The sequence below is a fragment of the Mesorhizobium sp. B2-5-11 genome, assembly GCF_006440835.1.
In the GTDB taxonomy this organism is placed as follows: Bacteria; Pseudomonadota; Alphaproteobacteria; order Rhizobiales; family Rhizobiaceae; genus Mesorhizobium.
In genome coordinates, this window is sequence record NZ_VFUK01000003.1 from 455,657 (window position 1) to 570,091 (window position 114,435).

At 62.2% G+C, this 114,435-nt stretch carries 107 protein-coding genes and 2 tRNA genes (2 of these 109 only partly in view); 66 read left to right on the forward strand and 43 right to left on the reverse strand.

The genetic code is table 11. The features are described 5' to 3' along the window. Positions 1-6 carry the end of a type II secretion system protein gene (locus tag FJ490_RS13165; protein ID WP_140517113.1) on the forward strand. 429 nt of this gene lie to the left of the window's left edge, so only the last 6 of its 435 coding nucleotides appear in the window; its start codon lies beyond the left edge, outside the window; the stop codon is at positions 4-6. Then, positions 6-956, forward strand: a complete 951-nt coding sequence (locus FJ490_RS13170; RefSeq protein WP_181165330.1) for a sterol desaturase family protein — start codon at positions 6-8, stop codon at positions 954-956. Before FJ490_RS13165 ends, FJ490_RS13170 begins: the two co-directional genes overlap by 1 nt. Before the next feature lie 44 nt (positions 957-1,000). Here the strand turns inward: FJ490_RS13170 and FJ490_RS13175 are convergent, their stop codons facing one another. From FJ490_RS13175 to FJ490_RS13195, 5 genes are all read right to left on the reverse strand, one after another. Then, positions 1,001-1,300, reverse strand: coding sequence for a type II toxin-antitoxin system RelE/ParE family toxin (locus tag FJ490_RS13175; protein WP_348640086.1), 300 nt, complete (start codon positions 1,298-1,300; stop codon positions 1,001-1,003). Further along, positions 1,284-1,574, reverse strand: a complete 291-nt coding sequence (locus FJ490_RS13180) for a type II toxin-antitoxin system ParD family antitoxin (protein WP_140495779.1) — start codon at positions 1,572-1,574, stop codon at positions 1,284-1,286. The genes FJ490_RS13175 and FJ490_RS13180 overlap by 17 nt, the downstream gene beginning before the upstream one ends. A gap of 64 nt (positions 1,575-1,638) precedes the next feature. Next, entirely contained in the window at positions 1,639-3,048 is a 1,410-nt protein-coding gene (gene trmFO, locus FJ490_RS13185; protein ID WP_140495780.1) for a methylenetetrahydrofolate--tRNA-(uracil(54)-C(5))-methyltransferase (FADH(2)-oxidizing) TrmFO, read from the reverse strand. Positions 3,049-3,618: 570 nt separating this feature from the next. Then, entirely contained in the window at positions 3,619-3,759 is a 141-nt protein-coding gene (locus FJ490_RS13190) for a DUF1127 domain-containing protein (RefSeq protein ID WP_140495781.1), read from the reverse strand. A gap of 48 nt (positions 3,760-3,807) precedes the next feature. Continuing rightward, a complete protein-coding gene (locus tag FJ490_RS13195; RefSeq protein ID WP_013531315.1) occupies positions 3,808-3,948 on the reverse strand; it encodes a DUF1127 domain-containing protein in 141 nt (46 codons plus the stop codon). Between the two features lie 235 nt (positions 3,949-4,183). Between FJ490_RS13195 and FJ490_RS13200 the strand changes: the two genes are divergently transcribed. The 3 genes from FJ490_RS13200 to FJ490_RS13210 all read left to right on the forward strand — a co-directional run bounded on the left by FJ490_RS13200 (position 4,184) and on the right by FJ490_RS13210 (position 6,297). After that, positions 4,184-5,302 carry a DUF2157 domain-containing protein gene (locus FJ490_RS13200; RefSeq protein ID WP_140495782.1) on the forward strand — a complete coding sequence of 373 codons (1,119 nt, stop codon included), beginning with the start codon at positions 4,184-4,186 and terminating at the stop codon, positions 5,300-5,302. After that, positions 5,299-5,883, forward strand: coding sequence for a GDYXXLXY domain-containing protein (locus FJ490_RS13205; protein WP_140495783.1), 585 nt, complete (start codon positions 5,299-5,301; stop codon positions 5,881-5,883). The genes FJ490_RS13200 and FJ490_RS13205 overlap by 4 nt, the downstream gene beginning before the upstream one ends. Before the next feature lie 195 nt (positions 5,884-6,078). Continuing rightward, on the forward strand, positions 6,079-6,297 hold the full coding sequence (locus tag FJ490_RS13210) for a hypothetical protein (RefSeq protein WP_140495784.1): 219 nt from the start codon (positions 6,079-6,081) through the stop codon (positions 6,295-6,297). Positions 6,298-6,360: 63 nt separating this feature from the next. On the opposite strand, the gene FJ490_RS13215 is transcribed toward FJ490_RS13210, so the two are convergent. Continuing rightward, positions 6,361-6,445 (reverse strand) — tRNA-Leu (locus tag FJ490_RS13215). A gap of 475 nt (positions 6,446-6,920) precedes the next feature. Here FJ490_RS13215 and tig point away from each other — a divergent pair. The 5 genes from tig (at position 6,921) to FJ490_RS13240 (ending at position 11,873) form a co-directional block, all read left to right on the forward strand. After that, positions 6,921-8,396, forward strand: coding sequence for a trigger factor (gene tig, locus FJ490_RS13220; RefSeq protein WP_140495785.1), 1,476 nt, complete (start codon positions 6,921-6,923; stop codon positions 8,394-8,396). 163 nt (positions 8,397-8,559) lie between these two features. Next, complete coding sequence (locus FJ490_RS13225; protein WP_140728911.1) at positions 8,560-9,078, forward strand: hypothetical protein; 519 nt, start codon at positions 8,560-8,562, stop codon at positions 9,076-9,078. Positions 9,079-9,270: 192 nt separating this feature from the next. Beyond that, on the forward strand, positions 9,271-9,651 hold the full coding sequence (locus tag FJ490_RS13230; RefSeq protein WP_140495787.1) for a cytochrome c family protein: 381 nt from the start codon (positions 9,271-9,273) through the stop codon (positions 9,649-9,651). A 152-nt stretch (positions 9,652-9,803) separates the two neighbouring features. Then, positions 9,804-10,739: a heme o synthase gene (locus FJ490_RS13235; protein ID WP_140495788.1), complete on the forward strand. Its 936-nt coding sequence runs from the start codon at positions 9,804-9,806 to the stop codon at positions 10,737-10,739. Between the two features lie 312 nt (positions 10,740-11,051). After that, positions 11,052-11,873, forward strand: a complete 822-nt coding sequence (locus FJ490_RS13240) for a DUF2189 domain-containing protein (RefSeq protein ID WP_140517100.1) — start codon at positions 11,052-11,054, stop codon at positions 11,871-11,873. Positions 11,874-11,932: 59 nt separating this feature from the next. Here FJ490_RS13240 and FJ490_RS13245 read toward each other — a convergent pair whose 3' ends face one another. The 7 genes from FJ490_RS13245 to FJ490_RS13275 all read right to left on the reverse strand — a co-directional run bounded on the left by FJ490_RS13245 (position 11,933) and on the right by FJ490_RS13275 (position 18,078). Further along, the gene (locus FJ490_RS13245; protein ID WP_140728910.1) at positions 11,933-12,406 is read right to left on the reverse strand and encodes an aminoacyl-tRNA deacylase; all 474 of its coding nucleotides are present in this window, start codon (positions 12,404-12,406) and stop codon (positions 11,933-11,935) included. Positions 12,407-12,595: 189 nt separating this feature from the next. After that, on the reverse strand, positions 12,596-12,994 hold the full coding sequence (locus FJ490_RS13250; RefSeq protein WP_140728909.1) for a cytochrome C oxidase subunit IV family protein: 399 nt from the start codon (positions 12,992-12,994) through the stop codon (positions 12,596-12,598). Positions 12,995-13,003: 9 nt separating this feature from the next. Then, entirely contained in the window at positions 13,004-13,723 is a 720-nt protein-coding gene (locus FJ490_RS13255; RefSeq protein ID WP_140495792.1) for a heme-copper oxidase subunit III family protein, read from the reverse strand. A 13-nt stretch (positions 13,724-13,736) separates the two neighbouring features. Continuing rightward, on the reverse strand, positions 13,737-14,441 hold the full coding sequence (locus FJ490_RS13260) for a cytochrome c oxidase subunit 3 (RefSeq protein WP_140728908.1): 705 nt from the start codon (positions 14,439-14,441) through the stop codon (positions 13,737-13,739). Next, positions 14,438-16,207 carry a cytochrome c oxidase subunit I gene (gene ctaD / locus FJ490_RS13265; protein WP_140665108.1) on the reverse strand — a complete coding sequence of 590 codons (1,770 nt, stop codon included), beginning with the start codon at positions 16,205-16,207 and terminating at the stop codon, positions 14,438-14,440. Before ctaD ends, FJ490_RS13260 begins: the two co-directional genes overlap by 4 nt. 21 nt (positions 16,208-16,228) lie before the next feature. Further along, positions 16,229-17,113: a cytochrome c oxidase subunit II gene (gene coxB, locus FJ490_RS13270; RefSeq protein ID WP_140495795.1), complete on the reverse strand. Its 885-nt coding sequence runs from the start codon at positions 17,111-17,113 to the stop codon at positions 16,229-16,231. A 284-nt stretch (positions 17,114-17,397) separates the two neighbouring features. After that, positions 17,398-18,078, reverse strand: coding sequence for a GntR family transcriptional regulator (locus FJ490_RS13275; protein ID WP_140495796.1), 681 nt, complete (start codon positions 18,076-18,078; stop codon positions 17,398-17,400). A 215-nt stretch (positions 18,079-18,293) separates the two neighbouring features. Between FJ490_RS13275 and FJ490_RS13280 the strand changes: the two genes are divergently transcribed. The 7 genes from FJ490_RS13280 to FJ490_RS13310 all read left to right on the forward strand — a co-directional run bounded on the left by FJ490_RS13280 (position 18,294) and on the right by FJ490_RS13310 (position 26,758). Then, on the forward strand, positions 18,294-19,421 hold the full coding sequence (locus FJ490_RS13280) for a sugar ABC transporter substrate-binding protein (protein WP_140728907.1): 1,128 nt from the start codon (positions 18,294-18,296) through the stop codon (positions 19,419-19,421). 75 nt (positions 19,422-19,496) lie between these two features. Further along, positions 19,497-21,038: a sugar ABC transporter ATP-binding protein gene (locus FJ490_RS13285; protein WP_140728996.1), complete on the forward strand. Its 1,542-nt coding sequence runs from the start codon at positions 19,497-19,499 to the stop codon at positions 21,036-21,038. Between the two features lie 71 nt (positions 21,039-21,109). Beyond that, on the forward strand, positions 21,110-23,101 hold the full coding sequence (locus FJ490_RS13290; protein WP_140728995.1) for an ABC transporter permease: 1,992 nt from the start codon (positions 21,110-21,112) through the stop codon (positions 23,099-23,101). A 13-nt stretch (positions 23,102-23,114) separates the two neighbouring features. After that, a complete protein-coding gene (locus FJ490_RS13295; RefSeq protein ID WP_140555304.1) occupies positions 23,115-23,921 on the forward strand; it encodes an SDR family oxidoreductase in 807 nt (268 codons plus the stop codon). Positions 23,922-23,931: 10 nt separating this feature from the next. Then, positions 23,932-24,879, forward strand: coding sequence for a 3-hydroxyacyl-CoA dehydrogenase (locus FJ490_RS13300; RefSeq protein ID WP_140517092.1), 948 nt, complete (start codon positions 23,932-23,934; stop codon positions 24,877-24,879). After that, positions 24,876-25,838 carry a 3-keto-5-aminohexanoate cleavage protein gene (locus FJ490_RS13305; RefSeq protein ID WP_140517090.1) on the forward strand — a complete coding sequence of 321 codons (963 nt, stop codon included), beginning with the start codon at positions 24,876-24,878 and terminating at the stop codon, positions 25,836-25,838. The genes FJ490_RS13300 and FJ490_RS13305 overlap by 4 nt, the downstream gene beginning before the upstream one ends. 41 nt (positions 25,839-25,879) lie before the next feature. After that, positions 25,880-26,758, forward strand: a complete 879-nt coding sequence (locus tag FJ490_RS13310; RefSeq protein WP_140728906.1) for an SMP-30/gluconolactonase/LRE family protein — start codon at positions 25,880-25,882, stop codon at positions 26,756-26,758. A 195-nt stretch (positions 26,759-26,953) separates the two neighbouring features. Here the strand turns inward: FJ490_RS13310 and FJ490_RS13315 are convergent, their stop codons facing one another. From FJ490_RS13315 to map, 9 genes are all read right to left on the reverse strand, one after another. Then, complete coding sequence (locus tag FJ490_RS13315) at positions 26,954-28,270, reverse strand: ArgE/DapE family deacylase (protein ID WP_140521014.1); 1,317 nt, start codon at positions 28,268-28,270, stop codon at positions 26,954-26,956. Positions 28,271-28,272: 2 nt separating this feature from the next. Then, complete coding sequence (locus tag FJ490_RS13320; RefSeq protein WP_140728905.1) at positions 28,273-29,229, reverse strand: ABC transporter permease; 957 nt, start codon at positions 29,227-29,229, stop codon at positions 28,273-28,275. Next, a complete protein-coding gene (locus tag FJ490_RS13325) occupies positions 29,226-30,152 on the reverse strand; it encodes an ABC transporter permease (RefSeq protein WP_224646989.1) in 927 nt (308 codons plus the stop codon). Before FJ490_RS13325 ends, FJ490_RS13320 begins: the two co-directional genes overlap by 4 nt. Before the next feature lie 68 nt (positions 30,153-30,220). After that, complete coding sequence (locus FJ490_RS13330) at positions 30,221-31,207, reverse strand: autoinducer 2 ABC transporter substrate-binding protein (protein ID WP_140495805.1); 987 nt, start codon at positions 31,205-31,207, stop codon at positions 30,221-30,223. 31 nt (positions 31,208-31,238) lie between these two features. Further along, a complete protein-coding gene (locus FJ490_RS13335; RefSeq protein WP_140495806.1) occupies positions 31,239-32,009 on the reverse strand; it encodes an ATP-binding cassette domain-containing protein in 771 nt (256 codons plus the stop codon). Between the two features lie 27 nt (positions 32,010-32,036). After that, positions 32,037-32,813: a glutamine amidotransferase gene (locus FJ490_RS13340; protein WP_140495807.1), complete on the reverse strand. Its 777-nt coding sequence runs from the start codon at positions 32,811-32,813 to the stop codon at positions 32,037-32,039. A gap of 36 nt (positions 32,814-32,849) precedes the next feature. Then, on the reverse strand, positions 32,850-34,031 hold the full coding sequence (locus FJ490_RS13345) for a PfkB family carbohydrate kinase (protein ID WP_246672743.1): 1,182 nt from the start codon (positions 34,029-34,031) through the stop codon (positions 32,850-32,852). Between the two features lie 231 nt (positions 34,032-34,262). After that, positions 34,263-34,988: a DNA repair protein RadC gene (gene radC / locus FJ490_RS13350; protein ID WP_246672748.1), complete on the reverse strand. Its 726-nt coding sequence runs from the start codon at positions 34,986-34,988 to the stop codon at positions 34,263-34,265. Positions 34,989-35,100: 112 nt separating this feature from the next. Next, the gene (gene map / locus FJ490_RS13355) at positions 35,101-35,928 is read right to left on the reverse strand and encodes a type I methionyl aminopeptidase (protein WP_140517079.1); all 828 of its coding nucleotides are present in this window, start codon (positions 35,926-35,928) and stop codon (positions 35,101-35,103) included. 209 nt (positions 35,929-36,137) lie between these two features. Between map and FJ490_RS13360 the strand changes: the two genes are divergently transcribed. The 4 genes from FJ490_RS13360 to FJ490_RS13375 all read left to right on the forward strand — a co-directional run bounded on the left by FJ490_RS13360 (position 36,138) and on the right by FJ490_RS13375 (position 37,759). Further along, on the forward strand, positions 36,138-36,536 hold the full coding sequence (locus tag FJ490_RS13360; RefSeq protein WP_140521011.1) for a hypothetical protein: 399 nt from the start codon (positions 36,138-36,140) through the stop codon (positions 36,534-36,536). A gap of 108 nt (positions 36,537-36,644) precedes the next feature. Continuing rightward, positions 36,645-36,881 carry a hypothetical protein gene (locus FJ490_RS13365; protein WP_140728903.1) on the forward strand — a complete coding sequence of 79 codons (237 nt, stop codon included), beginning with the start codon at positions 36,645-36,647 and terminating at the stop codon, positions 36,879-36,881. A 178-nt stretch (positions 36,882-37,059) separates the two neighbouring features. After that, positions 37,060-37,356 carry a DUF982 domain-containing protein gene (locus tag FJ490_RS13370; protein WP_140517077.1) on the forward strand — a complete coding sequence of 99 codons (297 nt, stop codon included), beginning with the start codon at positions 37,060-37,062 and terminating at the stop codon, positions 37,354-37,356. Between the two features lie 43 nt (positions 37,357-37,399). Further along, a complete protein-coding gene (locus FJ490_RS13375; RefSeq protein WP_246672741.1) occupies positions 37,400-37,759 on the forward strand; it encodes a DUF6074 family protein in 360 nt (119 codons plus the stop codon). 40 nt (positions 37,760-37,799) lie between these two features. Here the strand turns inward: FJ490_RS13375 and FJ490_RS13380 are convergent, their stop codons facing one another. Next, positions 37,800-38,942, reverse strand: a complete 1,143-nt coding sequence (locus FJ490_RS13380) for a hypothetical protein (protein ID WP_140728902.1) — start codon at positions 38,940-38,942, stop codon at positions 37,800-37,802. Between the two features lie 386 nt (positions 38,943-39,328). On the opposite strand from FJ490_RS13380, the gene FJ490_RS13390 reads away from it, so the two are divergent. The 8 genes from FJ490_RS13390 (at position 39,329) to FJ490_RS13425 (ending at position 46,386) form a co-directional block, all read left to right on the forward strand. Then, positions 39,329-40,693 carry a tyrosine-type recombinase/integrase gene (locus FJ490_RS13390; protein ID WP_140728901.1) on the forward strand — a complete coding sequence of 455 codons (1,365 nt, stop codon included), beginning with the start codon at positions 39,329-39,331 and terminating at the stop codon, positions 40,691-40,693. Between the two features lie 101 nt (positions 40,694-40,794). Beyond that, positions 40,795-41,016, forward strand: coding sequence for a hypothetical protein (locus FJ490_RS32665; RefSeq protein WP_181165328.1), 222 nt, complete (start codon positions 40,795-40,797; stop codon positions 41,014-41,016). Between the two features lie 242 nt (positions 41,017-41,258). Beyond that, positions 41,259-41,642, forward strand: a complete 384-nt coding sequence (locus FJ490_RS13400; protein ID WP_140728900.1) for a helix-turn-helix domain-containing protein — start codon at positions 41,259-41,261, stop codon at positions 41,640-41,642. Beyond that, positions 41,642-42,289, forward strand: coding sequence for a hypothetical protein (locus tag FJ490_RS13405; RefSeq protein WP_140728899.1), 648 nt, complete (start codon positions 41,642-41,644; stop codon positions 42,287-42,289). The genes FJ490_RS13400 and FJ490_RS13405 overlap by 1 nt, the downstream gene beginning before the upstream one ends. A gap of 20 nt (positions 42,290-42,309) precedes the next feature. Further along, positions 42,310-43,665, forward strand: a complete 1,356-nt coding sequence (locus tag FJ490_RS13410; RefSeq protein ID WP_140728898.1) for an AAA family ATPase — start codon at positions 42,310-42,312, stop codon at positions 43,663-43,665. A gap of 219 nt (positions 43,666-43,884) precedes the next feature. Continuing rightward, entirely contained in the window at positions 43,885-44,217 is a 333-nt protein-coding gene (locus FJ490_RS13415) for a hypothetical protein (RefSeq protein WP_140729528.1), read from the forward strand. Positions 44,218-44,874: 657 nt separating this feature from the next. Further along, on the forward strand, positions 44,875-45,315 hold the full coding sequence (locus tag FJ490_RS13420; protein WP_140729527.1) for a terminase small subunit: 441 nt from the start codon (positions 44,875-44,877) through the stop codon (positions 45,313-45,315). A 303-nt stretch (positions 45,316-45,618) separates the two neighbouring features. Beyond that, a complete protein-coding gene (locus tag FJ490_RS13425) occupies positions 45,619-46,386 on the forward strand; it encodes a recombinase family protein (RefSeq protein ID WP_140729526.1) in 768 nt (255 codons plus the stop codon). A gap of 286 nt (positions 46,387-46,672) precedes the next feature. On the opposite strand, the gene FJ490_RS13430 is transcribed toward FJ490_RS13425, so the two are convergent. Then, a complete protein-coding gene (locus tag FJ490_RS13430) occupies positions 46,673-47,539 on the reverse strand; it encodes a hypothetical protein (RefSeq protein WP_140729525.1) in 867 nt (288 codons plus the stop codon). A gap of 1,822 nt (positions 47,540-49,361) precedes the next feature. Here FJ490_RS13430 and FJ490_RS13435 point away from each other — a divergent pair. The 4 genes from FJ490_RS13435 (at position 49,362) to FJ490_RS13450 (ending at position 56,105) form a co-directional block, all read left to right on the forward strand. Further along, a complete protein-coding gene (locus tag FJ490_RS13435) occupies positions 49,362-49,715 on the forward strand; it encodes a hypothetical protein (protein WP_140729524.1) in 354 nt (117 codons plus the stop codon). A 395-nt stretch (positions 49,716-50,110) separates the two neighbouring features. Next, the gene (locus FJ490_RS13440) at positions 50,111-51,370 is read left to right on the forward strand and encodes a DUF6361 family protein (protein ID WP_140729523.1); all 1,260 of its coding nucleotides are present in this window, start codon (positions 50,111-50,113) and stop codon (positions 51,368-51,370) included. Then, a complete protein-coding gene (locus tag FJ490_RS13445; RefSeq protein ID WP_140729522.1) occupies positions 51,367-53,166 on the forward strand; it encodes a phospholipase D family protein in 1,800 nt (599 codons plus the stop codon). Before FJ490_RS13440 ends, FJ490_RS13445 begins: the two co-directional genes overlap by 4 nt. Beyond that, positions 53,166-56,105 carry a DEAD/DEAH box helicase family protein gene (locus tag FJ490_RS13450; RefSeq protein ID WP_181166231.1) on the forward strand — a complete coding sequence of 980 codons (2,940 nt, stop codon included), beginning with the start codon at positions 53,166-53,168 and terminating at the stop codon, positions 56,103-56,105. The genes FJ490_RS13445 and FJ490_RS13450 overlap by 1 nt, the downstream gene beginning before the upstream one ends. A gap of 704 nt (positions 56,106-56,809) precedes the next feature. Here FJ490_RS13450 and FJ490_RS13455 read toward each other — a convergent pair. After that, on the reverse strand, positions 56,810-57,307 hold the full coding sequence (locus FJ490_RS13455; RefSeq protein ID WP_140729520.1) for a hypothetical protein: 498 nt from the start codon (positions 57,305-57,307) through the stop codon (positions 56,810-56,812). A 262-nt stretch (positions 57,308-57,569) separates the two neighbouring features. Here FJ490_RS13455 and FJ490_RS13460 point away from each other — a divergent pair, with 262 nt between their 5' ends. The 6 genes from FJ490_RS13460 (at position 57,570) to FJ490_RS13485 (ending at position 69,497) form a co-directional block, all read left to right on the forward strand. Beyond that, positions 57,570-57,878 (forward strand): hypothetical protein, encoded by a 309-nt coding sequence (locus tag FJ490_RS13460; RefSeq protein WP_140729519.1) that lies wholly within the window; start codon positions 57,570-57,572, stop codon positions 57,876-57,878. Positions 57,879-58,190: 312 nt separating this feature from the next. Beyond that, entirely contained in the window at positions 58,191-59,414 is a 1,224-nt protein-coding gene (locus FJ490_RS13465) for a Druantia anti-phage system protein DruA (RefSeq protein ID WP_140729518.1), read from the forward strand. Positions 59,415-59,775: 361 nt separating this feature from the next. Further along, a complete protein-coding gene (locus FJ490_RS13470; RefSeq protein WP_140729517.1) occupies positions 59,776-61,038 on the forward strand; it encodes a hypothetical protein in 1,263 nt (420 codons plus the stop codon). After that, positions 61,035-62,936 (forward strand): hypothetical protein, encoded by a 1,902-nt coding sequence (locus FJ490_RS13475; protein ID WP_140729516.1) that lies wholly within the window; start codon positions 61,035-61,037, stop codon positions 62,934-62,936. The genes FJ490_RS13470 and FJ490_RS13475 overlap by 4 nt, the downstream gene beginning before the upstream one ends. 7 nt (positions 62,937-62,943) lie before the next feature. Then, positions 62,944-63,963 (forward strand): hypothetical protein, encoded by a 1,020-nt coding sequence (locus FJ490_RS13480; protein WP_140729515.1) that lies wholly within the window; start codon positions 62,944-62,946, stop codon positions 63,961-63,963. Beyond that, on the forward strand, positions 63,960-69,497 hold the full coding sequence (locus tag FJ490_RS13485; RefSeq protein ID WP_140729514.1) for a DEAD/DEAH box helicase: 5,538 nt from the start codon (positions 63,960-63,962) through the stop codon (positions 69,495-69,497). The genes FJ490_RS13480 and FJ490_RS13485 overlap by 4 nt, the downstream gene beginning before the upstream one ends. A gap of 351 nt (positions 69,498-69,848) precedes the next feature. Here the strand turns inward: FJ490_RS13485 and istB are convergent, their stop codons facing one another. The 9 genes from istB to phaC form a co-directional block, all read right to left on the reverse strand. Further along, positions 69,849-70,625 carry an IS21-like element helper ATPase IstB gene (gene istB / locus FJ490_RS13490; RefSeq protein ID WP_140729513.1) on the reverse strand — a complete coding sequence of 259 codons (777 nt, stop codon included), beginning with the start codon at positions 70,623-70,625 and terminating at the stop codon, positions 69,849-69,851. Between the two features lie 16 nt (positions 70,626-70,641). Further along, positions 70,642-72,189 (reverse strand): IS21 family transposase, encoded by a 1,548-nt coding sequence (gene istA, locus FJ490_RS13495; protein WP_140729512.1) that lies wholly within the window; start codon positions 72,187-72,189, stop codon positions 70,642-70,644. A 177-nt stretch (positions 72,190-72,366) separates the two neighbouring features. Then, positions 72,367-73,449 carry a hypothetical protein gene (locus tag FJ490_RS13500; protein WP_140729511.1) on the reverse strand — a complete coding sequence of 361 codons (1,083 nt, stop codon included), beginning with the start codon at positions 73,447-73,449 and terminating at the stop codon, positions 72,367-72,369. Positions 73,450-73,470: 21 nt separating this feature from the next. After that, complete coding sequence (locus FJ490_RS13505) at positions 73,471-73,725, reverse strand: hypothetical protein (RefSeq protein WP_127214541.1); 255 nt, start codon at positions 73,723-73,725, stop codon at positions 73,471-73,473. 333 nt (positions 73,726-74,058) lie between these two features. Further along, positions 74,059-74,559: a hypothetical protein gene (locus tag FJ490_RS13510; RefSeq protein ID WP_140729509.1), complete on the reverse strand. Its 501-nt coding sequence runs from the start codon at positions 74,557-74,559 to the stop codon at positions 74,059-74,061. A 295-nt stretch (positions 74,560-74,854) separates the two neighbouring features. Further along, a complete protein-coding gene (locus tag FJ490_RS13515) occupies positions 74,855-75,424 on the reverse strand; it encodes a hypothetical protein (RefSeq protein ID WP_140729508.1) in 570 nt (189 codons plus the stop codon). A 204-nt stretch (positions 75,425-75,628) separates the two neighbouring features. Then, a tRNA-Glu gene (locus FJ490_RS13520) sits at positions 75,629-75,703 on the reverse strand. Between the two features lie 269 nt (positions 75,704-75,972). Further along, complete coding sequence (locus FJ490_RS13525; protein WP_140729507.1) at positions 75,973-77,220, reverse strand: YcbK family protein; 1,248 nt, start codon at positions 77,218-77,220, stop codon at positions 75,973-75,975. Between the two features lie 216 nt (positions 77,221-77,436). Then, entirely contained in the window at positions 77,437-79,272 is a 1,836-nt protein-coding gene (gene phaC / locus FJ490_RS13530) for a class I poly(R)-hydroxyalkanoic acid synthase (RefSeq protein WP_140517069.1), read from the reverse strand. Positions 79,273-79,370: 98 nt separating this feature from the next. Here phaC and FJ490_RS13535 point away from each other — a divergent pair, with 98 nt between their 5' ends. The 7 genes from FJ490_RS13535 (at position 79,371) to recJ (ending at position 86,144) form a co-directional block, all read left to right on the forward strand. Continuing rightward, positions 79,371-79,763 carry a hypothetical protein gene (locus FJ490_RS13535; protein ID WP_140495819.1) on the forward strand — a complete coding sequence of 131 codons (393 nt, stop codon included), beginning with the start codon at positions 79,371-79,373 and terminating at the stop codon, positions 79,761-79,763. 74 nt (positions 79,764-79,837) lie between these two features. Next, positions 79,838-81,055 (forward strand): LL-diaminopimelate aminotransferase, encoded by a 1,218-nt coding sequence (locus tag FJ490_RS13540; RefSeq protein ID WP_140495820.1) that lies wholly within the window; start codon positions 79,838-79,840, stop codon positions 81,053-81,055. Between the two features lie 48 nt (positions 81,056-81,103). Continuing rightward, the gene (locus tag FJ490_RS13545; protein WP_140729506.1) at positions 81,104-82,417 is read left to right on the forward strand and encodes a homoserine dehydrogenase; all 1,314 of its coding nucleotides are present in this window, start codon (positions 81,104-81,106) and stop codon (positions 82,415-82,417) included. A 128-nt stretch (positions 82,418-82,545) separates the two neighbouring features. Next, positions 82,546-82,902: a hypothetical protein gene (locus FJ490_RS13550; RefSeq protein WP_140495822.1), complete on the forward strand. Its 357-nt coding sequence runs from the start codon at positions 82,546-82,548 to the stop codon at positions 82,900-82,902. Positions 82,903-82,968: 66 nt separating this feature from the next. After that, positions 82,969-83,136, forward strand: a complete 168-nt coding sequence (locus FJ490_RS13555) for a Thivi_2564 family membrane protein (protein WP_140495823.1) — start codon at positions 82,969-82,971, stop codon at positions 83,134-83,136. Between the two features lie 179 nt (positions 83,137-83,315). Next, a complete protein-coding gene (gene glpX, locus FJ490_RS13560) occupies positions 83,316-84,299 on the forward strand; it encodes a class II fructose-bisphosphatase (protein WP_140495884.1) in 984 nt (327 codons plus the stop codon). Positions 84,300-84,359: 60 nt separating this feature from the next. Continuing rightward, positions 84,360-86,144, forward strand: a complete 1,785-nt coding sequence (gene recJ / locus FJ490_RS13565; protein ID WP_140495824.1) for a single-stranded-DNA-specific exonuclease RecJ — start codon at positions 84,360-84,362, stop codon at positions 86,142-86,144. A gap of 11 nt (positions 86,145-86,155) precedes the next feature. Here recJ and FJ490_RS13570 read toward each other — a convergent pair whose 3' ends face one another. The 3 genes from FJ490_RS13570 to folE form a co-directional block, all read right to left on the reverse strand. Beyond that, positions 86,156-87,127, reverse strand: a complete 972-nt coding sequence (locus FJ490_RS13570; RefSeq protein WP_140495825.1) for a patatin family protein — start codon at positions 87,125-87,127, stop codon at positions 86,156-86,158. 97 nt (positions 87,128-87,224) lie between these two features. Continuing rightward, positions 87,225-87,683, reverse strand: a complete 459-nt coding sequence (gene hisI, locus FJ490_RS13575) for a phosphoribosyl-AMP cyclohydrolase (protein WP_140517282.1) — start codon at positions 87,681-87,683, stop codon at positions 87,225-87,227. Between the two features lie 89 nt (positions 87,684-87,772). Next, on the reverse strand, positions 87,773-88,408 hold the full coding sequence (gene folE / locus FJ490_RS13580) for a GTP cyclohydrolase I FolE (protein ID WP_140517057.1): 636 nt from the start codon (positions 88,406-88,408) through the stop codon (positions 87,773-87,775). Positions 88,409-88,650: 242 nt separating this feature from the next. Between folE and FJ490_RS13585 the strand changes: the two genes are divergently transcribed. Next, positions 88,651-89,097 carry an iron-sulfur cluster assembly scaffold protein gene (locus FJ490_RS13585; RefSeq protein ID WP_140495827.1) on the forward strand — a complete coding sequence of 149 codons (447 nt, stop codon included), beginning with the start codon at positions 88,651-88,653 and terminating at the stop codon, positions 89,095-89,097. A gap of 16 nt (positions 89,098-89,113) precedes the next feature. Here FJ490_RS13585 and FJ490_RS13590 read toward each other — a convergent pair whose 3' ends face one another. Then, entirely contained in the window at positions 89,114-90,019 is a 906-nt protein-coding gene (locus FJ490_RS13590; protein WP_140729505.1) for a LysR substrate-binding domain-containing protein, read from the reverse strand. Positions 90,020-90,110: 91 nt separating this feature from the next. On the opposite strand from FJ490_RS13590, the gene FJ490_RS32670 reads away from it, so the two are divergent. The 5 genes from FJ490_RS32670 to FJ490_RS13610 all read left to right on the forward strand — a co-directional run bounded on the left by FJ490_RS32670 (position 90,111) and on the right by FJ490_RS13610 (position 94,862). Next, complete coding sequence (locus tag FJ490_RS32670; protein WP_181165326.1) at positions 90,111-90,269, forward strand: hypothetical protein; 159 nt, start codon at positions 90,111-90,113, stop codon at positions 90,267-90,269. Between the two features lie 76 nt (positions 90,270-90,345). After that, positions 90,346-90,720, forward strand: a complete 375-nt coding sequence (gene yidD / locus FJ490_RS13595) for a membrane protein insertion efficiency factor YidD (protein ID WP_140521001.1) — start codon at positions 90,346-90,348, stop codon at positions 90,718-90,720. A gap of 142 nt (positions 90,721-90,862) precedes the next feature. Then, entirely contained in the window at positions 90,863-91,681 is an 819-nt protein-coding gene (gene blaOXA, locus FJ490_RS13600) for a class D beta-lactamase (RefSeq protein ID WP_140564055.1), read from the forward strand. A 146-nt stretch (positions 91,682-91,827) separates the two neighbouring features. Further along, positions 91,828-93,804, forward strand: a complete 1,977-nt coding sequence (thrS, locus tag FJ490_RS13605) for a threonine--tRNA ligase (protein ID WP_140729504.1) — start codon at positions 91,828-91,830, stop codon at positions 93,802-93,804. A 119-nt stretch (positions 93,805-93,923) separates the two neighbouring features. After that, entirely contained in the window at positions 93,924-94,862 is a 939-nt protein-coding gene (locus tag FJ490_RS13610) for a GNAT family N-acetyltransferase (RefSeq protein ID WP_140685935.1), read from the forward strand. 52 nt (positions 94,863-94,914) lie between these two features. Here FJ490_RS13610 and FJ490_RS13615 read toward each other — a convergent pair whose 3' ends face one another. Next, entirely contained in the window at positions 94,915-95,877 is a 963-nt protein-coding gene (locus FJ490_RS13615; protein WP_140495833.1) for a hypothetical protein, read from the reverse strand. A 154-nt stretch (positions 95,878-96,031) separates the two neighbouring features. On the opposite strand from FJ490_RS13615, the gene FJ490_RS13620 reads away from it, so the two are divergent. The 3 genes from FJ490_RS13620 to FJ490_RS13630 all read left to right on the forward strand — a co-directional run bounded on the left by FJ490_RS13620 (position 96,032) and on the right by FJ490_RS13630 (position 98,102). Continuing rightward, positions 96,032-96,616, forward strand: coding sequence for a nitroreductase (locus FJ490_RS13620; RefSeq protein WP_140520997.1), 585 nt, complete (start codon positions 96,032-96,034; stop codon positions 96,614-96,616). Further along, the gene (locus FJ490_RS13625) at positions 96,617-97,225 is read left to right on the forward strand and encodes a flavin reductase family protein (RefSeq protein ID WP_140729503.1); all 609 of its coding nucleotides are present in this window, start codon (positions 96,617-96,619) and stop codon (positions 97,223-97,225) included. It begins immediately after the preceding gene. A 202-nt stretch (positions 97,226-97,427) separates the two neighbouring features. After that, the gene (locus tag FJ490_RS13630) at positions 97,428-98,102 is read left to right on the forward strand and encodes an isoprenylcysteine carboxylmethyltransferase family protein (RefSeq protein ID WP_140729502.1); all 675 of its coding nucleotides are present in this window, start codon (positions 97,428-97,430) and stop codon (positions 98,100-98,102) included. Between the two features lie 3 nt (positions 98,103-98,105). Here FJ490_RS13630 and FJ490_RS13635 read toward each other — a convergent pair whose 3' ends face one another. Together FJ490_RS13635 and FJ490_RS13640 are read right to left on the reverse strand one after the other, a co-directional pair. Beyond that, entirely contained in the window at positions 98,106-98,987 is an 882-nt protein-coding gene (locus FJ490_RS13635) for a CoA ester lyase (RefSeq protein ID WP_140729501.1), read from the reverse strand. Next, positions 98,987-99,439, reverse strand: coding sequence for a MaoC family dehydratase (locus FJ490_RS13640; protein ID WP_140495838.1), 453 nt, complete (start codon positions 99,437-99,439; stop codon positions 98,987-98,989). The genes FJ490_RS13635 and FJ490_RS13640 overlap by 1 nt, the downstream gene beginning before the upstream one ends. A gap of 151 nt (positions 99,440-99,590) precedes the next feature. Here FJ490_RS13640 and FJ490_RS13645 point away from each other — a divergent pair, with 151 nt between their 5' ends. Further along, positions 99,591-100,715 carry a DUF2336 domain-containing protein gene (locus tag FJ490_RS13645; RefSeq protein WP_140517041.1) on the forward strand — a complete coding sequence of 375 codons (1,125 nt, stop codon included), beginning with the start codon at positions 99,591-99,593 and terminating at the stop codon, positions 100,713-100,715. 1 nt (position 100,716) lies between these two features. On the opposite strand, the gene FJ490_RS13650 is transcribed toward FJ490_RS13645, so the two are convergent. Further along, positions 100,717-102,783: an FUSC family protein gene (locus FJ490_RS13650; RefSeq protein WP_140729500.1), complete on the reverse strand. Its 2,067-nt coding sequence runs from the start codon at positions 102,781-102,783 to the stop codon at positions 100,717-100,719. Between the two features lie 38 nt (positions 102,784-102,821). After that, entirely contained in the window at positions 102,822-104,882 is a 2,061-nt protein-coding gene (parE, locus tag FJ490_RS13655) for a DNA topoisomerase IV subunit B (protein ID WP_140495843.1), read from the reverse strand. Between the two features lie 235 nt (positions 104,883-105,117). Between parE and cpaB the strand changes: the two genes are divergently transcribed. From cpaB to FJ490_RS13705, 10 genes are all read left to right on the forward strand, one after another. Beyond that, the gene (gene cpaB, locus FJ490_RS13660; RefSeq protein WP_246672739.1) at positions 105,118-106,044 is read left to right on the forward strand and encodes a Flp pilus assembly protein CpaB; all 927 of its coding nucleotides are present in this window, start codon (positions 105,118-105,120) and stop codon (positions 106,042-106,044) included. 116 nt (positions 106,045-106,160) lie between these two features. Next, the gene (locus FJ490_RS13665; RefSeq protein WP_181165333.1) at positions 106,161-107,546 is read left to right on the forward strand and encodes a type II and III secretion system protein family protein; all 1,386 of its coding nucleotides are present in this window, start codon (positions 106,161-106,163) and stop codon (positions 107,544-107,546) included. A gap of 4 nt (positions 107,547-107,550) precedes the next feature. Next, positions 107,551-107,820: a hypothetical protein gene (locus FJ490_RS13670; RefSeq protein WP_140517033.1), complete on the forward strand. Its 270-nt coding sequence runs from the start codon at positions 107,551-107,553 to the stop codon at positions 107,818-107,820. Positions 107,821-107,844: 24 nt separating this feature from the next. Further along, positions 107,845-109,059: a response regulator gene (locus FJ490_RS13675; RefSeq protein ID WP_140517031.1), complete on the forward strand. Its 1,215-nt coding sequence runs from the start codon at positions 107,845-107,847 to the stop codon at positions 109,057-109,059. Continuing rightward, entirely contained in the window at positions 109,056-110,477 is a 1,422-nt protein-coding gene (locus tag FJ490_RS13680) for a CpaF family protein (protein WP_140517029.1), read from the forward strand. Before FJ490_RS13675 ends, FJ490_RS13680 begins: the two co-directional genes overlap by 4 nt. 4 nt (positions 110,478-110,481) lie before the next feature. Beyond that, on the forward strand, positions 110,482-111,447 hold the full coding sequence (locus tag FJ490_RS13685; protein ID WP_140495848.1) for a type II secretion system F family protein: 966 nt from the start codon (positions 110,482-110,484) through the stop codon (positions 111,445-111,447). 1 nt (position 111,448) lies between these two features. After that, a complete protein-coding gene (locus FJ490_RS13690; RefSeq protein ID WP_140729498.1) occupies positions 111,449-112,411 on the forward strand; it encodes a type II secretion system F family protein in 963 nt (320 codons plus the stop codon). Between the two features lie 72 nt (positions 112,412-112,483). Then, complete coding sequence (locus tag FJ490_RS13695; RefSeq protein WP_246672737.1) at positions 112,484-113,302, forward strand: hypothetical protein; 819 nt, start codon at positions 112,484-112,486, stop codon at positions 113,300-113,302. 162 nt (positions 113,303-113,464) lie between these two features. Further along, on the forward strand, positions 113,465-113,935 hold the full coding sequence (locus FJ490_RS13700) for a hypothetical protein (protein ID WP_140495850.1): 471 nt from the start codon (positions 113,465-113,467) through the stop codon (positions 113,933-113,935). A gap of 174 nt (positions 113,936-114,109) precedes the next feature. Next, positions 114,110-114,435, forward strand: partial view of a diguanylate cyclase gene (locus FJ490_RS13705; RefSeq protein ID WP_140564045.1) — the 5' end (the start) only. 850 nt of this gene lie beyond the right edge of the window; the window shows 326 of its 1,176 coding nt (coding positions 1-326); it begins with the start codon at positions 114,110-114,112; the stop codon falls past the right edge of the window.

Here is a 114,435-nt window from a genome sequence, read left to right on the forward strand (position 1 = left end):
GCGTGATGGGCGATTACAATTTCCCGCAGGTTACCCAGCTCGCCATCCCGTTCTTCGTTGCCGCCATCCTGATCGAGCTGTGGCTGGTGCGCACCGGCCGGGCCAAGGGCTCGTTCGAGACGCACGACACGCTGACCAGCCTGATGATGGGCACCGGCAATGTCGTCGCCGGGCTGCTGCTCGGCGTCGTCTCCTACTGGGCGCTGCTGTGGCTCTGGCAGTTCCGTTTCTTCAACCTCGGCCTGTCGATCTGGGTGTTCCTGGCGGCCTTCCTGCTCGATGATTTGCGCTACTACATCTACCACCGCATCGCGCATCGGGTGCGCTGGGTGTGGGCCGAGCACGTCAACCACCATTCCAGCCAGCACTACAATCTATCGACGGCACTCAGGCAGAGCTGGACGGGCCTGTTCACCTTCATGTTCGTGCTGCAGGCGCCGCTGGTGCTGCTCGGCTTCCATCCGGCGGTGATTGCCTTCACCTTCGGCTTCAACCTTATCTGGCAGTTCTGGATCCACACCGAGACGATCGGCAAGATGTGGGGCTGGTTCGAATTCGTCTTCAACACGCCCTCGCACCACCGCGTCCACCACGCCATCAATCCGCGCTACCTTGACGCCAACTACGCCGGCACGTTGATCATCTGGGACCGCATGTTCGGCACCTTCGTCGAGGAGTTGGAAGAGGACCGCCCGCGCTACGGAATCGTGAAAAATCTTGGCACCTTCAATCCGCTGAAAGTGGCTTTCCACGAATGGATCGGCATGTTCAGGGATGCCTTCGCACCTGATCTGACCCTGAGCGACCGCCTGAACTACCTGATCAAGCCACCCGGCTGGAGCCATGACGGCTCGCGCGAAACCTCCGAGAGCCTGAAAGCAGCCTATGTCAGGCGAAATCCGGGTGAGGCCGGGAAGCCCGGGCTGCGACCGGCGCGTGCCGAGCCGGCCGAGTAGTTATTTCGGGCCGATCTAGGAAGGGCCCGATCCGCCATCTCGCATCAATGTCTCGTAGTCGCGGCCGCCGTAAAAGATGTTGACGATGCGAATATGTCGCTCTCGATTAGATAGGCTATGACGGCGGAGTGCTCGAACGGAACGGTTCGCAGTCCCGGCACGATGTCGTCGCGCAGGCGACCGCCACGAGGTGCGTTGCCGATGTTTTGACAACGGTCTTCAATTCGAAGCACGAATCTCAGCGCCGCGTTGGGGCTTCCGCCCGACTCAACTATGTATCTGAAAATGTTGGTAAGATCGTCTCTGGCACTTTCGCGATACTCGACCTCAAGCCGCCGAATCATCAATGCGGCTCGAATATTGCTCAGCGAATTTCTTAAGCTGGTCGCGAACCTCTTTTCCGGAAAGGTTCGGCCTTGTGTCGTCAATCGAAGATTTTACCCGCGCCCGGATCGACGCCATGCGCTCGGCATGCTCTTCCTCTTCGCGCTGGAAAGCGCGGAGCGCGGCGCGAATGACTTCGCTTGCCGAGCCGAAGGAACCGTCCTCGACTTTTTCGCGGATCATGCGCGCCATGGCCGGCGTGACGGTGACGGACAGTTTCTCGGCTGTTTCCATGCAATGACTCCCACTAGGCGAGTGGGATAGTATCCTACTTCCGCGGCAAGGCCAGTCAGTAAGGCTATTCCGCCGCTTGAGCTTGCGCCGGCAGTCCCAGCCATCGCCGGCAATCACCCAGCGCACGCGACGTAATCGCATGCCGCTTGGCGACCGTCTTGTCCTTGCCGCGCAGGCGTTTGCCTTCGATCTTCACCGCCTCGACAGGCGGGAACAGGCCGAAATTGACGTTCATCGGCTGGAAAGAGCGCTTTCCCGGCTCGTCGTCTGAAACGATGTGTCCGCCGGTGATGTGGTTGAGCAGCGCTCCGAACGCCGTGGTGAGTGGCGGCAGCGACGGCGCGTGGCCGAGCCGCTCGGCAGCGGCGAAGCGGCCGGCGAGCAGGCCGATGGCGGCGCTTTCAACATAGCCTTCGCAACCGGTGATCTGGCCGGCGAAACGCAGGCCCGGGCGCGACTTCAGCTGCAGCGAGGCGTCGAGCAAGGTCGGCGAGTTGATGTAGGTGTTGCGATGGAGGCCGCCGAGGCGGGCGAATTCGGCGTTCTCCAGACCAGGAATCGTGCGGAAAATGCGCACCTGCTCGGCATGCTTCAATTTGGTCTGAAAGCCGACCATGTTGTAGAGCGTGCCCAGCGCATTGTCCTGCCGCAGTTGCACGACGGCGTAGGCCTTGACAGTCGGATTGTGCGCATTGGTGAGGCCCATCGGCTTCATCGGCCCGTAGCGCAGCGTCTCGACGCCACGCTCGGCCATGATCTCGATCGGCAGGCAGCCGTCGAAATAGGGCGTGCCTTCCCATTGCTTGAATTCTGTTTTCTGGCCCTCCACCAGTGCCTGCACGAAGGCAAGATACTGGTCCTTGTCCAAGGGACAGTTGATGTAGTCCTTGCCGGTGCCGCCGGGCCCGACCTTGTCGTAGCGGGACTGGAACCAGCAGGTGTCCATGTCGATCGTGTCGAAATGGATGATCGGCGCGATCGCATCGAAGAAGGCGAGCGCATCGGCGCCCGTCGCTTCGGCAATCGACTGTGCGAGCGAGGGCGCGGTCAGCGGGCCGGTGGCGATGATGGCCTGGTCCCATTCGACCGGCGGCAAGCCGGGTACCTCCTCGCGCTGGATGGAGATCAGCGGATGTGCCTCGATCCTGGCCGTCACCGCGTCGGAAAATCCGTCGCGGTCCACGGCCAGCGCCCCGCCGGCCGGCACCTGGTTGGCGTCGCCGGCGCTCATGATCAGCGAGCCGGCCAGCCGCATTTCGGCATGCAAAAGACCGACGGCGTTGTTCTCGGCGTCGTCGGAGCGGAAAGAATTGGAGCAAACGAGTTCGGCCAAGCCGTCGGTCTTGTGCGCCTCTGTGCCGCGAACGGGCCGCATTTCGTGCAGCACAACGGGAACGCCGGCTTGGGCTGCCTGCCATGCTGCTTCGGATCCGGCGAGGCCACCGCCGATGATGTGAATAGGTTTTTTGCTCATGAGCGCCGGAATAATCGCTTGGCGGGACGATTGCAATTGCCGCACCTGGAACATGCCGCGGCGGCGAAGGCGAAGGCTGCCCTGAAAACAACAACACCCGCCGGGGGAGGAGGTCCGGCGGGTGTCGTTTTGGGGGTCGACCCTCGGGAGGAGGTGAAGGCCGACCGTATTCGTCATCGCCGGGGAGGAGGTCGGCTTTGACGAAATTCCTTTCGCCGTTTGAAAAGGGGCGAAGCCTCTGGAGCAAAATTCGTTTTGCTCCGGGGAAACAACGCCCGCCGCGGGAGGAGGTGCGGCGGGCGCCGTTTGGGTGGCCAACCTTCGGGAGGAGGTGAAGGTCGGGCCTATCCGTCATCGCCGGGGAGGAGGTCGGCTTTGACGAAATTCTTTTCGCCATTTTGAAGAGGGGCGAAGCCTCTGGAGCAAAACTCGTTTTGCTCCGGGAAACAACGCCCGCCGCGGGAGGAGGTGCGGCGGGCGCCGTTTTGGTGGTCAACCCTTGGGAGGAGGTAAGGGGTGACCGTATTCGTCAGGATCGGGGAGGAGGTCGACCCTGGCGAAATTCCGTTGTTAGATCGCCTGGCGGGCGACGATCTTGATTTCGTCGCGGACGATGCCGAGATCATGCAGCTGGCGGTTGGAAAGGCGACCCAGCTCGGTAACCGTCTCGCGATAAACGCGCCAGTTACGATAGTTGCGGATCAGGTTCATTGTCATGCTCTTCTCAAAACTGGTTCGGACCATTCGCGGTCCGAAGGATTAGACCGCCTTGCGAGCGACGTAAGGAATGTCGCTGCGGCTGATGCCGAGGTCGGTCAGTTCACGGTTGCTCAGGCGGCTCAGCTCGGAAACGGTGTCCCGGTAGCGGCGCCAGTTGCGGTAGTTGCGGATCAGGTTCATGGTATTGCTCGTTTCGTCTTTTCTTGCGGATCATTCCGTTTGTGTACAAACCATAAATAGGCGGGCCCATATCGATTTAAAAGCGCTATGGCTGCATGGCAGCAATGCAAATTGTGCAATGCAACATTAACAAGCCTTCGCGGACCTGACACAAAGAAGCCAGAATCAGAAAGTGCCGTGACGTCAACGGTTTGGCAGCTCCAGCTGAAAAACCGACCAAGCAGCGGGGGAAGGTATGCCGGGCTACGCGACACGGGTCAGGTCGGACATTGCGCGATGGCTTGAGGCCGGGCTGATCGACGCCCCGACGGCCGATGCATTGCGGCGCGACGTCGAGATCAACGCGCGCCAGTCGTTGAGCTTCGGTTCGATCCTGGCGATGATGGCGGCGCTGCTGTTCGGCGCGGCCATCCTGATCTTCGTCGCCGCCAACTGGGAAGCCATCCCGCGGCTGGCGCGCGTTGCCGCGCTCTTTGCCGTCATCCTTGGCGGCTATGTCGGCGGTGCGGTGCTGAAAACCCGCGACCACGCGGCGATCGGCGAGGCGTTGTGGATCGTGGCGGCGGCGGCTTTCGGCGGTTCGATCGCGCTGATCGGCCAGATGTACCATCTGTCGGGCGACGAGGCCTCGGCCTTGATCACCTGGGGCGCCGGCACCGCATTGGCGGCGGTGGCGCTGCGGTCCAACCCGCTGACCGTCGCCGCGGTCGGCATCGCCGACGCCTGGCTGTTCCTGAAAGGGTTCGACTATTTCAATCGCAGCGAATTTCCGCATCTCTTCCTCGTCATGGCGGCTGTGCTGTTTGCCGTCTCGTTCTGGACCCGCAGCCAGGCGGCGCGGCACCTGATCATCCTGTCGCTGCTCTTCTATCTTGTGCTGGTCGCCGTGGATCACGAGACGCTGCCGGTGGCGATCCCGCTGGTCATCGTATCGGTATTGTTGTTCGTGGCTTCCGTCTTCGCGCCGGAACCGGTCGACCGGATCGTGCAGCTTGGCGGCCGCTTGCCGCTGCATGCTCTGCTTGGCTTCCTCACTGGACTGGCCATCATCCAGTTCGAACTGGCCGGCGAAAGCAGCTACGACAGAGGCTTCGCCATTGCTTCGGTCGTCGCGCTGGCCGGCATTGTTGCCGCCATTGTGCTCGCGGGGCGCGAGAGCCGTGGCCTGCGCTGGCTTGCCTATCTCGGCTTCGCCTTCGAACTCGCCATGATCTATGTCGTGACCTTGCAGTCGATGCTCGACACCGCCGGCTTCTTCCTTGCCGCGGCGGTGCTGCTTGGCATCCTGGCGATCGTTATCATCCGCGTGGAGAAACGCATGAAGGATCCGGCCACCGGAGGAGCCACGGCATGATGACCGGAAAGAGGCTCGTCATCTTGGCGCTGGTGCTGGCGCTCGTCCAGATCGGCTTTCTGGGTTGGATCATCGCCGGCCGGGCGGCGATCCTGCGCAGCGGCAAGGAAGTGCTGCTGAAGATCGAGCCTGTCGATCCGCGCGACCTGCTGCGCGGCGACTATATCATCCTCGGCTACGACATCTCGCGCATACCGGTGAAGATGATCGCCAACATCCCGGCCGGAAAACTTTCCAGCGACGACACCTCGATCGTCGTCCGTCTGAAGAAGAACGCCGACGGCTACTGGACGCCGAGCGCCGCGTGGTTCGGCGCGGCGCCGACACCGACCGGTGCCGACGAGGCCGATATTCGCGGTCATGTCGCCGGAGGCTGGGATCTTCGCGGCGAGGGACTGACGATCGCGCCGGATTACGGCATCGAACGGTTCTACCTGCCGGAAGGCGAGGGGATGGCAATTCAGAACGACATGCGGGTACGCCCGTTCGGGATCCGTCTTGCACTGGCCAGCGACGGCACCGCCCAGATCAAGGCGCTGGTGGACGGCGACAAGACGCTGTTTCAGGAGCCTCTATATTAAGGTGTGCAGGGGTGGGCTGCCATCCATAGCTTGAACGGGGAGGGCGGTGCGGCCTCGAAGGCTCAAGCCTTGGAAGCTTACGTCTAATCGACCTCAGGGGCGTCCTTTACGGCGCTAGCGTCTCGCCACTGGATTGTGTTGCGTGGTAGGTATATTCTCGACGCTGGCGGTGGCATTCAGAAAGATGGAAAGCCCATGGCGACCGGGTACTTGGATCACCAGTTGGAGTGTCCTTTTTGCGGCACGATAAGGCTGCGGATTCCTGCCGATGCCGAACCTTCGACGGGCATCCGGTGCGACGACTGCGGTCAGTATCTTGGCACATGGGACGAATTGCAGGATGATTTCCAGCGCCAAGGCGGTAACGATGGCATCTTCCGCCTCGACAAGGGACGTATCAAGAAGCTCGCCTAGGCAGTGTCCTGATTTCCTGCCAGCGCCTGTGCGCTAGTGGACTATCCGATGCCATGCCGGCAGTGGTGCGCGTGAAGGGACTCGAACCCCCAAGCCTTGCGGCGGCAGGACCTAAACCTGCTGTGTCTACCAGTTCCACCACACGCGCCTCGGGCGGGCTGTAGCAGAGCCTCGGCGGCCTTGTCGAGGTCTTGGGAGTGAGGTGGAATACCGCATCGTCCTTTGAATATCGCGGCAGCCGCCAGCCGCGACCTGAGGGTCTGGCAATTCCGTCACGCCCGCACGGTCTGGCGATCCCATTAGCCATCATTCTGTCAATGTCAGGGCCGAAATGATGGTTATTCGCCTAAACGCGAAGATGGTTGAAAATTGGCCTCGCCTGTGACAAAAGGCGTGTCGAATGTGACGGGACGCGACGATCCGCTTCTGCAAAATGTGATAAGAAGTAGGAAAAACAAAGACTTATTCACATTTTGGAACGCAGTTTGGAAGAGTTTGAGCCGTATTTCAGGTCAAATCGCCAGGTTCCGTACCAAAAGCCATTCCCGGCAAGATTATACCGGCAGGCTGTGAACGGCAGAGAGCCGTTTGGCAGCCTCATTGGTGAAAACAAAGGTTTTACGATGCAGGTCACCGAAACACTCAATTCCGGTCTCAAGCGCGAGATCAAGATCACCGTGCCGGCTGGTGACATGGAAGCCAAGCTGATGGCGCGGCTGACGGACGCCAGGAACAAGGTTCGCATCAACGGCTTCCGTCCCGGCAAGGTGCCGGTGCAGCACCTGCGCAAGGTCTATGGCAAGTCGTTCATGGCCGAAGTGGTCAACGAGATCCTCAACGATTCGACCCGGTCGATCATTTCGGGCCGCGGCGAAAAAGCCGCCATGCAGCCCGAAGTCATCATGACCGAGGACGAGAAGGAAGCCGAGAAGATCCTGGCCGGCGGCGCCGACTTCGAATTCCGCCTTAACTACGAGATCATCCCGCCCATCGAGATCAAGGATTTTTCCGACATCAAGGTGACGCGCCAGGTGTTCGACGTCCCTGACGCGGAGATTGACGAGCAGGTCAAGCGCGTCGCCGAATCGGCGCGCAGCTACGAGCCGAAGACCGGCAAGGCGGCCGAAGGCGACCGCGTCACGATCGACTATGTCGGCAAGATCGACGGCGAGGCCTTTGCCGGCGGCGCCGGCACGGATCAGCCGCTGGTGCTTGGCTCCAAGGAATTCATTCCGGGCTTCGAGGATCAGCTCATCGGCGCCAAGGCCGGCGATGAAAAGCAGGTCACCGTGACCTTCCCGGAAAACTACCAGGCGGCGCATCTGGCCGGCAAGGAAGCGACTTTCGACGTCACGGTCAAAGAAGTGTCCAAGCCGGGCGAACTCGAAATCAACGATGAGACCGCCAAGAACCTCGGCCTGGAATCGCTGGAGCGCCTGCGCGATGTGGTGCGTGGCCAGATCGAGAGCCAGTTCGGCTCGATGACGCGCCAGAAGGTCAAGCGCCAGCTGCTCGACCAGCTTGACGCGGCTTACTCGTTCGAGGCGCCTTCGAGGCTTGTCGAGGCCGAGTTCAATAACATCTGGGCGCAGGTCAACCGCGATCTGGAAGCGGCCGGCCGCACCTTCGCCGATGAAGAGACGACCGAGGAAGAAGCGCGCGCCGAATATATGCGGCTCGCCGAGCGCCGCGTGCGCCTTGGTCTTGTGCTGGCCGAGATCGGCGAGAAGGCCGGGGTCACCGTGTCGGACGAGGAATTGCAGCGCGGCCTGTTCGAGCAGGTTCGTCGCTTCCCGGCCAACCAGCAGCAGGAAGCCTTCGAGTTCTACCGCAACAATCCCGAGGCGCTGAACGCGCTGCGCGCGCCAATGTTCGAGGAGAAGGTGGTCGATCACCTGCTCGGGCAGATCTCGGTTACCGACGTCAAGGTCAGCAAGGAAGAGCTGATGGCCGACGACGAGGAAGCCGAGACGGCGACCAAGGCAAAGCCGGCGAAGAAGGCCGCGTCGAAGAAGACTGAAGACAAGAAGAGCGACGACGCGGAAGAGCCGAAGAAGAAGGCAGCGCCGAAGAAAAAGGCCGCCAAGGACGCCGAGTAAATCCCGAGTTGATGGAACTGACGAAGGCCGCCCCTCGAGGCGGCCTTTTTCGTTGCGAAACTGCAACAGCCAATCCGTTTCGCGGACGGTGACCATTGTCGATACCAAGCATTGATCACTATCTGCGCTCCTGCTGCAAACCACAGGGTTGTTGGAGGGGCGGTTGAGCCTATTCTTCGAAACGCGACGCGTCGTCGCCTTGGCGATCGTCCTGGCCCTTGCCTGCGATTTCGCCCAGGCCGATGCCGGCACCTGGCGCATCGGCACGGACGATGACGGCCTTGTCACGGCTTCGGTCCATGCCACCAACAAGCTGATCACCGGCGGTGGCGCCCTGAGCTATAGCCCGATCCTGACCATCGCCTGCCGCCCGGACAGCCAACCGCGCTGGACCGAATGGTTGCAATTGAACGACACCGTCTCGGCCAATCGCAAGATCACCATGTCGGTCACCGTCGACGGCGACAACAAGTTCGACGAGAGCTGGTTGGTCGGCCCGCGCGGCCGCATGCTGGTGCGCGATGGCGCCGACGGCATAAAGCGCCTTACCGCCGCGAACCGGCTCCAGCTTTCGTGGCGCTTCGGGCTGCTGTCGGGGCGGGGCCACGCCGATTTCGATCTGACCGGATTTGATGAAGCGGTCAGCCAGCTCGCCGGCAGCTGCAACACTGCTATGCCTTGATCCGCTGCGGACAACCTAAACCTTTGTAGGTCGACCTCTTCTACCTGCCGGCCAGATTCCGTGGTATATAGAGGCCGCAATTTCATATGGGAGAAGTGGACAATCTGTTCTGCCGTACAAGGCGCTTCGCTGGCGATGCTGGCTTATACCAGATCGTCTCAGGCGCATTTGACGATCAGGGAGGAAAAAGTCATGCGCTTAGCCGCATTTTTCGCCGTCGTGTTTGTTGCAACCTTCGTCGCCAATCCATCGCAGGCTCAGGATACTGCGGCTGGCGAGAAGGTCTTCACCAAATGCAAGGCCTGCCACATTGCGGACGAGGACAAGAACAAGATCGGTCCATCGCTGCACGGCGTCATCGGCCGCACTGCCGGTACGCATCCCGGTTTCAAATATTCCGACGCCATGATTGCGGCCGGCAAATCCGGCGTCAAATGGGACGAACCAACACTGATGACCTATCTTCACGATCCCAAGGCTATGGTCAAAGGCACCAAGATGGCGTTTCCCGGCCTCAAGAACGATGCAGACGTGACCAACGTCATCGCCTATTTGAAAACGTTCTCCAAGTGACTTTCTCCTCCGCCATGCGTCTATCCTCTCGTTCGCCGTGATCTCGTCCGAACCCGAAGGGGCCGCGTAAGCAAAAACCGGGTTTCAATTTCGCTCACGCGTGCCTTCGGTTCGGGATCATGGCCTAGGTTTCTTGCTTCCATCGGTCTGAGATGTCGACTAGGGAAAGCCGCCTCAAGGATATCGTCATCCGCCTTCCGGAAGCGACGGCGGGTGATTTCTTCGCGCTTTTAAAACCGCGGGTCATGGCGCTTGCCGTATTCACTGCTTTCGTGGGCCTAATGACGGCGCCTGGCCCGACGAATCCGGTCATCGCGGTGATCGCCATCAGTGCGATTGCGATGGGAGCAGGCGCGGCCGGGGCGCTCAACATGTGGTACGACGCGGACATAGATGCGTTGATGTCTCGCACGTCCAAGCGGCCAATCCCGTCGGGCCGCGTCGCGCCAGGCGAAGCCCTCGGCTTCGGTCTGGTGCTTTCCGCACTTTCGGTGACGGTGCTCGGCGTGCTGGTGGGGTGGCTTGCCGCATCGCTGCTGGCATTCACCATCTTCTTCTACGTCGTCATCTATACGATCTGGCTGAAACGCTCGACACCGCAGAACATCGTCATAGGTGGCGCGGCAGGCGCTCTTCCTCCGGTGATCGGGTGGGCTGCTGCCACCGGCGCCATCGGCATTGAAAGCATCATTCTGTTCCTGATCATTTTCCTCTGGACACCACCGCATTTCTGGGCGCTAGCCCTGTTCAAGGTCGGAGAGTACGCCGCGGCGGGCGTCCCCATGATGCCGAACGTGGCTGGCCAACCCTCGACCAGAAAGCAAATCTTGGCCTATTCGCTGGTTCTGGCGCCAATCGGCGTGCTTCCCTGGGCCTTTGGATTCGCGAGCGGATATTACGGGACTGTCTCGACCGTCTTGGGTGCGGGATTCGTCTGGCGCGCCTGCAAGGTGCTCACCATCCCCGACAAGGAGATGAAGCAAGCAAAGGCGTTGTTTTCTTATTCGATTTTCTACCTGTTCGCGATCTTTGCAACGTTACTTGCCGACACTACTGTAATGCGTACGATCGCATCAGCCGTCCGTTGACGCCGGCGCAAAACATTACGTCGGCAGTGCGCAAAAACCCAGCAGCAGCAGAACAACGACGCCAAGGCCGAGTATGAGAACTGTCCTTCCGTCCATGACCCTTCACCTTCGACTTGAGGAGAATATCGAAGAAAGGCGTCCAGAGCTAGCCAGGCGACCGGGCCTTCTTACCCAACCTTCTTACAAAGCGCGACAAGTCGCTCGCATGAGAGTATATTGATCCTGGTGCAGGTCGCGGTTTGCGTGGCCAGTCATGCAGAACGGCAGCACCGTGAAACCGCGGCCTTACCAGACCTGTCTGGAGGAATGGTCATGGCAAGCTTTCACGTCATAGCAGGCGCCAGCGAGACGCTGGAGCACACCAGAATTCGCAAGATCGGTGTCACCGACCTTTTCGATGCGCTCAGGCGCGGCGTCGACGATTTCATGGTCAAACCGTCGCACATCATTTTTCTCTGCCTGATCTACCCGCTTGCGGGGGTCGTGCTTGCAGTCTGGACATCAGGCAATAACACGCTCCCATTGTTGTTTCCGCTCGTGTCCGGATTTGCGCTAATTGGTCCATTCGCCGCAATCGGCCTCTATGAGATCAGCCGGCGACGGGAAGCCGGGCTAGACGCCTCATGGAGGGCCGCCTTCGAGGTCAGGAATTCTCCGGCGCTGCCAGCCATCGCCGCGGTTGCGATCATGCTGCTTGCAATCTTCATCGCCTGGCTTTTGACTGCGCAGGCGTTTTACCAACACCTGTTCGGCCCCGCCCCACCGCAATCCTTCTCCAGCTTCATCAATGACATATTCGCCACAGGACGCGGCTGGACGCTCATCATCCTGGGGCACGCCATCGGCTTCGTCTTCGCTGCGATCGTGCTGTGCACGACGGTCGTCGCCTTCCCGTTGTTGCTCGAGCGAGATGTCGGCGCCTATGAAGCCATCCACACCTCGGTGCGCGTGGTGCTGGCGAACCCGATCGTGATGGCGGTATGGGGCCTGATTGTCGCCGTCGCCCTGATCATCGGCACGCTGCCAGTATTCGCGGGGTTGGCGGTCGTGCTGCCGATCCTCGGTCACGCTACCTGGCATGTCTACCGCAAGGTCGTGGAACCGCCGCCGACGGCCGGACCGGCGCCTCGATGAACTCCCTGCCGCGCCGGCAAGGACCGGTGCGTGCAGGTTGATCAGAGCCCTTTCCGGCTTCAGTAAGCCGGATGGCTGAAGCGGGCCTGGTGGGCGCCCACAGTCAGGTTACGGAAATCCTTGCCGCTGACACGCACCAGCGTCCTGTGATCGCCGCCCTCGAAATAGATATCGGCGGCACCGCCAAGGCTTTCGTCAAGGACTACCGGCACATCGTAGGCCGCGCCGATCGGCGGAATGGCGCCGGTATCGCAATCGCCAAAGAGCGAAACCGCTTCATCTTCGGTGGCGAGTCCAAGATTCTTGTCCATGACCTTCTGCAACGCGCCGAGCTCGATCCTATGTGTGCTGGGGACCACGGCCAGCGCATAACCCAGATCGTGGTGAACGAGCACCGATTTGGCCATTATGCTGCCGGGCACGTGCGCGGCTATGGCGGCCTGCCTGCTTGTGGCCGTGCGATGATGCGCGACAGTATCGTAGGAAATCCCTTTCCGGTCGATATAGTCCTTCAGTTTGTTTGCGATTGTCATTTTGGGCGTCCCTTGCTGAGTTCGCGACGCAGGTCAAAACGCGGCAATCATTTCGCTTCCGTCGTTTCGGTATGAATAAAGATGGCCCAACCGTCGATTGTTTCAAAGCGAGGGTGGCGGCACCGGACCGCCCGCAGCATCGTCGGAATCCTGATCGGCCATCGACAAGGTCTGAACTCCGATTTGGCGTCAGGGCCCAGCCCCGAAAAACGCCATCCGGGTGAGAAGCGTGTAATCCGCTTCAAAGACCATCATCGCCACGAATACCAACACCAGCACGGGCGGCAGGATGATTGCGTATGTCAGCGCCAGCCGTTCCCAGGCCATGTGCATGAAAATGGCGACGATGAGCCCTGCCTTGAGGATCATGAAGATCAGGATCAGCGACCATCTGAGATAGCCGTGCAGACCGAAATAATCGATCAGATAGGAGCAGGTGCTGAGAATGAACAGCCATGCCCAGACCACCAGATAAAGCTTGATCGGGTGCTCCTGATGAGCTTCTGCCGGGGGGGCGCCGGTCGTCGCCGCGTCATGAGTAGCGTGCAGCGTGTGTTGCCCGAGGCCGTTTGCGGTTGCTTCAGCCATATCTGCCTCTCACCAAAGATAGAAGAACGCGAAAATGAAGACCCAGACCAGGTCGACGAAATGCCAGTAGAGTCCCATGATCTCGACGTTCTCGTAGCGGCCCCTGCGGCTGGTAAAGAAGCCGGGCCGCCCAAAGTCAAAATCTCCACGCCACACCTTTCGCGCCACGATGATCAGGAAGATCACCCCGATTGTCACATGCGTGCCGTGGAAGCCGGTGATCATGAAAAAGGTTGACCCGAACTGGGCAGCGCCCCAGGGATTGCCCCAGGGCCGCACGCCTTCGGTGATCAGCTTGGTCCATTCGAAGGCTTGCATACCGACAAAGGTCGCACCGAGTGCTGCGGTCAGAAGCATCAGGATTGCCGTTTTGCGGCGGTCGCGGCGATAGCCGAAATTGACCGCCATGGCCATGGTTCCGCTGCTTGAGATCAGCACGAAAGTCATGATGGCAATAAGGATCAGCGGAATATCCGAGCCGCCGATACGAAGCGCAAAGACCTCGCTGGGATTGGGCCACGGCACGCGTGTCGAAATGCGCGCGGTCATATAGGAGAGCAGAAAGCAGCCGAAGATGAAGGTGTCGCTGAGCAGGAAGATCCACATCATGGCCTTGCCCCATGACACGTTCTTGAACGCCCGCTGATCCGAGGACCAGTCGGCGGCGATGCCTTGCCAGCCTGCGGGCCGCGGCTCTGTCTGAGCGATATGCGTGAGTGTCTCTGCCATCCGCCCGTTCCTCCTACGTCAGTAACCCCCGGCAAATATCGATGAAAGTCGCGGCCCAGCCGGCCAGAAGCGCGAAGATGGCAAGCCAGACGAAAAGCAGGAAATGCCAATACATGGCGCACAGCTCGACGCTGAGGCGAAGCCGCGCCGGCCTTGCCCCGTTCCAAGCGCCGACGGTTGTTCTGCCCAGGCCCACCAGTCCGCCCAGTATGTGCAGGCCATGCATTCCGGTAAGCAGGTAGAAGAAACTGTTGGCCGGATTGGAAGCCAGAAAGTAGCCATCGGCAGACAGCTCGCGCCAGGCCATAAACTGTCCAATCAGGAAGGAGAGCGCCGTGAACCCGGCGGTGGCAAGGCCGAGCCTAACCATGTCCATTTGACCCTTGCGCGCCGCGAGCGAGGCGCATTGCAGCGCAATGCTGCTGAGGACCAGCATGCCGGTGTTGAACCAGAGCAGCCGCGGCAGCGGCAGCGCCTGCCAGTCCGACAGCGCCATGCGCATGAAGTAGGCGCTGGTGATCAGCGCGAACAGACAGCCGACGACCGCCAGGAAGACGCCGAGGCCGATCTTGGCGGTCGGCAGCGCCGATCCTTCCATACCAACAAAATCCCCGGCCATACCTTGCTCGAGCCATGGCTTGGTCATCAGCCGCTGGTGGGAAAGCCACCATCCGGCAAAGCCGGCGATCACGAGCATGAAGACCAGAATGACGCTCATGCCGGCTCCTTGGAGGGACCGAAGGAGCCCGGCACGTTTTGCGGGATGAAGTCCTCCTTGGCGCCCGGTACGCTGTAGTCATAGGCCCAGCGATAGACGATCGGCAGCTCCTTGCCGAAATTGCCATGGGCCGGCGGTGTTTGCGGCGTCTGCCATTCGAGGGTCGTGGCCCGCCACGGGTTGCCGCCGGCCTCGCGGCCATGACGGATGCTCCAGATCAGATTGAACAGGAACACAATCTGGGCAAAGCCGACGATGAACGCCATGATGCTGATGAACGAGTTCAGATGGTGGGCCGATTCTGTCATCACCGTCATATCGGTCAGTTCATTGTAACGCCTGGGCACGCCCATCAGTCCGAGGTAGTGCATGGGAAAGAAAATCAGGTAGGCGCCGAGGAAGGTGACCCAGAAATGGAACCGGCCCAGCGCCTCGTTCAGCATCCGGCCGGTGACCTTCGGATACCAGTGGTAGATCGCACCGAAGATCACGATGATCGGCGCGACCCCCATGACCATATGGAAATGGGCAACGACGAACATCGTGTCCGACAGCGGGACGTCGACCACGACATTGCCAAGGAACAGCCCGGTCAACCCGCCATTGACGAAGGTGACGATGAAAGCCAGGGCAAATAGCATCGGTATGGTGAGGTGGATGTCGCCGCGCCACAATGTCAGCACCCAATTGTAGACCTTGATGGCGGTCGGAACCGCGATGATCAATGTCGTGGTGGCGAAGAAGAAACCGAAATAGGGATGCATGCCGCTGACATACATGTGGTGCGCCCAGACGACGAAGCTCAGCGCACCGATGCCGACGATGGCCCAGACCATCATGCGATAGCCAAAGATGTTCTTGCGCGCATGGGTGCTGATCAGGTCCGACACGATGCCGAAGGCCGGAAGGGCCACGATGTAGACTTCGGGATGGCCGAAGAACCAGAACAGATGCTGAAACAGGATCGGGCTGCCGCCATTATGCTGTAATTGCTCGCCCATTTCGACGATCGCCGGCATGAAGAAGCTGGTGCCGAGCGTCCGATCAAGCAGCATCATCACACAGGCGACGAATAGCGCCGGGAAGGCGAGCAGAGCCATGACGGTCGCGGTAAAGATGCCCCAGACAGTCAGCGGCAGACGCATCAGCGTCATGCCGCGCGTGCGGCCCTGCAACACCGTCACGACATAGTTCAGCCCGCCCATGGTGAAGCCGATGATGAACAGGATCAGTGAGACGAGCATCAGGATGATGCCCCAGTCCTGGCCCCCCGGTGTGCCGGTCATGATTGCCTGCGGCGGGTACAGCGTCCAGCCGGCCCCCGTCGGTCCGCCAGGCGCAAAGAAGCTCGACACCAAAACCAGCACGGCAAGCAGGTAGATCCAGTAGCTCAGCATGTTGACATAGGGAAAGACCATGTCGCGAGCCCCCACCATCAATGGGATCAGGTAGTTGCCGAAACCGCCGAGGAACAGCGCCGTGAGCAGATAGATCACCATGATCATGCCGTGCATGGTGATGAACTGGTAGTAGGCTTCAGGCGTGATGAAGTCGAAGGTGCCGGGAAAGCCGAGTTGCAGCCGCATCAGCCAGGACAGCACCAGGGCGACCAGGCCAATTCCCGTTGCCGTCGCGGAATACTGGATGGCAATGACCTTGGCGTCCTGCGAGAAGACGTATTTCGTCCACCAACTGTGCGGATGATACAGTTCGACTTCCGCGACTTCGGCCGGCGGGATGGCATCTGCAGGGGTAATATCGACCATAGGAACACCTCCGTGTCCTTTTTAGCGAGACCCGACGGTTTCGAGCTTTGCTGCAATCCTCGAACTTGACACCGTCGTTGGACCCGACGCCTGGCTTGCCGAGCCCGTCTGCTGGGGCGCCGACAATTGCGCAAACGTCTGTTGCTGGCCAAGCCACGCCAGGTAATCCTCCTGCGTATCGACCATCACCACACCGTGCATCATCGGATGTCCTTGGCCGCAGAGTTCAGCGCACAGGACCTGGAAGGTTCCGGTTTTCGTTGGGGTGAACCAGAAGTAGGTGACCGAGCCCGGGATCATGTCCATTTTGGCGCGGAATTCCGGCACATAGAAATCATGCAGCACGTCGATCGAGCGAAGCAACATCTTGACCGGCTTGCCAACCGGCAGATGCAGATCGGCCGCTTCGACCACGACATCGTCCTGGCCATTGGAATCGCTGGTGATCACGCCCAACGGATTGTCAGCGGTGACGCCGCGGGTGTCGGACGTGCCGAGCTTGCCGTCCTTGCCGGGCAGGCGGAAACTCCATTGCCATTGCTGGCCGACAACTTCGACCACGGTTGCGTCGCTCGGAACGTTGACGAACCGGTTCCAGACGAACAGGCCGGGAACCAGCAAAGCCGTTACGCCGACCGCGGTGACAACCGTCAGCCAGGATTCGAGCCGCCTGTTCTCCGGTTCATACGCCGCCTGATTGCCTTCCCGATGACGGAAGCGGAAGACGCAATAGGCCATGAACAAAACCACGGCGGCAAAGACGACACCGGTGATCCAGAAAGTTATGATGATGGTGTTGTCGATATAGTCCCAGTTCGAGGCAATCGGCGTCCACCACCATGGGCTCAGGAGGTGGAACAGCACCGAGCCCACAACTATCAAAACGAGTACAAGCGCGAAGGCCATGTCCCGTTCCTCCCGGCATTCCAGGGGCGCGAAGCCGTCTCCGGAAATGCCAAGTGCATCATAGCTTGATTTGGGGTCGCAATTCTAGAGCCGACTGTCTTGACGGGAAAAATCCCGCCTTGCCTGCGCCAACCCTTCGAGAGGAGCCGTCCATCACACACGGGGACGCGTTCGTCCGGCTGATGCGCCTGCGCCGGATCGTTTGGGCGAAGTCGACGGTGGGGTGTGCCAAGCCACGTCGGCAGGCCGAATTCGATCTTCGCGCCGACGAAGTTTCGTTTGTGCTATTTCAGCAGGCCGACCAGAACGTCGAAGGCGGCGTCGATGTCGGCGCGGACCGCGGCCTTGACCGCTTCCGCGTCCCGGTCGCGCAACGCAGCGAACATCTCCTGATGGTGCGCATTGGCGGTCGAATAGTTTCCGGAATCGTGCAGCATGTTGAAATAAGGACTGATCTGCAGCCACAAGTTCTCGATGATGTTGAGAATGTTCTCGGAGCCGGCCGCCCGGTAGATGGAGAAATGAAAGGCGTAGTTGGCGCGCAGATAGGACTTGACGTCTCCCGCCGCATTGGCCTGTTCGAGCGCGTCCAGATGCTGGCGCAGCCGGGCGATAGCTTGGTCGTCCATACGCTCGGCCGCCCATGCGGCGGCGATCGCTTCGATCTCGAAGCGGACGTTTCTCAGATCGACGAGGCGTGTGCGGCTGAGTGCGGGAATGCCGATCGAGCGGCCTGAAACCACCATCAGCGCGTTGGCGGCGGTCAGCCGCCGCAGGGCCTCCCTGACCGGCATCGGACTGACGCCGAAAGCATCGGCAAGGCTTTGCACCGTTACCATCTCGCCCGGCACGATGCTGCCGTCGAGGATCAATTCGGTGACATGGCGATAGACCCTGTCCTGCAAGGTCTCCTTGGACAGGGGCGCGATCTCGACACCCGGCTTTCTGAACGCCGCTCCAGCCATCTCCCCTCAACCTTCCCGCGCAAGCTGCGCCATAACCCGTATCCGGAATGCAGGCTTCCGGCTGCGGCGTCAAGCACCCCGGCCGTCGCCTTGTCATGAGCATATTTCATCATTGATCTTTGATCAAATGGTGATACGGTTGCGATATCGGATGGCAAGGTCACGTCTCGTGCCCTTGGGAGGCATCCGATCGTTCGGATCGGGAGGAGTTTCATATGGGTATCGGATTGAAAGCCCGGCGGCTTGCGCTGCTGGCCGGCATGGCTGCCTGTGCTTTTGGCATCTCCGCGGCCGAGGCCGCTGAAAAACACAAGATTTTTCTCAGCATGAGCTTCATCGGCAATGACTGGCAGGCCGAGGCGGCGAACATGGTCAAGGCGATGGCCTCGCACAAGAGCCTGGTCGACAAGGTCGACCTGCAGGTCCAGGTGGCCGGGCCGAATGCGCAGCGCCAGATCCAGCAGATCAACGCCATGGTGCAGGCGGGAGCGGAGGCGATCGTGATTTATCCGATCTCGCCGACGGCGCTGAACCAGGTCGTCAAGAACGCTTGCGAGAAGGGGGTCAAGGTCTTCGCCTACGACGCCGAGATCACCGAGCCATGCGCTTACAATGTCCATATCGACCAGGAGGAGGCTGGCAGGGTGACAGCCGAATGGCTGGCCAAGAAGCTCAACGGCAAGGGCAACATCATCGCCGTGACCGGCGTTCCCGGCACCTCGGTCGACGAGCTGCGCACGAAAGCCGCCAAGGCGGTGTTCGCCAAATATCCCGACATCAAGATTGTCGGCGAAGCGGTCGGCATGTGGAGCCAGGCGGTGGCACGCACCGAACTCTCCAAGATTCTGGCCACGCGCAACTGGGACGACATTAACGGGCTGTGGATGCAGGTGGGCTGCTTCACCGCCAATTCGATGCAGCTCGAGGCGGGCAGGAAAGCCAGCCAGCTTCTGCCTTGCGCCGGTGAAGGCTCCAATGGCGGCCGCATCCAGATGCTGCCGGAAGGGACGGAGGTCGAGGGTGCTGCTTCTCCCTATGCACCGCTCGGCGCGCCGCGCATTTCCTATGCCTCGCCGCCCTATTCCGGCGCGCTCGCCTTGAAGCTCGCCATCGAGGCGATCGAGGGCAAGGATGTGCCGAAAGCGACAATCCTGCCGCTGCCGATCGTCACCAACGAGACGAGCAAGCTTTGCAACGAGGGCACCTGGGCCGAAATGAAGGCCGGATGCAACACCTTCAAACCGTCGCTGGTTTCCAACCCCGGCTGGTTCGCGTCGATCTTCTCCGACCAGACGCCCGAGATCGGCCTCAACGCGGCGCTCGTCGGCCAGCCCGAGGAGTAGGCTTCAGCAATCCGTGCGCGTGGGGCACTGTGGGCTCCACGCGCCCGCAAGCATGGCATGCCGGAACCGGGAATGATGACTTCAACAACGCATGTGCCGGCTATTGCCGTCAACGGCATACGCAAGGCGTTTGGCGCGACGGTCGCGCTTGACGACGTCTCCTTCGCGATCTCGCCTGGCAGCGTGCACGCTTTGCTGGGTGAGAACGGCGCCGGCAAGTCGACGCTGGTCAAGCTCCTATCGGGACTGGTGCGGCCCGATCAGGGCCAGATCAGCATCCTTGGCGCGCCGGCCGCGCTCGGTTCGCCGCGCGCCGCGCACGACCGCGGGGTGCAGACGGCGTTCCAGGAGATGACGCTGGTCCGCGACCTCAGCGTTCTCGACAATATGCTGCTGCCCTATGCGCCATCCGGCCCGACCGGATTGATCAGGCGGTCGGCCGCGCGCAAGGCAGTCGGCCGGCACATTGCCGATCTCGGTTTTTCGGTCGATCTCGACGCCGAGGTTGCGACGCTCGATCTCGCGGTCCGCCAGAAGATCGAGATCGCGCGCGCCGTCTACCGCAAGCCGCGCATCCTGCTGCTGGACGAGCCGACCTCGACGCTTTCGGGCGGCGACGTCGAATGGCTGGGAACAATCATCGCGCGGCTCAAGGCCGCCGGAACGACGGTCGTGTTCATCACCCACCGCATGCGTGAGGTGCGGGCCTTCTGCGATACCTTGACCATCCTTCGGAATGGCCGCCACATCGTCACCGCACCGGTGGCCGACATCTCGGACGAGGATGTGATCGAGAAGATCATCGGCCGCGCCCTCGCGCAGACCTTTCCGCCAAAGCCCGAGGGCGCGGCAGTCTTCGGTCCGCCGGTGCTCGGCGTGCGCGATCTCAAGGCGGGCAGAAAACTCGACGGCGCCAGTTTCGACCTGCGCAAGGGCGAAATCCTCGGCATCGCCGGACTTCAGGGCATGGGCCAGCTGGACCTGTTCCTCGCCTGCTTCGGCATGGCCGAGATCGAACGCGGCCACGTCATGGTCGACGGCCGCAAAGTGTGGCTCGGCTCGCCGGCCGATGCGCTGAGGCCCAACATGGCGATCGGGCTGGTGCCGGAGGATCGCAAGACCGAAGGCCTGTTCCTGAAATTGTCGGGCCGGCAGAATGCATCGCTGCCGGTGGTCGGCCGCTTCACCCGGCTCGGCTTGATCCGCGAGGAGGAGGAAGCACGCGCCGTGCAGGCGGCCTTCTCGACGGTCGAGGTGGACAAGCGTGCGCTGTGGACAAGAGCCGGCGCCTTTTCCGGCGGCAACCAGCAGAAGATCGCCATCGCCAAATGGCTGGTTGCCGAAAGCCGCATCCTGCTGCTCTTCGATCCGACCCGCGGCATCGATGTGGGCACCAAGCATGAGCTTTACGTGATGATGCGCGACTACGTGGCGGCCGGCGGCTCGATCCTGCTGCATTCGACCGAAATTCCCGAACTCGTCCATCAATGCGACCGCGTGCTCGTTCTCTATGACGGACGGCTGGTGGCCGAGCTCGCCGGCGACGAGATCACCGAGAGCGCGATCATGCGTCCGGCGCTGGGACATGGCGGCAATATCCTGGAGGCAGCACAGTGAGCGCGGTCGGTTCGTTAACAACCGGACAGGCCGGACCCTTGGTGCGCCTCCTGGCGCGGCATCGCGGCGCCATGATCGCGGCGATTGTCTTTGCAGTGCTGCTCGTCGTCGTCGACCTGATCAGCGCCGGGCGGCTCAGCTATTTCGACATCTCGTTCCTGTCGAGCGGCGGCGCCACCTCGGCGCTGGCGGCGATGGGCCAGACCATCGTCATCCTGTCCGGCGGCTTCGACCTGTCGGCGGGCGCCGTGGTTTCGCTGGTCAATGTGGTGCTGGCCACGTCGATGGATCCGATGGCGACCGGAACGAGCGTCTGGCTGTGGACGATGGCCGGCATTGGCGTCGGCATGCTCGTCGGGGCGTTCAACGGCTTCTTCATCGCGGTGCTGCGCATGCAGCCCATCGTCGTCACGCTGTCGACCATGTTCATCTTGCAAGGCATCACACTGCTGGTCATGGACAAGCCCGGCGGCTTCGTCTCGCCCGATCTCGGCGCTTTCTATCTCGGCGATGCGATCCCGGGCTGGTTGCCCATGCCGCTGGTCGTCATCGGCATGGTACTGCTGGCATGGTTCTGGCTGAAAGGCACGCGGTTCGGCACGGCGCTTTACGCGGTCGGCAGCGATCCAGACGCCGCGTCCGCGGTCGGCGTGCGCGTCGCTCTCGTGCGCTTCCTCGTCTATGTCATCGCCGGTGGCTGCTACGGGCTTGCCGGCGTGTTCATCAGCGCCCAGACCGGCAGCGGCGATCCGCTCGTCGGCAATCCGCTGCTGTTGTCGATGTTCGCTGCCGTCGTGGTCGGCGGCACGCGGCTCGGCGGCGGGCAGGGTGGTCCGTTCGGCACCGTCTTCGGCGCCTATATCCTGATGATGGTCGTCAACGTCCTGCTCGTCCTCAACGTTTCGGCCTATTATTCGACCATCGCCGAGGGCACCATCCTCATCCTTGCCGTTCTCGCGGGCTCGCTGTCGCATGGCTCCGTGCTTGCCTACCAGGTCCGCGCCTTGCGCGCGCGGTTCGCCGCATGGCGCGCCGGCATGCTGCCGTCGCAACTCGATCATACCGACCGCAGGCTGCGCATCGCTCACAAAACGGCCGTTCCAGGACAGGCACCCGGCTTTCGCGTTCGCAATGCCGAGGCGCTGCGCTACGCGCTGCCGGCTTACGTCTGCCTGGCCGTCGTCATGATCGTCACCCAGATCTGGCTCGGCCGGGCCATCTTCAATCCCACCTACTGGAACTCGTTGTTCGTGCTGTCGAGTTTCCTTGCCGTGCTTGCGCTCGGGCAGGGCGGCGTCATCCTCACCGGCGGGCTCGACTTGTCGGTGCCGTGGACGATCGGCTTGTCAGGCATCCTTCTTGCCGGCATGGTCAACGGATCGGACGCGGCACTCGTCTATGCGCTGCCGGTGGTGCTGGCCATCGCCTGTCTTATCGGATTGGCGAACGGCGTCGGCATTGTTTTCCTCGGCATCTCGCCGATCGTCATGACGCTCGCCACCAACGGCATCTTGCAAGGCTTCGCGCTTCTCTATTCGCAAGGCACGCCGGCCGGCTTCTCCTCGCCGATGCTGCGCTGGTTCATGACCGGCAAGATATGGGTAGTGACGCCGGTCGTGCCGTTGATGGTCGTCTTCGTGGCCCTTGCGGTGCTGCTGCTCGGCCGCACCGCCTTCGGCCGGAAGGTCTACGGCATCGGCAACAGCCCGCGCGCGGCCCAGCTTTCGGGCATCGCCGTCGGACGGACGCTGATCTTCGTCTATATGCTGTCGGCATTGTGCGCGGCCATCGTCGGCGTCATGCTGACCGGCTTTTCCGGCCAGGCCAGCCTCGGCATGGGCGACGACTATCTCCTGCCGTCCATCGCCGTTGTCGTGGTCGGCGGCGCGCTGATCACCGGCGGGCGCGGTCACTATCTCGGCATGCTCGGCGGCGTGCTGCTGTTGACGGCGCTGCAGATGCTGCTGGCCGGCACGACGCTGCCTTACGCCACACGGGCGATCCTGTTCGGGCTGGTGGTGCTCGGTGCCGTCATGGCGCTGCGCGAAAGACGCATTCAATGAAGGGAATGGAATGATGAGCACGAGCGCACCCAAATCGCCCGACGAATTCCTGGCGGGGCTCAAAGGGCAACGTGTCCTGGTCACGGCAGGCGCCGGCGGCATTGGCTTTGCCATTGCCGAAACGCTGTCGCGGCTCGGTGCGCGCATCGTCGTTTGCGATGTGTCCGACGAAGCCCTGGCAGCCGCCCCCAAGAAGATGACGCTCGCCGCGGCGATCAAGGCCGACGTGTCGCGTGACGACGATGTCGACCGGCTGTTCGAGGCGGTGAAGGAGAAGCTTGGCGGCCTCGACGCGCTGATTAACAATGCCGGCATTGCCGGGCCGACCGGTGGCGTCGACGAAATCGAGCCGGACGACTGGCGGCGCTGCATCGACATCTGTCTCACCGGCCAGTTCCTGTGCGCGCGGCGCGCCGTGCCGCTCATCAAGGCGGCCGGCGGCGGCTCGATCGTCTCGATGTCGTCGGCGGCCGGTCGCCACGGCTATGCGTTCCGCACGCCCTATTCGGCGGCCAAATTCGGCGTCATCGGCTTCACGCAGAGCCTTGCCAAGGAGCTCGGGCCGCACGGCATCAGGGTCAACGCCATCCTGCCGGGCATCATAGAGGGGCCGCGCATCGAGAGCGTTATCTCGGCACGCGCCAAACAGGTCGGCATCAGCCATCAGGAGATGACCGAACGCTATTTGCAGAACATCTCGTTGCGCCGCATGACCAGCCCGTATGATGTGGCTTCGATGGTCGCATTCCTGCTGTCCGACGCGGGCATCAACATTTCAGGCCAGTCGCTCGGCGTCGACGGCAACGTCGAAACGCTTTGAGGAGCAAGCCATGGCCAGGGTTGCAATTGTCGGAAGCGGGTTCATCGGGCGGGCATGGGCGATCAGCTTCGCGCGCGCCGGCCATGATGTGCGCATGTGGGACCAGTCGCCGGTCGCGGCAGGCGGCGCGCGCGACTACATAGAAGGCGTGCTCGGCGATCTCGCTTCGAATGATCTGCTGCGCGGACAGACCGCGCACGCGGTGCTCGAGCGCATCGTCGTCATGGGAGACTTGGACGCGGCTCTGGCTGGCGCCGTGCATATCCAGGAGAACACGCCGGAAAATCTCGAAGTGAAGCGCGAGGTGTTTTCGCGGATCGATTCCCTCTCTGATCCGCAGGCGGTGATCGCCAGCTCCACCTCGGCGCTGTTGCCGTCGAAATTCACCGATCATCTGCCGGGGCGGCACCGCTGCCTGGTCGTGCATCCGATCAACCCGCCCTACCTCATTCCGGCGGCGGAGGTGGTGCCGGCGCCGTGGACGTCCGCCGAGACGCTTGAAAGGACGCGCGCCTTCCTCCTCGATGCCGGCCACGCGCCGCTGGTGATGAAGCGCGAGCTCGACGGCTTCATCATGAACCGGCTGCAAGGGGCGCTGCTCGAGGAAGCTTTCCGGCTTGTCGCCGACGGCTATGCCAGCGTCGAGGACGTCGATATCGGCATCCGTGATGGCTTGGCGCTGCGCTGGTCGTTCATGGGGCCCTTCGAGACCATCGATCTCAATGCGCCGGGCGGCGTGCGCGACTATGCCGAGCGCTACCAGGGCATCTATTCCAATATTTTCCCGCAGATGCTGCGTCGCGTCGACTGGGCGGGCGAGGTGATGGAAACCGTCGAGGCCGAGCGTAGCAGGCGCTTGCCCAGGGAGAAACTGGGCGATCGGCAGGTATGGCGCGATCGCCGGCTGATGGCGCTGGCGGCGCACAAGAAGAAATCGGATCAGGAGTTCGGACAATGAAAGAAACCAGCCGCAAGCCCGGCGCCACGGCGGCCAGGGGCAAGGTCATCATCACCTGCGCGGTGACGGGGGCGATCCACACGCCGACCATGTCGCCCTATTTGCCGATCACGCCGGACCAGATCGCCTCGGAGGCGATCGCCGCCGCGGAAGCTGGCGCCGCGATCCTGCATCTGCATGCCCGCGATCCGGAGACCGGCAAGCCCGACCAGACGCCGGAGGCGTTTGCCCGTTTCCTGCCGCGCGTCAAGCAAGGCACCAACGCCGCCATCAACATCACCACCGGCGGCAGCCCCTACATGAAGGTCGAGGAGCGGGTGCGCCCGGCCGCCCAGTTCAAGCCGGAGGTAGCCTCGCTCAATATGGGCTCGATCAATTTCGGGCTCTATCACCTCGCCGACAAATACGAGACCTTCAAGTTCGACTGGGAAAAGCCGCATCTGGAAGCGACGCGCGACCTCGTCTTCCGCAACTCGTTCAAGGACATTGAGTACATTCTCGCGACTTGCTACGACAACGGCACGCGGTTCGAGTTCGAGTGCTATGACATCGCGCATCTCTACAATCTCTCCCACTTCGCAGACCGTGGGCTGGTGAAACCGCCCTTCTTCGTGCAGTCGGTGTTCGGCCTGCTGGGCGGCATCGGCACGCATCCGGAGGATGTCGCGCATATGAAGCGCACAGCGGACCGGCTGTTCGGGGACCAGTTCCGCTGGTCGGTGCTCGGCGCCGGCGCCAGCCAGTTGCGCATCGCCGCGCAGTCGGCGGCCCTCGGCGGCAATATCCGGGTCGGGCTGGAGGACAGCCTGTGGGCCGGCAGGGGCAAGCTTGCCAAGTCGAATGCCGAACAGGTCGTGCTGGCACGCAAGATCATCGAAGGGCTCGGCATGGAGGTGGCGACGCCGGACGAGGCGCGCGAGATCCTGTCACTGAAAGGCGGCGACAAGGTCGCTTTTTGACGCGGCCAATCGCTGCGCGAGCCAACAAAGAGGAGGACGGCATGAAGATCGAAGTCGTGGTGGACGTAAAGACCACGCTGGGCGAGGGACCGCTCTGGGACGTCGAGCAGGAGCGCCTCTACTGGATCGACAGTTTCGACGGGCGCGTCTTCCGCGCGACCGCCGACGGGCGCGAGATCCGCTGCTGGGACGTGCCGATGAAAATCGGCTCGATGGCGCTGCGCAAGGATGGCAGCGGCGCTGTCGTCTCGTTGCAGCGCGGTTTCCATCTGCTCGATTTCGCCACCGGCGAGGTGACGCTGATCCACGATCCGGAGCCGGACAAGCCGATGAACCGTCTCAACGACGGCAAGGTCGACCGGCGCGGCCGCTTCTTCGCCGGCTCGATGGACACGATGGAGGAGGGGCCTTCCGGCGGTCTCTATCGGCTTGATCCGGATTTCTCCGTCACCAGGATCGATTCCGGCATCATCTGCTCCAACGGTCCATGCTGGAGCCCCGACGACCGCACCTTCTATTTCGCCGATACCTGGACCGGCGAGATCTGGGCCTATGATTACGACATCGAGACCGGTACGGCCAGCAACCGCCGCACCTTCGTTCGCGTCGATACCAGCCGCGGTGGTGCCGCCGACGGCTCGACCGTCGATGCCGAAGGCTGTCTGTGGAATGCGCTGGTCTATGACGGCCGCCTGGTGCGCTACGCGCCGGACGGCAGCATAGACCGTATCATCGACATGCCGGTGAAGAAGATCACCAGCGCCATGTTCGGCGGACCGAAGCTCGACACGCTCTACGTCACCTCGATGGCCAAGCCGCCGCTGCCGCGTTTTCCCGGCGATGGCGTGCTGCGCGGCAGCCTGTTCGCCATCACCGGCCTTGGCGTGACCGGAGTTCCCGAGCCGAGGTTTGGTGGCTGACGGGCGGCCTCTTAGAGCAGTTCACCGTTTCATGGAAACGGCGAACCGCTCTATCTCTTTGTTTTTGCGCAATTCCATAGGGAAAGCGCTACGCGCTTTTCCCGGGAAAACCGTACACACTTTTCCTGGAATAGCTCTCGCCGCTCCTCCCGGACGTCTTCCGCAAACTTCCTGCCGCTCGCAGTCAGCTAAAAACTATCGGCACCATTTCTCCACCGCTAAGGCGATGGCCTTCGTGCAGTCGACGAGATCGCGCACCGAAACGCGCTCGTTCGGCTGATGCGCCTGTGCCGGGTCACCGGGACCGAAGTTGACGGTCGGGGTGTTGCCCAGGCCGGTCGGCAGGCCGATGTCGCTGTGTGCGCCGAAGCCGCTCAGGGCCGGCGACAGGTCGGCTGCTTTGACGGCCTCCTGGAACAGGCCGACAAAGGGGTTGTCCGACGGGATCTCGGCGCAATCGGCATCGAGGATCCATTCGACACGGGCAGGGTGCTTTCGCAGATAAGGATCCGCCTGGCAGACATTGGCGATGTGCTCTTCGATTTCGCGTTTGACATTGCCGCCCAGCCTGAACTCGTCATGCTCGCTCGGCAGATACTGTGCGTCGATGATGATCTCGCCGCGTCCTGCCATGGAGGATGGATGTTCGCCGGCATTGATCTGGGTGACGATGATCTGGTTGGGCAGGTCCATCAGCGGGTGGTTCTTCCTGGGATCGAACATCCATCGCCGGTTGAGGATGTCGATGCCGTCGAGGATCTGCCGGCAAAGCTGGACGGCGTCGACCGGGCCGCTCGAATACCAGGCGTTCGGCGTCAGTTCGGCATGGCCGCCTATGCCGTCGATGATGATCTTGCCCCACAGAATGCCGTGACAAAGCGGTGCGATCCTGTTCGCCGTCGGTTCCGTCATGATGCCGGCGTCGGCGCGAAAGCCGCGATCAACCATGGCGAGCGACCCCATGCCGCCGATTTCCTCGTCGACGACGGTGGTGAAGACGACGTCGCCGGAGAGGGAAACGTCGAGTTCCTTCAGGATTTCGACCGCCATCAGCATGCAGGCGACGCCGCCCTTCATGTCGACCGTGCCGCGACCGTGCAGGAATCCATCCTTCAGGACAGGCTGGAAGGGATCGGTGGTCCAGTGCCCGGCGGCACCCGGCGGCACGACGTCGATATGGCCGGTCAGCATGATGGACCGCCCGCCGCCGGTACCTTTCAAAACGCCGCCGAGATTAGGCCGGCCCTCGAACGTCCTGCCCTTGTTGGCGCCGGCACGTCCCTTGTATTTTTCGTAGAGCGCCGGTCCGTCCGGATCCCAGAGATCGGTCGAGAAGCCGAGCGCCTCAAGGCGCTTTTGCAGGTAGAGCTGGCAATCGCGCTCGCCCGGGCCGGCCTCCTTCGGATTCGATTTCACGATCGAGGGGAAGGCGACGAGATCGCTCAGCGTCTTGACGATGCGCTCGGCGGCTGCCTCGACGCGCGCGGCGATGGTCTCTTCCATGGAAGGCATTGTTATCTCCAACGTTGGGAAAGTCGGTCGGCGAGAAGGACGAAAACCAGAAGGGCGCCGACAATCCCCACCTGCCAGACCGTGTTGATGTTCAATTGCAAAAGGCCGGTCTTCAACGTGACCAGCAGCAGGACGGCCGCGAACACGCCGCCGACGCCACCGCGCCCGCCAGTGATGACGATGCCTCCCAGCATGGCCGCGGTCAGCGATTCCAGTTCGAGGTTCTGGCCGATATTGGGCCTGCCGCTGCCGAGCCAGGCGAGAGAGACGAGGCCGGCCGCACCAGCAAGCGCGCCGCTCAGCACATAAAGGATGAAGCGCACGCGATCGACCGGGATGCCGACCAGTTTGGCCGAACGTTCATTGAAGCCCATGGCGTAGATCCAGCGTCCCCAAGCCGTTGAGAGCAGCACGAGACCGGCAAGCGCGAAGCAGGGGACGGCGAGCGTAAGGAAAGGCACGGGGATGCCCATGATCGCACCGCGCCCCCAAACGAGCAGCCAGGCAGGCACGCCGGACTGGGCCGCGCCGCCGGTGACCGCAAGCGCCAGGCCGGAATACACGAAAAATGTTCCCAGCGTCGCGATGAAGGGGAGAAGGGCGAGCCCGTTCACCAGCCATCCGTTCAAGGCACCGAGCACAGCGCCAGCCAGGATGCAGACGACCGGCAACAGAAGGGGCGGCAACCCCAGCTTCAGGGAAAGCATGGCAACGATCGCCGAGAGCGAAACGGCGCCGCCAACGGACAGGTCGATGCCCGCACCCCCGGCCAGGACGACCAGCGCCTGTCCAAGGCCGACCAGGGCCAGGATCGTCGAAAATTGCAAAATCGTGGTGACGGTGCCGAGATTGAAGACCGAAGGCTTGAGCGCCAGCAGGCCGACAATAACGACCAGCCAAAGGCCGCACAGCAGAGCCAAAGTGAGGGCGGGGCCCTGCAGGTTCCGGATACTGTTCATGCGCGGGCTCGCAGGAATTGGGCAAGCGGCAGCCGGTTGGAGACGGCTTCGAAGCCGAGCACGCCGATGATGAGAACGCCGGTAACCACAGGCTGCCAAAGCGAGGGGACGCCGATCAGAAGCAATCCATTCTGGAGAATTCTCAGAAGCAGTACGCCGAAGACCGTGCCGATCAAGCTGCATCTGCCGCCCAATATGCTCGTGCCGCCGAGAATGACCGCGGCGATCGCATCGAGCGCCAGCGTGCTGCCGATCGTCATCTCCACGTTGCGGTAGGTGGCGACGTAAAACGTGGCGGCAATGCCAGTCAGGACGCCACTGATGACGAAGGTCATGAAGCGTACCTTGACCACGGGGATTCCGGACAGCCGGGCCTTTTCCTCGGAATTGCCGATCGCCAGCAGGTGCGGCCCGTAGGGGGTTCGCCGCAACGCCAGCCAGACGACCAGATAGGCGATGGCAATGACGATGGCTGGGACTGGAATGCCGAGTACGGTGGTTGCCAGAAGATTGGTGAGGCTCGAGGGCAGGCCGGAGAGCCACTGCCCGCCGAGAAGGACAAAGACGGCGGTGCGGTAGACGCCAAGCAGGCCGAGCGTTCCCACGATTGCCGGAATGCGACCGAGGACGACGACGGTGGCCGTCACGCAGCCGAGCAGCGCACCGACCGCAGGGCCAGCGATGAGCGCCAGCAGCGGATTGCCCTCGGCGCCGAGCACACGGCCGATCGCTATTGCCGCCAGACCCATGACGATGCCGATCGAGACGTCGATGCCGCCCATGGCCAGCAGCAAGGTCATGCCAAGGCCGATCAGCAGCAGTTCGACGCTGTTGCGCAGGACGGTCGCCGCATTGCCTGGCGTCGCGTAGTGGGGCGATGCGACAGAAAAGATGACGATCGCCAGGAGACAGGCGGCAAGCAAGGACCACTCCCGCCCGTTCATGGCCAAAACGCCGTTTCCAAACTGTCGCACCGTGTTCATCCCAAGGCTCAGAAGTTGAACTTGTCGACATTGTCCTTCGTGAAGACCGCCGGCGGTCCGAGCAGCAGGATGCCCTTGGCGGCATCATAGGTGGCGGGCTTTTCGAGGCCGGCGATCTTGTTTTCCGCTTCGAAGCTCTTGCCGTCGATCAACTGCTTGCCGGCCCAGACCGTGAGATAGCCCAGCTGTTCGGGATCCCACAGCACGGTGAAGCCGAAGGCGCCGCTCTTCAGGTAGGATCGCGCCGTGTTCGGGCTGCAATAGCCCGTGCCTATGACGGAGCCGATCTTGCCGGCGGTTTCGATGGCCTGGGCGACGCCCGGACAGGTCGAGGATGCGACGGCGATGATGGCCTTGATGTCGGGATTGGCGGCCATGAGATCGCCTGATATCTGCGCGGCGCGCTCGGCCGTGCCGCCGGCGAATTGCGGAGCGAGCAGTTTCAGCTTCGGATATTTGGCGGTGGCCTCTTTCTGCATGAAGCCGATCCAGGCGTTGAGATTGGACGCCGTCGCCTCGCCGGAGACGATGCCGATCGTGGCGTCCTCGCCGACGCGCTTCACCAACTCATCGATGATCGTCGTGCCGAGCCCTTCGTCGGTCGCCTGCGCCACATAGACGGCACGGCCGCTGTCGGGTGCATCGCTGTCGCTGGTGAAAAGCTTGATGCCCTTGGCCTTGGCGCTCTCGACGACGGGCGCGATGCTGGACGCATCCAGCACGCTGACCGAGATCGCCTGGACACCCTGGTCGATCAGGTTCTGCACGATCTGCAACTGATCGACCGGGTTGGTGTCGACGGGGCCGGAATAGATGAAATCGACGCCCAGGTCCTTCGCGGCGCGATTGCCGCCGGCTTCCATGGCATTGAAATAGGGTATGCCGATCAATTGCGGGACGAAGGCGACCTTGGGCTTGTCGGCGGCATGCGCCGCCGTGGCGACCACGAGTGACAGCACGGAAACGGCGAGCGCTTTTTTGAGTTGAGAAAGCATTGGTTTATCCTCTCTGGAATGGACGTGCATTTCAGTTTGATTTTTCAAGCGCCCGCACGTCGGGATGAGCGCCTGTTATGAGCGAAACGACTTCCTCGTGATTGGTCTCGGCCGCCAGCCGTTCGGCCACCTTGCGGCCGCGCCGGAACACCACGATGCGGTCGGCGACCTCGAACACTTCGGAAATGTTGTGGCTGATGAGGACGACGGCACAACCGCGCGCGGCAAGCCGCCGCGTCAGTGCCAGGACCTTGCGGGTTTCGGCGACGGCAAGGGCCGCCGTCGGCTCGTCCATGATGACCAGCCTGGCATTCAGATTGAGGGCCCGGCAGATGGCCACGGCTTGGCGCTGACCGCCGGACAGGCTGCCGACGGGTGCTTCCGGATCGGAAATATGCGCGTCGAGCTCTTTCAGCAGGCCGTCGACGCGCTGGCGCATTTCCTTGCGCTTCAGGAAGGGAATACCCAAAATGGAGCGTTTCAATTCGCGGCCGAGAAAGACGTTTTCGGCAATCGACAGGTTTTCCGAGAGCGCCAGTTCCTGAAAGATCGTCGCGATCCCCGACGACGCCGCATCCTTGGGCGAGGAGAAAGCCACCGGATTGCCCTCGATGAGAAGCTTTCCATCGCTGGGCGGATGGGCGCCCGCCAGGATCTTGATGAAGGTGGATTTGCCGGCGCCGTTGTCGCCGAGAAGCGCCAGCACCTCGCCAGAGCGGATCTCCAGGTCGACATCGGCAAGCGCGGTCAGAGCGCCGAAGCGCTTGGCGATATTTCTGGCGACAAGAAACGGTTCTGTCATGGCGGTTCCCCGGCGGTTGCTGGTCGGCTAGACGGCCTTGCTGACCCAGCGCAGCACGTTGGTCCAAAGACGCGCATAGCCCGGCCATTCCACGAAGCTGTTGGGCAGCCAATGCGGGCCGATATCCGACGTCCAGGCCAGCGTGCGGCCCTGGCCATGGCGGCCGGTGACCAGCAGCGGATGACCGCCGTGATCCTGCGGCAACCGTGCGAGGATTTCGACGTCATCGCGATCGCGAGCGACGACCTCGTTGGCGCCGAGCAGCAGCGGCCATTCGCCTTCGATGCCGGCAAAGATCGGGTGATCCTTGGGACCGGTGATTTCAGGCCGGAACCCTTCGGGAATCTCGAGCCGGTCGTCATAGGGGAGGCAGGTTACCGGCAGCGCCTCCTCGACGGCCGTGCGGTGCCAGCGCGCCTTGCCGTCGATGCCCTGGAAAGAGAAATAGCCGCCGATCATGACCATGCCACCACCGGCCTGCGTCCAGTCGCGCAGAAGCTTGAGCCGGTTGGGCACTGTCTTGCCGTGCAGCCAGACATCGGGGTGAAGCAGCAGCGAGTTCGCGCCGATGTCGGAGAGGATGATGGCCTTGTATTGCGACAGGCCCTCCGTGGTGAAAGGCAGCTTTTCGACGGCTTCATGGGCCGGCATGTAGTCGAGGTCGAATTCGCTGCTCTTCAAGGCATCGACCAGCGGCGTCGCGCCCAGGTGAAAGGTGACGCTGCCGAACTGATCGAACCCCTTGTAGTGGGTCGCCGAACTCATCCAGCTCTCGCCGACCAGAAGCACTCTTGTTTTCGCCATGACCAATACTCTCCTGGGTTCCCGTAAGTTGTTGGTTCAGCTTGCCAACATGGCGTTGTTCGCCAAAGCGGCAGCCTTCAAAGTCGCGAAATCCGCGATGTAGCCCTGTGCGCCTTCGACCGTGGTCGTCAGGCTCGCGCCGATCGTCGCATGGCGGGCGGCGTCGTCCAGCGACGCACCATGCAGCCAGAGGCTTAGGAATATGCCGGCGAAGCTGTCGCCGGCGCCCGTCGCATCGACGCGGTCGACAGGCAGTGCCGGCACCTCGATCTGCGGTCCGCCATTCGCCGGAAAGACGACCGCGCCAAACTCGCCGAGAGTGAGCACGACCGTTCCGCGCGGCTTGATGCGCGCCAGCATCAGCCGCACCTCTTCGATCATCGTCGCCATCCTGGAGCGAAAGTCGAAAATCTCCCGCATCATCACATCGTTGATGAAGGTCAGGTCGATGTGCCGGACCATCTGCGTGAAGGTTTCAGGCGTGCGTGCGCTCTTGGGCAGGCCGGCCGAATGCAGGCTCACCCTCCAGCCGGCCTGATGAAAGCGCGCGATGGAAGCGGTCATCGTTTCGTAGTGGAAGCCTTCGATGTGAAGACAGGCCGGGCGCGGCTCGGGCTGGATGTCCAGATTGGCGGTCAGATCGATCTCGCCGAGTTCGAACGGTTCACTGATGATCGTGCGGCTACCATTGCGCTCGATGATCACGATGGCTTGCGAAAGGCGGTTGTTGGGCGTGTTGCGGATCGGCAATGCGTGGACGCCCAGTTTGGAAAGCGCGCCGAGCGCCCAGTCACTCTCCGGGTCTTCACCGACCGCCGTCGCCAGTTCCACGTCGAGAGCGTAGGGCGCCCCAACACCGGCGGCGGCAACCGCGAGATTGGCCGCGGGCCCGCCCAGCGCCTTCTCGATATGGCTGGCTGTGATGCGGTCGTCGCGATGCGGCAGGACGTCGACGCGGCAGAGAAAGTCGACACTGACCCGGCCCGCGACCAGGAGCCTCGGCAGATGATCGAGATTCTTCGGCCTATGGGGCGCGCGGCCCGGCAGCGAGCGCGCAAACGAACTCGGCCGGTACATCAGCGTGGCGATCGCCTTTTCGATGCGTTCGCGCGTGGCCTCCTTCAGGCCGGCGGTCCCATTGATGAAGTTCGACACCGTTCCGATGGAGACACCGGCCGCGCGTGCGACATCCGCTATGGTTGGGCGCTTGCGTTGCAATGGCAGGTTCCAATTGAAGCGTTTCAAACGGTATCAACGGAAAAGCCGCCCCTCAACGGAATTATGTTCTAAAAAGTCTGGAATCTGCGAGGGAATTTGGAAAACTATGGCGATATGGCCTCAATTTCGGGCCATTCGTTCCAGAATTGAACGATTTTCAAATTCTTGAGCCGAAAGACCGGGCCGGCGAATTGCCTGCTTTCATTCGGATAGCTTCGCCGAGCCGATGATCTAGATCAGCAGCAAGCCCTTCATGCTGGAATAGCCCTTGCGACCGATGATGATGTGGTCATGCACGGAAATGCCCAGCCGCTTGGCCGCGTCGATGATCTCCTTGGTCATCTCGATATCGGCACGCGATGGCGTCGGATCGCCCGACGGGTGGTTGTGCACCAGGATGATTGCCGTCGCCGACAGTTCGAGAGCGCGCTTGACCACCTCACGCGGATAGACGGGCGTATGGTCAACAGTGCCGGTCTGCTGCACCTCGTCGGCAATCAGCGTGTTCTTCTTGTCAAGGAACAGAACGCGGAACTGCTCGCGCGCCTCGAAGGCCATGGCTGACCGGCAATAGTCGAGAAGCTGCTGCCAAGAGGAGAGGATTTCGCGGCCATGGACCTCGCTGCGCGCCATGCGCTGGGCCGTCGCCGCAATGACCTTCAGGTCGAGCGCTACCACCGGGCCCACGCCCTTGACCTCCTGGAGGAGGCCGACGGGCGCGCCAAGCACCTCGGCCAGGGTACCGAAGCGGGAGAGCAGCGCCTTGGCGACCGGCTTGGTGTCGGCGCGCGGGATCAGGCGGAAGAGCAGGAGTTCCAGAAGCTCATAGTCGGGCAGGGCGTCCGAACCTGCCGAGGCGAAGCGTTCGCGCAAACGGTCGCGGTGGCCGAGATAATGCGGCTTCTCCTCGATCCTGCCGGCCTTCGCAGGAGGCCGGGCTGTCCCAGGAGAGTGCATGGTCGCGGAAAGCTGCGCAGGCTTTTCTGCAAAGAAACTGCGCTCGTCGTCGTCACCTGACATCTCGTCTGCCCCCCAGCTCCCCGACCGCGAGCGCCGGGAGAACGAAACATTAGGCTGGCAGGCCGGGGCGGTCGAGCTTTTTGGGGGAGAGCGTGAAGATCTCGCAGCCGGTGTCAGTCACGCCGATCGTGTGTTCGTATTGCGCCGACAGCGAGCGGTCGCGTGTCACCGCCGTCCAGCCGTCCGACAGGACTTTCACATGCGGCCGGCCGAGGTTGATCATCGGCTCGACGGTGAAGATCATGCCGGGCCGCATCTCGACGCCCTCATTGGCGCTGCCATAATGCAGGATATTGGGCGCGTCGTGGAACAACTGGCCGACGCCGTGGCCGCAGAAGTCGCGCACCACCGAGCAGCGCTCGCCCTCGGCATAGCTCTGGATCGCCGCGCCAATGGCGCCGGTGCGGGCGCCAGGCCTGATCGCGGCAATGCCGCGCATCAGGCATTCGTGGGTGACTTCGAGCAGGCGTTCCGCCGCGCGTTTTATGGTGCCGACGGGGTACATGCGCGAGGAATCGCCGTGCCAGCCGTCGAGGATGTAGGTGACGTCGATGTTGACGATGTCGCCATCCTTCAGCGGCTTGTTGTCGGGGATGCCATGGCAGACGACATGATTGATCGAGGTGCAGGAAGACTTGGTGTAGCCGCGGTAGTTGAGCGTCGCCGGCAGCGCGCCATGATCCATGCCGAACTCGAAAACGAAACGATCTATGGTGTCGGTGGTGACGCCGGGCGCAACCATCGGCACCAGTTCGTCGAGGCAGCGCGCCGTGAGGTCGCATGCCTTGCGCATGCCGGCAAAACCTTCCTCGCCATAGAGGCGGATCTGGCCGGTGTTTCTGAGCGGTGCCGTGGCGGCGTCGAGATAAGTGACCATTGGTGTCCGTCTTGCCGGTGTGGCTCTGCAAGGGAGCCGGCGTGAAAATCTCCCCAGATTTGGCACTTGAGGGCAAAAGGTTCAAGGAAGAACTGCCCGGACACGACCAAGCGGCAGGGATATTCGGCGCGCCCCGGTGTCCTTGACGCCCTTGTTCCTTCCCTTTCAGTCGACCGTGCGGTAGGGCGAGGGAGGTTTTTGGAGATTTCATGAGCGTCGAGCACGCCAGATTGCCTGAAGCGCCGTTGAAGGCGGCCTGCTCATTGCTGATGAGCCTTGTGCTGCTGGCGATGCTGTCGCTTGGCCGGGCGGAGGTGCCCGTCTTTGCCGGAGCAGCCTCCGGTGTCGCCAGCGCCGGCGTGGAGCGGTCCGGCGAAGCGGCGGCGCTGCTGCGCATCACCGGCAAGGGGCAGGCGCTGGAAGTTCGTTCCGGCCGGCCGGCCCTGGTTAAGTTCGCCGGCGGCCATCCGGCCCTGCCGGCTCGGGACACCGTCTTTTCCTGGTTTGTTTCGGTTCCGCCGGCAGAGGTCGTCGCCGCCGACAGGGACGCCCGCACACCGTGGGCGACTGCCAATCAGCCGCGCGCGCCGCCATCGGTTCCGGCCTGAGCGGTTTCAACCGCTCCTTCACTCAAACCACTTCCTGTTCGCGCCTCGATCCGCGCGGCGGCTTCGGTCGCGCAGCGGTGCGTAGCGCGTCATTTCCGGATTGTTTCCATGCAACGTATCAAGACACTCAAGAGCCTTTCGCGCGCGGCCTGCGCCGCCATTTTCCTTTCCGTCCAGGCGCTCATCTGTATCGGAACCGTCTACTGGGCGCTGACGGAGACGCTCGGCCTTTCGGCGACAGGGGCACTTGTCCTTGGCGGGTTTTTCGCTGTGCCGTCTGCTCTCGTGCTGCTTACGGCGGTGCGCATGGCCTTCGATGCGGAGACCGATCCCACCAACCAGTAGCCGGACCGCCAAGGCGCCCGCGTTCGACAAGGCCGGGCGCCTTGGCGCTTGCTTGCGGCGGCTGCGGCAAAACGTCCATGACCGCGGAGACGCCACATTCCTGCGGTAGCGACCGGCCAGAGCAACTTTTTACGACGGATGGCGTTGCCGCTGGTGACGACAGTTCGGGAGATGGCGGATGGACAGACTGCAATTTGAGGTGCCGGTGCGTATCGCGCCCGGACCCGGCCTACCTGTCGAGGAGATCTACAGCGTCGAACAGGCCCTTGATTTTCTCCAGGCCTGGCCGCTGCGCCGGCAAGGCCCGATTTACCAGAAGGCCTTCAACGCCTGCTTCGGCGCCACCGTGGACGTGGTCAAGACCGAGGATGCCTGCCGGGCGTTCATGGCGTTCTGCCGGGTGACCGGGCTGATGGCCCGGGACATGATGGCGCCGCGCAAGCGCGGTGGCCAGGCGAGAGGGCTGCAAGCCTGAGGTGCGCTGCGCTCTTTCGTTCTCCTGGCCGAACGGCGCATCGATGCCGATGCCATTAAGCTTCCGTTTCCACTTTCGCGGCTACGCCATGCTTGTTCGGCAATGGTTGATTCGTTGCGTCAGTCTCGTGGTTCGGAAGATGTCCCCAGAAAAAATCCGTGCATTCCCGATCGACCGTCAGGCATTCCTGGTTCGGGAGGTGGCTGCCAGGCTCGACAGTTTGCATGGCGACAGCGCCACCTCGTTCTGGAGGGCCAAGGCGACGGAGTTGTTCGATCTCGTCGTCAGGTCAGGCAGGGACAGGTCGGCGGCCAGCGACGAGGTGCGCAGGTTCTTCTTCGCCGTGCAAAAAGAGATATCGGCCGGCGCGGCCACTGAGCCAATGCCAATTCTTTCCGCCTGAAGTGCTCCGCAAGGCGTCCCACAGCCGGTCCATGCCACCGCTAGCGGAACAGATATTTTGAAACTTCGGGGTTGCCGCGTCGCCACATGACGTTGTCAAGGAAGTAGTGGTGCACGTTGATGAAGATCAGCACTATGAAGAAGAACAGCGACGAACCCAGGACTTCCTTGTCGTAAGGGATCAAGGCAGTCAGTGCCGCCGGGATCAGCCAGAAACCGAGACCGCCGAGGACCCCGCCGGCGACGACGAACCCCAGGACTCGCGTCCTGTAGATCGGACCAAGAACGGACAGGATTCTGGAGTCCGGAACCTTTTGTGCATCGGGACCGTCCCGCTCGACATTGCTTTGATAGCGCCAGACCACGGCCAGGTACTGCAGCGAATGGAGAGCCGGCACCACGAGCAGCCAGAGCGGGTTTATTCTCACGACCAGGATCCAAAGATATAGGGATGCGATATAAGCGACGACGCCGTTATACGGCAGGCTGCCGCCATTTTTACTCCAGCGATTGATCAGCATCACGACGGTGGCGGCCGTGGAAGCGGCCGCGGCCGACAGCGCAATCGTGTTGAGCCACGCAGGCGTGGCAAACGTATAGTATTCCAAGCCGTAATATTTTGCTTGGCTGACCGCCGTGTTCGTCTGAAGCCATGCGAACAGCCATACGGCATAGCTGTTGACCAGCAAGATTTTCTTGTCCGGATTGGTGAAGAACCTGCGCTTCAACACGGCGTCCACCATCAACATGCCGTAGCCTTGCTTGACGTAGTGCCAGCCCACGAAAAAGAACATCGCGTTGGCTGCGTTTCCGAGCAGCCGGCCGTTCGCCGTTATCGAGCCGTAAGCAAAAAACCCGACCATGAGCAGGGGAACGACAATGCCGGCGAAAATGTAGCGGATCTGGAGGCCCCTGTCGTATCCCTCGCCGCGCACCTTGCTTCCAAAATTGCGATAGAAGAGTTGGTAAGAGTGGGCGAAATGCGGATAGTTTATCAAGTAGGCCAGGAAAAACATCGCCGCCGCAACAAGGCTGTCGTATTTGGTAGGCACGAAGAACAGGGCCGGCAAAATCAGGAATGCGCTGCCGCCAAGCATGAGGAAGTCGGCCAGCGGGCCAAAGAGATATCTTTGTGGCGGCGTCGCCGCAGGAGCTCGAGCATCCGCCGAAAGGTGAACTGCCATATTAGCATCCCCTGGGAAAGCCGATTTAACCATCGAGCCTTGCCCTCGACAAGGTCGAGGCGGCGGAATGGTCAACACGTAAAATGACGTTTCGGAAGGGGGTGTTACCCTGTCCGGCGCAATAGCTCTTGACGCCGAAAGGAGCGGAGGGGACATCGAGTGAAGCTGGTACGCCCAAGGGGAATCGAACCCCTGTTACCGCCGTGAAAGGGCGGTAACACACGGATTCCTGCATATGCAGAAGTTAGCTAGAGTAAGCAGCTGTAAGCCATAATATTTTGTTTTTAAAAGCTTTTCGGCGTTAGCCCGTCCATAGTTGCTTCCTGGTGGCCACGGATGTATATCGGGACCAATTTCGGGACCAGATAGACGGCGAGAAAAGCCAGATGGCACGCACCAGGATCGACGCCCAAATCACTACACGGAACGCCCGCAAGCAGCTCAAGCCGCGGAAGAAACCCTACTGTCGATCTCTCGGCCCCACCGTCGCCATCGGCTACCAGAGGAAGCAGCGTGGCGGCGTCTGGCAGGTCGTCGAGTCTCTTGGCAAGAAACGCTATCGCGTGGAGCAGATCGGCATCGCTGATGACTTCGTAGAAGCCAATGGCGCCACCATCTACGACTTCGAGCAGGCGAAGAGTGCCGCTGTGGCGAGGATCGCATTATGGCAGGTCCATGATCGCGCTTCAGCCGATGGTCCGGCGCCGACCGTGCGCTCGGCGGCGGAGATCTACATGGAAATGCAGGAGGCGCGGGAGCGTGTCCTGCAGGGCAAGGTTAGGCTGCGGAGAGATGCACGGCTCAGGCTTTCAAGGCACATCCTGTCCGATACCATTGCCGACATAGAGCTGCATGCCTTGAAGGAAGCGGATCTGGCCCAGTGGCGCGATCGCCGCTCGGCGGACCTTTCCGTGTCGACAGTTCGCCGCATCGTCAATGACTTCAAAGCTGCTCTCAACGCCGCTGCTGTCAAACATCGCTCGCGCCTCCCGCCGGACATGGCGATCATTATCAAAAATGGTTTATCGGCTGGGGAGGCAGCATCACCGCTTGCCCGCGACCAAGCTGCACTTCCTGACGCCGACGTTCGCCGGATCATAGAAGCATCCAGGACAGTCGATACCGAAGAAGGCTGGGACGGCGACCTGTTGCGCATGGTCGTGGTGCTGTCCGCCACCGGAGCCCGCTTCTCCCAGATCGGGCGCATGGCCGTGGGCGATGTCCAGGCAGCGCAAGGCAGACTCATGGTGCCGACAAGCCGGAAGGGCCGAGGGACAAAGAAAACGACACACATCGGAATCCGCGTTGGAGCCGACGTCGTCGAGCTGTTGCGTCCGGCTATCATGGGAAGGCAGCGCAGTGAGCCGTTGCTGGAACGCTGGCGTCACGTTCAAGCGAAAGGGACGGAAACACAATCGCCCCGATGGGTGCGCGGTAGGCGAGGCCCGTGGAACGCCGCGAGCGAGCTAGCCCGACCGTGGCTTGAGATCGTGACGCGCGCCGGACTTCCGTCCGACGTGGTGCCCTACGCTTTGCGACATTCCTCGATTGTCCGCCAGCTCCGGGCAGGCCTTCCAGTGCGCCTTGTCGCCGCCCTTCACGACACCAGCACCGCAATGATCGAGCGCCATTATGCCTCGGCCATCGTCGACATGCTCGACGATCTTTCGGCGGCGGCCGTCATTCCGTTGATCGCGGATGAGACTGTCGCAAAGGTCGTGCCGCTGCGCTCGGCTGATCCCCGACGTTGACCGCGACGGCCGCATGAATCTGTGCAGGGAAAAGGTCTTGGTCAGCTTCAGGAGAACCCCAAGGCAGCGTCGAAGAAGCACGCAAGGCGCTGGCGGAGCTTTTGGAGAGCGCCCGTGAGGTCGGCAGACGAGACGCATCATCACGCGAAATCATCGAGGCCTCGGAGCATGTCGTCGGCGATGGCGCCGAGCAAGCTTACCGCCGGACTGATGCGATCGAGAAGCGCCGGCTGATGCAGGATTGGAGCTGCTACCTGGCGAGCGGCGGAAACACAGGTCCTTTGATCGCGCCCGGCGGTGCCCGGATGATCACGCTGGCATAGGGCGACGGCCGGAACCCGTGTGCGGCTCGGAGTGCGTCATCACCCCTTTGCGATGAGGAGCTGGTGAAGCGGCACGCAGTAACAATTCGTGATTGCTCCTTAATAGAGTAAGAGAAAATATGCCAGAATAAGTACGATTAAGCCATCACAAGTGATCACGATCCGAGGCTCCAAATCGCTTGTGGACGGGCATGATCAAGCTGATAAGGAAAGGGTCATCTTGAATTTCTTGAGGTGACTCTATGAAGATTTTCCGGATCGACCCGGCCAGTATTGACAAGGTCGATGTCTCCGAACTTCCAGCTCTGCTCCGCCAGTTTGCGGCAGTCCCCCTCATCGCCTTCGACTTCAATACGGCTGCCAAGCTCAGTGGCTTGAGCCGCGCCTGGCTTTATCGAGATGCGCGGCTTGGCAAGTTGCGCGTATTGAAGGCGGGGGCACGCAGCCTGATCCTCTACGCTGATCTGCTTACCTACATGCAGAGTCTGCCAGCCGCGCAGTTCAGGCCATTCGCGGATGAAGAGGAAAAGCAGGTCCCGCTGGCCAAAGTTTCCGCTGATGACGCCAATCTGACGGCAGCAATGGAGGACAGAGGTGACCACGAAGACACCCGCGGAGCGCGATGATGGGCAAGCGCTCGGACTTTCCACGCATTGCAAAAGACCTCTACAGCACGCCAGCAACGGCGCTTCCGCCGCTGCTTGTACATTTGCCGGCTGGCGTCCGCTATCTCGAGCCGACAGCGGGTAATGGCGCGCTTGTCCGCGGCCTGGCCGAGCATGGCCATATCTGCCAACTGGCGATCGACCTAGATCCCGGCGATCTGAACATCGTCCGCCGAGATGCCCTGTCGCTCTCCTCGGCCGATGTCGTCGGCATCGATATGATAATCGGCAACCTGCCGTGGTCATGGTCGTCGTTTCAACCTCTTCTGCAGCATCTACTGACGCTCGGCCTTCCAATCTGGATTCTGCGCGATTGCCAATGGCTATTCAACCTACGCTCAAAGGCGCTGATTGATCGCTGCGCGTTCGTGCAGCCGACCCGGCGGCTGCGCTGGATTCCAGGCACGCGGGATACCGCTAAGGACGATACGGCGTGGTTCAGCTTTCCGCCTGACCATGCCGGCGGGCCGCGGCTGCTGCCGCGGATTGCCGAACAAGAACGCGTGAGGGCGGCGCTGGCGAGTCCGCCGCCGCCTCGCCACGACACCATCAATGTTCGTCCCTGTTTTGATGAGATGGCGCGCACGGAGGCGAGGTGGTGTCGATAGGGCGTATAGAGGTAAGCGCGATGGCAGAAGAGCCCGAGCCTATTTCACTCGTCGCAGCTCTGGAACGTATCCGACTCTCCCAGCCTGTGGATGAGGACGCCGGCCGCAACGAGCCTCTGCCTGAAACCTTGCCTCCGGACACCACCCTACACGAGCGCCTTGAAGATACCGCAGCGTTTTCCGAGGCAGCTGTCGCGTTTCGCAATCAGCGCAGGCGGTCGGAGCAAAAATTCTCGTCACTCTCACAAAGCGAACCACTGCCACCGCTCGCCTCATCCAGTGCAGCAATTTATGCAGGCATCGCACCGCCGCCGCGCGCCTTTGTCGACAGCGCAAGCTTGATCCCCTGCCGCAACATCACGCTGCTTTCGGGCGACGGCTCGACCGGCAAGAGCCTGCTGGCTCTGCAACTGGCCGTCGCCATCGCCGCCGAAACAAAGTGGCTCGGGATGGAGGTCACCTGCGGCGCAGTCCTCTACATGTCAGCCGAGGATGACCAGACGGAAATTCACAATCGGCTGTACGAGATCAGCCTTGCCGATGGCGTCGACCTTGCGAATGCCGCCAATCTGGAGATTGTCTATCTGGCGGGACAAGACGCGACTCTGGCCCTTGAGGGGCGCAGCGGCAGGCTCACAACGACCCGACTGTTCGACCAGCTCGACGCCAAGCTCGGGGAAATCGGGCCGGTGCTGCTGATCCTCGACAACCTCGCCGATATTTTCAGCGGCAACGAGAACAATCGGTCGCTTGTCAAGCATTTCGTCGGACTCTTGCGTGGGCTGGCGATGAAGCACGATTGCGCAATCCTTCTGCTCGGCCATCCAAGCCTCTCCGGCATGAGCTCAGGGACCGGCACGTCAGGGTCGACGGCATGGAGCAATTCGGTCAGGTCGCGACTTTACCTGCGTCGAGAGGCCGACGAGCACGGGAATGAGGCTGACGAGACGCAACGGATTCTGGAGGTCAAGAAGATCAACTATGGACCGAAGGGCCAGCCCTACGGCCTGAGGTGGCGCGACGGGCGCTTCGTCAGGGCTGATCCACCAAAGCCCTTCGACGATGTCAGTGTCGCCGACCTCGAGCGCGTCCAGCATGCCTTCGCGGCTCATGCTTACCGGGCCAGCGAACAATCTCCCGACTGGGGTGGCTATGTCGTCGCGGACCTCCTCGACCTCGATGTCGGACGCAACATCGGACGGGCCGAACGCAGCATTGAACAGAACCGGGCACGCGCCAAGGTCAGGACGATCCTCGCGATTTGGCTGCGCAGCAAAGCCATCAGCATCGTTACGCGCCGTACCGAACAGCGTGAATTGAAACAGTTCTATACCGCTGGAAGTGAAGGAGGCCGCGACGATGCACTGCCGAACTGATGCACCCCCCGGTTCGGCGGGGTTCGGCAACCCTCGGCAGCAAGGCAGGCGGGGAGGGGGGTGCCGTACCCTCACCCCGTAGGGGTGGGAGGGTACGGCTCCCCCTGCCACCTGCGCGCCGCTTCGGCAAAGTCCAGTACGGCACAATGAGTTCGGCGGATGTGGTTTGCTCGCCACGCAACCGACGCCCGGCGGATCCGGGCAGACACGGAGGAAGCAATGACGTTGGATAACAGGATTTCTGAGATGCGGAGGTTTATGCGCCAAGTACGAGCCAAGCCGCCAGTATGGAGCGAGTCAGCGCATGGCAGGACGCCAGATGTTCTGCCAAACCTGCCGCAAGAGATTGAGCCATTCCTCCGCGCAATTGAGAAATATCGCGCCACAATACAGGTGGTCGGCCAGGAAGAGTTGGACGAGCTATGCTCCCTCTTACTGACCCAGGTGCTGAACTGGCGCTATGGCGAAGACTGGAGATGCACCATGATGGCGTTGTACGAGTTGGTGAATGCGGAGTCGCTTCGCCGCGCAGATGAAAACAGAAAAGGCTAGCAACGAAGGGTATGTCCATCTGTATCGTTGAACAAGGACTGAAGATGCCAATCGCAAAAGAGCTTTTCAAAGTCAGGACGACGGTCGCACAATTTGAAGGCTGCAAGGATGTCTCGATGCGATGGATTGTTTGTTGCCGTCGACAACCGCCAGTTCCCTAGCGTCGTAAATCCGGAAATGCTGACCTCGCTGACGCTATCGCCGACTTCCAACCGCCCGGTGATCCATATGCCAAGGGGTGGATCGATGAACGGTTCACCGCTGATGAAAAGGACACGTTGATCGCGTATTTGACGGAGAGACACCCGGACGAAAAGCACAGTATCCAAAAGGTAGAGCTTCCGGTCTCAGGTAACCTTTTCCCCATCAGTGCAATGCCCACTGGCAGTCCACAGGGCTCCTACATACTGTGCCGAAAGGAAAGCTGCAGCGTACCGGTCGACGTTATCGGATACTACGACCTGCGAGATCATGAACCCTTGCCAGATCGCAAATCCGATTTGAAACGACGGAAAGCTTTTGCGCGCGGCACGCTGGTCATCACGCCGGAGGGTAAAATCGTGAGCGCTGCGGACTCGAAAGCGTCGCGCCCATCTATTAAGTGGGTCGACAAATTCTGTGGTGCAAGCCTGATGTATACGGTATTATGATACCGCGATGTCAAACTCCAAATTGAACATGCGACAAGAGCGGTTCTGCCTTGCCCTTGCCGAGGGCCTTGCTCAATCGCGAGCCTACATCGAGGCCGGCTACACGGCGCGCGGCAATGCGGCTGAAGTGGAGGCCTCGAAGATGGTCAGATTGCCTAAGGTGGCCACGCGCATCGCCGAGTTGCAAGCCGACGCCGCAAGGCGGTCAGAAATCACGGTCGACGATCTGGTTGCTGAACTTAACCTGATGTTGAAGCTCGCCCTGGCAACGAAAAACCCCGCCGCAGGCGTGTCTGCTGTCATGGGTAAAGCGAAGCTGCTTGGGCTGATCGTTGATAAAGCCGAAATTGCTACCACGCTGCGCAAACCGTTCCGTGAGCCCGGCGAGATCGAGCAGATGAGCCTTGAGGAGTGGACGGCCAAGTTCGCACCCAATCGCGTGAACTAGGGAGCCGTCTAGCCGCACACTAGGTGCACGCAAAGCCAACCAAAGCCGTTCGATGAATGATGTCCCTCGGCCGGTTGGCCGATATGGGCTCGCCGTGGGTGCCTTCGAGACTTCGAGCCATGAGCTTCGACGGCCATTGCTGGTCGGCGGTTCAGCAGGAATGGGCTCCTGATATCTAAGGCGCTCCCCATGTTCCAATGACGGCGTGTTCAGGGCTTCAGAACCACTCCAATGTCGTCGTCTCCTGGTGTGTTAAGCGCAACCTTCGTTGACTGTTTACACAGTCCGAGCACACTAGGGTCTATGAGGCGCTTTGTTATCTATACCCGGGTATCGACGCAGGAGCAGGGCCGCAGCGGTTTGGGTCTGGAGGCGCAACGGCGCGACATCGACATCTTCCTACACGCCTTCACTGAGGTGCCTTGGGAGATCGTCGGCGAGTTCTGCGACATCCTGTCAGGCAAGAACGATACCCGGCCTGAATTGGCGAAGGCCCTGGACCTTGCAAAGCGCGAGGGCGCCGAGCTTCTGATTTCCAAACTCGATCGGCTTTCCCGCGACGTCGAGTTTATCGCTGGGACTATGAAGCGCGCCAATATCAAGGTTGCCACCATGCCGAACGCTGATCCTTTCCAACTGCACATTTACGCGGCGCTCGCCGAGAAGGAGCGCAAGTTTATCGGCGAGCGGACCAAGGCCGCCCTGGCAGCCGCTAAGGCACGAGGCGTCAAGCTGGGGGGCTATCGGGAGGGCAGCCTCGACCGACGGATCGCCGCCTTAAAGCGGACTGCAGACGATGATGCACGGCGCGTAATGGGCATCGTGCAGCCCCTTCGGCGGGCGGGAAAGTCGCTTCGACAAATCGCCGCAGAACTTGAGAAGCAGGGCATCCAAACGCCACGGCGAGCAGCATGGACCGCGAAGCAAGTCAGTTTGACGCTCGCCCGGCTGACAAGGTTGGCTTCAGCACCGGTAGACGGCGCGGCTGCGCCGACCGAGTCCGGACGTGCCGAGTCCGCCGATCGCTCTGAACCTGCGGCAGGCCGCGCGCCCTTTGGGAGCCGCTGGTAGGTCCGAGGTGGCTGGGCCCCTCGGGTTTGTCGGTGGCGGGGGGCGGGGACGGTTTGTGGGGCCCCTATCAGGTGCGCTCGCTTGGAGTTGACGGACGCCGCTTCGCGCCACACGTGACGTCGCCCCCAGCGCAACCGAAGGCGATTGCGGACTTGTAGAACGCAACTGACGCAGGCATTGTCGCCGGAACGAGACGAAGTCGGCGTCAAGCGAGACCGCAACTTTACTGTTTGCGGGTGCTAACCAGAGCACGTAGTCAACCGATCAGCATAGATCGCGACGAACCCTAAGAAAGCTTACTCAGTCCAATTAAGAACAATGTCGCCTCAAGTTCTCGTCTGATAGCCACTCCTCTTAGGTTCCCCGCCCATAGGCGCCTCATCTTCAGCATTTGCTCAGGGATTCCACTGTAGTTCTTTTCAACCATCAATTGCCTTATTGCGCGCATTTCTTTGTATCGACCATGCGGATCTTTCTTCTTAGGTATACTAAATGACGCGCCCCGATTGTACACCAGCGATACGAGTGCTCCTCGACAATCCTCCGGGAGATCCCCAAAATTTGGCAGTGCCCGCTCGGTTATGCCCACATAGCGCGGCTGCATGAGTTCAAGAAACTGCCGATGCGCTACAGCAAATGGAACTCTGATCGAAGCCATCTCCGCCGCAAGCTTCTTCGCGGGTTTGCCTATGATGCCTGACGCTAAAACTAACCTGTCGACCGCCGCCTTTTCGACATAACTGGCCCAATCCTTCCTTATGGCACGGCCGTCAGCGTAACCGAGATCGTAACCTACCCCCATGGTAACACCAGACTGGCCCTTCGGCCACGTCGGCGCCTGATACAGCTTTTCGTACACTTCGCCGCTGGACACCTCGAAGCGAATGAGTAGGTCAGTTGCGCGAGAGGAAATAGGCGTCGCCGAGGGCGCTTCTTGAGTCGGTGAAGTTTCCAGGCCGGCTGTCAAATCCACATACTCACGAAGCCCCCGAACTTTAGCGACGACCTCGGGCGTCGCATCCGAAATAAGAGCATCGTATTGATTCACCAGATCTATTTCTGTGGCTGCCTGCGACCGACCGGTATGGCTGAAGACAGATACGCTAGCCACAGATGCTGTCATCAGGAGGAAGTCGCGTCGATTGATGAACATGGAAACTGAACCCCTTAGCATCGCTTTTCCTCCTTCGTTGTCAGCTTGCTGTCAGAGATAAGTCTATTTTCCTCTATTAAACCATTTTAGAATGGTATAATATATTCCGAGTAGCTGCACCAACTTTTTGTTGCCGTCGGAATATTTTCGGCGAAGGAGAGGAACTTTGCTTATTTCTTGACAGCGAAACCAGGAGGAGGGGGTAGAGGGTATGTTCGCTCGTTGTGTATGTGTATTCCCTATGATTTTGCTAGTTGGATGCGAGACATCTGATGTTGCAGCTGTTGGTTCGTTGGTAAATGGGCTCGCCAATCAGTCCAACGACTACAATAGGCAACCTCAAGAATACTATAGACCTCCGGCGTACTCGCCCCCGAATGGAGGGTATTATCCGAACCAAGCACCCGTTCAAGCTACCCAAGCCACCCAAGCCCCTATGCAGGCTGTGCAGGCGGAAGGCGGGCTTTGCTACGACACGCAGTCAGTGAATCCCACTCTGCCTCAGTCTGCTCAATCGCCACTTGCTGCGAGGGCCCAATATTGCGGACCATCCCAGTAATATTGAGGAGTGTCCTAGTAATCTGGATGGCTCTGTGTGTCCACGGGACGGAAGCGCAGGCGTGTATTGAAAATGGCACCGCGTTACCGCGGTCCTATGAAAAAGTACTTAAGCATTGCGATACTTTATTTCATAGACTTCCTCTTGATAAAAAAGGAGAAATAACTAATCCTAAGCAAAAAGTACCGCACTATCGAAGATATAGAAATACATATAAGCTATATGATAAAGATTGCTTTTTCAAATGGGACAATCTTCACTGTCATACGCAAGTATTTCTTGCAGAGAATGTTGGCGCGTTATTCGAATCCGACAGTCCAGTTCCTTTTTGTACAGCGTTTAGACTAACAAGCGACGTCATCATGACGGCTGGTCATTGTGCTACTGAAGCCAGCTCCAAGGGAGCGGTCATGCGCCTATACGGGCATCCCCTTGAGGCGATCCATATTGGGGCTAGAATTGAACTTCCCCCTAACGGTGCGTCTTTGCCTGACTTAGATGACTTTGCCCTCTATCGGTTAGAGAAGCCACGCACTACCTCCACCTGGAATTTACAAACATTCAGTCGAGACGTGATCTCGAGCCAGGCGATTTTTATTGTTGCACCCAGTCTAATATCCGACGAGGCGTTTGATGATAATGCGCTCGTAGATAATTGGCTTAAGCAGATCCGTTTCTCGCGTGCACCGTCAAACCAAATATGGTTGGCGAGCGAAATGGATCACCCTCTCGGCGCAGGCCCCCAACGCGAGGAGTGTCTGTTTCATCGGAACTCAACGTTCTCTGGGATGAGTGGAGCTCCTATCATTGCCGCAACACGACCGAATGAACCGGGTGGAGTACCGACATTTCGTGTAATAGGTATTCATCTGCGAAACGCGTTTCCCTTGCAAGATCGTACCGGCGGATGTGGGGAGCATTACCCGTACAATGTAGGCATTAAGATCCCAGCGTCTGTACTGGACGCAATCTATCCAGTTCAATCGGACGGCCAAAGATAACCGCTTAGCCCAGCTGGCAGAGTTTTGACCCTGAACGCCGGCGTGCGAGATCGCCGCCGCAGGGACGGCCCGGTCGCCGGCACCGCCCTGCCGTGGTTAGTCGGTGGCGTAGGGCGGTGTTTGGGGCCCCTTGTCTGATGCGCTCACTTCGCGTTCGAATTGTCCACTGACCGCGTTGTCAGCAGACAGCGACCGACCATCTCCATGCCGTCCCACAGCGGTGCTATGGTCGGATATGGTCGGTAGCGAGGAAGACTAATCCATGGCCGCGATCACCCGCCGCACTCTCCTCGCGCTGACCGGCGCAGCTGTTGCCGTCGACCCGGTGTCCACCGGTGCAAGGACTTCGCCGAATCTGCAGACACTGATCGCGGCACATGAGGTGGCCTATGCCGCGTTCCACCGCGTTGTTAATCGAGCGGCGAGCGGCAGAGAGGACCGCGAGCGGGTCGACAGGGTCGAGCAGGAGGCGCTGCTGGCCGTCTGCTCATATACTGCGATCAGCCGAGATGACTGCCGGGCCAAGGCGAAATATCTGCTCGCCGTCGAGGCTCGGGGTGAACTCGATCTGGAAGTGCACATGCAGGCGATCTTGCACTCGATGATCCGAAGCTAATCGGGGCTGGACCGGCCTCAAGAAGTCTCAAACACGACGGCTGAGTGCGGGACGTCAGGCAGCATAGCCGGATGATGCCGGGGCGAAGAGCCGCCGGGGTTCGTCGGTGGCGGGGGTGGGGTTGGCTTGTGGGGCCTGTCAGGCGCGCCCGACCGACAACTCGTTCACAGTCGGGCCTTCCTCTACCGCCCGGATTGCCCCATCCGAAAGCCGAACTTCGTTCATCTTAGTTTTGGGGTCGCGTTACGGTGTGCGCTACGTGGAGCCGTGTAGACTTATCTAGCAGGTGCGCATCTGACTACCGCAACACTTGACCATCCCATGATCATCCGGCCTATTCGCTAGAGGGGAGGGATTTTCTATGGGGAGCCTGGTTCTGACGCTGGACGAGCTTCATGCTTGTCGATTCCAAGAGCAGCGATCGACATCAAAGGTGTTTGAGCGAGAGCGAGTGTCGTCCGATGGCTAGTATTGGTCCGGCCGTCGGCTGGTTCATGCTGTCGGAGGCCGACCGCGACGCCGCGAACCGCTATCTCTCGAAGCTCGCGTCGGATGGGACTCGCGACGAGCTCGGGTTCGCGCCCATACACTTCGCCTTCGCCGACCGGTTCTTCCCAGGAACATCGGTCCAGCACGCGCAACTGCGCTACGTCTTCTTCGTGGCGTGGACCTATCAGGAACTGCTCGCGTCGACCGCCGGCGAGCGCTTCAGCCGCGACCGTCTGTTCGAGATCGAGCGCCGTTACTCAAGGCGGTTGATGGATACGGTGCGCGAGCTGGAGAACTCGGGGATCTCGGGATGGGTGAAGTATCAGACGGGCGAGCGTCCGGTAGTCCGCGCGAGCACGATCTACTGGACCGCGCTCAGATCCTGGCGGATGGCAAACCCCGTAGCCGGCATCACCGGCGCCCCAACGGAAGTGCAATTGCAAGGTCTCTGGCCCCGCCTGCTCACCCGTGACGACGGTGACGGCGGAACGGTTCGGACTGCCACGCTGTTCGAGGATCTCCCCGGTCCACCACCGGGCTGGGCGAACAAGTCGGGGCAGTTGGACTTCGCCCTTCGGCGCTCGGAGGCCGACTACATCCGCCGTAAGTGGCGGGGGGCCGGCGAGGGAGGGACTCAGCCGCTTCTCAGCAGGCTGGCCGAGGCCGGGGTGACGGCGGAGTCTCTCTGGTCCGCTAAGATCAGGAACGTGGCGACCGTCGAGGAGCGGAAGGATCTACTCCTAGCGGAGAGGGCCGCCTCGGTCGCCTGCATCGCGCGTGCCGCCTACGCAGCCCTGGTCGAGGCCCAGCGCAATCAGGACCTCTCCACCGATGATCGCACCCATGCGGAGGCGCTTCCGCTACTCCGGGCGGAGCACCAGGATGCAGTCCTGGCGCTCGACGTCGCTGAACTGCGCAAGGCGACCGGCATCGACGGACGCCTGACCAGCTTCCTCGAAGCAGTCATCGACTGGGTGCGCGCCGACGAGCCGCTTGAGGCGATCATGCGGATTTTGGAAACCCGCGAGCGCGACCTGAAGGATGGCCGCGCCTACCTCTTGAACCAGAAGCGTCGCGCCGACTGGCGCAAGGGGATCGCAATGCCGCTCGACTACCGGTGGCCCGTGGTCCGCAACATGATCGAGTGCGTGTGGAGCGTCGGATGAGCTTCCGGAAAGATGACCGCGTGTCGATCTTCGGCGCGTTGCGGCCGGACGAGGGCCAGACCGTCTCCCGCGCCGTGGTCGCGACATATTCGCTCGACCTGATCGCCATGCTGGGGCTCGTGCTCGCGCTCGGCGGGGACGCGGAGGTCGAGTTCGAGAGCTCGCCGCTCGGTCTCGTCAAGGCGTTCGACCGCGTGCGGGGCAAGCTCCAGGTGATCCACCAACTCGGCCGGATCGTCGTGCCGCGCGCGCACCGCTCCATCCTCCCGCTGCTCGACACGATGGTCTCTGCGATCGCCACGAACGAGCGGGAGCAGAGCTGGCACCCCAAAGTCGCGCTCATCCGCTACGAGGGCGACGCGGTCCAATGGCGGTTCTGGATCGGAAGCCGCAACCTCACGGGATCCTCCGATCTCGACGCCGGTCTGCTCCTCGTCAGCTCGCGCGACAAGTCTGCGCGGTCCGTTCCGGACATCTCCAGCCTCGCGCGGGACCTCCTCCGGGATTCCAGCCTCACGGCCGACGAACTCGAGGAGCTCGGGACGGCGCGATGGGTGGCGCCGCCAGGCGTCACAGTGCGCAGCCTCCTATGGCGTCGACCGGGCGAGACGCGCAGGTTCGTCGGGGCGCCGCTGCTTGGTCGAGGCGAGCGGGCGAGCGCGGTCAGCCCATTCATCGACCGCACTGGCTTGGCTGAGGTTCTCAAGGCTGGATGCGCCAAGGTTACGCTGCTCACCACCGACATGGCGGCCGGCGACTGCTCTCCAGTCAGCGGTGTCGCCTTCCGCACCGCCACAGCTCCGGAACCCGAGACGGAGGTCTCGGTCGAGCAGCAGATCGACGACAAGGTCGGGGAGTTCACCGAGCTGCCTCTGGCAGGCGTCCACGCGAAGCTCCTCGCCGTCACCAAGGGGGACAAGACAGTGCTCATGCTGGGCAGTGCTAACTTGACGGAGCGCGGGCTGATCGGGCCCAACGCCGAGGCAGTCGCGATCCTAGACCTGAGGAATCCTGTGCTCGCCGACACCCTGCACGAGTTCGTCCATTCGGGGTTCGAGTTTCGCAAGGTTGAGATCAATGAGGAGATCGCTGAGCAGGAACGCGCGAGGCGAACGCTCGACGAGCAGATATCGATGCTGCTCGAATGCGATTTCACCCTTGCGTACGACGAGGAAGGGCTGCTGCTGCGGGTAGGGGAGGACGCCGACGAGGCGCTCGCGACCGCCCGCTTCGAGGCGTCGCCCTTCCTCGAGCCAGACGCCTGGGTCGATCTGGGCAGTGGCGTCCGGACAGTCCGGCTACTCAAGGGCGTGGTGACACTGAGCGAGCAGACCTCGCTCGTCACGTTCCGGGCGAGCAGCCTCAGTGACTCCGCGATCCAGAGGAGCTGGGTGCTCTCGCTACCGGTCGAGGGCATGGACGACGAGCGCCGCGACCGGGCGCTGCTCGTACGCTACGTCGGGGCAAGCAGGTTCCGTGACTGGCTCAGATCGCTGCTCGACGGTGTGGACGGAACGGCGGGACAGCGATGGTCGGAGCCGCGCCCGGGCAGGCAGCCCGGAGGCGCCCTCCGGCTGTCCGAGATGTTCACGCTCGAGACCATGCTATCCGCTTGGGCCCGCGATCCGCGGGCGTTCGAGCGCCGCATCGCCGGCATGATGGTGATGCTCGAATCCTTCCGCGAGGCCTTTCAGGCGCTCCCCGACGAGGGGCAGAGGCGGGCGGCGCTCGATGACCTCGATGACGTCCAACCGTTCCTCCAGGCGGTCCACTGCGCTGTGCACGGAGCAGCATGATGGACCTGGCAGCCTTCCAAAGGCGCACGGTGGAGGTGGCGCGCCAGACCCTGGAGGCCAGCGGCCCTAGGCGTTTCCTGATCGCGGACGAGGTCGGCCTTGGCAAGACCGTCGTCGCGCGCACCATCGCCAAGGAACTGCGCGTGAGCCGCAAGCGTCTGAACGTGATATACATGTGCCCCAGTCTGGAGATCGCGGGGCAGAACAGGCCGAAGTTCGTTTCACTCACCGACATCGACGAGAAGGAGTATGACGCCGGCGAGGACCGGCTCGTCCTGGTACCCGGAACTCCGCCCCAGGAAGGGAATGGGTTCCGCATCTTCACTTTCACGCCGGAGACGAGCCTTCCAGGCTGGAAGCCGGGGCCAAGGACGGGACGAAAGGCGGAGCGGGAGCTGATTGGGTCTGCGCTCGACCGTTTCCCGTTGCTCCGGTCCGTCGTGCTGAAGCTCGACCGTGAACGTGCAGGGAATGGGCGCCGGCTACTGCAGGAGCGCGGGAACCTGACGGGTTACACCGCCATCGGCATCGAACGTTCGATGCGCGACATCTTCGACTGCCCGACCGGCAACGTCGAGAGGGCCGTCCTCGCCTGGCTGGACCGCGAGGACGTCGATGTGGTTGAGTTCGTCGCCCGCTTCCGCTCCGTCCTCGCGCTCGCGGCGCTCCGGTCCAGAACGGTGAAGCCCGATCTCGTGATCCTGGACGAGTTCCACCGCTACGCCGACCTCATACTTCCGAGGCCGGAGCAATCGGACGTGCGGCTGAAGCGCGAGCGCGCCCGGGTGCACCGGCTGCTCGTCGACGCGCTCCTCGGAGGTGAAGACCGTCCGGCGGTGCTCCTGCTGTCGGCCACGCCCTACCGGTTGCGCCGGCTCGACGGCGAGGAGATCCATCCCGTCGACCACTATCGCTCCCTGATCGACCTAGTCGGGTTCCTCGCGGACGACCGAGACCACAAGGCCGTGGTCGAGGGCGCTTTCCGCGAGTACCACGACGCGCTCCGCACCGCTGGGACGGCGGATGCAATACGCCAGTCGGTCCATGCGGCGAAGCTGCGTCTGGAGGGGCTGCTCCGCCCACTGATGGCGCGTACGGAGCGCGCGCTGGTTCACGAGGAGGATTTGTTCGAGCGCAGGAATCGACAGGTGGAGATCGAAGCGCAGGACCTCGTCCTGTTCAAGCACTTCGCGGAGACATCAGGCAGCGAGTTCGCCGGCTGGGCTCCGGCGATGTGGAGCTCGATCCCTTATCCCGCTCAGACGATGCACGGCTATAAGGTGTGGGACGCCCTCTCCGCTGCGAAGCCGGCCCCGATCGAGGCAGGATCCGGCCGCGGTGCCTTCGCTCATCCTCAGCTCCGACAGCTCGCCGAGATGGCCGGCGACGCGGCGCACCTGTCTCTGCCATGGCAGCCGCCGACTGTGGGTTGGTGGAAGCTAGAGGGGCCGTGGTCCACCAAGAGGCAACTGCCGGGAAAGACGTTGCTTTTCAGCAAGTGGCGCGGCGCGCCGACCGCGATCTCCGCCCTGCTCTCGATGCACCTCTCCGGCGGACTGCGCAAACCGAAGGAGAAGGCGCCGACGCCGCTCCTCCGTCCAGGGGGCAGCGAGACCGGAGCGCTCGTCGGCCTCTTCATGCCGTGGCCGAACCTTGCCTTTGCGCTCGAGCCTCTAAAGTCGGCCGATGCATCGGTCGCGACTGTACGTAGGGACGCGCGACGGCAGCTCGAGGATTATCTGGGCGGCAGAGGCATCAAGCTCGACGGCCGCGAGAAGCGACCAACGTGGATTGTGGCCGCCGGCGTCGAGCGAGCCCTCTCCAAGTTCTCCTATCAGCGCGTCTCCTCGCTAGCCTCTAGGGCGAGTCGGGGTGCCAAGGCGAAGGATTGGCAAACGCTGGAACAGATCTTCCATATCTCCCCCGCCGAACTCTCAGCACTGGCGGAGTATCTGCTCTCTTCTCCGGGCTCGATCGTCGCGCGATGCGTCGCCCGACACCGCGTGCCGCAGGACACGTCTCGCGAAAGACAGCGAGTGTTTGCATTCGCGTGGGACAACCTGAGGCCGTATCTCGGTCACCGGACCTTCGCCGAGCTGATCCTCGCCGCAACCAGGCGCAAGCGCTACCCGGACGCACTTGGCGAAGCGACGCTGAAGGGAGGCTTCGAAGCCGTTCTCGACGAGCAGATGGGACTGCTTAGCCAGCTCGGCGACGCGGAGGGAATCAAAATCATCGATCAGCTTTCCGCGAGCCTGCTCGATCGTCCAGGCTTGGTGCAGTTCCGCCGCGGCAGGACGAAACACCGCGTGCCGGTCCAGGCGGTGTTGCCCTTCGCCGGTGGAGATCAGAGCCGTGGCGGCAAGAAGAAGGGCAAGCGCGTCCGCAGCGATACGCTGCGCCGCGCGTTCAACTCGCCCTTCTGGCCGCACATGCTTTGCACGACCTCCATCGGTCAGGAAGGACTGGACTTTCACCTATGGTGCAGCCGAATCGTTCACTGGGACCTCCCCGGGGACCCGGTCGACTTCGAGCAGCGCGAGGGACGCATCGCGCGCTACGGCAGTCTCGCGGTGCGCCAGTCCCTGGCATGCAGGCACGGCGGGGAGGCCCTGTCGCAGGCTGATATCGGGAGTCCCTTCGGTAAGCTGATCGAGCTCGCCCGGCAGGTGAAGGATGGCCGAACCGGTCTGGAGCGCTGGTGGCTGCCTGAGAGTGGGCGGCCGACCAGCGTCAGCTTCGACTGGCGCTTCAGCCTGAGGGCTGCACGTCGCGATAGAATGCTGCAGGACCTACTCTATTACCGGCTCGCACTCGGCCAGCCGGATCCGCATGCATTCGTAAGCATGCTGCAGCGCGTGGGTGCCGACAAGACCGACGCCCGAAGTCTCGCCATCGACCTATCGGCGATCTCGCGCTTTTCCGCTCCACCAGCTTGAGGCGAACGCTAGGCGTCGGGGGAGGCGTGAGAGATGGAGCAGGTGGCGGGGCTGGACTTCGAACCTCTCGCCGGGCACATGCGGTGAGCTTTGCTGATATCCAAAACCACAAATCCCTACCGAGCGCATCAAGCTGCCCTTCGAAATCTTGTTGCTCCGGATTGGGTATCTTCCATCGTTTGCTCCAGATCGAGGAATATACCGTTCTGTGCCTGGTGAAGTTGCCGTCGTAATTGACTGCGGCGCACGCGACATCAAATTCTGAACTCTGGGCAGCGTCTGTCATTTCTCATCAATGTCATCCACCACATACCGCTGGATGCCACGAACATGACTGGGCATGACAATTAGCTCGCGCTCACGGCGTCATTGCCATCAAGAGCGGCCTCTACATTTCCAAACGCAGATTTCCACTCTGGTAGCGCCGCCCGAAGATGTAGGCATCCACGCATCGCACAACGGGGTGAGCAGTTGCCGTGTTCCTTTCTTCTGCTTTTGAATCTTGCGACCTTCGCCTTGCGAGACAGGCCATGGATCATGGTCGTCTTGCCATGATCGTTGTCCGCGAGCGGAACTACAAATAGTCGCCTGACGATCTTCATATCCCCTCGATTTGGTCGGCTTCTAGATGTTCTGCTTGGGTGGTCGCCGGTCGAAGCGATCAACTGGGGCAAGTCGCGCGTATTTGGAAGGGGCAACGTATATCATTGTGCTTGTTCGCGCCCCCATCTCCAAGACGCATCCCGAGACTCGTGATGAAAGGCCAATTCGTCGACGATCGGAATTCCTAGGCGTCGAGCACCTGCGGCGAACCCAGCAAGAGAATACTCTTCGAGTTCACCTGTTTTCAGGCCGCTTTGGTTGACGCAGAGTGCGGTCAACATCGGCAGCCCACGGGCGTAACAAACGTCGAGTAGCCGATCTAGGTGGCCGTTTGCGCCACTTATGAGCCGGTGTGCCTGGCTCCATGCAACATCGCTGGCCTTCGCCAGATCCCCATAGGTTATGCATCTTTGTTCGATCGCTGCCTGGCGTAAGAGAGCGAGCGACTTGTCGATGTTAAGTTTGTGCTTGATCTGGCTGCGCCTTGCCCGTTCCTCCAGCAGTTCGTGATAGAACGGTAGGGCCGTTGCGCCCTTCTGCTCGTAATTGCGGATGAAATTTTCAATCTCCCTGTCTGTCTTCGCCGGCAAAGCGGTCATCGCAATCTCCAATACGTGGTAAAGGATATTATCACATATAGACCCGAGAAGGCGGTTTAGAGGTGCGCGGCGAGACTCGCATTCTTTGCTGTCCGTCCTGCTTTGAATTGCATCTGCGAAATTCCCGCGTATCCTGCTTGTGCGCATGTGAGCATAAGGTGGCGCCTGGCGCCTTGATTGGCCACCACACTAAGAACCACCGTCGGGCTGGCGACCGACAGGCTGATGTCACAAACGCCACTCCAAGAAGGAATATCCTCTCATGGATTCCAATGCCATTATCGCGTCCCTGCCAATCGCCGGGACTGATCGTTCTGTGCTGATCGAAGTCGCTAACGCCGCGTTCGAGGCCGTCATTGAGCGGATTGAACCGAACAATGAGGAACTAACCCGGAGCCTTTGGGATGCCGGCGACTACATCGACAATAGCCTGTTCCCGGACCTAATCACCCCTGACAAGCTGCCGATGCCACGCGACGAGGTTGCGTACCTCATCGACGTATTCCTGGTGCATCATGTCATTCGTCTGGCAGAGGAGGCAGACAGAGAGGCCGCCGAACCGCGGCCTTGAACCGCGCAAGGCGGTAATCGGGCTGAGGCCTCGCCAGTTGCGGCGGCGTCAGGTTGTTGCCTCGTTCTTGAGGACGGCGCGATCAAAAGGGTAACCTTTGCCGCCACCTCTTCGAGGGTGGCGGTAAGCCGGTCGTAAAGAATCCGGGGTGTTGTCGTGGGCGATTAGGATTGAAGGATCGACAGCGCTCGCGAATCTCAGCCTTATGCGACTGCCTGCCTTCGAGGGCAGCTGATAGGTTTAGACTGTTGATCGATTGTCGAGTGCAAACAACAATCTGGAACAACCAGAGGGATCGGGGGGAAAGTACCGATGGGCAGGGGTATACTAGTTAAGTTTCCGACGCCGGAAGCGCAACTGAAACGCGCGGTCCGCCAGCATCTCAAGCGCCTTGGGTTCAAAAAGGGTAAGAACGGCTTGCTCTTGCCGCCGGGGCAAGACAAGGAGGCGGTGCGCCAGCTCCATGGCGAGCAACGCAGAGACAAGCTTGAGGCGAACACGGTCTTCCTTGCCCGATGTGCCGAGGAACTCCTGCCCCATTTTGCAGACGGCGACGAGATTGAACCTGCCAACATCAGGTTGGCGCTTCGGCGAGTGCGCAGCGATACCAAGGATGCGGAACTGTTCCGGCTGGCCACGCTAACCTGGTCCGTACCCGTATCGGCGGGATTTGGCCGCCGCCTGCGCTACCTGGTGTGGGACGAGGGTCACGACCGTCTGGCGGGGATCATCGCTTTGGGCGACCCTGTTTTCAATCTGTCGGTACGCGACAAGTTGGTCGGCTGGAACTCGGCTGACCGCTCGTTGCGGCTGGTGCACCTGCTGGACGCTTATGTGCTGGGTGCTGTGCCGCCGTATTCGTTCCTGCTCGGCGGCAAGGCTGTGGCTGCACTGGTGCGGACGCAGGAAGTGGTGCGGGATTTCAAGGACACCTACGGTGAGTCCATCGGTATCATTTCGGGTGCCGCCAAGCACGCCAGCCTGCTGATGGTGACAACTAGCTCATCGATGGGGCGTTCGTCGGTCTATAATCGATTGGCCCTTGGCGGCACGCGGTACTTTCAGCCGGTGGGTTATACCATCGGCTGGGGGCACTTCCATATTACAGACGCCCTGTTCGAGAAACTGCGAACCTATCTCCGGCAGCTCAACCACGGCTACGCCGACCACCATGAGTACGGCAAGGGACCGAACTGGCGGCTGCGCACCATCAAGGCGGCGCTGACGCGGCTGGGCTTCAAAGACTCGCTGCTAAAACACGGCATTCAGCGGCAAGTGTTCCTGTGCAGCCTGGCCGCCAACACGGTCGACATCCTCCGTGGGAGCGGAGCCGATCCTGACTACAGCAACCTATTGAGCGTCGCAGAGGTATCGGCGCTGGCCGTAAGCCGCTGGATGGTACCGCGCGGCATCCGCGAGCCGGCTTATCGCAATTGGTGCAAAGACCGCGTGCCAGAGCTTGTGAGCGGCGCCATTGCCGGTAGCCTCGCCGAGTTGAAGGAACAGTCTGGGCAACCTGCCAGTCGAACGGGTTGAGAGGATGTATTTCGCCATCGACGTTGCGAGCGGACAGCGGGTGGAGGCCTCTCTGGCGCAGCGGTACCGCCGTTACTCCTGTCCAGTGTGCGGTGCCCGCGTTAGCCCCCGGCAAGGCATCTACCGCGACGCGCACTTTGCCCATGTCTCGGGTGCCGCGCGACCGGAGTGCTACCTTTATCATGCGTCCGAGGGGTGGCAGGGGCCAGGGGCGGAGCCGGCCGTGCAATCGCGGCCAGAGCCAGCCACTCCTCAGTTGCCTCTTGCCCTTACTCTGCATGTGCAGCCGCCCGTCAGCAGGGTACCGGCCCGCTGGGACCTTGAGGTGCAGATTCCGCGCGCGCCCACCCCGAGAGGTAGGTTGACCTTCGACGGCGGTGGCGACGGGTTCCGGGTCGAGGTAGCCTGTTCCCGGCTGCACGCTGGAGCGCAGGCCTACGCAGTTAACCCTGACTCCCCGGCGTTCCGTGTGGCTTGGGTCAGCGGGGACGTGGACAACGCCTTCGGCGTCGCCGTGCAGGAGCGCATACCCGGCTTAGATTCCGTGCGGAGCACGGTCTTTTCGGCCGGCAGAGGCAGCCGACAAGCGTTGGTAAACGGCCTGGACTGGGGCGCTACCTATTATTTCGTGCAGCGTGCCGAGCTCGTCACGAGTGTGCCGCCGCAACTCGCAGTTAGCCGTCTGGCCGACCTGAAGCAGTGGAGCTGCCTGCTGGTCACGCTTCCGCAGGTGGCCGACGATGGACTGGCCGAGTGGATCAGGCGGGCTACCGGTTTGGCGGTGCAGCGGGCCAAACGTCGCTGGGGTGTGGTGTCACCGCCCATGCACTTCATTGACGCATCGGCGCGCCTTGTCCTGGACACCAGGGGCGAACTCACCTTGGCGATCCATGCAGGCGATGACCATGGTGAGGCAATCCTGCGCGCGCGCAGCGGTGATGACAGTGCGTCCGTATCCCTCGCACGGGGACAGTGGCACTTTATACGGGTCAGCGGCTTTCCGGCGACCGAGCCGCCTGTCCTGGAGGCCGAGGGGCGGCTACTGCCAGAGGTATTGGTCAGATCTGTCGTGCGAGCTGCAAGGGGGGCTCTTCTGACCTTCGGTTCACGCTCGGTGTCGGCGAGCTCGGCCGAGGCACGGCCACTACTTGAGCAGGTGCGGGCCGGCTCGCTCGACCTCTCGGGCCTCAATGTTCCGCGCGGATTAGTTCCACGCCTTCGGTCGCGGCCGGTGGGAGCTATCGATTGGAACCAGCACGCCTTCGCGACCACCGCCGCGGAACCCCATTCGGCGACCGAGACAGTGACGACGGACGCCCTCGCCGAACTACAAAACGCGCTGCGTGACACTAAACGCGACGTGGTATTGGACTTGGGTCCGTTCGGCGCATGGTGGTTCGATATGCGGGTGGCCACGGCCGGGGCGATCCCGCACCTGCCAGCAGCCACCCGTGCGCATGCCCTTTGGGTTCTCGCCGCCGCTGGACAGGCGGGCGTCGCTTCAAGGTCGCAGTCCGACGAGACGCTTTCGACCGCGTTGCGCGCCCTGATTGCGCCGCGTTGGCTTGAGGCTCACCACCGTCTTGCCTTGACCCGGATTCGCGGAAACAGGGAGGCAACATGACCCAGCCGTCGCCCACACCCCAGGCTGTCAAGCGGCTACGCGCGCTTGGTGACCGCGAACTGCTGGCGTTCGTCAACGAAGTAACCAGCAGGACCAGCCGGGAACTGATGAGTGTGCTGCCTAGTGTTGACGGCTTTCGCAAGGATAGTGCCGCCAGCCTCCCGAAGCGCAAGCAGGCGCTGCTCCATCACTTTCTCAAGAAGGGCGGCGCTCCCAAGGCCAAGGAGCGCGCCGACATCGCCTACTATTATCTGTGGCGGGCGTGGGCGGAACAGCACCTGAAGGATGTCGAGGGTCTCGCTGCGATGCTCGACGCGATCGAGAATGCAACAGCAAAAGACCATCCACAGGTGGTCACGGACCAGCCGCAAGCGGAGATAGAAGCGCTGTTCGGCAGTCTGCATGAACAGTCCTTTCTCAACCATTGTGCTGCAGAGACGATCACGCGTCTTCTCCAATTTAGCCCCTTCGAAACCACCGATGCGCTTGAGCGGCTCGTAAGCAGCGCCAAACCGCTGGTGGCGGTGGAGAGAGACCGGGAGTTGTCCCTCCTCCCGAAGCGTATGCAGGGCTATGAGGAACTGTTGAAAAGCCTGCAGGGCGACGTTGAGAGGTCGTCAGGCGAGGTAGCACGATTGGCGGAGGCCGTGACCGGTCTCGTGGCGCGGCCAGCTCCGGTGGTCGCAGAGGGCGTCCTTACGCGCGCACTAGAAACGGTGCTTGCCGAATTGGCGGCTGTGCGGAAGGAATTGGAAACCCATGGCGAGGCCGTTGCGCGTATCAGTGCCGCGGCAGACGGGCGCCTGAAGGCCGTCGAACGTAGCGTCGCCGACCTGGGGGCGCTCTGGAGCGACACCGAGGACCGGGCGGGCAAGCAAACCGCGGAGCTGCAACAACAGCTTGCCGACATCACCGAGAGGGTTGGGCAACTGGGGCAGAACGCCAGCCCGGCTCCGGTGCAGACCGACGCACCATCCGTGGCGTCCACCCCATCGCTACGGGTTGTGCCGCTGGAGCAGCGGCCGGATCCGATCAAGGCTCTCGCGACGGGTACCGAGGCTGCAGCCCTGCTGACATCGAACTACGTTGCGCTTGGCCTGAAGTCTCCGGGCGCCGCAGTCTTTGCGGAGGAAGTGCTCGCCGCTGCCGTGACCGGCAGGGTCCTGTTTCTCAAGGGATCATTCTCGACAGAGCTTGCCCGTGCGACGGCAATGGCGCTCGCCGGGAATCATGTGGTGCGGGCGCGGGTGCCAGTGGGTTCTGTCGATGCAGCGACGCTCGACACCGATGTGGTGGCGACACTTGGCAAACAGGACGGCATGATCGGGGCACTGGTGCTGGAGCGGGTCAACAATGCACCCTTCGAACTGCTGGCCGATGCGATCGCTGACCTAGTCCGCGACGGAAGCGTCTTGGTGGTGGCAACACTTGCGGACGGAGTTTCGACATTTCCAGAGCAGCCGCTCTATCTCCAACTGGGTCCGGTGTTCGACGCGGATGTGCTGGACTGGAGCATTTTTCCGAAGGCCAACGCAACTGCCTCCGCAGGGGCGCTGGCGTCGCTCGATCCCAAAGCCTTGTCGATGCAACTCTCCAAAGGCAAAGCCCAAACGGAAGAATTGCTGAGGCTTTTGCGGAAGGATCGTTCGTTGCGCAACCCGCGCATCGAGCGGACTGCAACAGCCTTCATGTCCACGCTTGAGGGTTTCCGTACTTCAAATGCGCCTACCTCGCTCCAATCCACCTCCTACGGCTGGCTGTCGCCGTTATGGCGCATGACGGGCTTGGCACCGGAGGACATCGAGGACGAACTCGATGGCGGGCGGATCGATAGCGAGGGCCATGTAGACACACGGCTCCAACTCCTGCTCGACCTTGCTGGTATCAGGAGGGAGTAGCACCGAAATGGCCCTGTCACTTCGTGTCCTTTCCGCCTCCGAGGTGCTGGTGAGTGCGATGGTCGGCTTGTCGATCCAAGGCCCCCCAGAGGCGGTTCGGCGCGCGTTGGTTGCGGCGCACCTGCACGCTGCGTGCGACGCAGACGGATCGCGGGATGGTCACGGCGTGTTTACAGGGCGCCTCATCGATATGATCGAAACAAATCTTGGAGGCTTAATTGCGCCTGTTGAGGCGCGCCCGCTGGCTAACAGGGTGCTGGAGGCGCTTGAGGAAACGGGCGATCTTTGGCGGTCACCTGGAGGCTACTGGAAGTCAACACCTCCGCGCGCCGTTGCACTATCGGGTGGTTTGTCCTTCTTGCTTGGCGCTCTCCCCTCAGGCGGCTTCGTCACGGCAGGGGTCATGCGCTATGTGAATGGTGGCGCCACGCAGATGGTCGTGCAGAGCTTCGATGATTGGCTCGGTCGCACCGAACCCATCGGCGTCTGGATGGGCAAGGCACTCAAGATCTATCGCCCACGTCTCCAGCAGGCGGCAATGCCAGCCGACCATCTCGAGGTGTACGCTCCGGACCAAGCGGTGCAGCAGTCGCGATCACGCTGGATAAATGCCCGTGAGATTGAACTCGCCGGTGTCTCTTTGCGGCTGTGCCGGGCCCAGGCAAAACCGACGTCATTTTACAACCGACCGTACTATCTCGGAGAGTTCGAGCCCACGGCCGGCGGGCTACTGCTGCGGCGCGCAACTCCAGTGGACCATGGACACGCGCGTCGGTTCCGCTTTGCCTACGATGACGCGCTTCGCGCTACACGCACACTAAATGCGAGGCGGGACAATGATCTGGTGCAGGTTACGCTGGCCAAGGATCTGCCGATGGAGGAGGCCCGCGTTCTCGCGCTTGGGTGGGAATGTGACGGCGCAACTCCCCGGTCAGTCCGATCCATGGCCTTCCCGGTCCGCGCCATGCCTTTCGTGACACATGCGCTTGGGCGGCTTGGGGTAAGACTGAGAGGGGGAGTGTCATGAGCAACGGGGTCGAGCAGAGCGAACACGGCGTACACGCCACGGTTGGGCGGCTGGGCACAAGTCTGCGCGGCTACATTGAGGCGCAGTACCACGTACGCAACCAGGCACTCATCCAAGAGCGGCGGCTGCTGCTGCAGGAGGACGGCGCGGTCGCGCAGGCTCCATTTGTTGAGTCTACTCCGGTCTATCAACTGGGGGCCACCTACGACCAACTTGATCTGCCCTCAGCGGTGGCAAGGGTGTTGGCGGAGCTTGCAGCGGCAAAAGTCGGCTTGTTCCCCCGACCCTACGTTCATCAGGCACAAGCCCTTGAGAGCTATTTCGCGGGCTCCGATCTGATCGTTGCCACCGGTACCGGCTCGGGAAAGACCGAGAGCTTCCTGATGCCGATCATCGGCCAACTGACCCAAGAGGCACGCGACCGGCCAGCCACGGCGGCGCTGCCGGGCTGCCGTGCCTTGCTGCTCTATCCGATGAACGCTCTCGTCAATGATCAGTTGGGCCGCATTCGCCGGCTGTTCGGCGACGAGATTGCATCGGCTATCGTTTCGGCGGGTCGCGCCCGGCCGGTGCGTTTTGGCAGTTATACCGGCCGATCGCCCTATCCAGGACTGCGCTCGGCCAAGCGCGACGGCGAGCGAATCGAACCGCTGTTCGAGAGCTTTTACCTGCCCCTGATGGCAACACCCGAGACAGTGTCAGGCCTTACCAAGATTGGGCAATGGCCGTCAAAGGACCTGACCGCGTTCTACGGCAAGCAACACGAGGAACTGAAGCCCAATCCAAAAGGCGGTGCACCACGGCGCTATCGTCATTGGGACCGCCGCCTCATCACCCAGCCTCGGGACCGCGAGATGATGACTCGCGATGAAACCCAGCGGGCATGCCCGGATATCCTTATCACCAACTACTCGATGCTCGAATACATGCTGATGCGGCCAATCGAGCGGTCCATTTTCCAGCAGACGAAGGAGTGGCTGCACGCCGACAGCGCCAATGAGCTGATTCTGGTGCTCGACGAGGCGCACATGTATCGGGGCGCTGGTGGTGCGGAGGTTGCTCTGCTGATCAGACGCCTGCTCGCTCGTCTTGACATGCCGCGTGAGCGCGTGCGCTTCATCCTGACCAGCGCCAGTTTGGGGCAGGGTACAGCCGCCGAGGCAGCGATCGACGAGTTCGCGCGCAATCTCACCGGATTGCCACGCCAATCGCGGCGTGGGTTCGCGGTTGTCACCGGTACGCGTGAACAGCGCCACGGCAGTGGTCAGCCTGGCGACCGCGTGACCGATGTGCTTGCGGTTTTTGATTTGGCAGCCTTCGAACAGTACGCAACCCATCCAGAAACTGCGCGAGAAGCGGTGGCCGCATTGGCCGCTGGGTTGGGCTGGTCGGAACCGACGTCCGCCGAAGACCTGCCTGATTACTTGTTTGCCCACCTTACTGGCTTTCCAGTGCTCGAAAGGCTCATCGAGCTGGTATCCGGCAAGGCCCTCGCGCTGGATGCCCTGCAGGAGCAACTGTTTGAGCAGCATCCCGACGGTACTCGCGCCCTAGCGGCCCTGCTTGCGCTGGCTCCCTTTGCGCGCCGCAAAGCGGATGACCGCATCCTGTTGCCTACCCGCCTGCACATGTTCTTTCGTGGCCTGCCGGGGCTATTCGCCTGCGTCGATCCGAACTGTTCCCATGCACGTCATCAGGGACCTGGCCGTATTCTCGGCAGGCTGCATACCCACCACCGCCGGCAGTGCCAGTGCGGTGGACGGGTTTTCGAGCTCCTGACGCACCGTGAGTGCGGTACCGCCTACTTGCGGGGCTACGCCGATGGACCGCAACCTGATTTCCTCTGGAGCACACCGTCCGGGCCATTCCGTGAAGGCCGCCAGCCGCCGCTGGTTGAAGTGGAAGTTCTGATGGAACCACCCAACCCGAGCTTTCTCGACTGCGTTTCCGCCTGGCTCGACATCCGGAGCGGCCGTCTTGATTACAGCGCCGAGCGGCCGGCAGAAGGCTTTACCCGCGTCTATCTGCCCGCCCAGAACCAGGACTGGGTCAAGAACGGCGTAAGGTTTGGCAATTGCTGTGTCTGCGGCGAACCAACTCTGCGCAGTGAGACATCCACTATCATGGATCACGCCACCAAGGGCGAGGCGCCGTTCGCCAATCTGGTGAAGACGCAGTTGGACAGCCAACCGGCTTCGCGGACCGAAACCCGCGAGTATCCTAATGGCGGTCGCAAGGTTCTTCTCTTTTCGGACGGTCGGCAGAAGGCGGCCCGGTTGGCTCGCGATATTCCGCGGGAGGTAGAGCAAGACATTTTTCGGCAAGTGTTGGCGCTGGCCACACGGGCACTGCTCCAGGCGGGCCGCGAACCACGGCCTGATCGCGGTCTTTACATCGCGGTGCTCAAGGTTCTGAGCGACAGCAATTTGCCAATCTTTGACCGGGAGGACGCGCAGACAATCGAGGACCAGGTGAAGCGCCTCCAGAAGGACCATGCAGACCAACCTCTCGAGGAATTGCTGGCCGACTTCGACCCTGGACCGCCGCCCAGCCGCTACAGGATGGCTCTCCTCAGGCAACTATGCGGCCGATATTACTCGCTGGCCGGCACGACGGTGGGCTGCCTCTTTCCGGCCCGCCGCGCGCTGGCGAAGCTCGTCAGTGCGGTTGCCCCGTTGGTGCCAGCGCTTCCCGCCGCAGACATGGCCGGCCTGGCCGCCGCTTGGCTGATGCATGTGGCGGACGGCTACGCCTTTGACCATACCATCGAAGGCAACGTCCGCGGGGCGGCGGCAGGCCGCTGGAGGAACGCGTGGGGCAGCAACGGCATTTTTCCGAAGGCAATCCGGCCCGCGCTGGCCGCCGCCCTGCAGATCGACCTGACTACCCTTGGTTTGGTCGAGAAGGAACTCGTGAACGAGCTGGGACTGGCCGACTCCACCGGCGCGATCTTCATCGATCCCGCCAAGGTCATCGTTCACATCGACCTGGACATGACTTGGCATCACTGCAACGACTGCACCGCGCTGTTGCCGATGACGGTTCATGGCCATTGCGCGGCTTGCGGTTCAGGATCCCTGGAGTCAGTCACGCCTTCGCAGAGCGAGTATATCAGGGCGCGCAAGGGTTTTTGGCGTGCCCCGGTGGAACGTGTGCTGACCGGCGGTGCGCAACTACGCAGCATTTCAGTCGAGGAACATACCGCCCAGTTGTCAAACCGCGACAACGCACGGGTGCACGCGACCACCGAACAGTTTGAACTGCGTTTCAAGGACGTCCGTATCGCGAAGTCCGACAAGCCGATTGACGTGCTGAGCTGCACCACGACCATGGAAGTGGGTGTCGATATCGGCTCCCTGGTTGCGGTAGGCCTGCGCAACGTGCCGCCGCAGCGGGAGAACTACCAGCAGCGAGCAGGCCGGGCGGGACGCCGCGGCTCGTCGCTTTCAACCGTGCTGACCTATGCGCAGAATGGCCCTCACGACGGCTACTATTACAACAACCCAGAACAGATCGTCGCGGGCGATCCCCGCAACCCCGACGTCAAGGTCGATAACCCAAAGATCGCGCGGCGCCACATCGTCGCCTACCTCTTCCAAACCTTTTTCCACAACTACATGGACACTCACGATGGATCTGTCGGGGCGGGATCGTCTGCCCTGTTCCGGGCACTTGGCAAGGCTACGGACTTTTTCCTCGGCGAGCCGATGTCGGGGCTCGATATCGCAAGCTTCGACATCTGGGTGCGTCAGGAGCTTCTTGCGCCAACAGGCCAACTGCGCCCTCTCATTCGCAACTGGCTGCCGGACAACCTCCGCGTTGCGCCTCGAACGATCGACGCCTGGATCGGCGATGAGGCCGCAGACCTGCTGGCGACTCTCGCCCGTTTCCGAGATGAACTCGTAGCAGCAACCGCAGCAGGCAAAGGTGAGGAAAATGCTGCCGCAGGCAGCGAGGAGGAGGAGGAGGACCGGCGTTCCGAGCGCGAGGCCATTGCTGACCAAGAACTGTTGGAGTTCCTATTCGCCAAGGGTTTGCTGCCCAGCTATGCTTTCCCCACGGACCTATCGAGCTTCCTTGTGGAGCGCCTGACACAGCGCAACAACGAGTGGAAGATGGAGGTCGTCGAACGGCCGCAGCAGTCCATTGGCAAGGCACTGAGCGAATATGCTCCCGGACGTCTGATTGTCATCAACAAGGAAACCTATCGCTCCGGCGGGGTGGTAGCGAACACACTGCCTGACGTCGAGAATCGCGCAGAGGCGATCTTCGAGCAACGCCACACGCTTGTGCACTGTGAGAAGTGTAGCTTTGTTGCGGATTTGAATGACGTGACACAGGGCGGGGCGCGTTGCCCGGTGTGCGAAGGCGACCTGAAACACACCCACATGGTGGTGCCCCAGGTCTTCCTGCCGGAAGAAGGCAGGGCGCTCAAGGACGACGATCGCGATCAGGACATTACCTACGCGACGGCCGCGCAGTTTCCCGTCCCGGTGGGCAAGGATGATCTGCCCAGCCTGCGACCCGTGGGCCGCAACCTCATGTACGCAGTCACCACTGACCGCCAGTTGGTGACCGTCAACAAAGGACAGGAGACATCGGACGGTCGCAGCGGATTCTGGATCTGCAACCAGTGCGGGCGCGCCTCGGTCGACGAGCAGCCGCACGTGTCACACACCCGACCCTATAAGGTTGAGTTCTCGTACGGGAAGCCGAGGCCGGGGCACCAGTGCGCTGGTACCTATGAAAACGTGTTCCTAGGCCACGTCTTTTCCACCGATTTGCTGTTGCTGCGTATCAGTCTGAGGCAGCCGCTTGTTACCGAAACGGGCGACCCATTGCAGTTGAGGATACTCGAAGACGCCCTGTACTCGGTTGCCGAAGGCTTGCGGCTGGCAGCCAGCCGGCATCCACAAATCGATCTTGATCCTTCCGAGTTCGGTGCGGGGTTCCGTATCGTCCCGAACAGGGAGGATGACACGCTGCTGCTCGACGTCTACCTTTACGATACCTTGTCCGGTGGGGCCGGCTACGCCGATCTCGCGGCAAGGAACATTGAGGAAATCCTCCAACAGACCCTCGCGCTATTGGAGCAGTGTCCCGCCCACTGCGAGCAATCATGCGAGAGTTGCCTGCGGCACTATCACAACCAGTACCTCAAGGAACGTCTTGACCGAAACCTGGGTGCCGAACTGCTTCGCTACGCGCTCGACGGCACCCTGCCTGAGGAGAAGGCGCCTGCGGCGCAGGCCAATCTGCTGCGAAATCTCCAACGGCTGCTTGAACTGGAGGGCTTTGCGTGTACGGGGCCTGTCGAAATACAAGGAGTCACTGTCCCACTTGGCGTTGCAAGCTCCAACCAGCAAGTCGCTGTTGGGCTTCGCCCTGCTTTGCTTACGCCGGAATGGCAAGGGCACTCGTTCAGTAACCTGCCCCCAACAACGGCCTCAGTCGTCCTAAACGAGTTCGTCCTGGGTCGTAATCTGCCAGATGAACATCAGATGGTGCGCAACGCAGTCCTTTATGAGAAATAGGCCAGCGAGTAATCGCAGGCTCGCGACCGCGGCTGGAAGTGGATCGGAGGAAGGCGATCGCCGTCATTGCAGCCTTCGAGCCCACGGAACTCGGGACATGCTCGTGGAACGAAGGTCCGGATAGGGCATCGGGCCGACGGTGCACGTGGACGCTGTTTGACTTCGGCATCTTGACGGATCTGGGCTCCTCGAGGGAGCTCGCGCCATTTTCGTCGAAGACGCCAGACCAAGACTTTTCGATCAGGGTGCGTATTTCGCAAAAGTCGGACAGGGGTTCCGCTAATTCCCGGACAGTGGTTTCGCTAATGTCGGGACAGTTTGGCGGCGTTGTCCTCGGGTGCCTTGTTGCGTTCATGGATGATTGATTTCGCCGTTTTCGGTGCCGGTCAAGAGGGGCGCTGCCTTTTGCTTTCGCATGCTATCGCCCTGGAGCACGATGCGGTGGGCGTTGTGAACGATCCTGTCGAGAATGGCGTCGGCGACGGTAGGGTCTGCGATCAGGTCATGCCATCTGGCCACCGGGACCTGGGCGGTGATCAGGGTGGATTTGCGGCGATAGCGTTCCTCGACGATTTCGAACAGATGGAAGCGCTGTTGGTCGGTGAGGGAGTGGGTTCCGAAGTCATCGAGGATGAGCAGTTGTGCGCGGGTGAGTTTGTCGATGAGGCGTGGGAAGCGGCCATCGAGACGGGCGAGTGCCAAATCCTCGAACAGGCGCGGCACTCGCACATAGAGCACGGAATGATCGAGCCGTGCCGCTTGCTGGCCGAAGGCGCAGGCTAGCCACGACTTGCCGGTTCCGGTCTGGCCGGTGACGATCAGGTTCTCATGCGCTTTCAGCCATTCGCCCTGGGCCAGCGCCATGGTGCTGCGCCGGTCGAGCCCGCGTGGCGCGGCAAAGTCGATGTCCTCGATGCAGGCTTCGGGAAAGCGCAGCCTGGCTGAGGCGAGCCGGTTCCGGACGCGCTTGTCGGCCCGTATAGCGACCTCGCGGTCGAGCATCAGGCCGAGCCACTCGTCACGGCTGAGCTCGTTGGCGTTGTTCCATTCGGCCAGCTCGCGCCAGGCGGCAGCCATGCCGGCCAGACCGAGGGTTTGCATCTGGTCGAGGGTGGGGTTCGTCAGCATTCTTTCTTCCTTTCCTTCACTGGTAATAGGTGGAGCCGCGGATGTTGGCGTGCTGGGGTGTCGGCTTTGCCGGTTCCGCAGAGCTGGCTCGGTCGAGGCCGGCTTTGAGGATGGCGGTGACAGAGGAGTAGGCAATCGCGTTGATCAGCAGCGCCCGCTCGCAGGCGGCATCGAGACGCTCCGGCCCATAGCGCGGCGCCAGCGACAGAATGCCCATGGCCGAGCGGTATCCCTGCTCCGGATGTGGCCGGTCATGCATCATGCGCTCGACCAGGATGGCGGCGTTGGGGCCGATCCTGGCCGCCCGGCTGATCAGGCTGGCCGGCGTGGTGTTAGCGTAGCGCTGGTGCGCCTTGGGCATGTGTTCGTTGACGGTGACATGGCCGGAACGCTGTGAGCGACGCACGTGGCTGGCGACACGCTGGTGATCGTGGAAGATCTCGACCACTCGATGCGTGAGCCGCACCTCGACGGTGCGCCCGATCAGCCGGTGCGGCACCGAGTAGAAGGTCTTGTCGGCTTCGACATGGTAGTCAGGATGCACCTTCGCCGACTTCCACTCGGCGTATTCGAACGGTGCCGCCGGCAGCGGCTTCAAGGCAGCCCGCTCGATCTCCTCGAACAGTTCGCGGCGGCTTTGGCCGACATGGCGCATCGGCCGGTTGTTCAGTTCCTCGAGCAGTTCGGCGATCGCCGCGTTGAGCTCGGCGATCGAGAAGAAGGATCGGTTCCTCAGCCGCGCCAGAATCCAGCGCTCGACAATCAGCACCGCGCCTTCGACCTTGGCCTTGTCGCGCGGCTTGCGGCTGCGGGTCGGCAGGATGGTGGTGTCGTAGTGCTCGGCCATCGCGGCAAAGGTCGCGTTCAGCGTCGGCTCGAACCACAGCGCCTTGACGACACCGGCCTTCAGGTTGTCGCACGCGATCGCTCTGGTGACGCCGCCGAAGAAGGCGAGCGCTCGCACCTGGCCCTCGATCCAGTCCGGCAGCTTCTGGCTGGAGCTGGCAAAGGCGAAGGTCAGGTTGGAGGCGCCCAGCACCGCGACAAAAATCTGCGCCGGGTAAATGACGCCAGTCGCCGGATCGATCACCGGCACCGTCTGCCCGGCATAGTCCGTCTTCATCACCGCGCCCGCCGCATGCCGATTGCGGAATGTCGCGCTCGTCCGGTGCTCGAAAGCGGCGAAGTGCTCGCAGAACCAGGTGTAGCCGTAGCCGTCGGGATGGGCGGCGCGATACTCCTGCCACAACAGCGTCAGCGTCACCCCCTTGCGCTTCAGCTCCCTGGCGATCAGCGCAAAGTCCGGTTCGCTCAGGTCTTGCGGCGGACGACCGGCACTGCCAAACAGCAGCCGCTCAAGTGTCGCGTCGTCGTGGCCCGGCGGCAGAGGCCAGCATGACAGCCCGGCCTCCCGCGCCCGTAGCAAATAGGTCGATACTGTCGTCTTGCTGATCTTCAGCCGTTCCGACACTTCACGCACCGAAAGACCGTGCTCATGGATCAGGCGCAAGATCGCTTGGATGTCCCTCACGCTCGTTCGTCTCGCTTGCTTCCGTCTCGGCATGGCCCCTCTCAACATCATCGTGAGAGGCCAAACTGCCAGAACGGCGCAGCCAAGAACCGACCGCTAAATCCGCTTCCGAAAACTGTCCGGGATTTAGCGGAATCGCTGTCCGCGAATTACTGAAATCACTGTCCGGGATTAGCGAAAAGGGTGTCCGGGAATTACCGAAACACGCAATCAGGGCTTTCGAAAGGAGGGAAAAATTGCGGATATGCCAGCCAACGCGCCCAGCGCAATCATCAGGACCGCAGCTCCGGAGCTAAGCTTCCCGGCAGCATTTGCGGCGATCATTCCTGGGCCGGCAGTCGCGATACCGATCGCTACAGCTCGAATAGAAGCTAGGACAACCGAGCCTCCGAAGATCATCTGGAGCGAGATGTCTTGGCGTACACGATCTTGTCCGTCGTCCTCTGCCGACAGGAATAATCTGATACCGCTAACGCGCCTCATCACCTCCGGTTCGGCTGCAAAAACGTAGCGCTTCAAGTCATAACGTGAATCGATGACGCTGCTTTTGGCAGATGCAAACTGGATCGAATCGTCATTTGCCTCAGCGACCAAGGCAAGTTCCTTTGGCGTCGGCCGGGCACCATCAGCGTCGATGGGATGCTCGAACAACCTAAGGCAGTACACCTCGCATTCGTAGCGCTTGCCAGTCGAAAGTCGAAAAGCGCCCTGCTCGACAGCACTTGACCGAGGCCAAGTTCCAAACCAGCTTCGGCCTGAGATCTTGCTGATCTGACGTACAGCGAAGAACGCGCTTTGCTCGGCCGCGAACGATTTATGACGGCTCAATTGCTTTGCAGTCTCCTCAAAGGCTTCGAATGTCAAACGCTGGTGCGCTCGCCAGTCAAAGTCGAGGGAGAAGCAATAGATCTCATTCGGCGCTTGGGCTGCGCTAGGTAAGCGCTCGCGACAGGCACTGATTGCTGCGCGCAATTCACCTGTTGTCGCTTCACTGACATAAGCATCGGCAGCAAGAGTAAAAATGTAAGACGTTCCGACGCTCTCAGACCGAATAACGCGAGCAATGCGAATGGGTATGAGTTCATAGGGGATTGGATCACTGCTGCCGGCTACAAAACACACTAAGGCGTACTCGTCGGCGAGTTGCTCGCGGGGGACTCTGCTACGAACATCGTCCGCGAGCCACTTACCGTCGTAGCGGAACTGCATCTGGCCGCCACGTGGAAGCGCCAGCATCCGGATAATATCATCAGCGTAGCGGGCTCGGGCCGACGAAGACAGAAACACAATCATAGCGCCCGCCTTTTGGCCTGACTAACGCACGAAATTCGGCTGCCCTGGCTTCGTTTCCCAAATAAGGTGGATCCAACCCTTAGGAATGTAGTGGGATAAGCCTTGACTGTCGAAGATGCGGTGGCCTCCGCTGTCGCTGACGTTGAGCCTCTGCGGGTTATCGATCCGGACTTTTGCACCCGATTCAAAATGGTATTCCCGCCACGCTTCGCTGGAGATATCGCTGAAAACGAGATCGCTTTCGTTCTTGAATTCCGACGCTGTCGCAGAGGCCATGATGCGGTTCCGTCCTGTCTCTTTTCCAAATTTCATACAGTGATTTGGTCTTACGCGCAGCTTCATTCTGAGGTGGCGGTTCCGTACTGGTTTCAAACTCAGCAGCGATGACCTTACTGATCTAACGCCTGACTCGGTGCTGGCTTGAACCTTCACAATGTCAGAGCGCAAATTATACCTCTCGGCCATCGGTCGATCTGATGTTCTCGTGGCATTTACTAGGTCTTTGTCCTCCAACAAGGCTAGTTTTGTGCCCCTTCGTCCTTTCACTGAAACGCTTTCGAGACTGGAGCCTTCAACCTACGCCCGAAAAATGCCTTGGGCGCAAAAGTCTCACGGGTTCACAATCCTGCCTCGATATTTTGGGCAGAGCATTGTGAAAGCTGGCGCGGCGAAGATGCCGCCCGATGCACAGTTCTCTTCAACGGGCATTTTGAAGGTCATTTCCCCTAACCTGAGGGTGCCCTTGCTGCAATTTGCAACCGCGCTAATTTCGTCGCCAAGGAGGCTCGCCTTCGTTTCGCGAATGCACTTTTCCGGTGACGAGAAGCTCCCTTGGGCCACATAGCCTTCATGGCACGCCTTAACGATGTCCGGTTCGCTGAACTTTGCCTTGGCCCACGCATGTTTAGTGTTTACGCCCGCAAGCTCGATAACTGTCGCAGGCGGCTCGATGCAGCTTCGCTGGAGCTCGGCGCCTAATGCCGCAGTGGCGAGGGCCGAGAAGCCGGTGGCGAAGATGATGGCGCTAATTGAGGACATCTGTAGCAGCGCCAAAGGTACGGAGAGCGACCCCCGACGCGGTTTGGGTTTGTTCAAGATCTCGTCCGGCATGGTTCATCCTCCTGGTACGACAGTTGTTGGGCGGTTGTTCCTAGCCGGCGGCTTGGCCCGAGCACCCGCTGAGCAGTTCGCCCGTCAGCATTTCGCAGGTGCTGGCGGAGAGTGGGATTAGAACCCACGGTGCGCCTCCACGCACTTGATGCCCCGAACCAATTGGCCACCTCACCATTCCGCTTTGTGCCCGAAAAAATGCGCCGGCGCAAAAATGGTGCCAAAAAACCAATCGCGCCGAAGGCATTGCCTATCTGGACCATTTCTCCCAGAGCGCAGGCTCCCGCACTAGGATCTATTCTTCTGCAGGGTTGGTGGTTTGCAAGCTCACGCTCTGAACCCAGCGCGAGCGGTTCGTTTTGCGCTCGTGTATAGCCAGGAACAAAGATCGTCCGTTTCGCAGCAGCGCGAGCGCGTCGCTCGTAAAGCATGAGGAAACGCGAAGCCACACAGTCCAGCACCGCTCGCCGCGGATCTTGGCGATGAGCCCCATGCCTGGGGGAGGAGTGTAAATCGGGATCTGCCGACCGCGGTATTGACGATATCTGGGCGCACCGTACCTATCGCGCTCCTGCGCATCTCCGAGTGTCGCACCGATGTCGCCTGAGCCCAAGTTGTCGCCGTAGACTGTGACCTCATAGATGTCGCCCGCGCGCTCCTCTGGGTAGATGGATATTCCGGCGACAGTCAGTCTCGTAGCGAACCGATACAGTGGGTCGTCATCGTCTGAGCCCCAAGCGGATTGCGGCGTGTAGACGTTGCAGTTGACGGCACCCTCGACGCTCGCCTCGTAACGCTCCACTCTGATGGCGAGATACGTGTGATCGTCTTCTTGCCGTTTCTGGCGCTTCCTCTTGCGGGGCATCGGAACATCCGCCAACTGAGCGCTTTCGTTCATTGGCGTAATGGTGACTTGAGGCAAGAATTCAACCGAACGAGCCGCCCATCTACCTGTCGCGCGCGAGAAGCTCGACTGTCATGCAGGTTGATTCTGGTCACAGAGACGGCTGCTTTTCGGGTCTCTTATCGGGACCAAAAGCAGGCATGTCAGCTAAGTGCTTGAAAAAGCTGGTACGCCCAAGGGGAATCGAACCCCTGTTACCGCCGTGAAAGGGCGGTGTCCTGACCGCTAGACGATGGGCGCGCTCAGATGAAAGCGGCTTATACTGGCGTTGTGCGCAACCGGCAACCCGTCAGGTGCCGGCTTGGACAACTTTTTTCCTGCCTGCCGAAGCGAGTGATTCACGCAGCGCCAGCGGCAATTTTTCTGGCGGCCGTCACCAGCCGCCGCGTGGATTTCCGGGCACTTTTCAGACGATTGCTGGAAGCGGCCTGACGCTAATACATGTCGCTCAAAAGTGAGCTCCGTTTCAGCGCGACGCGCTTTGGCGCGTCCAGCCGAACCGGCCCTGGTCAGCCTTCGCCACCGCTGCGCCGGCGGCAGCGCCAGTTCCAGTCGCGCTCGGGGCCGACGTCGACGTGGACCGATTCGGTGTGGCAGTAGGTGCCGACGCCGCCGCGGCCGGGCATCGTCCTGACGTAGCTCGCCAGCTCCCATTTCGAGACGCCCGGCACCTGGATGTCGGCGGCGGCGCAATACATGTGCAGCGAATTCTTGGCGCCGTTGGCACGGCGGTTGCGGGCGGGGTCGCGATAGCCGGAGGTGACGACCATCTTGCGGCCGTAGTGGCCTTCGATCGTCTTGAGCACGCGCACCAGCGAGGGCTTGAGGCACGCCACGTCGACGCTCTCGTTCTGCTTCAAGAGGCCGTTAGGCGCGAGGCGCGCCATGCCGGCGGCGGAGGCTACCTGGTAGAGGCCGCCCGAACCTTCATCCTCGTTGAGGTCGACGTCGCTTTCGTCGTCGAGGCCGGATTTGCGCTTGATCTCGAACAGCGCCGTCTGGCGGACGCCCGGCAGGGCATCGCTGCCGGTGATGTGACCTGAGTCGTCGCCGAGCGAAGCCAGCTGCACCGGTTTCGCCGTGGAATCGGCCGAGGCCAGTGTAATGATCGGCTTTGCCGCCGCCGGGGCGGGCTTGGCCTGCACAGCCGGCTGTTCGCCTGCGCGCGTGTTGACCAGTGGAGCGGGCTTCGCCGAAGCCGGCGTGGCGCCAAACATCGAGGCCAGGAAACCCCTTTTCTTCGGCGCCTCCGCTTGCTGCGCCTCGCCAGCGGTCACATAGACCGGATTGTTCATCGCCGGTGTGGCGGCCTGCTTCGGCGCCGTCACGGCCGCGTCGGCGGCGGCGATCTTCTGCGCCGCCGCATCGGTCTGCTGCGCCGTCTGCGGCTGCTGCTCCAGCGATTGCGGCGTGTTTCCGGCAATCGTTTCAGCTTCAGCCGGCGCGGTGAGCGGGAAGGCCGCCTGCGGCTTGGTAATCGGCACGTAGGCGACCGTCTCGGGCAGCGCTGTGTCGCCTTCCGCCATCACTGTGGTCTGCGTGGTCGCCGTCTGCGACGACGAATCGCCGGCCACGATCGGCTTGTTTGTCGAGGCTGCGTTGATGTCCGACGCGGAGGCATTGTAGCCGGGCATGCCAACCGACATTGTGGGGTCGCCGGCCGAGGTGCAGGAGGCCAGGAGCACGGAGCAGAGCGCCGCCGCAATGGTGCGGCGTTCTCCCTTCACGAGGCTCCACCCTGCTGATTTCAAAGTCAAATTCCCCCTCGATATCCGATCGGTATATCCTTGGCGCGGCGTCCGAACGGCTGCGTCGAGGTGCCCCTTGTCTCCGATCCGGAAACGAGACCTGTGTCAAATCAGCAAGCCTGGAAGTATTTTTGCGGCAATTGCCGAATTTAGGCGGCAAGATGGTTGACGACACCATTTCGCCCGCTTTTACGGGTCCGTCAACTCACCAGACATTACAGTCGGTTACACACGCACCTTGACATAGGTGCCGGGGGCATCACCAAAAGTTTTCATATGCTTGCCTGCTTTGCGGGCAGGCACGCGATTATTGTCCTTAGCCTCTATCCAGCTCTGCCAGTGCGGCCACCAGGAGCCAGGATGGTCGGTGGCCCTTGCGATCCACTCGCCGAAGTCGCCCTCCGGCTTGCCGCCGGTCCAGTACTGGTACTTGCCCGATGCGGGCGGGTTGACGACGCCGGCGATATGACCGGAGCCCGCCATCACGTATTCGACCTCGCCACCGAAATATTTCGAGCCGAGGAAGACGGACAGCGCGGGAGCGATGTGGTCTTCCCTGGAGGCGAGGTTGTAGACGGGGATCTTGATGTCGGCGAGCGAAACGGTGCGTCCGGCAAGTTCCATCCTGCCGCGCGAGAGGTTGTTCTCGAGATAGCAGTTGCGCAAATAGAAGGAGTGGTTGGCCGCCGCCATGCGTGTCGAATCGGCATTCCAGTAAAGCAGGTCGAAGGGCAGGGGATCCTTGCCGCGCATGTAGTTGTTGACGACATAGGGCCAGATCAGGTCGCCCGAGCGCAGCATGTTGAAGGCGGTCGCCATCTTGGTGCCGTCGAGATAGCCCTTTTCGTTCATCGCCTTTTCCACCGCCGCGACCTGTTCCTCGTCGACGAACACCTTGAGGTCGCCGGCATAGGTGAAATCGACCTGGGTGGTGAAGAAGGTCGCCGATTTGATGCGATCGTCACCCTCCTGCGCCAGCAGGGCAAGTGCCGCCGCCAGCAACGTGCCGCCGACGCAGTAGCCGATAGCGTTGACCTCTTTCTCGCCTGTGGCCTTCTCGATAGTGTCGAGGCCGTATTGCAGCCCCTCTCTTGTATAAGCCTCCCAGTTCTTCATGCCGTGGCGTTCATCAGGGTTGATCCAGGAGATGACGAACACGGTGTGGCCCTGTTCGATCGCCCAGCGGATGAAGGATTTCTGCGGGTTGAGGTCGAGTATGTAGAACTTGTTGATCCAGGGCGGGCAGATCAGCAGCGGCCGTTTCAGCACCGTCTCGGTGGCGGGATCGTATTGAATGATCTCGGCGACGTCGCTGCGGCCGACCACCTTGCCGGGGGTGGTGGCGATGTTGCGGCCGATCTCGAAGGGCGAGTAGTCGGCCTGACGCAGCTTCAGGTCGCCCTTGCCGGCCGCGATGTCCTCGGCCAGCATCTTCATGCCGCGCACAAGATTTTCGCCGTTCGAGGCGATGGTTTCGCGAAACAGTTCCGGATTGGTCAGGATGAAATTCGACGGCGAGATGGCGTTGGACACCTGCTTGACGTAGAAGCTCGCCTTGTGGCGGGTGTGGTCATCCAGGCCTTCGGCGTGCTCGACAAGATCAGCCGCCCAGCGCGAGGTGACGAGATAGGCCTGTTTCAAGAAATCGAAGAAGGCGTTGCGGCCCCATTCCGGATCCTGGAAACGCTTGTCGCCGCGCTCCGGCTTGACCGCGTCCTCGGTTCGCTCGGCATCGGCGCTGACGCGCTGGATGGCGTTCGCCCAAACCGTCATATAGCCGGCGAACAGCCGCGTCTGCGCTTCGAGCGCGCGTTGTGGGTCGGCAAGCCAGTATTCGCTGAGCTTGGAGAAGGTCTTCACCATGTCGACGACCGGTTCGGCGACATGGTCGCGCACTTCGCCCTTCTCGCGCGGCTCGGCCCAGGCGGAAGCCGCCTTGCCGGCCTGCTCGATCATGCGCGCCATGTTCAGGGCGAAGCGTTCCGGGTCCTTCACCAGATATTGCTCGACCGTCGAAGGTCCGCCATCTTCCGCTTTGCCCGAATCGGGTGTTTTGGACATGGTGCGCGGGGTTCCTCCCGAAGCGTTTTCTTGACATATTACCATGGGACATCCGACTGGGTCCAACCTCGCTCTACCCCGGCTGCCAAGGAAACAATATGACGATTAACATTGGCGAGACTGTTTTTTTCGGCGCCGGTCGTTTTTGCCGCATCGGTGCGGCAATTGCCCTGCTGTGCCTTGGGGCCTGCTCGAGCACCAATACCAGCGGCCCGGTGCCCATCGCCACATCAGCGGGACCGAAGGATACCGGCACCTTTCCGAACCTGAACATCCCGCCGAAAGTAGCGGCCAAACAGTTCACCGATGCCGAGAGGAATGCCAGGCTCGCGGAATTGAAGGGGGACGAAAGCGCGCAGGCAGCCAATGGCGGCGCCCCCAACGTCACCAATCAGGCGGCGCTGACGGACCTGGCCAGCAAGCATGGCGCGCAGACGCTGAAGCAGATCGAAGGCAAATGCGACCCCACCCTCGACCCTACCTGCAAATAAGTATATAGCGCGCGCCCAAGGCACTTGCCGACACGGCGCGCCTTGCCAAACGCCAAGTGATGTCTGGAACTGCCATGGAAGAGTTTCACAAGGTCCGCCGGCTTCCGCCCTATGTCTTCGAGCAGGTCAACCGGCTCAAGGCCAGCGCCCGCTCGCGCGGCGCCGACATCATCGACCTCGGCATGGGCAATCCGGACCTGCCGACGCCCAAGGCAATCGTCGACAAGTTGTGCGAAGTGGTGCGCGATCCGCGCACCCATCGCTATTCCTCCTCGCGCGGCATTCCGGGCCTGCGCCGCGCCCAGGCCGCTTACTATCAGCGCCGCTTCGGCGTGAAGCTTGATCCCGATACGCAAGTGGTGGCAACGCTGGGTTCGAAAGAAGGCTTCGCCAACATGGCGCAGGCGATCACCGCCCCTGGCGACGTGATCCTGTGCCCGAATCCAACCTACCCGATCCATGCTTTCGGCTTCATCATGTCGGGCGGCGTCATCCGGTCGCTGCAGGTGGAACCCGATGACGGTTTCATCCCGGCGGTCGAGCGCGGCATCCGCCATTCGATTCCGAAGCCGCTGGCGCTGATCCTCAACTACCCGTCGAACCCGACGGCGCTGGTCGCCTCGCTCGATTTTTACAAGGACGTGGTGGCGTTCGCGAAGAAGAACGACATCATCATCCTGTCGGACCTTGCCTATTCGGAGATCTATTTCGACGGCAATCCGCCGCCTTCGGTGCTGCAGGTGCCGGGCGCGATCGACGTTTGCGTCGAGTTCACCTCCATGTCGAAGACCTTCTCCATGCCCGGCTGGCGCATGGGCTTTGCGGTCGGCAACGAGCGGCTTATCTCGGCGCTGACCCGGGTGAAATCCTATCTCGATTACGGTGCGTTCACCCCGATCCAGGTGGCGGCCGCACACGCCCTCAACGGCGATGGCGCCGACATCGCCGAAGTGCGCGACATCTACCACAAGCGGCGCGACGTGATGGTGGATGCCTTCGGCCGCGCGGGCTGGACCATTCCGGCTCCGGCTGCGTCCATGTTCGCCTGGGCGCCGATTCCCGAGCCGTTCCGCCATCTCGGCTCGCTCGAATTCTCCAAGCTGCTCATCGAACATGCCGACGTTGCGGTGGCGCCAGGCGTCGGGTTCGGCGAACACGGCGATGATTTCGTGCGTGTCGCGCTGGTCGAGAACGAGCACCGGATCCGGCAGGCGGCGCGCAACATCAAGCGCTTCCTGGCGACCAGTGCCAAGCAACCCAACAATGTCGTGCCGCTTTCCGCCCATCGGTAAGCTTTCCGCACACAATTTCGTTTGATCTTTCGGGGGACATCGCCGGCCATGGCTGAAGCTCTGCGTGTTGGAATTGCCGGCCTCGGCACGGTCGGCGCCTCGGTGGCGCGCGTGCTGCGCGACAAGGCGGCGGAGCTGACACGGCAGTGTGGGCGCGACATCGTCGTGTCGGCGGTTTCGGCGCGTGATCCCAAGCGCGACCGCGGCGTCGATCTCAATGCCGCGAAATGGTTCGACGATCCGGTCAAGATGGCGCAGGCCGCCGAGATCGACGTTTTCGTCGAGCTGATCGGCGGCGACGAGGGGCCGGCGTTCGCGGCGGTCAGGGCGGCGCTCGAAGCCGGCCGCCATGTCGTTACCGCGAACAAGGCGCTGCTGGCCAAACATGGCGTCGCGCTCGCCGAGATCGCCGAGAAGAAGGGCGTGCTGCTCAACTACGAGGCCGCGGTGGCGGGCGGCATTCCCGTTATCAAGACGATGCGCGAGGCGATGGCCGGCAACTCGGTCACCCGTGTCTTCGGTATTCTCAACGGTACCTGCAACTATATCCTGACCCGGATGGAGGCCGAAGGCATCTCGTTCGACGCCTGCCTCAAGGACGCGCAGCGGCTGGGCTATGCCGAGGCCGACCCGACCTTCGACATCGAAGGCCATGACACCGCGCACAAGCTGTCGATCCTGACCAGCCTGGCCTTCGGCACCAAGATCGCCGCCAACGACATCTACATGGAAGGCATCTCGAACATCACCCAGGCCGATATCCGTGCGGCCGGCGATCTCGGCTACCGGATCAAGCTGCTTGGCGTTGCCCAGCGCACCGAGAGCGGCATCGAGCAGCGCGTGCATCCGACCATGGTGCCGACGGCCTCGGTGATCGCGCAGGTCCACGGCGTCATCAATGCGGTGGCGATCGAGACCGACATCCTCGGCGAACTGCTGCTCTCCGGCCCCGGCGCCGGCGGCAATGCCACCGCCTCGGCCGTCATCGGCGACATCGCCGATATCGCAAAGAGCCGTCCCGGCTTCCAGCACGGCCCGGTCTTCGGCAGGCCGGCGAGGGAATTGAAGCCTTACAAGAAGGCGCAGATGCGCAGCCATGCCGGCGGCTATTTCATCCGGCTGACCGTGCATGACCGCATTGGCGTGTTCGCGGCCATCGCCAAGCGCATGGCCGATAACGATATCTCGCTGGAATCGATCGTCCAGCACGCGATCAGCGGCGAAGTGGCGGCGCAAAAGACGGTGATCCTCGTCACCCACGAGACCACCGAAGCCGCGGTGCGCAAGGCCGTGGACGGTATCACCAAGGATGGTCACCTGACCGACAAGCCGCAGGTCATCCGGATCGAACGGGCAGGATAGATATTTCCTTCCGTCGCGCACCACTGGATTGCTGCGACGATACTGTTGCGGCCGATGCCGCTGCCTGGCTCGCCGGAACCAATCCCGGCCAGCGCCGTTCTCACGAGGTGCAAACCGAGGGAATGCCAATGGCCGAAACATCGAAATCCGACACCCCCCAGATCGACGACATCCAAAAGACGCTCGAAAAGCAGATCGCCGACCTGCGCAAGGAGATCACCAGGATCAACAAGAGCCTTTCGGAGCGAGGTGCGGAACTGGTTGACGAGGCCTCGGCTCAGGCATCCGACGTCTACGACAGCGCGGCGAGCCGTGCGTCGCGAACGGCTCAGCAGTTGCGCAGCCACGCCCAGGCGGTCTCGGAGGTCGCGCGTGAAAACCCGGGCACGACGACGGCAGTGGTCGGCGTCATCGGGCTGCTGGGTTTTCTGGCCGGCCTCGCCGTTGGCCAGTCGATGAATGACAGCCAGCGCCGCTGGTATTGATCCGGTAACGACCGAGCCGGTTTTTGCCGGCTTACCTGTCCGTCGAGCAATTTCCAGGGGAGCACTATGGCTTCTTCCGTCCTGATCGGCATCCTGATCACGTTCCTGGTGATCATTCTGGTGCTTTACCTCATTCAGCGATTGCCGCTGGACGCCAGGATGCGGCAGATCGCGCAGATCATCGTCATCATCATCGGCATCGTTTCGCTATTGAAATATCTGGCCGTGTTTTAGATCTCGATACCTACTTTGAAAGCGGCCCAGGTTCGCCGGAATCGTGCTATCCATAATTTAATCGGTTGATATTGCAGGCTTTTCGAGAAAACCTTCGAGAGGTCTTGCCGTTGTCATGCTCGTTTGACACAAGAGGCGCGCCTCCGGCGGGAGGCGGCATGCGAACGAGGATCGACCTGATGAACGTGGCCCACAACATTATCGCCGGACTTGACCGGATACTCACCATGGAACTGGTGCGCGTCACCGAACGCGCCGCCGTCGCGGCCGCCAGGCTGCGCGGACGCGGTGACGAAAAGGCCGCCGACCAGGTCGCGGTGGACGCCATGCGCCAGGAGCTCAATCGCCTCGCCATCAAGGGCACGGTGGTGATCGGCGAAGGCGAGCGGGACGAGGCGCCGATGCTCTATATCGGAGAGGAGGTCGGCACCGGCAAAGGCCCGGCGGTCGACATTGCGCTCGACCCGCTTGAAGGCACCACGATCTGCGCCAAGAACCTGCCCAACGCGCTGGCCGTCATCGCCATCGCCGAGAAGGGCAGCCTGCTGTTCGCGCCCGATGTCTACATGGACAAGATCGCCATCGGCCCGGGCTATGCCGAGGGCGTCATCGACATCGATGCGTCGCCGGCCGAAAACATAGCCAGCCTGGCAAAGGCCAAGGGCGTCGCGGTGTCCGACGTCACTGCTTGCATCCTCGATCGTCCGCGCCACGGCAAGCTGATCGACGCCGTGCGCGCCACCGGGGCGGCAATCCGGCTGATCGGCGATGGCGACGTCGCCGGTGTCATCCACACCACCGATCCCGAGGAAACCGGCATCGACATCTATCTCGGCATTGGCGGCGCGCCGGAGGGCGTGCTGGCCGCGGCGGCGCTGCGCTGCACGGGTGGCCAGATGCAGGGCCGCTTGATCCTCGATACGCCCGAGAAGGTCGCCCGCGCCGGCAAGATGGGTATTGCCGACCCGAAGCGGGTCTACCGGGCCGAGGACATGGCGCGCGGCGATGTGTTGTTCGCGGCCACCGGCGTCACCGACGGCAACATGCTGGCAGGGGTCAAGTTCGGCCGCAACTACATCACAACGCACACGATCGTGCTGCGCTCGTCGTCGCGCACCGTGCGCGAGATCAAGGCCCGGCATCAGGACCTGGAAAAGTTTTGATGCATTCCTGACTGGCCGTCGGATATTGTGGGCAATGATCATCCGCAAACGCCGCCTCGCATGACGGGCGAGAGACGCCTTTTTCTCGATGTCCGACAGTCGGCCACCGGTGTTTCCTGGGAACATCGGCTGACCGAGCGGCAGGACATGGTCGCGCTTGCCATCGCACAGGGGCACGGCGTGCCCGATATCGTCGCGCGCGTGCTTGCCGGACGTGGCGTGACGGCGGAACAGGCGGAGCGCTTTCTCGACCCGACGATCCGCGACCTGCTGCCGGACCCGGCTTCGCTGACCGACATGGACAAGGCGGCCATTCGAATAGCCGCCGCGGTGATGGCCCGGGAGAAGGTGGCGATCTTCGGCGACTACGATGTCGATGGCGCCGCCTCGTCGGCCTTGCTCAAACGCTTCCTCGCGCATTTCTCGATATCGTCGGAAATCTACATTCCCGATCGTATCTTCGAGGGTTACGGTCCCAATCCCGAAGCCATGCGCGAGCTCATCTCGCGCGGCGCGACGCTGATCGTCACCGTCGATTGCGGCACCAACAGCGCGGCTTCCATCGACGCGGCCAATGCCGCCGGTGCCGATGTCGTGGTGCTCGACCATCATCAGGTCGGCGGCGCCTTGCCGGCGGCACACGCGGTGGTCAACCCCAACCGCGACGACGACCTTTCCGGGCAGGGCCATCTCTGCGCCGCCGGAGTGGTTTTTCTCGCGCTGGTGCAGACGGCCAAGGTCCTGCGCGGCCGGCTGGCCGACGCCACGCCGCCGGACCTGCTCTCGCTGCTCGATCTCGTGGCGCTGGCCACGGTCTGCGATGTGGTGCCGCTCACCGGCGTCAACCGTGCCTTCGTCGTCAAGGGCTTGCAAGTGGCGCGCCAGCAGAAGAACGAGGGAATGTCTGCGCTGGCGCGGGTCTCGCGCGTCGGCGAGCCGCTCAGCACCTTCCATCTGGCCTACCTGATCGGACCGCGCATAAACGCCGGCGGGCGCATCGGCGACGCCGCCCTCGGCAGCCGGCTGCTTGCGACCGACGATCCGGTCGAGGCCCGCACCATCGCCGAGACGCTCGATCGGCTCAACCAGGAGCGGCAGCTGATGGAACACGAGATGCTGGCCGCGGCGCGTGCCGAGGCCGATGCCGAGCTTGCCGGCGGCAGCGGGCCGGCCATCGTCGTTACCGCTAGCACCAACTGGCATCCCGGCATCGTCGGCCTGCTTGCCTCCAGGCTCAAGGACCATGCCCGACGGCCGGCCTTCGCCATCGCCTTCAACGCCACCGGCACCGGCACCGGTTCAGGTCGCTCGGTGTCGGGCTTCGATCTCGGCCGGCTGGTGCGCGAAGCCGCAGATGCCGGGCTGATCGTCAAGGGCGGCGGCCATGGCATGGCAGCCGGCATTACCGTCGAGCGCACGCGGCTCGGCGAGCTCAGGGCATTTTTCGAGGAGCGCGCAGCAGCCGACGTGTTCCGATTGCAAGACGAGGAAAGCCTGGCGATCGACGGCGCGCTTGCCGCCGAGGGTGCGACGCTGGCCTTGCTGGATGCGCTGGAAAAGGCCGGCCCGTTCGGTGCAGGGCATGTCGCGCCTGTTTTCGCGCTGCCTCGCCATCGGCTGGCCGACGCCCGGCTGGTCGGCACCAACCACATCCGCGCCGACCTCCAGTCGGGCAGTGGCGGTCGCATCCAGGCGATCGCCTTTCGTGCCGTCGACACGGTGCTCGGCGACTTCCTGTTCAAGAACCGTGGTAAGACGATCCACGTCGCCGGCTCATTGTCGGGCAATTACTGGAACGGCAATCGCAGCGTGCAGTTCCGCATCGTCGACGCGGCACGCGCCTGATGCGTCTTTGATCAGGCGAGAACCGTCTGAAGCCGGGTCAGTTCGCCGATCTGTGCCATCGTCGCCCTATAGCCGATCTGGATCGCCTCGTCGGCGCGGTGGAATTCGGTCAGGCCGATGTGGCTGAGCTTGGGCTGCAGCGACATGTCGGGCGGATCGCCGGCAAGCCTGGCGCGCGAGATTCGATCCTGGATGATGTTGAAGGCCTCGACCATGACGCCGGTGATGCCAAGCCGCGTCTGATGTGCCCGGTGCTCAGGGTCGAATTGGCCACTGCGCGGCGCATCGTTCTCGACGACCAGTTCGCCGGCGCTATGCTTGATGACGGCGGCACGGCCGAACAGGTCGTAATGAAGGTTGACCGCGACAACCAGCGGCTGCTCATAGGCACGGCAGACCGACACCGGCACCGGATTGACCAAAGCTCCGTCGACCAGCACGCGACCATTGCAAGTCACCGGCTCGAACACGCCGGGCAAGGCATAGGAAGCGCGCATGGCTGTTATCAGCGAACCGTTCGACAGCCAAATCTCATGGCCGGTGCGGATTTCGGAAGCGACCGCGACGAACGGCTTGGACAAATCCTCAAAGCGAATGCCGGCCACATGCTCACGCAGGCGAGCATCCAGCTTCATGCCGCCGAACAGACCGCTGCCGCGCAGGTTTAGATCGAGCAGGCCGAAGATGCGCCGCCTGGTCAGGCTGCGGGCGAACTCTTCCAACTCGTCCAGTTTTCCGGCGAGGTAACAGCCGCCGACCAGCGCGCCGATCGAGGTGCCGGCAATCATCGAAACCTCGATGCCGGCTTCATCGAGCGCGCGCAGCACGCCGATATGCGCCCAGCCTCTTGCGCAACCGCCGCCCAGTGCAAGCGAGATGCCAGTTTTCTTTGGTGATGTTGTTTCGGCCGCGCCGCCGGACGAAGCGGGACCATTCGCCTCTCGTACGTCCGCTCTGTTACGCAATGACGCCCACTCGAGCATCATGATCTCCCTTGTCCCACAGCTAATATATAGGCGGGCCGTATCGAAATGGTGAATCTATGTGGTTGGCTGCGGGCAAAAGGTTCAAGCTGGTTATTCACGGGAGCTTCCGATACGTTTTTTCCGCATCGAACAAGGGCTCGCTGCCATCGTCGGCAAGCATCGCCTTGCCGTCGATCAGCCCCACCGTCCGATAGAAGCAGGAACGCCGGCCTGTGTGACAAGTTGCGTCGTGGCCTAGCACTTTGACGCGCAACCATATGGCGTCCTGGTCACAATCCGTGAGCACCTCGATGACATGCTGGAGATTGCCTGACGTTTCGCCCTTCTTCCACAGCGCATTGCGCGAACGCGACCAGTAGTGGGCGATACCTGTTTCAAGCGTCAACGCCAGAGCCTGCGCATTCATGTGCGCGACCATCAAAAGCACGCCGTCTGCCGCATCGGTGACGACGACGGTGACCAGGCCGGCGGCATCGAAGCGCGGTGAAAACACCGCGCCTTCTTCCAGCGCTTTCTTGTCTGAGGGAGCCTTCGGAAATTCCAGTGCCGACATCGCCGGGCTATCTTCCTGTTTGACCATGATTATCCGAAAACCGGTAGCCACTTTCGGAATCATGGTTCGGCGATGCCGGGCGAGGCGGCTTACACCCCACCGCCACGCACCATGGTGACGAAACGAACCTGTTCTTCGGGAGTATCCTTGAACACGCCGGTGAAGGTCGAGGTCAGCGTGGTGGAGCCCTGCTTGCGGATGCCGCGCATGGCCATGCACATGTGCTCGGCCTCGATCATCACGGCAACGCCGCGCGGATTGAGCACATCCTGAATGACGCCGGCGATCTGCGCGGTCATGGCTTCCTGGGTCTGCAGGCGATGGGCGAAGATATCGACCACGCGCGCGATCTTGGACAGGCCGACGACCTTGCCGTCCGGCAGATAGCCGACATGGGCTTTGCCGATGATCGGCACCATGTGATGTTCGCAATGCGAATGGAACTGGATGTCCTTGACGATGACAAGGTCGTCGTAACCAGCCACTTCCTCGAAGGTGCGGCCAAGCTCTTCGGCCGGGCACATGTCATAGCCGCCGAACATTTCCCGATAGGCCTTGGCCACCCGCTTGGGCGTGTCGACCAGCCCTTCGCGATCGGGGTTGTCGCCGGTCCAGCGCAAAAGCGTGCGTACCGCAGCCTCGACCTCGGCCTCGCTCGGCCGGTCGGTGACGGGCTTTTCCATGTAGGCCGACTGGGGCATGAACTTCTTGATAACGGCATCCATAAAGGCGTCTCCCGTAGTCCCTCTCTCAGGAGGAACGAGTTGAACGGACCACGACCTTTCGGCGTCGGAAACTCGCCCGGTTTCCAGCCCCGTAAGCGGCGTGAGCAAACTGCGGCAAAGACGTGGGCTTTTCGTCGCCTTGTCGATACCGGACTGCCACCATTATATATGGTCATGACGAGCGAAAGAAAGACGCGTCAGCGGCAAACGCTGTTCGCTTGGCGGCGACGGACTGGAAAATAATGATCAACGACGTCTACAATGCGAAAATTCTCGGTTTTGCCGGAAATATCACACGGATCGGCCGGCTCGATCATCCCGACGCCAGCGCGAGGGCACATTCCAAATTGTGCGGCTCTACCGTTACCGTCGATCTCAATATGGCAGACGGCGTTGTTACCGATTTCGCACATGACGTGAAGGCCTGCGCGCTCGGCCAGGCCTCGTCCTCCATCATGGCGCAGCATGTGGTTGGCGCTACGGCCGACGAATTGCGCGCGGTGCGCGAGACCATGCTGAAAATGCTGAAAGAGAACGGAGCGCCGCCGGAAGGCCGCTTCGCCGATCTCAAATATCTGGAACCGGTGCGCGACTACAAGGCGCGCCATGCCTCGACCATGTTGACCTTCGACGCGGTGGTCGACGCGATCGGTCAGATCGAGAAGAAGCGCGCCGAAGAAGCCGCCTGATAGCCCATTTGGCGGCCTATTGGAGCCGTCTGCTTTCGGCGAATTCGCTTCTCACCCAGTCGGCGAACGCGGCGGCTGGCTCGGGGAGATCGCGCAGGCTTCTGGCCACCAGCCAATAGGCGCCGGACGCGACGTCGATGTCGAATGGCTTGACCAGCGTGCCGGAGGCGAGCTCTTCACCGATCTGCAGAAGATCGCCCAGCGCCACGCCGTGTCCGAGCAGGGCGGCCTGCTTCGAAAGCGACGCATCCGCCAGCATAGGACCGCGCGCGGGCACCGCGTCGGCAGGTACACCGGCCGCCTCGAACCAGCGCGCCCAACCCTGTCGGTTTTCCTCATGCAACAGCGTATAGCGGCCAAGGTCGGCCGGCTTGTCGAGGGGAGGTCCCGCGGCAAGCAGCGCCGGCGACAGAACCGGTGAATCGACCGTCGAGGCAAGCCGCTCGGCCTCGCTGCGCGGCCACGAGGCTGCATGCGCACTGAAGCGCAAGGCAAGTTCAGGCTGGTCGCCGCGAAACTCAATCAGCCTTGGATCGACTTCGAGCGCGACGTCGATGTCGGGCCGCAATTGGCGAAAACGGTTGAGCCGCGGCACCAGCCATACCGATGCCAGAGACGGCTCGACGCTGACACGAACCACTGTCTGCGCGGGAGCCGCCACCAACTCTGAAAGCAGGGCGTCGATGGCGTCGAAACTCCTGACCAACTGACTGAGCAGCCGGCGGCCCGCATCGGTCAGTTCGACGCGGCGATGGTGACGTTCGAACAGGGGCCGGCGCAGAAAGATCTCGAGCTCGCGGATCTGCCGGCTGATCGCTGCCTGCGAGACGAAAAGCTCCTCGGCCGCCCTGCTGAAACTCAGGTGCCGCCCGGCTGCTTCAAAGCTCCTCAAGGCCGTCAGCGGCAGTCGCCCACGCTTCATTCGCATAACCCAGGATTATCCGAAGTGGAAATTATACTCGTTTGAAGGCGAAGGCCAGCGGCGGTCTACTCGTCGCCAAGGAGATACGGCCATGATCCAGTTGCTGGAGATTTTTGGCGATGTGATGCGGATTGCAACGTTTCAGTGGCGTGACGAAAAAACCTGTCGAAAGCACCACGAAGAGCAGCCTAGCCCCTGCCGGTGGGCACTGCCGGCTGATCGGCAGCCACTTCGCCGCTTCCGCCCGTGAAAGCTCAGCAAGCAGGGGCGGGATTGCGTTCTCCCGATGAAGCCCACATCTATCGTCTGGAAAGACGGAGATCGCAGTGGGCGACCAGCATGGGCATGCACATACAGCCGGGCCGCCGCGGCGCGGCCGCAACTGGTCCGGCCCGTGGCGCAAGACCCCCGGCCGGGTGTTGGGCACGTCGCTGGTGCGCCTCTATCAACTGACGCTGTCCAGCTTCATCGGCAATTCCTGCCGTCATCTGCCGACCTGCTCGGAATATGCGCATGAGGCGATCGCCCGCCATGGTCTTTGGGCCGGCGGCTGGATGGGATTTTTCAGGGTTCTGCGCTGCGGACCATTCGGCACCCATGGCGTCGACCTTGTTCCGGAGGTTCTGGCGGATCGGTATGTCTGGTTCACGCCGTGGCGATATTGGCGGATCGGCAGCAACCGCGACGAGGCGCGAAGCTGACTGCCGGTCAGTTCTTCAAGGCAACCGTTTACGATCTGGTAGGGTTAACGGCAGCCTGCACAACAACTGCGAATTTGAGACAAAATCGAGACAAGAGACCTCGCTAAGCCGCTCGCCGAACCCCCTCTGGAGCGAGCATCCAATGCGCAATGTCGACCGTCTTCCCTTCATCCTTGCCGGAGTCCTGTTCCTGCTTGCCTGGCTTCTGGGATTTCCGATGCGCGCGCAATCGGCGCCGCTCGGGGATGTGCAGTGCACGTTGATCGCCGATGCACAGAGCGGCAAGACGCTTTACCAGAACGGCGTCTGCGATCAGCGGTTCAGCCCGGCCTCGACGTTCAAGGTGCCGCTGTCGCTGATCGGTTACGATGCCGGCATACTCAGCGACGAACACACGCCGAGCTGGGGCTACAAGCCTGAATTCAAGGCGGTCAAGCGGGACCACAAGACCGTCGATCCGACGATCTGGGAGCGGGACTCGGTGCTGTGGTATTCGCGCGAGATCACCCGCCGGCTTGGACCGGAGAGCTTTGCCGGCTACGTCTCGAAGTTCGGCTATGGCAATGCGGACGTTTCCGGCGATCCCGGCAAGAATGACGGCCTGACCCACTCGTGGGTGAACTCCTCGCTCAAGATCACGCCGGTCGAACAGATAGACTTCCTGCGTAAGCTCCTCGCCGGCAAGATGCCGGTCTCGGCCAAGGCTCACGACATGACGAAAGCCGTCATGCCCAGCTTCAAGGCCGGCGACTGGACCGTCCAGGGCAAGACGGGCAGCACCAGGGTCGGCGAGGGCGGCAAGGACAGGCGTTCACTCGGCTGGTTCGTCGGCTGGGCGCAGAAAGACGGCCGCCAGATCGTGTTTGCCCGGCTCGTCGTCGATACGAAGCGGAGCGACATGCCGAAGGGGCTCGCGACGCGCGCGGCCTTCCTGAAGGACCTGCCAATGCTGATTAAATAGCCGAGGCTTTACGGCGGCGGCATCTGCCCATAAAAGACTGCCGCCGCCGGACGCCTCCGGCTATCTGGCAGGCCGCAGCCTCGAACGGCTGACGACCTGCATTCACCACCCGCGCTCGTTTGCGGGACTGGATAGGAGAATACCTGATGCTGAATGCCGTTTCCCTGACATTTCCCGATGGCTCCGTGCGCGACTACGATGCGGCGATGACCGGTGCAGGCCTTGCCGAATCGATCTCCAAGTCGCTGGCCAAGAAGGCCGTGGCCTATGCCATCGACGGTACCGTGCGCGATCTCTCCGATCCGCTCGGCAAGTCCGGCAAGATCGAGATCATCACCCGCGACGATCCGCGCGCGCTGGAACTCATCCGGCATGACGCAGCACACGTGCTGGCGGAAGCCGTGCAGGAGATATGGCCGGGAACGCAGGTGACCATCGGGCCGGTGATCGAGAACGGATTCTACTACGACTTCGCCCGCAACGAGCCGTTCACTCCGGACGACTTCCCGGTGATCGAGAAGAAGATGCGCGAGATCATTGCGCGCAACAAGCCGTTCACGAAGGAAGTCTGGTCGCGCGACAAGGCCAAAAAGGTCTTTGCCGACAAGGGCGAGCGCTACAAGCTGGAACTGATCGACGCCATTCCTGACGATCAGGATCTCAAGATCTACGCGCAAGGCGACTGGTTCGACCTTTGCCGCGGTCCGCACATGGCCTCGACCGGGCAGATCGGCAATGCCTTCAAGCTGATGAAGGTGGCGGGCGCCTATTGGCGCGGAGATTCGAACAACCCGATGCTGACGCGCATCTACGGCACGGCGTGGGCTGATCAGGCGCAGCTCGACGCCTACCAGACAATGCTGGAGGAAGCCGAAAAGCGCGACCACAGGAAGCTCGGCCGCGAGATGGATTTGTTCCATTTCCAGGAAGAGGGGCCCGGTGTCGTCTTCTGGCATGCCAAGGGCTGGAAGATGTTCCAGAACCTGGTCAACTACATGCGCCGCCGCCTCGACGAGCAGGGCTACCAGGAGGTCAACGCACCGCAGGTGCTCGACAAGAGCCTGTGGGAGACGTCGGGCCATTGGGGCTGGTACCGCGACGCCATGTTCAAGGTCACGGTTGCCGGCGACGACACCGATGACGACCGCGTGTTCGCGCTGAAGCCGATGAACTGTCCTGGCCATGTGCAGATATTCAAGCACGGGTTGAAATCCTATCGCGACCTGCCCGTGAAGCTTGCGGAATTCGGCAATGTGCATCGCTACGAGCCGTCGGGCGCGTTGCACGGGCTGATGCGCGTGCGCGGTTTCACGCAGGATGACGCGCATATTTTCTGCACCGAGGAGCAACTGGCGTCGGAGTGCCTGCGTATCAACGATCTGATTCTGTCGACCTACGCTGATTTCGGCTTCGACGAAATCAGCGTGAAGCTGTCGACCCGGCCGGACAAGCGCGTCGGCACCGACGAAGCCTGGGATCACGCCGAAGCGATCATGAGCGGCGTGCTGGAGACGATCAGGACGCGATCGGGCAACCGCATCAAGACCTCGATCAATCCTGGCGAGGGCGCCTTCTACGGGCCGAAGTTCGAATATGTGCTGAAGGATGCCATCGGCCGCGAATGGCAATGCGGCACCACGCAGGTCGACTTCAACCTGCCGGAGCGTTTCGGTGCCTTCTACATCGGCTCGGATTCCGAGAAGAAACAGCCTGTCATGGTGCACCGTGCCATCTGCGGCTCGATGGAGCGCTTCCTCGGCATCCTGATCGAGAACTATTCCGGCCATTTCCCGCTGTGGTTCGCGCCGCTGCAGGCTGTGGTGGCGACGATCACTTCGGACGCCGACGGCTATGCGAACGAAGTGGTGGCGAAGCTGAAAGCCGCGGGATTGTCCGCCGAGGCGGATCTGCGCAACGAGAAGATCAACTATAAGGTCCGCGAGCACAGCCTAGCCAAGGTTCCGGTCATCCTCGTCTGCGGCAAGCGCGAGGCGGAAGAGCAGACGGTCAACATGCGCCGGCTCGGATCGCGCGACCAGGAGTCGCTGGGTCTCGCCCAAGCGGTCGCGCAGCTGACCGAAGAAGCGATCACGCCCGATCGCCGGCGCCAACGCGCCGCCTGATCAGACAGTATTTGAAGCCGAAATGGCGGTGGAGCAGTCCACCGCCGTTTTTATACCCCGCCGTTCTCACATCCCGCCGTTTTCACATCCTTGTCACGGCAGTCTTGTAACAAGCCCTCATGCTCAAGCTGAAAATGCGCGAAAAACCGTTTCCCGAGCTTTCCTATGCCAATCCACGACAGCCGGTCCTGACGCGGTGGGTCATCCATTCCATCGAAGGCCTGTCCGGACGCGATCGGTTTGCAGCGCTTTATGATTTTTGGCGCCGCCAGGTGGTCCCGACCGGCGAGCGCGTGTTCAGTCGCATGCTCGAATTGATCGACGTGCGGGTGCGAACCCCCGACCAATGGCCCCCGAAGAACCTGCCCGACACGCCGCTGGTGATCGTCGCCAATCATCCCTTCGGCATCGGCGACGGCATTGCCGCGCTGTCGCTGGCCGAGCAGCTTGGGCGGCCGTTCCGGGTCATGATCCACAAGGATCTGCTCAAGATCAGCGAGATGGAGCCCTACTCGCTGCCGATCGACTTTTCCGAGACCAAGGACGCTCTGAAGAACAACATGGCGGTGCGTCACGAGGCTGTGCGGCTCTTGAAAGAACGTGTCACCATCGTGGTGTTTCCGGCCGGCGGCGTCGCCACCGCGCCGAAAGGTTTTGGCCAGGCACGCGATCTGCCATGGAAGATGTTTCCGGCCCGTCTCGTGCAGGATGCCAAGGCTTCCGTAGTGCCGATGCATTTCTCCGGCCAGAACGGCAGGCTGTTCCATCTGGTCAGCGGCCCCATGAACATGGCCGAGCGCGACGGGCGCATGGCGAAGTTCGTCGGCAAGGCATCGCTGACGCTGCGCATTTCGTTGCTTATCCACGAGTTCGCCCGGCTTTCCGGCAAGTCGATCGACGTGCGTGTCGGCGATGTGCTGAACTGGAATGAACTGGAGCCCGTGCGCGACCGCAAGGCGCTGCTCGAGCGCCTCTATAAAGGCGTCTTCGATCTGGCGCCGCCGGTGCCTTGCCGGCGGATTCCATTCCTGCCGGCACGGGCCAAGCTGGCGGCGTAGGTCCATTTCGTGGAGATCCGAAGGAAAGCGGCCCGAGGCTTTCCGGAATTGACTAATCCGCGCCTTCTTCCGGATCCATCGCGGCGGCTTCCGTCGCGAGAACCTCGATTTCCTGGTTCTGTCCGGCCACGACAGTGAAATCCTTCTGGTAGATCCGGTCGCGGTTCTTGGCGATGATGGTGTAATCGCCTTCGGCCAGAACCATGGAGGCGAAGGCGCCGACGGTTTCCTTGATCGGATCGCCGGATTCGTTGAGCAGCGACCATGATGTGTCGGCGATCGCTTCACCGCCCGCTTCACGCACCAGCTTCAAGGTAATCTCGGCGGCGTGATGCTCGACGGTGGCTTCGGTCAGCTTGCCGGCCTCGACGCGAATGTCGGAGCGGATGACGGCATTGACCGCGCCATAGGTCGAGACCACGTGGTAGATGCCGGCATTGAGACGCACGACGCTGTTGGGCTCGACGTCGGGAATGATCAGCGCGCGATCGCCATTGGGTTCGGCATTGCCCTCATAGATCGAGAAGCGCAGCTTCTTTGGCGGGATGCGCGCCCCTCCCGAAAGGACGGCATCGAGCTTCAGGCCGCCGGCATCGAGCACGAGGCTCTCGCGCTTGGCGTCCTTGCCGACGGTGATGCGCTTGGTGGCACCGGCCCGGCCGTAGGAAGCGTGAACCAGATAGCTGCCGGGTTCGAGCTGGAAGACCGCCGTGCCGCCATGGGCGGAAGCCACCATCGGCAATTTGCCGTTGACGGCCTCCGGCTTGAAGACGCGCCAGACGATACCGCGAGTGATATCGCCTCCCTTGTCGGTCAATTGCGCGGACAAGGTGATGGCGCCGCCGCCACCAAGCGCCAGCGATGTCTCGCCTTTCGGCGTCGCGTAGCTCGAAATTCCGGGAAGCTTCAGGTCGCTGACGCCATCCACATTCTGCGCCACGGCAAAGGAAACCGGCGCCATGAGCAGCAGGGTGCAGACCCAGATCAGGAAAAGACGCAAAGTCCCCTCAAACATGCCTTGCGTTGAAGCCCATGGCGGTGGCAATTTCAAGGCTTAAGAGTCCGACCGATACGACTCTCCAGCCTGGCGCGCCCGCGTCGATGCCCGAGCCGCCCCGCATTCCCATGGCGCGCTTCAGCTCAAAATCGAACTTAGGAGACTTGCGCCCATGGCGTCCCCGATCATCGACTTCCTGCTGACCCGCAATTCAGCGCCGATACCGGAGTTGAAGGAGCCCGCGCCCGGCGACGCCGAGATCGCCACGATGATCGCCGCCGCCACGCGCGTGCCCGATCATGGCCGGCTCGAGCCCTGGCGCTTCATTCTTTATCGCGGCGATGCCCGCATCGAGATCGGCAGGAAGCTGGCGGCCCTTGCCGAACAGCGGGAGGGACCTTTACCGGATGGCCGCCGCAACCAGGAGCTGGCGCGCTTCTCGCGCGCGCCGCTGGTGATCGGCGTCGTGTCGGTGCCGAAGGAAAATCCAAAAATCCCGCAATGGGAGATGTTCCTGTCCGGCGGCATGGCGGCGATGAACCTGATGATTGCCGCCAACGCACTGGGCTATGGCACCAACATGATCAGCAACTGGTATTCGGACGTGCCGGAGGGCAGGGCGATCTTGGGGCTGGCGCCGCAAGAGCGCGTAATCGGCTTCGTCCATATCGGCTCCTATGGCGGCCCGGCGCCGGAGCGGCCGCGCCCCGATCCGGCAAAGCTTTATGCGGACTATGCCGGGCCCTGGGCGGGCTAAGTGTTCTACGAGCCGTCAAAGGGGCACGGACTGCCGCACGATCCGTCGAAGGCGATCGTGGCGCCGCGCCCGATCGGCTGGATCTCGACCCTGAACGGGGCCGGCGAGATCAACCTCGCGCCCTATTCCTTCTTCAATGCCGTTTCGACAAGGCCCTTCATCGTCTGGTTTTCCTCCGAGGGCGAGAAGGACAGCGCCTCCTTCGCCCAGGAGACCAGCGAGTTCGTCGCCAATCTGGTCGGCCGCGATCTCGCCGAGAAGATGAACCGGACGTCGGTCGACGCGCCGCGCGGCGTCAACGAGTTCGTTTATGCCGATCTCGCCATGGCGCCGTCGCGTCTTGTCGCGCCGCCGCGCGTGGCGGCCGCACCCGCCGCACTCGAATGCAAGGTGACCGAAGTGTTCCGGCCAAAGGCCCTGGACGGAACGCCGACCAGCGCCGTCGTCGTGGCCGGCGAAGTGATCGGCGTGCATATTGACGATGCCTACCTGAAAGACGGCCTGTTCGATATCAGCAAGGCCGGCAATGTCGCTCGCCTCGGCTACATGGATTATGCCAGCGTCAACGAAGTGTTTTCGATGCGCCGGCCGCATTGGGGCAAGGATTAGCCCGCAAGGGGGCCCAGTCACTGTGCTTTCCTGACGGCGAGCCGTCATCACGACGCGCCCTGAGCTTGATGACGCGGCATGACGAAACCTTCTGCACACCAGGACCGTTTCGTCCAGGCGCGGGATGGGCGATAGTCCGCTGAGGGTCGGCGGTAGTCTGTTGCTGGTAAATGCCGACGGCAAATATCATGGAAGGTTGATCATGGTCTCGAGATTGATCCTCCAGACGTTCGTGTGGTTCGGCGCAATGGGCGCGCTGCTTTTCCTGACAGCGGGTACGCTGACCTGGCCGGGAGCCTGGGTATATCTGGCGGTGATGACCGGGCTGAGCCTGACCCTTGGCGTGACGCTGGCCCGGCGCGATCCCGGGCTGATGAACGAACGGCTGAGCTCTCCCATCCAGAAGGACCAGACCGCGGCCGACAAGGTTCTGTTGAGCATACTCCTGCTCGGCATATTTGCCTGGCTGGCCTTCATGGGTTTCGACTACCGCTTCGGCTGGTCCGTCGTTCCGGTCTGGGTACAGGCGATCGGTGCGCTGGTTCTGCTGGTCGGACTATGGATCAGCTATCTGACGATGCTGGAGAATAGCTTCGCGGCGCCCGTCGTGAAGATCCAGGCGGAGCGCGGACAGCAAGTGATCACAACGGGTCCCTATAGCTATGTGCGCCATCCCATGTATGCCGGCGCCATCCTCTTCTTAGCCGGCACGGCTCTCCTGCTCGGCTCCTGGTGGGGGCTGGCACTGGTCGTCGTGTTCATCGTTCTCTTGGCCATCCGCACATTCATCGAGGAAAAAACGCTTCGCACCGGCCTGCGCGGCTATGACGACTATGCGGCCCATGTCCGCTACCGCCTGATCCCGTTGGTCTGGTAGCGGTCAGGCGGAGATTCCGGCTGCCCGGGCGCGTGCCAGAAGCCGCTCGGCCAGCCGCAGATGCGGCCGGTCATACATCTTGCCGTCGATGCCGACGACGCCGGGATTTCCCGCCGCCTGGAATGCCGCGACAATTGCCGCCGACTGTTGCACCGCTTCCACCGAGGGCGTGAAGGCGGCGTTTATGACCGGCACCTGATCAGGGTGGATCGCCATCTTGCCGGTGAAGCCGTCACGTTCGGCCTCCCTGCATTCGGCCTCGAAGGCCGCCATATCGCGGAAATTCGGGAAGACGGTGTCGATCGCCGCGACTTCCGCCGCGCCGGCGGCGAGAATGGTCATGGCGCGAGCGAAGCGGAATATTTCGGTGTAACGGCCATGTTGGTCGCGGGTGGTGCGCGCTCCGATCGCCGCCGACAGGTCTTCCGCGCCCCAGGTCAGCCCGGCAAGTCGCGCGCTTGCCCCGGCGTAGCTCGCCGCCGCCAGCACGGCCGCCGGTGTTTCGGTAATGATCGGCAGGATTTTTGTCGCGCCGTCGGCCAAGCCGTTCTCCGCTTCGCGCAGCCTGAGCTTTGCCGAGAGGTGCTGGACATCCTGGCCGCCAGCCGATTTGGGCAGTATGACGCCGTCGGGCGTTGCCGGAATGAGCGCCGCAAGGTCGTCGTCCGTCAGTCCGGTCGACAGGTCGTTGACCCTGACGTAGATCGCCGATCGTGTTTGCGCCCGGTGGTTGACGATGAAGCGCGCCGCGGTCATTCGCGCCGATGCCTTGTTTTGGGGCGCCACCGAATCCTCGAGGTCGACAATGACCACGTCTGCGCCGGCGCCAAAGCCCTTCTCCAGCTTCCTCTCGGAATCGCCGGGAACGAACAGCAGCGAACGCATCAGGCTACCTTCTTCAGCATCATGGCCTGTCTCGTGCATTTGGCGACGAGGTCGCCGTTCTGGTTATAGGCCCGATGTTCGAACTCGACGATGCCGCGATCGGGCTTCGACCTGGATTCGCGCACCGAGACGACAGTGGTCTCGACGCGGATGGTGTCGCCATGGAAGACCGGATGCGGAAACACCGTTTCCTTCATGCCGAGATTGGCGACCGTCGTACCGACGGTGATGTCGTTAACCGAAATGCCGATCATCAGGCCGAGCGTGAACAGCGAGTTGACCAGCGGCTTGCCCCATTCGCTCCTGGCGGCGAAATCGAAGTCGATATGCAGCGGCTGCGGGTTCAGCGTCATCACCGAGAACAGCATGTTGTCGCTTTCGGTGACAGTCTTGCGCAGCGTGTGCTGGAAGACATGGCCGACGACGAACTCCTCGAGATAAAGCCCAGCCATTTCATTCTCCTCCGCTGCTGGACGGTTGATAGGCGCTGCATCCAGCGCTCGCAAGCCAGTTAACGAACATGGTGAACGCTTCATAAACCAATTCGGCCTAACGTCCGGCACGGGGTCGGAAACCTTCCGGCAAGGGGCGTAAGCAGGCGGTATGGTTGTTGTCTCGCATTTCCTGAAATGGATCTACACGGCCAGGGTGTCGGAGCGCGCCGCGGCGGCAAGCGCGCTCGCCCGCGCCTATGTCGACGCGGAATTGCCGTTCGAGGATCGCTGCGCCGCCGAGGCGGCGCTGACCTTGCTGCTCGACGACGCATCGTCGAAGGTACGGCTGGCGATGGCCGAGGCGCTGTCCATGAGCCATCACGCACCGCCCCAGATCATCAGCGCGCTTGCTTCCGACCAGCCGGAAGTCGCCGGCGTCGTGCTGACGCGATCGCCACTGCTTACCGACGCAGACCTGATCAATCGCGTGGCTTCAGGTCCGAAGGCGACGCAAAAACTGATCGCCGATCGGCCATTGGTCTCGATGGCGCTGTCGGCGGCTATCGCAGAGATCGGCGAGGCGGAGGCCTGCGCCGTGCTTTTGGCCAACAGCGGCGCCGATATCGCTTCGTTGAGTTTCCGCCGCATGGCCGAGCGCCACGGCCATCTGCCGCTGGTGCGCGAGGCGCTTATATCGGATGCACGCCTGCCTGCCGACTGCCGGCATATGCTGCTCGTCAAGCTCGGTGAGATGCTCAAGACCTCGCCGCTGGTCATGGCCTTGATGGGAGCCGCCCGGGCCGACCGCGTCATGCGCGACGCCTGCGTCAAGGCCTGCGTGACGCTGATCGAGGGCACGCGCCAGGAAGAACATGCAGCACTGATCGAGCATCTCAGGCTACGCGGCGATCTCACCGCGAGCTTCCTCATTCGCACCATCGCGCATGGCAAGGTCGACTTCTTCGGCTCGGCGCTGGTCGCGCTCAGCCAGCAGTCCGCCCAAAGAGTGAGGGCGCTGCTGGCCGGCGGACACGACGTGGCCTTGCAGGCGCTGTTCCGCAGTGCCGGCCTGGCTGCCGCCACGCACGCGGTCATCTTGCGCGCGCTGAAAATCTGGCGAGAGGTCGCCAACGGCAAGCGCGTCGCCGGCGTGCAGGAAGTCAGCTGGCTGATGCTGAAGGAATTGGGCGGACAGTCCGCGGAAGGCGATCTCGCCGCGCTGATCAAGTCGATCCATCTCGCTGCGTTGCGTGAAAATGCGCGCGGCCATGCGCTGGCGATCGCAGCCGCTTAACTTAGCCTTTATCCCTGGCAAAAAAATCCGGAAAATCCTCCATCGCCGCCGCGATAATCCGTAGTGACGCCGCGATCTGGAGCATTTCACCAGTGGCGTTTCGCTGGGCGATGCCGGCGGCATACTGCCGGGCGACGGCAATGGTGGATGTCTGCGGATCGCCCGGGGCGCGGAAGAGCAGTTCGCGTGCCAGTCCACGCAGGAAGTTGGCGATCGAAAGCGTCGTCTCGGCCGGAACGGCGTGCGCCTGCTGTGCGCCACGCAGCCGCAGAATCTCCAGACCGACGGTGACGGCGGCGACACTGCCGCCCAGAACCGCTTCACCCTTCCTGCCGCTGGTCTGCACCAGCGGCATCAATTGGTTGATGCGGTCATAGGCGAGGCTCTCGAAGGCCGAACGCCTCGGCACGCGCTCGTGCAGGCAAAGCCGCGCCAGATCCTCGCGCATGGCCCGCACGATGCGGTGCGCCGCGAGCCATGGGTCGGCGGGCAGCACGATGATGAAGACGCCGATTGCCAAAAGGATGCCGACCAGGATCGAGGCCGAGCCGGCGAAGAACGGGCCCGGGTCGTAGGTCATCGCCTGGTGCGGGCTGAGGAAAGCAAGAAAATTGATGGCGAAGGCCGTCGCCACGCCGACATAGCGGGGATTGGCCATGGCGAGCGCCGCCGGCACCAGGATCGGTACGACGAACAGCATGAACCAGCCGAAACCAGGAAAAACGGGAAGCGCGATCTGGCCGACGAGAAAGGCAAAGGGCAGAGCCAACAGCGTTCCCTGGAAGAACCCCCAGGCTACCCGCACCGGATCGGGGCGGGCGGCAAACAAGCTCGACACGACGGCAACCAGAATGACCGTGCCGGCGGCTTCCGACCATCTCGTCGTCAGCCAGAAAGCGGCGACCAGCAGCGTTGCAAGTGCCGCGCGGACCGCGTTGCGGCTCGCCCCGTGATAGTCGCGATGTACAACCAGCGCCGGGGGGCTGCGTTCGCGTGAAGGCCGCGTGACGGGCGCACGCAAGGCATCGAGACCGCGCAGCGTCTGCTTCAGCGCTTCGGCGAAATCGGCGGCGATGGTGAGCCGGGTGACGGTGCCGACTCTGTCGCCGTCCTGGTCGGCCAAGGCGTCGGGCATCTGCGTCGCTTTGGCGCCGATCGCGTCGAGCCGTGCCAGCCAGGGCGCCGTGTCGTCGAGCGCGCCCGGCGTCGCCGCCATTTCAGTGACGAGGGCTTGCAACTCCGAGCGCACCGGAATGAGCGCCGCGTTCTTCGGTGCGGCGTGTGAATGCAGCGCGCGGGCCGCGGACAGCGCTGAAAGCAGTTGTCCGATGGTGCGCCGGACCGGATGGGCGCGCGGCGCGAAGCTCGGGGCCTCCAGCCTGGCGTAGGCGCGCATCTCGGCGAGCGTCTGGGTGTCGGCGACCAGCTTCCGGTGCAGGCCGGAAAGCATTGCCGTGTCGCCGCCGGAAAAGGCGCCGCCGGCATAGGTGGCAAGGTCGAGAATGCTGCGCTTAAGCCGCGAGATGATGGCCTCGCTGGCTAATTTGGGCAGGATCAGACGACTGGTCAGGCCGGCGCAGACAATGCCGAGTACGATCTCGGCACAGCGCGCGACCGCGAGGTCGACGACGAGATGCGGCTGGCCAAACGCCGGCAAGCCGATGATCATCGCGGTATAGCCGGCCAGCGCCGCCCCGTAGGCTTCCGGGTTACGCAGCAGCGACGAGACGAAGGTGCAGAGGCCGATCCATAGGGCAAGCACCGTCACCAGCACCCAGGGATTCGTGCCGAAGACAGTGGTGATGGCAATTGCGGCAACACCGCCCGCCAGCGTGCCGAGCAACCGATAAAAGCCTTTCGCCAACACCATGCCGGCGACCGGCTGGGCAACGATGAACACCGTCATCATCGCCCATTGCGGGTGATCGAGCTTGAGGGCGTAGGCGGCCATAAGCGCGATCAGGCCGGCCGAGACCGTGCGCAAGGCGAAGATCCAGTCCGACCGGGTCGGCTGTGTCAGCCCGGCAAGACCCGCTTCGAAATAGTTTTTCAGCCGTTGCCAGCTCACACGCGCGTCTCCGCAAGCCTTAATCGACCGGCCTGCGCTCAGATATCCAGCACTTCCGTTTCCGCGAATTCGGCGCGTTCCTGGATGAACCGGAAACGAGCCTCCGGCTTGGTGCCCATCAGCGCATCGACCGCGTCCTTGGTGGCGGCCTCGGCATCGATCACATCGACGCGGAGCAGCGTACGCTTCCTCGGATCCATGGTTGTCTCCTTGAGCTGCGCGGCCATCATTTCGCCCAGGCCCTTGAAGCGACCGATCTCGACCTTGCCGCGCCCGGTGAACTCGGTGCGCAGCAATTCGTCCTTGTGCGCGTCGTCACGCGCATAGGCGACCTTGCCGCCCTGCCGGATCGAGTAGAGCGGCGGCACCGCCAAATAGAGATGTCCGCCGCGAACCAGGTTCGGCATCTCCTGGTAGAAGAAGGTGATCAGCAGCGAGGCGATGTGAGCGCCGTCGACGTCGGCGTCGGTCATGATGATGACGCGGTCGTAGCGAAGATCCTCGTCGCGATACTTCGACCGCGTGCCGCAACCGAGCGCCTGGATCAGATCGGAAATCTGCTGGTTGGCGGCCAGCTTGTCGTTGCCGGCGCTCGCGACGTTGAGAATCTTGCCGCGCAGCGGCAGCACCGCCTGGCTGGCGCGGTCACGGGCCTGCTTGGCCGAGCCGCCGGCCGAATCGCCTTCGACGATGAAGAGTTCGGCGCCGGCGGCCGCATTCTGCGTGCAATCGGCAAGCTTGCCCGGCAGGCGCAGCTTGCGCACCGCACTCTTGCGCGACACTTCCTTTTCCTGGCGGCGTCGTACCCGCTCGTCGGCGCGTGCGATAACCCATTCGAGCAGCTTCGACGCTTCCTGCGGATTGTCGGCCAGCCAATGGTCGAACGGGTCGCGGATCGCGGTCTCGACGATGCGGATCGCCTCGATCGTCGCCAGCCTGTCCTTGGTCTGGCCGACGAATTCAGGCTCGCGGATGAACACCGACAGCATGCCCGCCGCCGAGATCATGACGTCTTCCGAAGTGACGATCGAGGCGCGCTTGTTGCCGACGAGGTCGGCATAGGCGCGCAGGCCGCGCGTCAAGACGTTGCGGAAGCCGGCCTCGTGGGTGCCGCCTTCGCCGGTCGGGATGGTGTTGCAGTAGGAGTTGATGAAGCCGTCGCCGCCGAACCAGGTCACCGCCCATTCCAGCGAGCCATGGCCGCCTTGCCTGTCGCTCTTGCCGGCGAAGATTTCGCGCGTTACCTGGAATTCGTCGCCGAGCGACGCTTTCAGATAGTCCTTGAGGCCGCCGGGAAAATGGAATTCGGCCTTGGCCGGAGTGGTGTCCTTTTCCTTGATCAGCGAAGGATCGCAGGTCCATCGGATTTCGACGCCGCCGAACAGATAGGCCTTCGAGCGTGTCATGCGGTAGAGCCGCGCTGGCTCGAACGCGGCACCCTTGCCGAAAATCTGCTCGTCGGGATGGAAGCGGGTCCTGGTGCCGCGCCGGTTGTGAACTTCGCCAAGGTGCTCGAGGCCGCTGACCGGGATGCCGCGCGAGAAGCGCTGCCGGTAAAGTTGCCGTCCGCGCGCGACTTCGACTTCGAGATGATCCGACAGTGCGTTGACCACGGAGACGCCGACGCCGTGCAGGCCGCCCGAGGTTTCATAGACCTTGCTATCGAACTTGCCGCCCGAATGCAGTGTCGTCATGATCACTTCGAGCGCTGGCTTCTTGAACTTCGGATGCGGATCGACGGGAATGCCGCGGCCATTGTCGGTGACGGTGAGAAAGCCGTCAGCCGAAAGCTCGACATCGATGAATGTGGCATGGCCGGCAACCGCCTCGTCCATCGAGTTGTCGATAACCTCGGCGAACAGATGGTGCATGGCCTTGTCGTCGGTGCCGCCAATATACATGCCCGGACGGCGCCGCACGGGCTCCAGGCCTTCGAGTACCTCGATATCGGCGGCGCTGTAGCCCTCTGAGCCGTCACGAGACGCCGCCGCCGGACGCTTGGCTGCCGCCTGCACCAGCGGATCGGCCGGACGCGCCGGTGTGCGAACCGGTTGCGGCTGCTTCTCCAGATTGCCGAAAAGATCGTTGTTGTCGTCCATGCCTGCCATAGAGCCCAAGCTGCGAATCACCCGCCGATACTGCCACGCTTTTCAGCGCCAAGCGACGGAGGTTCCTGTTACGTTCGGGGATTAACCCCCTCTTATCCTAAAACCATTCGATAACCAAGCCGGCGGAAATCAGGCGGATAGCCAGCGAGAAGATTCCTGATTCTTTAACAATGCCGCCTAGCGTGAGCCAACATAACAAGAAACTACGGGCACCAGGGGTTTGGGCGTGAGGGGCAAGGCCATAACGATGATCGGCATCGCCGCCGTTTTCGGCGCAATCTCGATCTTTGCCGCGGATTTCTGGGTCAAGCGCCAGGCCAGGGCCGACGCCGAGGAGAAAACCGCGTCGATCGCGGCGCCCGCCGCGCCGACGGTCGAATTCAAGACCATCGTGGTGGCGAATGCACCGTTGCGGTACGGCATGGATCTCGACCGCGCGAAACTCAGCGAAATTCCGTGGCCGCAGGATTCGCTGCCGCAGGGCGCCTTCGCCACCATCGATGGACTGCTCGGGGACGGCAACCGCGTGGTGCTGTCGCCGATCGAGGTCAACGAACCGGTGCTGCTTACAAAGCTGTCCGGCCCGAATGGCCGCGCCACGCTCTCCAACATGCTGACGCCCGGCATGCGGGCCGTCACCATCCGCACCGACGAGATCGCGGGCGTCGGCGGCTTCGTCACGCCGGGCGACCGGGTCGATGTCGTGCTGACGCGCGATGCCGGCGAAATCCAGGAAGTGGCCAAGAATGCGCAAGGCGCCGCCGGTTCGACCATCACCTCAGAGATCGTCGTTGCCGACGCGAAGGTGCTGAGCGTCGGGCAGGGCGCCGACGAGCGCCAAACGACGCCGCAGGTGGCCAATTCCATAACCATCGAGGTGACCACCGAAGGCGCGCAGAAAGTGGCGCTGGCCCGCACTGTCGGCACGCTGTCGCTGTCGCTTCGCTCCGCCAGCGAGGGCGGCGAGGGCAAGGACGGTGTCACCACCATCTCCTCCTTTGGCGGATCGGTGGCGGGCAAGGCGCAGGCCGCAGCCGGCTCGCTGTTCGACGCCGTGGCAAAGGAGCCGGAGAAGCCGAAATTCAAGACGGTCATCGTGACGCGTGGAACCACGGCCGAGGAATATCAGGTTCCTGCGCGGGACCAGAAATAGGAATATCCGGTTCCTGAGTGGGACCAGAGCAGGACCGGTGGGGACCGGACGGGACGGGAACAATGTTCAGGCAACTTCAATATCGAATGACAGGCCGGTTGCACGTCGCGCAGGCGATGGCGATGGCGGTGACGATGGCGGCGGCCGGCATCTTCGCCGGCCCGGCCAGGGCGGACAACGACATCGTCTATGTCTCGGCGACCAAGAACGCCTCGATCAAGGTCGCCAAGGGCAAGCCAAAGACGATCATGACGAGCGCGGCCTTCTACCAGATCGTCATCGGCGATCCGGAGATCGCCAACGTCAACCCGCTGACCGACAAATCCTTCTATGTGCTGGGCAACAATCTCGGCACCACTGGCATTGCCCTGTTCGACGAGAACAAGCAGCTCGTCGGCACCGTCGACATCGAAGTGACGCTCGATACCGACCAGTTGGCCGACACGATCCGCGTCAGCGTGCCGGACGCCAAGATCAAGGTCGGCTCCGCCAATGGCCGCGTCGTGCTGTCGGGCGAGGCGGATGACGCGGTCGCCGCCGAAAAGGCAAACAAGATCGCCACCCGCTTCTCCGGCAATGAGGAGGTGATCAATTCGGTCAACATCTCGTCCTCGCAGCAGGTCCAGCTCAATGTTCGCTTCGTTGAGATCAACCGCCAGGCGGGGCAGGATCTCGGCGCCAAATACAGTGCCAATTTCGCTTATGGCATGGGCGGACGCGACGTTACGATTGCTCCCGGCACCATTGAGCCGGCGGGGACCGGCGAGATCATCGGCAAGCTGCTGTCGAACGGCGTTTCCATCGACATCGCCATCAAGGCACTGGAAGAGCGCGGCCTGGCTCGTCGGCTGGCCGAGCCGAACCTGATCGCCCGGTCCGGCGAGACGGCGAGCTTCCTGGCCGGCGGCGAGTTTCCGATCCCGGTTTCCGAAGACAACGGCAAGATTTCCGTCAGCTACAAGAAGTACGGCGTCAGCCTGGATTTCACGCCCACCGTTCTGAAGGACGGGCTGGTCAGCCTCGACATCGCGCCGGAAGTCTCCTCGATCGACGCGTCGGCTTCCTACAATATCGGCAGCATCTCGGTGCCCGGCTTCATCGTGCGCCGCGCCAGGACGTCGGTCGACCTGAAGAACGGCCAGAGCTTCATGATCGCGGGGCTGCTGCAGTCGCAGAACGACATCACCACCTCGCGCATACCGGGCCTCGGCAAGATGCCGGTGCTCGGGGCCCTGTTCTCGTCGAAATCCTACCAGCGGCGCGAGACGGACCTGGTGATCATCGTCACGCCTTACCTTGTCAAGCCGGTGGATCCGTCGAAGAAAATGGCCGAGCCGACCGATGGCACGCAGCCTGCCAGCAATGTCGACTATTTCCTCAACAACACCGAGGAGGTGAGGGCGTCGGACACCAATCGCGCGCTGGCGCTGGCTGACGGCAGCGCCGCGCGTGCCGCTCCCGCCACCAAAGTCGGGCATTTCCTCGACCTGCCGAAGGACTGAAGCCATGCGGATGGTCTTGAGCTCGAGCGTCGCCTTGCTGCTTGCCGGCTTCACCGCCGGCTGCACGAGTGACGACTATGTGCGCAGCGAAGGCGTGACCAGCGGCGCCGGGGAGGCCCAGGCCGCCAACACCGTCATGCAGATGGTCGATCCCTGGAAATACGGCGTCCAGAACACCAGGCTTCTCGTGCCTGCCCAGCGCGGCAGCACGGAACCCGCCACCGCCGAGCAGGCGGCCAGCGCCAAGGCATCGCAAGCCAGCGCCGACAATTGATCCGAGATCACAGGCTGACAATAAATGGCAAACGGCATCAAGATCAGGAAAATCCTGCTCATATCGACGGACAGAACCTTCGCGCAGGACACCCGGACGGCGTTTGCCGCCTCGGAGATCATCCAGCTCTCGACGGTGGACAAGAATATCACCGAACTTCGCGGCGAGGTCCAGGAGGCCGATCTCGGGGCGATCATCGTCGATATGGACGCAGCGAAGCTTGAGGAGATCGATGCGCTGCAACGCGTCATGCGCCGGCTGGAAGGCAAGGCGCCGGTCGTGGTCGTCACCCAGGAGTTCAACGCCGCCGCCGCGCGCATCCTCGTGCAGCTCAAGGTCGCGGATTTCCTGGTCAAGCCGATCACCACGGCCGATCTCGTGCGTTCGGTGGTGCGTGCGCTGCAAGGGCCGGGGCGCGAGGAAAACACCGAGTCGCAGATCTATACCTTCATGCCCGCGGCAGGCGGCGTCGGCACCACGACGCTGGCTTTGCAGACCGCGTTCCAGCTGCATCATTCAGTGACGCGCGGCGCCTCGACCTGCGTGGTGGACCTCAATTTCCAGCAGGGCGCCTGCGCCGAATATCTCGACCTGGAGCCGCGTTTCGACATCACCGAAATCGAGAACCAGCCGGAGCGTCTCGACAGGCAATTGCTCGACGTGATGCTGTCGAAGCATGCCAGCGGACTTTGTGTTCTGGCCGCACCGACGCAGCCGGCGGAGATGCGATCGTTCAAGACCGATGTCGTGGTGCGGATGCTGGACCTCGTCTCGGCCTATTTCGACAATGTCGTCATCGACATGCCGCGCACCTGGTTTCCGTGGACGGAGACGGTGCTGCTCGGCTCCAACAAGCTCTACATCGTCGCCGAAATGACGGTACCGTGCCTGCGCCACACGCAACGCCTGATCCAGGCGGTCTACGAGACCGCCGGCAAGGAAGTGAAGCCGAACGTCATCGTCAACCGTTTCGAGCAGAAGATGTTTGACAGCGGCATCAAGCAGGCGGACGTCCAGGAAATCCTCGGCGAGCATTTCGTCGGCGGCATCGCCAACAATTACCGGCTGGTGCGCGAGGCTGTCGATCGCGGCGTGCCGCTGCACGAGATCGATGCCAATGCCAACGTCGTCAACGACCTCAAGAGGATCATCCTTCCGGAGGAAGTGGCGGCGGCGCCGGGCAAATCGAAATCGCTGTTCGGCTTCGGCAAGAGCCTTTTGAAGAGGAAGGCCGGATGAGCAGCCGCTTTTCCACCTTGCAGAACCGCGATGCGCGTCCCCAGCGCTCCGCCGAGCCGACGGCGGTTGCGCACCACGCGGTCGTCATCCCGACGAGCCGGAAGGTCTTGCCGGCGAAAGCCGAAGCCGTGCCGGGCAAGAGTGCCAACAAGGTGCTCGATGCGCGCGTGCGCATCCACCGGTTGCTGCTCGAGGAGATCAATCTTGTCGCGCTGGAGCGGCTGCCCAGGGACGAGATGCGCCGGCAGGTGCATGATTTCGTGTCGGAAAAGACGCGCGAAGAGCGGATGGCGATCAACACCGTCGAACTCGATGCCCTGGTCGACGACATCGTCGACGAGATGGTCGGGCTCGGCCCGCTCGAGCCGCTGCTCAAGGACCCCGATATCAACGATATCCTGATCAACGGCCATCAGAACTGCTTCGTCGAAAAGAAGGGCAAGCTGCAGCAGGTCCACATCCCGTTCAAGGATGAGGCGCATCTGCTTAGAATCATAAACAAAATCGTTGCCGCGGTCGGCCGCCGCGTCGATGAATCGCAGCCGATGGTCGACGCCCGCATGCTGGACGGCTCGCGTTTCAACGCCGCCATCCGCCCGGTCGCGGTCGACGGGCCGCTGGTGTCGATCCGCAAATTTTCCAAGAACAAGCTCGGCCTGCACCGGCTGGTCGAATTCGGCGCCATCACCCAGAACATGGCCGAAGTGCTTGCTGCGGCAGTACATGCCCGCAAGACGACGATCATTTCGGGCGGCACCGGCACCGGCAAGACGACCATGCTCAACGCGCTGTCGGCCTTCATTCCCGAGGACGAGCGGCTGATCACCATCGAGGACGCGGCGGAGCTTCAGTTGCAGCAGCCGCATGTCGCGCGCATGGAAACCCGGCCGGCCAACATCGAAGGCCATGGCGAGCTCAAGCAGCGCGACCTCGTCAAGAACGCGCTGCGCATGCGGCCTGATCGCGTCATCCTCGGCGAGTGCCGCGGCGAGGAGGCCTTCGACATGCTGCAGGCCATGAACACCGGCCATGAGGGGTCGATGGCCACCATTCACGCCAATACGCCGCGCGATGCCATTTCGCGGCTCGAGCAGATGCTGGGCATGACCGGCATGCCGATGACGGTGCAGTCGATCCGCAGCCAGATCGCCAGCGCCATCGACATCATCGTCCAGTTGACCCGGCTCTCCGACGGCAAGCGCAAGGTGACGAGCGTCGCCGAGGTGACGGGCATGGAAGGCGACGTCATCCAGATGCAGGAGATCTTCCGCTTCGTGCGTACCGGCATGGACGCCGATGGCACAATCCTCGGCCATTTCGAAGCGACCGGGATCCGGCCGCGCTTCCTCGAGGACCTGCGCGCCATGGGCATCGAGTTTCCCGGGCGCTATTTCGAACCCGGCCGGCCGCAGGAGTAACCAGGTGTTGGACGGATTCAGCGCGATCTATGTCGTCTATGCCGGGGCTGCATTGACCGGCATCATGATCGCCGAGGCCGTTTACCTGCTCTATGCCGGCCGCAGCGACAGGCGCACCGCCATCAACCGGCGCATGAAGCTGCAGGAAAACAGGATCAGTCAGGAACAGGTGCTGATCCAATTGCGTAAGGAGCGTGGTCTCGATGCGGGCACGTCGCTGTTCTCGCCTGACCGTTTTCGCGCCCTGCGCGCCCAGTCGGGCATGATCATGCCGCTGTCGAAGTTCCTGATGATCACTTCGGGGATGGCGCTGGCTGCGGCCCTTGCCGCCATCTGGTATGGCTTGCCGCTGCTGATGGGCGCCATTCTGTTTGTCGTGGTGGTGCCGGTGCTGCCGGTGATGGCGATGCGCTCAATGCGCAAGCGCAGGCTGAAGCGGTTCGGCATGCAGTTGCCGGAAGCGCTGGAACTGATCACACGCGGCCTCAAGGCCGGCCATCCGGTGCCGGTGGCCATCGCCATGGTGTCGCGCGAAATGCCCGACCCGATCGGCACCGAGTTCGGCGTGATTGCCGATGAGGTGACCTTTGGTTCGGATCTGGTTTCGGCGCTGAATTCGCTGTTCGACAGGGTCGGCCATGAGGATCTGCCGCTGTTCGTCACCGCCGTGTCGATCCAGACGAGTTCTGGCGGCAATCTGCGCGAAATCCTCGACGGACTGTCGACGACGATCCGCGAACGCGGCAAGCTGCGCCGCAAGGTGCGCGCCATTTCAACCGAAGGCCGTCTGTCGGCCTATATCCTGACGGCCGTGCCGGCGCTGCTGTTCACGACCATCATGGCATTCATGCCTGGGTATTACAGCGACGTCTGGGGCGTGCCTAAGACGTGGTACATGGTTGGTGGCTCGGTCACCTGGCTGATGCTGGGCAATCTGATCATGTTCAAAATGTCGAACTTCAAATTCTGACATGCAGAAGGTCGTCGAATTCCTCGCCTCGCTCGCGCCGACCTCGCTGATGCCGGTGGCTGTCCTGCTGCTGGCCGTGGGCGCTGCCGCTTTTGCCTGGCCGATGGTGGTGGCAAAGGGCGATCGCAACGAAGTCAGGCGCAGACTCAAGGTCGACGAGGGTCCAGTGGCCGCCAGGCCGGAACCGGCCCAGAAGAAGAATACCGGTGTCGTTCGCGAGAAGGCGGTGAAGAAGGCGCAGGAGTTCTACGCCAAGAGCGATCCGGAAAATGTCGCCCGCCTGCGCTTGAAACTCATCCAGGCGGGCTACATGGAGCCGCGCGCCGTCGGCATGTTCTTCCTCATCCGTTTCACGGCGATGGTGGGCATCGCGCTCGCCGTCTTCGTGCTCAACCGCTGGATGGCCAGTCCCGACGCCACGGTGGTCAGCCGCTGGGCCTTCGTCGTGCTGTCGGGCGTGGCCGGCTATTTCCTGCCAGGGCTGGTGCTGACCCAGAAGATACGGGAAAAGATGCGCGAATACCGCAACGGCTTCCCCGATTTCATGGACCTGATGATCGTCTGTTCGGATGCCGGCATGAGCATGGAAGCGGGCGTCGAGCGCGTCTCGAAGGAACTCGCAAAGACCTACCCGTCGCTCAGCCAGAATCTGCAGCTCGTGTCGCTGGAGCTGCGGGCCGGGCGCAGCCTCGACGATGCACTGAAGGCGCTCGCCGATCGCCTGAGCCTGGACGAGGTGCGCTCCTTCGCCACGCTGCTGCAACAGTCCAAGGAGCTTGGCACCAGCCTGTCGGGGGCGCTGCGCGTCTTTTCCGACGAGATGCGCCACAAGCGCATGTCGCTGGCCGAGGAAAAGGCGCATGCCTTGCCGGCCAAGATGTCGGTGCCGGTCGTGGTTTGCATCCTGCCGGTGGTGCTGATGATCGCGGTCATTCCGATCATCGTCAAAATGACCGGCCACTAGGATTTGCTGATATTCAGTGAGGCCGGCCTGAGCGACCTGCGAAGTCCGCAAATGAGTGAGAAGTCCATGCGAATGCTGTTGCTCGTCCTCGGCCTTGCCGCGGCCAGTCTGTCGCCCGCCTGGGCTGCGGCCGATGATTGCGGCGATGCCGCTGCCCTGGTGCAGCAGGCCTATCCCAACGCCCGCAAAAGCGCTGACGGTGCCTCGTTCACGCTCGAACCCCACACCAGCATCGCCCTGACGTCTGCATTTGGCGACCCGCCGGGGCTGGTCTGCAAGATATGGCCCGCCCATGAGGCCCTGCTGTTGGTCGCGGTGCCGCTGATGGACAGCTCGCAACCCAGCGACTACGCGCATGCCGGCGATATCGAGCTTCTGGTCATCGACAGGAAGAGCCGGCAGGTGCGCCAGCGCCTGCTGCAGCCCGGGCTGATGAATGATGATGCCATCGCCATCCGCAAGGTCGAACTCGATACCGGCCGGTATGCGCTGGCGCCCGATGTCTCCGCCTTCGGCCTGCGCATCGAAATGGCGAACAATTCGCTGCCTAACCCTTTCAGTGAAACCGACCTGCGGCTCTATGCCATCGACAACGATGCCCTGCGGATGGTTCTCGATGGCCTGGTCGTGGCCGGCAATGGCGGCGAGGGCGATACCAATTGCGCCGGATCCTTCCATACCAGTCAGGTGAGCCTGGCGATGAGCCCGGCCAAACATCATGGCTATCACGACATCACGGTGGTCGAACGGATGGATACCGACAATCCGTTGCCCGACAGCAATGGCGAGTGCCAGTCCCACCCCGGCAAGTCCGTGAGCCAAACCTACCGGCTGCGCTATGACGGCAGCCGGTATACGGTTCCGGCGGGACTCAAGGCCCTGGAACCGTGAGAACGCCGCTGGCCGTGATCGAGGCGTTGCGGCCTGGTGGTTAATAGCTGGTGTACCCAGGGCCTAATTTTGGCGGCGTTTCGGCACCTAAGTTTAATTGCTCTGGAATAGTGTGTTTCCTGAAGAACGACCCGGCAAAAAACCGGGCGATGGGGCAGGGGCATGCGTCACAGCAATTTAACGGCAATGGCCGCGATGGCGGCCGTCTTGATGATGTCTGGTTGTACGACGAGTGGCGTCGACACCACCAAAACCACCGCCATTCAACCGGCCGCGAAGGACGTCGGCACATCCGATCTGGCGGAAGGCAAGGCGCAGTTTCGCGACGCGAATTACGGCCTTGCCGAACAGCGTTTCCGCAAGGCCGTCGAGTTGAAGGCCGACAATGCGGAAGCCTGGATGGGGCTCGCCGCTTCCTATGACGAACTCGGCCGTTTCGACTTCGCCGATCGTGCCTACGACCAGTTGCTCAAGATCGCCGGGCGCAAGCCGCAGATCGTCAACAATATGGGCTATTCGCAATTGCTGCGCGGCAACAGGAAAAAGGCAAGGGCGCTGCTGCTCGAAGCCAAGGCCGGCATGGCCGACCCCACGGTCGTCGATGCCAATCTTGCCCTCCTGAACAAGGGCTGACGGCTGTCTGGTGGCCATGATGTCGCGAGGACGATTTTGGGACACTCGGCGTCGACGCTTTGTAAACCCTATCCGAAGGTCTCAGCCGAAAGATCAGTTGAAAATCATGTCTGATGGCTGTCGCTGACCTAGAATGCAGCGGTAAGGCCGACGCTCAGGGAACCCCCGCCCAATATGCTGGATTTCAGTTCGCTCCTGCTCGCAGCCGCGCTGTCGGGCATCTGCCTCAGCATCACCATGTTCGCGATCTGGTTCGCCGCGCCCCGGGCCAGCTTCGTGCTGACGGTGGGGTGCGGCATTCTCGTGCTCGTTGTGCATGTCATCCTGTTCTGGCGATACACGAAGGAGCCTGATCCGCTGCTTTGCCAGGTCGCGCTTGCATTGCTCAGCCTCGGTTTCCTGGTCATCTGCCTCTCGGCCATGCAGTATCTCGGCGTGCCGGATTACCGGCGTGCCATTTTGCCGACATTGGCCGCCATGACGATCTGCGCGGCGGTGAC

Coding starts and splice junctions, on each gene's coding strand:
- FJ490_RS13170 (WP_181165330.1), top strand. CDS start 6: ATGGGCGATTACAATTTCCCGCAGGTTACCCAGCTCGCCATCCCGTTC.
- FJ490_RS13175 (WP_348640086.1), bottom strand. CDS start 1,300: ATGATTCGGCGGCTTGAGGTCGAGTATCGCGAAAGTGCCAGAGACGAT.
- FJ490_RS13180 (WP_140495779.1), bottom strand. CDS start 1,574: ATGGAAACAGCCGAGAAACTGTCCGTCACCGTCACGCCGGCCATGGCG.
- trmFO (WP_140495780.1), bottom strand. CDS start 3,048: ATGAGCAAAAAACCTATTCACATCATCGGCGGTGGCCTCGCCGGATCC.
- FJ490_RS13190 (WP_140495781.1), bottom strand. CDS start 3,759: ATGAACCTGATCCGCAACTATCGTAACTGGCGCGTTTATCGCGAGACG.
- FJ490_RS13195 (WP_013531315.1), bottom strand. CDS start 3,948: ATGAACCTGATCCGCAACTACCGCAACTGGCGCCGCTACCGGGACACC.
- FJ490_RS13200 (WP_140495782.1), top strand. CDS start 4,184: ATGCCGGGCTACGCGACACGGGTCAGGTCGGACATTGCGCGATGGCTT.
- FJ490_RS13205 (WP_140495783.1), top strand. CDS start 5,299: ATGATGACCGGAAAGAGGCTCGTCATCTTGGCGCTGGTGCTGGCGCTC.
- FJ490_RS13210 (WP_140495784.1), top strand. CDS start 6,079: ATGGCGACCGGGTACTTGGATCACCAGTTGGAGTGTCCTTTTTGCGGC.
- tig (WP_140495785.1), top strand. CDS start 6,921: ATGCAGGTCACCGAAACACTCAATTCCGGTCTCAAGCGCGAGATCAAG.
- FJ490_RS13230 (WP_140495787.1), top strand. CDS start 9,271: ATGCGCTTAGCCGCATTTTTCGCCGTCGTGTTTGTTGCAACCTTCGTC.
- FJ490_RS13235 (WP_140495788.1), top strand. CDS start 9,804: ATGTCGACTAGGGAAAGCCGCCTCAAGGATATCGTCATCCGCCTTCCG.
- FJ490_RS13240 (WP_140517100.1), top strand. CDS start 11,052: ATGGCAAGCTTTCACGTCATAGCAGGCGCCAGCGAGACGCTGGAGCAC.
- FJ490_RS13245 (WP_140728910.1), bottom strand. CDS start 12,406: ATGACAATCGCAAACAAACTGAAGGACTATATCGACCGGAAAGGGATT.
- FJ490_RS13250 (WP_140728909.1), bottom strand. CDS start 12,994: ATGGCTGAAGCAACCGCAAACGGCCTCGGGCAACACACGCTGCACGCT.
- FJ490_RS13255 (WP_140495792.1), bottom strand. CDS start 13,723: ATGGCAGAGACACTCACGCATATCGCTCAGACAGAGCCGCGGCCCGCA.
- FJ490_RS13260 (WP_140728908.1), bottom strand. CDS start 14,441: ATGAGCGTCATTCTGGTCTTCATGCTCGTGATCGCCGGCTTTGCCGGA.
- ctaD (WP_140665108.1), bottom strand. CDS start 16,207: ATGGTCGATATTACCCCTGCAGATGCCATCCCGCCGGCCGAAGTCGCG.
- coxB (WP_140495795.1), bottom strand. CDS start 17,113: ATGGCCTTCGCGCTTGTACTCGTTTTGATAGTTGTGGGCTCGGTGCTG.
- FJ490_RS13275 (WP_140495796.1), bottom strand. CDS start 18,078: ATGGCTGGAGCGGCGTTCAGAAAGCCGGGTGTCGAGATCGCGCCCCTG.
- FJ490_RS13280 (WP_140728907.1), top strand. CDS start 18,294: ATGGGTATCGGATTGAAAGCCCGGCGGCTTGCGCTGCTGGCCGGCATG.
- FJ490_RS13285 (WP_140728996.1), top strand. CDS start 19,497: ATGACTTCAACAACGCATGTGCCGGCTATTGCCGTCAACGGCATACGC.
- FJ490_RS13290 (WP_140728995.1), top strand. CDS start 21,110: ATGATCGCGGCGATTGTCTTTGCAGTGCTGCTCGTCGTCGTCGACCTG.
- FJ490_RS13295 (WP_140555304.1), top strand. CDS start 23,115: ATGAGCACGAGCGCACCCAAATCGCCCGACGAATTCCTGGCGGGGCTC.
- FJ490_RS13300 (WP_140517092.1), top strand. CDS start 23,932: ATGGCCAGGGTTGCAATTGTCGGAAGCGGGTTCATCGGGCGGGCATGG.
- FJ490_RS13305 (WP_140517090.1), top strand. CDS start 24,876: ATGAAAGAAACCAGCCGCAAGCCCGGCGCCACGGCGGCCAGGGGCAAG.
- FJ490_RS13310 (WP_140728906.1), top strand. CDS start 25,880: ATGAAGATCGAAGTCGTGGTGGACGTAAAGACCACGCTGGGCGAGGGA.
- FJ490_RS13315 (WP_140521014.1), bottom strand. CDS start 28,270: ATGCCTTCCATGGAAGAGACCATCGCCGCGCGCGTCGAGGCAGCCGCC.
- FJ490_RS13320 (WP_140728905.1), bottom strand. CDS start 29,229: ATGAACAGTATCCGGAACCTGCAGGGCCCCGCCCTCACTTTGGCTCTG.
- FJ490_RS13330 (WP_140495805.1), bottom strand. CDS start 31,207: ATGCTTTCTCAACTCAAAAAAGCGCTCGCCGTTTCCGTGCTGTCACTC.
- FJ490_RS13335 (WP_140495806.1), bottom strand. CDS start 32,009: ATGACAGAACCGTTTCTTGTCGCCAGAAATATCGCCAAGCGCTTCGGC.
- FJ490_RS13340 (WP_140495807.1), bottom strand. CDS start 32,813: ATGGCGAAAACAAGAGTGCTTCTGGTCGGCGAGAGCTGGATGAGTTCG.
- radC (WP_246672748.1), bottom strand. CDS start 34,988: ATGCACTCTCCTGGGACAGCCCGGCCTCCTGCGAAGGCCGGCAGGATC.
- map (WP_140517079.1), bottom strand. CDS start 35,928: ATGGTCACTTATCTCGACGCCGCCACGGCACCGCTCAGAAACACCGGC.
- FJ490_RS13360 (WP_140521011.1), top strand. CDS start 36,138: ATGAGCGTCGAGCACGCCAGATTGCCTGAAGCGCCGTTGAAGGCGGCC.
- FJ490_RS13365 (WP_140728903.1), top strand. CDS start 36,645: ATGCAACGTATCAAGACACTCAAGAGCCTTTCGCGCGCGGCCTGCGCC.
- FJ490_RS13370 (WP_140517077.1), top strand. CDS start 37,060: ATGGACAGACTGCAATTTGAGGTGCCGGTGCGTATCGCGCCCGGACCC.
- FJ490_RS13375 (WP_246672741.1), top strand. CDS start 37,400: ATGCCGATGCCATTAAGCTTCCGTTTCCACTTTCGCGGCTACGCCATG.
- FJ490_RS13380 (WP_140728902.1), bottom strand. CDS start 38,942: ATGGCAGTTCACCTTTCGGCGGATGCTCGAGCTCCTGCGGCGACGCCG.
- FJ490_RS13390 (WP_140728901.1), top strand. CDS start 39,329: ATGGCACGCACCAGGATCGACGCCCAAATCACTACACGGAACGCCCGC.
- FJ490_RS13400 (WP_140728900.1), top strand. CDS start 41,259: ATGAAGATTTTCCGGATCGACCCGGCCAGTATTGACAAGGTCGATGTC.
- FJ490_RS13405 (WP_140728899.1), top strand. CDS start 41,642: ATGGGCAAGCGCTCGGACTTTCCACGCATTGCAAAAGACCTCTACAGC.
- FJ490_RS13410 (WP_140728898.1), top strand. CDS start 42,310: ATGGCAGAAGAGCCCGAGCCTATTTCACTCGTCGCAGCTCTGGAACGT.
- FJ490_RS13415 (WP_140729528.1), top strand. CDS start 43,885: ATGACGTTGGATAACAGGATTTCTGAGATGCGGAGGTTTATGCGCCAA.
- FJ490_RS13420 (WP_140729527.1), top strand. CDS start 44,875: ATGTCAAACTCCAAATTGAACATGCGACAAGAGCGGTTCTGCCTTGCC.
- FJ490_RS13425 (WP_140729526.1), top strand. CDS start 45,619: ATGAGGCGCTTTGTTATCTATACCCGGGTATCGACGCAGGAGCAGGGC.
- FJ490_RS13430 (WP_140729525.1), bottom strand. CDS start 47,539: ATGTTCATCAATCGACGCGACTTCCTCCTGATGACAGCATCTGTGGCT.
- FJ490_RS13435 (WP_140729524.1), top strand. CDS start 49,362: ATGGCCGCGATCACCCGCCGCACTCTCCTCGCGCTGACCGGCGCAGCT.
- FJ490_RS13440 (WP_140729523.1), top strand. CDS start 50,111: ATGCTTGTCGATTCCAAGAGCAGCGATCGACATCAAAGGTGTTTGAGC.
- FJ490_RS13445 (WP_140729522.1), top strand. CDS start 51,367: ATGAGCTTCCGGAAAGATGACCGCGTGTCGATCTTCGGCGCGTTGCGG.
- FJ490_RS13450 (WP_181166231.1), top strand. CDS start 53,166: ATGGACCTGGCAGCCTTCCAAAGGCGCACGGTGGAGGTGGCGCGCCAG.
- FJ490_RS13455 (WP_140729520.1), bottom strand. CDS start 57,307: ATGACCGCTTTGCCGGCGAAGACAGACAGGGAGATTGAAAATTTCATC.
- FJ490_RS13460 (WP_140729519.1), top strand. CDS start 57,570: ATGGATTCCAATGCCATTATCGCGTCCCTGCCAATCGCCGGGACTGAT.
- FJ490_RS13465 (WP_140729518.1), top strand. CDS start 58,191: ATGGGCAGGGGTATACTAGTTAAGTTTCCGACGCCGGAAGCGCAACTG.
- FJ490_RS13475 (WP_140729516.1), top strand. CDS start 61,035: ATGACCCAGCCGTCGCCCACACCCCAGGCTGTCAAGCGGCTACGCGCG.
- FJ490_RS13480 (WP_140729515.1), top strand. CDS start 62,944: ATGGCCCTGTCACTTCGTGTCCTTTCCGCCTCCGAGGTGCTGGTGAGT.
- FJ490_RS13485 (WP_140729514.1), top strand. CDS start 63,960: ATGAGCAACGGGGTCGAGCAGAGCGAACACGGCGTACACGCCACGGTT.
- istB (WP_140729513.1), bottom strand. CDS start 70,625: ATGCTGACGAACCCCACCCTCGACCAGATGCAAACCCTCGGTCTGGCC.
- istA (WP_140729512.1), bottom strand. CDS start 72,189: ATGCCGAGACGGAAGCAAGCGAGACGAACGAGCGTGAGGGACATCCAA.
- FJ490_RS13500 (WP_140729511.1), bottom strand. CDS start 73,449: ATGATTGTGTTTCTGTCTTCGTCGGCCCGAGCCCGCTACGCTGATGAT.
- FJ490_RS13505 (WP_127214541.1), bottom strand. CDS start 73,725: ATGGCCTCTGCGACAGCGTCGGAATTCAAGAACGAAAGCGATCTCGTT.
- FJ490_RS13510 (WP_140729509.1), bottom strand. CDS start 74,559: ATGCCGGACGAGATCTTGAACAAACCCAAACCGCGTCGGGGGTCGCTC.
- FJ490_RS13515 (WP_140729508.1), bottom strand. CDS start 75,424: ATGCCCCGCAAGAGGAAGCGCCAGAAACGGCAAGAAGACGATCACACG.
- phaC (WP_140517069.1), bottom strand. CDS start 79,272: ATGTCCAAAACACCCGATTCGGGCAAAGCGGAAGATGGCGGACCTTCG.
- FJ490_RS13535 (WP_140495819.1), top strand. CDS start 79,371: ATGACGATTAACATTGGCGAGACTGTTTTTTTCGGCGCCGGTCGTTTT.
- FJ490_RS13540 (WP_140495820.1), top strand. CDS start 79,838: ATGGAAGAGTTTCACAAGGTCCGCCGGCTTCCGCCCTATGTCTTCGAG.
- FJ490_RS13545 (WP_140729506.1), top strand. CDS start 81,104: ATGGCTGAAGCTCTGCGTGTTGGAATTGCCGGCCTCGGCACGGTCGGC.
- FJ490_RS13550 (WP_140495822.1), top strand. CDS start 82,546: ATGGCCGAAACATCGAAATCCGACACCCCCCAGATCGACGACATCCAA.
- FJ490_RS13555 (WP_140495823.1), top strand. CDS start 82,969: ATGGCTTCTTCCGTCCTGATCGGCATCCTGATCACGTTCCTGGTGATC.
- glpX (WP_140495884.1), top strand. CDS start 83,316: ATGAACGTGGCCCACAACATTATCGCCGGACTTGACCGGATACTCACC.
- recJ (WP_140495824.1), top strand. CDS start 84,360: ATGACGGGCGAGAGACGCCTTTTTCTCGATGTCCGACAGTCGGCCACC.
- FJ490_RS13570 (WP_140495825.1), bottom strand. CDS start 87,127: ATGCTCGAGTGGGCGTCATTGCGTAACAGAGCGGACGTACGAGAGGCG.
- hisI (WP_140517282.1), bottom strand. CDS start 87,683: ATGTCGGCACTGGAATTTCCGAAGGCTCCCTCAGACAAGAAAGCGCTG.
- folE (WP_140517057.1), bottom strand. CDS start 88,408: ATGGATGCCGTTATCAAGAAGTTCATGCCCCAGTCGGCCTACATGGAA.
- FJ490_RS13585 (WP_140495827.1), top strand. CDS start 88,651: ATGATCAACGACGTCTACAATGCGAAAATTCTCGGTTTTGCCGGAAAT.
- FJ490_RS13590 (WP_140729505.1), bottom strand. CDS start 90,019: ATGAAGCGTGGGCGACTGCCGCTGACGGCCTTGAGGAGCTTTGAAGCA.
- FJ490_RS32670 (WP_181165326.1), top strand. CDS start 90,111: ATGATCCAGTTGCTGGAGATTTTTGGCGATGTGATGCGGATTGCAACG.
- blaOXA (WP_140564055.1), top strand. CDS start 90,863: ATGCGCAATGTCGACCGTCTTCCCTTCATCCTTGCCGGAGTCCTGTTC.
- thrS (WP_140729504.1), top strand. CDS start 91,828: ATGCTGAATGCCGTTTCCCTGACATTTCCCGATGGCTCCGTGCGCGAC.
- FJ490_RS13610 (WP_140685935.1), top strand. CDS start 93,924: ATGCTCAAGCTGAAAATGCGCGAAAAACCGTTTCCCGAGCTTTCCTAT.
- FJ490_RS13615 (WP_140495833.1), bottom strand. CDS start 95,877: ATGTTTGAGGGGACTTTGCGTCTTTTCCTGATCTGGGTCTGCACCCTG.
- FJ490_RS13620 (WP_140520997.1), top strand. CDS start 96,032: ATGGCGTCCCCGATCATCGACTTCCTGCTGACCCGCAATTCAGCGCCG.
- FJ490_RS13630 (WP_140729502.1), top strand. CDS start 97,428: ATGGTCTCGAGATTGATCCTCCAGACGTTCGTGTGGTTCGGCGCAATG.
- FJ490_RS13635 (WP_140729501.1), bottom strand. CDS start 98,987: ATGCGTTCGCTGCTGTTCGTTCCCGGCGATTCCGAGAGGAAGCTGGAG.
- FJ490_RS13640 (WP_140495838.1), bottom strand. CDS start 99,439: ATGGCTGGGCTTTATCTCGAGGAGTTCGTCGTCGGCCATGTCTTCCAG.
- FJ490_RS13645 (WP_140517041.1), top strand. CDS start 99,591: ATGGTTGTTGTCTCGCATTTCCTGAAATGGATCTACACGGCCAGGGTG.
- parE (WP_140495843.1), bottom strand. CDS start 104,882: ATGGACGACAACAACGATCTTTTCGGCAATCTGGAGAAGCAGCCGCAA.
- FJ490_RS13665 (WP_181165333.1), top strand. CDS start 106,161: ATGGCGATGGCGGTGACGATGGCGGCGGCCGGCATCTTCGCCGGCCCG.
- FJ490_RS13670 (WP_140517033.1), top strand. CDS start 107,551: ATGCGGATGGTCTTGAGCTCGAGCGTCGCCTTGCTGCTTGCCGGCTTC.
- FJ490_RS13675 (WP_140517031.1), top strand. CDS start 107,845: ATGGCAAACGGCATCAAGATCAGGAAAATCCTGCTCATATCGACGGAC.
- FJ490_RS13680 (WP_140517029.1), top strand. CDS start 109,056: ATGAGCAGCCGCTTTTCCACCTTGCAGAACCGCGATGCGCGTCCCCAG.
- FJ490_RS13690 (WP_140729498.1), top strand. CDS start 111,449: ATGCAGAAGGTCGTCGAATTCCTCGCCTCGCTCGCGCCGACCTCGCTG.
- FJ490_RS13695 (WP_246672737.1), top strand. CDS start 112,484: ATGCTGTTGCTCGTCCTCGGCCTTGCCGCGGCCAGTCTGTCGCCCGCC.
- FJ490_RS13700 (WP_140495850.1), top strand. CDS start 113,465: ATGCGTCACAGCAATTTAACGGCAATGGCCGCGATGGCGGCCGTCTTG.